The sequence below is a fragment of the Puribacter membranae genome (assembly GCF_055380425.1).
The window spans coordinates 1953467-2068809 of the sequence record NZ_AP040167.1; the positions used below are offsets into that span (position 1 = coordinate 1953467).

The 115343-nt window shown below is 52.7% G+C and carries 108 protein-coding genes and 1 other RNA gene (2 of these 109 running past the window's edge); 63 read left to right on the top strand and 46 right to left on the bottom strand.

Translation table 11 applies throughout. The annotated features are described in order from the left end of the window. Nucleotides 1-38: the 5' portion of a ribonuclease P protein component gene (rnpA, locus tag ACZ41M_RS09415; RefSeq protein ID WP_464731410.1), read on the bottom strand. Its footprint begins 487 nt before the window's first position; 38 of the gene's 525 nt are visible here — the first part of the coding sequence; it begins with the start codon at nt 36-38; the stop codon falls past the left edge of the window. Between the two features lie 150 nt (nt 39-188). Beyond that, entirely contained in the window at nt 189-323 is a 135-nt protein-coding gene (gene rpmH / locus ACZ41M_RS09420; protein ID WP_464731409.1) for a 50S ribosomal protein L34, read from the bottom strand. A gap of 600 nt (nt 324-923) precedes the next feature. Here rpmH and dnaA point away from each other — a divergent pair. The 3 genes from dnaA (at nt 924) to gyrB (ending at nt 6320) form a co-directional block, all read left to right on the top strand. Next, a complete protein-coding gene (gene dnaA, locus ACZ41M_RS09425) occupies nt 924-2420 on the top strand; it encodes a chromosomal replication initiator protein DnaA (RefSeq protein WP_464731408.1) in 1497 nt (498 codons plus the stop codon). A 240-nt stretch (nt 2421-2660) separates the two neighbouring features. Continuing rightward, the gene (gene dnaN, locus ACZ41M_RS09430; protein WP_464731407.1) at nt 2661-3773 is read left to right on the top strand and encodes a DNA polymerase III subunit beta; all 1113 of its coding nucleotides are present in this window, start codon (nt 2661-2663) and stop codon (nt 3771-3773) included. A 102-nt stretch (nt 3774-3875) separates the two neighbouring features. Then, nucleotides 3876-6320, top strand: a complete 2445-nt coding sequence (gene gyrB, locus ACZ41M_RS09435) for a DNA topoisomerase (ATP-hydrolyzing) subunit B (RefSeq protein WP_464731406.1) — start codon at nt 3876-3878, stop codon at nt 6318-6320. Nucleotides 6321-6417: 97 nt separating this feature from the next. Here gyrB and ACZ41M_RS09440 read toward each other — a convergent pair whose 3' ends face one another. Further along, nucleotides 6418-6918, bottom strand: coding sequence for a YqaA family protein (locus tag ACZ41M_RS09440; RefSeq protein ID WP_464731405.1), 501 nt, complete (start codon nt 6916-6918; stop codon nt 6418-6420). A 256-nt stretch (nt 6919-7174) separates the two neighbouring features. On the opposite strand from ACZ41M_RS09440, the gene ilvA reads away from it, so the two are divergent. From ilvA to ACZ41M_RS09455, 3 genes are all read left to right on the top strand, one after another. After that, nucleotides 7175-8713, top strand: coding sequence for a threonine ammonia-lyase, biosynthetic (ilvA, locus tag ACZ41M_RS09445; RefSeq protein ID WP_464732161.1), 1539 nt, complete (start codon nt 7175-7177; stop codon nt 8711-8713). 68 nt (nt 8714-8781) lie between these two features. Beyond that, a complete protein-coding gene (locus tag ACZ41M_RS09450; protein ID WP_464731404.1) occupies nt 8782-9432 on the top strand; it encodes an MBL fold metallo-hydrolase in 651 nt (216 codons plus the stop codon). Between the two features lie 6 nt (nt 9433-9438). After that, nucleotides 9439-10797 (top strand): DUF3422 family protein, encoded by a 1359-nt coding sequence (locus tag ACZ41M_RS09455; RefSeq protein ID WP_464731403.1) that lies wholly within the window; start codon nt 9439-9441, stop codon nt 10795-10797. Nucleotides 10798-10817: 20 nt separating this feature from the next. On the opposite strand, the gene ACZ41M_RS09460 is transcribed toward ACZ41M_RS09455, so the two are convergent. From ACZ41M_RS09460 to ACZ41M_RS09470, 3 genes are read right to left on the bottom strand one after another with little or no spacing between them, the layout of a single operon-like run. Next, nucleotides 10818-12110, bottom strand: a complete 1293-nt coding sequence (locus tag ACZ41M_RS09460) for an alanine racemase (protein ID WP_464731402.1) — start codon at nt 12108-12110, stop codon at nt 10818-10820. A gap of 25 nt (nt 12111-12135) precedes the next feature. Beyond that, a complete protein-coding gene (locus ACZ41M_RS09465; protein WP_464731401.1) occupies nt 12136-13584 on the bottom strand; it encodes a D-arabinono-1,4-lactone oxidase in 1449 nt (482 codons plus the stop codon). Then, nucleotides 13581-13976: a c-type cytochrome gene (locus tag ACZ41M_RS09470; protein ID WP_464731400.1), complete on the bottom strand. Its 396-nt coding sequence runs from the start codon at nt 13974-13976 to the stop codon at nt 13581-13583. The genes ACZ41M_RS09465 and ACZ41M_RS09470 overlap by 4 nt, the downstream gene beginning before the upstream one ends. Nucleotides 13977-14249: 273 nt before the next feature. Between ACZ41M_RS09470 and ACZ41M_RS09475 the strand changes: the two genes are divergently transcribed. The 3 genes from ACZ41M_RS09475 to ACZ41M_RS09485 all read left to right on the top strand — a co-directional run bounded on the left by ACZ41M_RS09475 (nt 14250) and on the right by ACZ41M_RS09485 (nt 18849). Next, nucleotides 14250-16520 carry an Orn/Lys/Arg family decarboxylase gene (locus ACZ41M_RS09475; protein WP_464731399.1) on the top strand — a complete coding sequence of 757 codons (2271 nt, stop codon included), beginning with the start codon at nt 14250-14252 and terminating at the stop codon, nt 16518-16520. Between the two features lie 144 nt (nt 16521-16664). Further along, on the top strand, nt 16665-17387 hold the full coding sequence (gene aqpZ / locus ACZ41M_RS09480) for an aquaporin Z (RefSeq protein WP_464731398.1): 723 nt from the start codon (nt 16665-16667) through the stop codon (nt 17385-17387). Between the two features lie 313 nt (nt 17388-17700). Then, nucleotides 17701-18849 (top strand): glycerophosphodiester phosphodiesterase, encoded by a 1149-nt coding sequence (locus ACZ41M_RS09485; RefSeq protein ID WP_464731397.1) that lies wholly within the window; start codon nt 17701-17703, stop codon nt 18847-18849. Nucleotides 18850-19124: 275 nt separating this feature from the next. On the opposite strand, the gene ACZ41M_RS09490 is transcribed toward ACZ41M_RS09485, so the two are convergent. From ACZ41M_RS09490 to creB, 5 genes are all read right to left on the bottom strand, one after another. Continuing rightward, nucleotides 19125-19733 (bottom strand): glutathione S-transferase family protein, encoded by a 609-nt coding sequence (locus ACZ41M_RS09490; protein ID WP_464731396.1) that lies wholly within the window; start codon nt 19731-19733, stop codon nt 19125-19127. Nucleotides 19734-19827: 94 nt separating this feature from the next. Continuing rightward, nucleotides 19828-20526, bottom strand: coding sequence for a helix-turn-helix transcriptional regulator (locus tag ACZ41M_RS09495; RefSeq protein ID WP_464731395.1), 699 nt, complete (start codon nt 20524-20526; stop codon nt 19828-19830). Between the two features lie 72 nt (nt 20527-20598). Next, nucleotides 20599-21924: a cell envelope integrity protein CreD gene (creD, locus tag ACZ41M_RS09500; RefSeq protein WP_464731394.1), complete on the bottom strand. Its 1326-nt coding sequence runs from the start codon at nt 21922-21924 to the stop codon at nt 20599-20601. A 99-nt stretch (nt 21925-22023) separates the two neighbouring features. Further along, on the bottom strand, nt 22024-23466 hold the full coding sequence (gene creC, locus ACZ41M_RS09505) for a two-component system sensor histidine kinase CreC (protein ID WP_464731393.1): 1443 nt from the start codon (nt 23464-23466) through the stop codon (nt 22024-22026). Then, nucleotides 23463-24209 carry a two-component system response regulator CreB gene (creB, locus tag ACZ41M_RS09510; RefSeq protein WP_464731392.1) on the bottom strand — a complete coding sequence of 249 codons (747 nt, stop codon included), beginning with the start codon at nt 24207-24209 and terminating at the stop codon, nt 23463-23465. Before creB ends, creC begins: the two co-directional genes overlap by 4 nt. Nucleotides 24210-24501: 292 nt before the next feature. Between creB and ACZ41M_RS09515 the strand changes: the two genes are divergently transcribed. After that, the gene (locus ACZ41M_RS09515) at nt 24502-25179 is read left to right on the top strand and encodes an NAD(P)H-binding protein (RefSeq protein ID WP_464731391.1); all 678 of its coding nucleotides are present in this window, start codon (nt 24502-24504) and stop codon (nt 25177-25179) included. 38 nt (nt 25180-25217) lie between these two features. On the opposite strand, the gene mnmE is transcribed toward ACZ41M_RS09515, so the two are convergent. Then, on the bottom strand, nt 25218-26669 hold the full coding sequence (gene mnmE, locus ACZ41M_RS09520) for a tRNA uridine-5-carboxymethylaminomethyl(34) synthesis GTPase MnmE (protein ID WP_464731390.1): 1452 nt from the start codon (nt 26667-26669) through the stop codon (nt 25218-25220). An 89-nt stretch (nt 26670-26758) separates the two neighbouring features. On the opposite strand from mnmE, the gene ACZ41M_RS09525 reads away from it, so the two are divergent. From ACZ41M_RS09525 to ACZ41M_RS09555, 7 genes are all read left to right on the top strand, one after another. Further along, nucleotides 26759-27496 (top strand): sulfite exporter TauE/SafE family protein, encoded by a 738-nt coding sequence (locus ACZ41M_RS09525; protein ID WP_464731389.1) that lies wholly within the window; start codon nt 26759-26761, stop codon nt 27494-27496. A 136-nt stretch (nt 27497-27632) separates the two neighbouring features. Beyond that, nucleotides 27633-30356: a DNA topoisomerase III gene (locus tag ACZ41M_RS09530; protein WP_464731388.1), complete on the top strand. Its 2724-nt coding sequence runs from the start codon at nt 27633-27635 to the stop codon at nt 30354-30356. A 42-nt stretch (nt 30357-30398) separates the two neighbouring features. Then, entirely contained in the window at nt 30399-31124 is a 726-nt protein-coding gene (locus ACZ41M_RS09535; protein ID WP_464731387.1) for a hypothetical protein, read from the top strand. A gap of 50 nt (nt 31125-31174) precedes the next feature. Next, nucleotides 31175-32074 carry an acetylglutamate kinase gene (gene argB, locus ACZ41M_RS09540; protein ID WP_464732160.1) on the top strand — a complete coding sequence of 300 codons (900 nt, stop codon included), beginning with the start codon at nt 31175-31177 and terminating at the stop codon, nt 32072-32074. 17 nt (nt 32075-32091) lie between these two features. Next, nucleotides 32092-32538, top strand: coding sequence for an HIT family protein (locus ACZ41M_RS09545; protein WP_464731386.1), 447 nt, complete (start codon nt 32092-32094; stop codon nt 32536-32538). A gap of 63 nt (nt 32539-32601) precedes the next feature. Then, a complete protein-coding gene (gene nadB, locus ACZ41M_RS09550) occupies nt 32602-34224 on the top strand; it encodes an L-aspartate oxidase (protein ID WP_464731385.1) in 1623 nt (540 codons plus the stop codon). Between the two features lie 28 nt (nt 34225-34252). After that, on the top strand, nt 34253-34726 hold the full coding sequence (locus ACZ41M_RS09555) for a HEPN family nuclease (RefSeq protein WP_464731384.1): 474 nt from the start codon (nt 34253-34255) through the stop codon (nt 34724-34726). Here the strand turns inward: ACZ41M_RS09555 and ACZ41M_RS09560 are convergent. The 5 genes from ACZ41M_RS09560 to ACZ41M_RS09580 all read right to left on the bottom strand — a co-directional run bounded on the left by ACZ41M_RS09560 (nt 34698) and on the right by ACZ41M_RS09580 (nt 39297). Next, nucleotides 34698-35369 carry an IS1595 family transposase gene (locus ACZ41M_RS09560; protein ID WP_464729991.1) on the bottom strand — a complete coding sequence of 224 codons (672 nt, stop codon included), beginning with the start codon at nt 35367-35369 and terminating at the stop codon, nt 34698-34700. The two genes, ACZ41M_RS09555 and ACZ41M_RS09560, sit on opposite strands and share 29 nt — an antisense overlap. A gap of 402 nt (nt 35370-35771) precedes the next feature. Then, the gene (nadA, locus tag ACZ41M_RS09565) at nt 35772-36905 is read right to left on the bottom strand and encodes a quinolinate synthase NadA (RefSeq protein ID WP_464732159.1); all 1134 of its coding nucleotides are present in this window, start codon (nt 36903-36905) and stop codon (nt 35772-35774) included. Nucleotides 36906-37039: 134 nt separating this feature from the next. Continuing rightward, entirely contained in the window at nt 37040-37924 is an 885-nt protein-coding gene (nadC, locus tag ACZ41M_RS09570) for a carboxylating nicotinate-nucleotide diphosphorylase (protein WP_464731383.1), read from the bottom strand. 79 nt (nt 37925-38003) lie between these two features. Continuing rightward, a complete protein-coding gene (trmL, locus tag ACZ41M_RS09575; RefSeq protein ID WP_464731382.1) occupies nt 38004-38474 on the bottom strand; it encodes a tRNA (uridine(34)/cytosine(34)/5-carboxymethylaminomethyluridine(34)-2'-O)-methyltransferase TrmL in 471 nt (156 codons plus the stop codon). A gap of 31 nt (nt 38475-38505) precedes the next feature. Next, complete coding sequence (locus tag ACZ41M_RS09580) at nt 38506-39297, bottom strand: ComF family protein (RefSeq protein ID WP_464731381.1); 792 nt, start codon at nt 39295-39297, stop codon at nt 38506-38508. A 111-nt stretch (nt 39298-39408) separates the two neighbouring features. On the opposite strand from ACZ41M_RS09580, the gene ACZ41M_RS09585 reads away from it, so the two are divergent. Both ACZ41M_RS09585 and ACZ41M_RS09590 read left to right on the top strand, forming a co-directional pair. After that, the gene (locus ACZ41M_RS09585; RefSeq protein ID WP_464731380.1) at nt 39409-40248 is read left to right on the top strand and encodes a hypothetical protein; all 840 of its coding nucleotides are present in this window, start codon (nt 39409-39411) and stop codon (nt 40246-40248) included. Next, nucleotides 40245-40847 carry an SCO family protein gene (locus ACZ41M_RS09590; RefSeq protein WP_464731379.1) on the top strand — a complete coding sequence of 201 codons (603 nt, stop codon included), beginning with the start codon at nt 40245-40247 and terminating at the stop codon, nt 40845-40847. Before ACZ41M_RS09585 ends, ACZ41M_RS09590 begins: the two co-directional genes overlap by 4 nt. A 46-nt stretch (nt 40848-40893) precedes the next feature. On the opposite strand, the gene ACZ41M_RS09595 is transcribed toward ACZ41M_RS09590, so the two are convergent. From ACZ41M_RS09595 to gyrA, 11 genes are all read right to left on the bottom strand, one after another. Further along, nucleotides 40894-41439: a YaeQ family protein gene (locus ACZ41M_RS09595; protein WP_464731378.1), complete on the bottom strand. Its 546-nt coding sequence runs from the start codon at nt 41437-41439 to the stop codon at nt 40894-40896. Between the two features lie 13 nt (nt 41440-41452). Then, nucleotides 41453-42136 carry a YecA/YgfB family protein gene (locus ACZ41M_RS09600; protein WP_464731377.1) on the bottom strand — a complete coding sequence of 228 codons (684 nt, stop codon included), beginning with the start codon at nt 42134-42136 and terminating at the stop codon, nt 41453-41455. After that, complete coding sequence (gene aroA, locus ACZ41M_RS09605) at nt 42133-43455, bottom strand: 3-phosphoshikimate 1-carboxyvinyltransferase (RefSeq protein ID WP_464731376.1); 1323 nt, start codon at nt 43453-43455, stop codon at nt 42133-42135. Before aroA ends, ACZ41M_RS09600 begins: the two co-directional genes overlap by 4 nt. Nucleotides 43456-43525: 70 nt before the next feature. Then, nucleotides 43526-44527, bottom strand: coding sequence for a DUF4424 family protein (locus ACZ41M_RS09610; RefSeq protein WP_464731375.1), 1002 nt, complete (start codon nt 44525-44527; stop codon nt 43526-43528). A 44-nt stretch (nt 44528-44571) separates the two neighbouring features. Then, nucleotides 44572-45549, bottom strand: coding sequence for a GIY-YIG nuclease family protein (locus tag ACZ41M_RS09615; RefSeq protein WP_464731374.1), 978 nt, complete (start codon nt 45547-45549; stop codon nt 44572-44574). Next, a complete protein-coding gene (locus ACZ41M_RS09620) occupies nt 45549-46463 on the bottom strand; it encodes a prephenate dehydrogenase (protein WP_464731373.1) in 915 nt (304 codons plus the stop codon). Before ACZ41M_RS09620 ends, ACZ41M_RS09615 begins: the two co-directional genes overlap by 1 nt. Nucleotides 46464-46484: 21 nt before the next feature. Continuing rightward, nucleotides 46485-46997, bottom strand: coding sequence for a GNAT family N-acetyltransferase (locus tag ACZ41M_RS09625; protein WP_464731372.1), 513 nt, complete (start codon nt 46995-46997; stop codon nt 46485-46487). 24 nt (nt 46998-47021) lie between these two features. After that, nucleotides 47022-48131, bottom strand: coding sequence for a prephenate dehydratase (gene pheA / locus ACZ41M_RS09630; RefSeq protein ID WP_464731371.1), 1110 nt, complete (start codon nt 48129-48131; stop codon nt 47022-47024). A gap of 53 nt (nt 48132-48184) precedes the next feature. Next, nucleotides 48185-49036, bottom strand: a complete 852-nt coding sequence (locus ACZ41M_RS09635; protein ID WP_464731370.1) for a GIY-YIG nuclease family protein — start codon at nt 49034-49036, stop codon at nt 48185-48187. 61 nt (nt 49037-49097) lie between these two features. Further along, nucleotides 49098-50237 carry a 3-phosphoserine/phosphohydroxythreonine transaminase gene (serC, locus tag ACZ41M_RS09640; RefSeq protein ID WP_464731369.1) on the bottom strand — a complete coding sequence of 380 codons (1140 nt, stop codon included), beginning with the start codon at nt 50235-50237 and terminating at the stop codon, nt 49098-49100. Nucleotides 50238-50421: 184 nt separating this feature from the next. Then, a complete protein-coding gene (gene gyrA / locus ACZ41M_RS09645) occupies nt 50422-53052 on the bottom strand; it encodes a DNA gyrase subunit A (protein WP_464731368.1) in 2631 nt (876 codons plus the stop codon). A 478-nt stretch (nt 53053-53530) separates the two neighbouring features. On the opposite strand from gyrA, the gene ACZ41M_RS09650 reads away from it, so the two are divergent. The 18 genes from ACZ41M_RS09650 (at nt 53531) to ACZ41M_RS09735 (ending at nt 73656) form a co-directional block, all read left to right on the top strand. Further along, the gene (locus tag ACZ41M_RS09650; RefSeq protein WP_464731367.1) at nt 53531-54235 is read left to right on the top strand and encodes an OmpA family protein; all 705 of its coding nucleotides are present in this window, start codon (nt 53531-53533) and stop codon (nt 54233-54235) included. Between the two features lie 221 nt (nt 54236-54456). Further along, nucleotides 54457-55170 (top strand): bifunctional 2-polyprenyl-6-hydroxyphenol methylase/3-demethylubiquinol 3-O-methyltransferase UbiG, encoded by a 714-nt coding sequence (ubiG, locus tag ACZ41M_RS09655; RefSeq protein WP_464731366.1) that lies wholly within the window; start codon nt 54457-54459, stop codon nt 55168-55170. A gap of 394 nt (nt 55171-55564) precedes the next feature. Beyond that, a complete protein-coding gene (locus ACZ41M_RS09660; protein WP_464731365.1) occupies nt 55565-56515 on the top strand; it encodes a porin in 951 nt (316 codons plus the stop codon). A 287-nt stretch (nt 56516-56802) separates the two neighbouring features. Next, nucleotides 56803-57933 (top strand): porin, encoded by a 1131-nt coding sequence (locus ACZ41M_RS09665; protein ID WP_464731364.1) that lies wholly within the window; start codon nt 56803-56805, stop codon nt 57931-57933. Between the two features lie 330 nt (nt 57934-58263). Next, entirely contained in the window at nt 58264-59451 is a 1188-nt protein-coding gene (locus tag ACZ41M_RS09670) for a porin (protein WP_464731363.1), read from the top strand. Nucleotides 59452-59685: 234 nt separating this feature from the next. Beyond that, entirely contained in the window at nt 59686-60069 is a 384-nt protein-coding gene (locus ACZ41M_RS09675) for a protein tyrosine phosphatase family protein (protein WP_464731362.1), read from the top strand. Nucleotides 60070-60162: 93 nt separating this feature from the next. Further along, entirely contained in the window at nt 60163-60957 is a 795-nt protein-coding gene (locus tag ACZ41M_RS09680; protein WP_464731361.1) for a lysophospholipid acyltransferase family protein, read from the top strand. Nucleotides 60958-61229: 272 nt separating this feature from the next. Then, the gene (locus ACZ41M_RS09685; RefSeq protein WP_464731360.1) at nt 61230-61844 is read left to right on the top strand and encodes a TetR/AcrR family transcriptional regulator; all 615 of its coding nucleotides are present in this window, start codon (nt 61230-61232) and stop codon (nt 61842-61844) included. A 60-nt stretch (nt 61845-61904) separates the two neighbouring features. Next, the gene (locus tag ACZ41M_RS09690; RefSeq protein WP_464731359.1) at nt 61905-63686 is read left to right on the top strand and encodes an acyl-CoA dehydrogenase C-terminal domain-containing protein; all 1782 of its coding nucleotides are present in this window, start codon (nt 61905-61907) and stop codon (nt 63684-63686) included. A gap of 212 nt (nt 63687-63898) precedes the next feature. Continuing rightward, nucleotides 63899-64318, top strand: a complete 420-nt coding sequence (locus tag ACZ41M_RS09695; protein WP_464731358.1) for a DUF2147 domain-containing protein — start codon at nt 63899-63901, stop codon at nt 64316-64318. A gap of 126 nt (nt 64319-64444) precedes the next feature. Beyond that, nucleotides 64445-66838 (top strand): 3-hydroxyacyl-CoA dehydrogenase/enoyl-CoA hydratase family protein, encoded by a 2394-nt coding sequence (locus tag ACZ41M_RS09700; RefSeq protein WP_464731357.1) that lies wholly within the window; start codon nt 64445-64447, stop codon nt 66836-66838. A gap of 112 nt (nt 66839-66950) precedes the next feature. Then, the gene (locus ACZ41M_RS09705) at nt 66951-68147 is read left to right on the top strand and encodes an acetyl-CoA C-acyltransferase (RefSeq protein WP_464731356.1); all 1197 of its coding nucleotides are present in this window, start codon (nt 66951-66953) and stop codon (nt 68145-68147) included. A 175-nt stretch (nt 68148-68322) separates the two neighbouring features. Next, the gene (locus ACZ41M_RS09710) at nt 68323-68709 is read left to right on the top strand and encodes an MAPEG family protein (protein ID WP_464731355.1); all 387 of its coding nucleotides are present in this window, start codon (nt 68323-68325) and stop codon (nt 68707-68709) included. A gap of 13 nt (nt 68710-68722) precedes the next feature. Next, a complete protein-coding gene (locus tag ACZ41M_RS09715; protein WP_464731354.1) occupies nt 68723-69571 on the top strand; it encodes an alpha/beta hydrolase family protein in 849 nt (282 codons plus the stop codon). Nucleotides 69572-69618: 47 nt separating this feature from the next. Continuing rightward, entirely contained in the window at nt 69619-70374 is a 756-nt protein-coding gene (locus ACZ41M_RS09720) for an enoyl-CoA hydratase (protein WP_464731353.1), read from the top strand. 502 nt (nt 70375-70876) lie between these two features. Beyond that, a complete protein-coding gene (gene metX / locus ACZ41M_RS09725) occupies nt 70877-72091 on the top strand; it encodes a homoserine O-succinyltransferase MetX (protein ID WP_464732158.1) in 1215 nt (404 codons plus the stop codon). Nucleotide 72092: 1 nt separating this feature from the next. Next, nucleotides 72093-72752: a methionine biosynthesis protein MetW gene (gene metW, locus ACZ41M_RS09730; protein ID WP_464731352.1), complete on the top strand. Its 660-nt coding sequence runs from the start codon at nt 72093-72095 to the stop codon at nt 72750-72752. A 7-nt stretch (nt 72753-72759) separates the two neighbouring features. Further along, nucleotides 72760-73656: a DUF2272 domain-containing protein gene (locus ACZ41M_RS09735; protein WP_464731351.1), complete on the top strand. Its 897-nt coding sequence runs from the start codon at nt 72760-72762 to the stop codon at nt 73654-73656. 2 nt (nt 73657-73658) lie between these two features. On the opposite strand, the gene ACZ41M_RS09740 is transcribed toward ACZ41M_RS09735, so the two are convergent. Next, nucleotides 73659-74645 carry a hypothetical protein gene (locus tag ACZ41M_RS09740; RefSeq protein WP_464731350.1) on the bottom strand — a complete coding sequence of 329 codons (987 nt, stop codon included), beginning with the start codon at nt 74643-74645 and terminating at the stop codon, nt 73659-73661. Beyond that, on the bottom strand, nt 74638-75621 hold the full coding sequence (locus ACZ41M_RS09745; protein ID WP_464731349.1) for an RluA family pseudouridine synthase: 984 nt from the start codon (nt 75619-75621) through the stop codon (nt 74638-74640). The genes ACZ41M_RS09740 and ACZ41M_RS09745 overlap by 8 nt, the downstream gene beginning before the upstream one ends. 876 nt (nt 75622-76497) lie before the next feature. Here ACZ41M_RS09745 and ACZ41M_RS09750 point away from each other — a divergent pair. Both ACZ41M_RS09750 and ACZ41M_RS09755 read left to right on the top strand, forming a co-directional pair. Beyond that, the gene (locus ACZ41M_RS09750; protein ID WP_464731348.1) at nt 76498-79671 is read left to right on the top strand and encodes an Rne/Rng family ribonuclease; all 3174 of its coding nucleotides are present in this window, start codon (nt 76498-76500) and stop codon (nt 79669-79671) included. Nucleotides 79672-79861: 190 nt separating this feature from the next. Further along, complete coding sequence (locus tag ACZ41M_RS09755; RefSeq protein ID WP_464731347.1) at nt 79862-80257, top strand: DUF3597 domain-containing protein; 396 nt, start codon at nt 79862-79864, stop codon at nt 80255-80257. Nucleotides 80258-80381: 124 nt separating this feature from the next. On the opposite strand, the gene ACZ41M_RS09760 is transcribed toward ACZ41M_RS09755, so the two are convergent. Next, nucleotides 80382-80576, bottom strand: a complete 195-nt coding sequence (locus ACZ41M_RS09760) for a hypothetical protein (RefSeq protein WP_464731346.1) — start codon at nt 80574-80576, stop codon at nt 80382-80384. A 66-nt stretch (nt 80577-80642) separates the two neighbouring features. Further along, nucleotides 80643-81803 (bottom strand): CHASE3 domain-containing protein, encoded by a 1161-nt coding sequence (locus ACZ41M_RS09765; protein ID WP_464731345.1) that lies wholly within the window; start codon nt 81801-81803, stop codon nt 80643-80645. A 179-nt stretch (nt 81804-81982) separates the two neighbouring features. Here ACZ41M_RS09765 and ACZ41M_RS09770 point away from each other — a divergent pair, with 179 nt between their 5' ends. The 7 genes from ACZ41M_RS09770 (at nt 81983) to ACZ41M_RS09800 (ending at nt 86769) form a co-directional block, all read left to right on the top strand. Beyond that, complete coding sequence (locus ACZ41M_RS09770) at nt 81983-82141, top strand: DUF1328 family protein (RefSeq protein WP_464731344.1); 159 nt, start codon at nt 81983-81985, stop codon at nt 82139-82141. Nucleotides 82142-82221: 80 nt separating this feature from the next. Then, nucleotides 82222-82650, top strand: a complete 429-nt coding sequence (locus ACZ41M_RS09775) for a hypothetical protein (protein WP_464731343.1) — start codon at nt 82222-82224, stop codon at nt 82648-82650. A gap of 116 nt (nt 82651-82766) precedes the next feature. Further along, nucleotides 82767-83144 (top strand): hypothetical protein, encoded by a 378-nt coding sequence (locus tag ACZ41M_RS09780; RefSeq protein WP_464731342.1) that lies wholly within the window; start codon nt 82767-82769, stop codon nt 83142-83144. Between the two features lie 33 nt (nt 83145-83177). Continuing rightward, nucleotides 83178-83837 carry a response regulator gene (locus ACZ41M_RS09785; RefSeq protein WP_464731341.1) on the top strand — a complete coding sequence of 220 codons (660 nt, stop codon included), beginning with the start codon at nt 83178-83180 and terminating at the stop codon, nt 83835-83837. A gap of 131 nt (nt 83838-83968) precedes the next feature. Then, nucleotides 83969-84358 (top strand): response regulator, encoded by a 390-nt coding sequence (locus ACZ41M_RS09790; RefSeq protein ID WP_464731340.1) that lies wholly within the window; start codon nt 83969-83971, stop codon nt 84356-84358. A gap of 168 nt (nt 84359-84526) precedes the next feature. Continuing rightward, nucleotides 84527-85942, top strand: coding sequence for an AI-2E family transporter (locus tag ACZ41M_RS09795; RefSeq protein ID WP_464731339.1), 1416 nt, complete (start codon nt 84527-84529; stop codon nt 85940-85942). After that, nucleotides 85870-86769 (top strand): radical SAM protein, encoded by a 900-nt coding sequence (locus ACZ41M_RS09800; RefSeq protein WP_464731338.1) that lies wholly within the window; start codon nt 85870-85872, stop codon nt 86767-86769. The genes ACZ41M_RS09795 and ACZ41M_RS09800 overlap by 73 nt, the downstream gene beginning before the upstream one ends. 517 nt (nt 86770-87286) lie before the next feature. Here ACZ41M_RS09800 and ACZ41M_RS09805 read toward each other — a convergent pair. The 8 genes from ACZ41M_RS09805 to ssrA form a co-directional block, all read right to left on the bottom strand. After that, nucleotides 87287-87931 (bottom strand): hypothetical protein, encoded by a 645-nt coding sequence (locus ACZ41M_RS09805; protein WP_464731337.1) that lies wholly within the window; start codon nt 87929-87931, stop codon nt 87287-87289. A 233-nt stretch (nt 87932-88164) separates the two neighbouring features. Beyond that, a complete protein-coding gene (locus ACZ41M_RS09810) occupies nt 88165-88368 on the bottom strand; it encodes a hypothetical protein (RefSeq protein WP_464731336.1) in 204 nt (67 codons plus the stop codon). A 113-nt stretch (nt 88369-88481) separates the two neighbouring features. Continuing rightward, nucleotides 88482-89249 (bottom strand): plasmid recombination protein, encoded by a 768-nt coding sequence (locus tag ACZ41M_RS09815; RefSeq protein ID WP_464731335.1) that lies wholly within the window; start codon nt 89247-89249, stop codon nt 88482-88484. A 3-nt stretch (nt 89250-89252) separates the two neighbouring features. Next, nucleotides 89253-89546 (bottom strand): helix-turn-helix domain-containing protein, encoded by a 294-nt coding sequence (locus ACZ41M_RS09820; protein WP_464731334.1) that lies wholly within the window; start codon nt 89544-89546, stop codon nt 89253-89255. A gap of 2 nt (nt 89547-89548) precedes the next feature. Then, nucleotides 89549-89812, bottom strand: coding sequence for a helix-turn-helix transcriptional regulator (locus ACZ41M_RS09825; RefSeq protein ID WP_464731333.1), 264 nt, complete (start codon nt 89810-89812; stop codon nt 89549-89551). A 127-nt stretch (nt 89813-89939) separates the two neighbouring features. Beyond that, entirely contained in the window at nt 89940-90821 is an 882-nt protein-coding gene (locus ACZ41M_RS09830; RefSeq protein WP_464731332.1) for a hypothetical protein, read from the bottom strand. Between the two features lie 276 nt (nt 90822-91097). After that, entirely contained in the window at nt 91098-92312 is a 1215-nt protein-coding gene (locus ACZ41M_RS09835; protein ID WP_464731331.1) for a tyrosine-type recombinase/integrase, read from the bottom strand. Nucleotides 92313-92491: 179 nt separating this feature from the next. After that, nucleotides 92492-92841: a transfer-messenger RNA gene (gene ssrA / locus ACZ41M_RS09840) on the bottom strand. A 140-nt stretch (nt 92842-92981) separates the two neighbouring features. Between ssrA and ACZ41M_RS09845 the strand changes: the two genes are divergently transcribed. Together ACZ41M_RS09845 and ACZ41M_RS09850 are read left to right on the top strand one after the other, a co-directional pair. Further along, nucleotides 92982-93926 (top strand): SDR family oxidoreductase, encoded by a 945-nt coding sequence (locus ACZ41M_RS09845; protein ID WP_464731330.1) that lies wholly within the window; start codon nt 92982-92984, stop codon nt 93924-93926. Continuing rightward, nucleotides 93916-94647 (top strand): hypothetical protein, encoded by a 732-nt coding sequence (locus ACZ41M_RS09850; protein ID WP_464731329.1) that lies wholly within the window; start codon nt 93916-93918, stop codon nt 94645-94647. The genes ACZ41M_RS09845 and ACZ41M_RS09850 overlap by 11 nt, the downstream gene beginning before the upstream one ends. Before the next feature lie 92 nt (nt 94648-94739). On the opposite strand, the gene mscL is transcribed toward ACZ41M_RS09850, so the two are convergent. After that, nucleotides 94740-95153 carry a large conductance mechanosensitive channel protein MscL gene (mscL, locus tag ACZ41M_RS09855; RefSeq protein ID WP_464731328.1) on the bottom strand — a complete coding sequence of 138 codons (414 nt, stop codon included), beginning with the start codon at nt 95151-95153 and terminating at the stop codon, nt 94740-94742. Nucleotides 95154-95473: 320 nt separating this feature from the next. Here mscL and petA point away from each other — a divergent pair, with 320 nt between their 5' ends. The 5 genes from petA to ACZ41M_RS09880 all read left to right on the top strand — a co-directional run bounded on the left by petA (nt 95474) and on the right by ACZ41M_RS09880 (nt 99539). Next, the gene (gene petA, locus ACZ41M_RS09860) at nt 95474-96097 is read left to right on the top strand and encodes a ubiquinol-cytochrome c reductase iron-sulfur subunit (RefSeq protein WP_464731327.1); all 624 of its coding nucleotides are present in this window, start codon (nt 95474-95476) and stop codon (nt 96095-96097) included. Between the two features lie 2 nt (nt 96098-96099). Continuing rightward, nucleotides 96100-97509: a cytochrome b gene (locus ACZ41M_RS09865; protein WP_464731326.1), complete on the top strand. Its 1410-nt coding sequence runs from the start codon at nt 96100-96102 to the stop codon at nt 97507-97509. A gap of 18 nt (nt 97510-97527) precedes the next feature. Beyond that, a complete protein-coding gene (locus ACZ41M_RS09870; RefSeq protein ID WP_464731325.1) occupies nt 97528-98301 on the top strand; it encodes a cytochrome c1 in 774 nt (257 codons plus the stop codon). Between the two features lie 161 nt (nt 98302-98462). After that, on the top strand, nt 98463-99065 hold the full coding sequence (locus tag ACZ41M_RS09875; RefSeq protein ID WP_464731324.1) for a glutathione S-transferase N-terminal domain-containing protein: 603 nt from the start codon (nt 98463-98465) through the stop codon (nt 99063-99065). Between the two features lie 15 nt (nt 99066-99080). Next, nucleotides 99081-99539, top strand: a complete 459-nt coding sequence (locus ACZ41M_RS09880) for a ClpXP protease specificity-enhancing factor (RefSeq protein WP_464731323.1) — start codon at nt 99081-99083, stop codon at nt 99537-99539. Between the two features lie 293 nt (nt 99540-99832). Here the strand turns inward: ACZ41M_RS09880 and ACZ41M_RS09885 are convergent, their stop codons facing one another. The 3 genes from ACZ41M_RS09885 to ACZ41M_RS09895 all read right to left on the bottom strand — a co-directional run bounded on the left by ACZ41M_RS09885 (nt 99833) and on the right by ACZ41M_RS09895 (nt 105508). Then, nucleotides 99833-101050: a hypothetical protein gene (locus ACZ41M_RS09885; RefSeq protein ID WP_464731322.1), complete on the bottom strand. Its 1218-nt coding sequence runs from the start codon at nt 101048-101050 to the stop codon at nt 99833-99835. Between the two features lie 14 nt (nt 101051-101064). After that, complete coding sequence (locus ACZ41M_RS09890) at nt 101065-102213, bottom strand: DUF3108 domain-containing protein (RefSeq protein WP_464731321.1); 1149 nt, start codon at nt 102211-102213, stop codon at nt 101065-101067. A 358-nt stretch (nt 102214-102571) separates the two neighbouring features. Further along, complete coding sequence (locus ACZ41M_RS09895; RefSeq protein ID WP_464731320.1) at nt 102572-105508, bottom strand: M16 family metallopeptidase; 2937 nt, start codon at nt 105506-105508, stop codon at nt 102572-102574. A gap of 200 nt (nt 105509-105708) precedes the next feature. Here ACZ41M_RS09895 and coaD point away from each other — a divergent pair, with 200 nt between their 5' ends. From coaD to ACZ41M_RS09915, 4 genes are all read left to right on the top strand, one after another. Further along, entirely contained in the window at nt 105709-106197 is a 489-nt protein-coding gene (gene coaD, locus ACZ41M_RS09900) for a pantetheine-phosphate adenylyltransferase (RefSeq protein WP_464731319.1), read from the top strand. A 50-nt stretch (nt 106198-106247) separates the two neighbouring features. Next, entirely contained in the window at nt 106248-106508 is a 261-nt protein-coding gene (locus ACZ41M_RS09905; protein ID WP_464731318.1) for a YfhL family 4Fe-4S dicluster ferredoxin, read from the top strand. Between the two features lie 202 nt (nt 106509-106710). After that, nucleotides 106711-108888: a glycogen debranching protein GlgX gene (glgX, locus tag ACZ41M_RS09910; protein WP_464731317.1), complete on the top strand. Its 2178-nt coding sequence runs from the start codon at nt 106711-106713 to the stop codon at nt 108886-108888. 37 nt (nt 108889-108925) lie between these two features. Beyond that, entirely contained in the window at nt 108926-109666 is a 741-nt protein-coding gene (locus tag ACZ41M_RS09915) for a lysostaphin resistance A-like protein (RefSeq protein WP_464731316.1), read from the top strand. 38 nt (nt 109667-109704) lie between these two features. Here ACZ41M_RS09915 and ACZ41M_RS09920 read toward each other — a convergent pair whose 3' ends face one another. Continuing rightward, nucleotides 109705-110523 carry a type III pantothenate kinase gene (locus ACZ41M_RS09920; protein ID WP_464731315.1) on the bottom strand — a complete coding sequence of 273 codons (819 nt, stop codon included), beginning with the start codon at nt 110521-110523 and terminating at the stop codon, nt 109705-109707. A gap of 11 nt (nt 110524-110534) precedes the next feature. After that, the gene (locus tag ACZ41M_RS09925) at nt 110535-111428 is read right to left on the bottom strand and encodes a biotin--[acetyl-CoA-carboxylase] ligase (protein WP_464731314.1); all 894 of its coding nucleotides are present in this window, start codon (nt 111426-111428) and stop codon (nt 110535-110537) included. A gap of 101 nt (nt 111429-111529) precedes the next feature. On the opposite strand from ACZ41M_RS09925, the gene ACZ41M_RS09930 reads away from it, so the two are divergent. The 6 genes from ACZ41M_RS09930 to hslU all read left to right on the top strand — a co-directional run. Then, nucleotides 111530-111880, top strand: coding sequence for a (2Fe-2S) ferredoxin domain-containing protein (locus tag ACZ41M_RS09930; RefSeq protein WP_464731313.1), 351 nt, complete (start codon nt 111530-111532; stop codon nt 111878-111880). 10 nt (nt 111881-111890) lie between these two features. Next, nucleotides 111891-112550: an alpha/beta hydrolase gene (locus ACZ41M_RS09935; protein ID WP_464732157.1), complete on the top strand. Its 660-nt coding sequence runs from the start codon at nt 111891-111893 to the stop codon at nt 112548-112550. Nucleotides 112551-112593: 43 nt separating this feature from the next. Next, nucleotides 112594-113571: a GTP-binding protein gene (locus tag ACZ41M_RS09940; protein WP_464731312.1), complete on the top strand. Its 978-nt coding sequence runs from the start codon at nt 112594-112596 to the stop codon at nt 113569-113571. A 33-nt stretch (nt 113572-113604) separates the two neighbouring features. Next, nucleotides 113605-114027: an RNA polymerase-binding protein DksA gene (dksA, locus tag ACZ41M_RS09945; protein WP_464731311.1), complete on the top strand. Its 423-nt coding sequence runs from the start codon at nt 113605-113607 to the stop codon at nt 114025-114027. Nucleotides 114028-114159: 132 nt separating this feature from the next. After that, nucleotides 114160-114693: an ATP-dependent protease subunit HslV gene (gene hslV, locus ACZ41M_RS09950; protein ID WP_464731310.1), complete on the top strand. Its 534-nt coding sequence runs from the start codon at nt 114160-114162 to the stop codon at nt 114691-114693. Between the two features lie 12 nt (nt 114694-114705). Beyond that, a protein-coding gene (gene hslU / locus ACZ41M_RS09955; RefSeq protein ID WP_464731309.1) for an ATP-dependent protease ATPase subunit HslU crosses the window boundary here: on the top strand, nt 114706-115343 show its 5' portion. It continues 712 nt past the right edge of the window; 638 of the gene's 1350 nt are visible here — the first part of the coding sequence; it begins with the start codon at nt 114706-114708; the stop codon falls past the right edge of the window.

Sequence of the window (115343 nt, forward strand, 5' to 3'; positions counted from 1 at the left end):
AACGATTTGATGTGCTGGGCAATCATACAAACATTCATACATCCATTGAGCGAATATGAACCATTCATTCACGTCATCTACCGCAGTAAATCATACGACGATGGCTATGCCGTGACGTATCTGCGTAAACGCATGTATTCGATCAGCCGATGTATGACAGTAATGACATGAATCAGCGCAATCAATGATTAAACAGCCAAGCGTTTGCGGCCTTTGGCACGACGCGCGTTCAATACAGCACGACCGCCGGCCGTTTTCATACGGGCGCGGAAACCGTGGGTGCGTTTGCGGCGAACAACTGAAGGTTGGTAAGTACGTTTCATGATTTTTATCCAAACAAAATTTCAAAATTCTTTCAATAACTCAAACACCAACGATTGAGCAAGCCCTGCTCTACTGATTTACCCGCTTTGTTTGCTCATGACGAGCATCCATTGTCCATTGGACAGCAAATAAATGAAAACAGATCGGCTCATTGAGTTTCACAAAACCCGCCAGCGTTTACGAACCTGACATTAAACCTGATTTTTTTAATAAAAGCAAGAACTTAAAGCGGCAACCCCTAACAAAAGCGTTGTTTTTGCGAAAACTGTGGATAACTTTTTAAAAAATTCGCCAAAGCGTGTAAAATAACCCACAGATACTCAAAATTGCCCGCCATTATATTTTCGCGCTCGACACATTTTTACAATCAAGAGCCACACAGCGATTGAGAGATTGAACGCTATGGATTTTTGGGTACGATCACCGCTTTAGAATGTCCGTTTTAGGATTTCGATCCGCACTTTTTCAAGCAATGGCATCCGTCGGATCGATGGCGCATTCGGCGTATTTGCTTATTTTACAGTTTAATTTGGATACTTCGGCTCATGACCTGTCAACTGACGCGTCATTGGCCGACCCTTTATTTTTAGAAATACATTATGTTGCACTTTTGGCAAGCCTGCTCCAACCAACTTCAAAAAGAATTGACCCCTCAACAATTCAAAGCATGGATCGTGCATTTATCGCCCGAATCCTATGATGAAGCCACACACCTGCTGACCATTTCAGCCGCAACCCGCATCAAGGCCGAAAGCTGCGCCCGTCAATTCGGTTCGCGCATTCAGATGCTGGCACAAGAATATTGGGGGCAAGCGGTGCAGTTGCAATTTGTGGTGCGCAGCAAAAACGCCAAAAGCGGCGCTAAATCACCGAAAACAACCGGCTCTAATACTGAAATTGGCGCTGAAAATACGCCAACGACCACAAAAAAATCATCGACTAAGCATCCCGTCACCCATATTGACGCGGATTCGATTGAACCCAACACTGACACCAAAACCCACCAAGTGAGCGTTGAACCTCACGAAACCAGCAGCTCACGCAAAAACAAAGAAAACAATCTGTACAAAAACCACCATTTGGATAAAAACCTCAATTTCGACACGCTGGTAACGGGCAATGCAAACCAAATGGCGCGCATGGTCGGGCTGGAGGTCATCAAGCAGTTGGGGCAGCGTTACAACCCGTTCTTTATCTACGGTGGTGTGGGCGTAGGCAAAACGCACCTGATGCAAGCCATCGGTAACGAGGTGTATCGCCTCGATCCGAGCAAAAAAATTCGCTATCTATTCGCCAACACCTACGTCAGCGAAGTAGTCAAAGCCTATCAAAAAAATCAGTTTGAAGAATTCAAAAACTACTACCACAATTTGGATTTACTGCTGATCGATGACATTCAATTTTTCGGCGAAGGCGATAAAAGCGGCACGCAGGGTGCATTTTTCGAACTGTTTGAAACCATGATTCGCAACCACAAACAAATCATCATCACCAGCGACCGCTACCCGCAAAGTTTGGAAGGCATACAAGAACGGCTGCGTTCGCGTTTCATGTCCGGCATCGATATTGCGATTGAACCGCCCGGATTTGAGATGCGCGTGAGCATTTTGCTCAAAAAAGCCGAATTGGAAGGCGTTGCTTTACCCGAGGAAGTGGCTACCTTCATCGCACAACTATTGCGTGCCAATGTGCGTGAATTGGAGGGCGCTTTACGCAAAGTGATCGCTTACTGCACCTTCACCAATGCACCGATTGATTTACCCAATACCAAGATGGCTTTGAAGGATTTACTCTCGAAAAACCAAGAGCACATATCCATCGAATCCATCCAAAAAATCGTGGCGGATTTTTACAAAATCAAGGTCGCCGATATGTATTCGACCAAACGCCCGAAAAAAATTGCCGAGCCACGTCAAATCGCCATGTATTTGACCAAAGAGTTGACCCAAAAAAGTTTGCCCGAAATCGGTGCGCATTTTGGCGGACGTGACCACACCACGGTTTTACACGCCTGTCGCAAAATTGCCGAGCGCAAGGGTAACGACACCCAATTGCAACATGAATTACACGTATTGGAGCAAATATTAAAAACATAGGCTCCAATCAAATCCCGATTTGACGATGTGAACAAGACTGTGGATAAGTCAAAAAGGGTGTGGATAACTACAGTACAACTGTAAAGGATCCGGTACAAAAAATTAACGGCCAAAATCAGCACACAGATTATCCACAAGGTAAAAACTACGGTAAAATAGCGTATTGTCTGGCATTGAGTCAGTTATCCACTGAAAAAGCTGTACTTATCAGAATCTTTCTTAAATAAAGGATTTATTAATATGGAATTCGTTAAATGTGGCAAAGATACCCTTTTGAATCCTTTGCAAACGGTCAGCGGCATTGTCGAGCGTCGTCATACCTTGCCCGTATTAGCGAATGTATTGATTAAAAAAGAAAATCAGCAGCTCACCTTAACCAGTACCGACATTGAAATCCAAATCAAAACTTCGGTACCGATGGAAAGCGATGATGCGACGGTTCAAACCACGGTCAATGCGAAAAAACTATTGGATATTTTGAAAGCCTTGCCCGATGGCAAAGACGTCAGCTTAAAACTGAACGATTCTAAAATCGCCATCGCCTCAGGTAAAAGCAAATTCAATTTGCAAACCTTACCGGCCAATGATTTTCCAGAAATGACCTTATCCGGTAGCTTTGGTCAAAAAATCAGCATCGCGCAAAAACATTTCAAAGATCTGTTGAACAAAACCAGCTATGCCATGGCGGTACAAGACATTCGTTACTATCTGAACGGTATGTTGATGATTTTTGAAGGACAACAGATTTCTGTGGTCGCGACTGACGGTCATCGTTTGGCCTTTGCCAGCGAAGCGGTTGCCGAGGATTTGGGCGAAAAAACCGATATCATTTTGCCACGCAAAACCGTGATGGAATTGCAGCGTTTGTTACAAGACACCGAAGAAGCAATCGTGATTGAAATTGGTGCGAACCAAATTCGTTTTACTTTTAACGATATCGAATTGACCTCCAAATTGGTTGAAGGCAAATTCCCTGATTACAAAAAAGTGATTCCACAGGATTACACCAATCAAATCAGCATCAACCGTGTCGATTTTCAGCAGGCTTTGCAGCGCGTGGCGATTTTGAGCAATGAAAAAATTCGCGGCGTGCGTTGTTTGATCGAAGCCGATGCCTTGAAAATCAGCTCGGCCAATACCGATCAGGAAAACGCACAAGAAGAATTGGACATCAGCTACGCGGGCGATAGCTTGGACATTGGCTTTAATGTGATGTATTTGCTCGATGTATTGTCCAACCAAAAAACCGAAAACGTTGAGCTTAATTTCGGTGTGGACGCGAGCAAGAGCGTACTGATTACGGTAGCGCAAGACCCGAGTTTCAAATACGTGGTCATGCCGATGCGTATTTAAAGCATATTTGAGATGTAAACTAATTGATTTTAAAGATTTAGTTGGAAATACCCAGCCGATGCGTGGCACAAAATGCCACACGATCGGCGCAAAGAGAGGCTTATGACAGAACATATCACCGCACAAAACAACGAATATGGTGCGGATTCGATCAAGATGCTCAAGGGCTTGGAAGCCGTACGCAAACGTCCCGGTATGTACATCGGTGACACCGCTGATGGAACGGGTTTGCACCACATGGTGTTTGAGGTATTGGATAACGCGATTGACGAGGCGCTTGCGGGTCATTGCGATGACATCGTCATCACCATTCATCCGGATAATTCGGTATCTATTTCGGACAACGGTCGTGGCATCCCGACCGACATTCACAAAGACGATGAATTTCACCGCAGCGCGGCTGAAATCGTTATGACCGAATTGCACGCCGGTGGTAAATTTGACCAAAACAGCTACAAAGTCTCCGGTGGTTTGCATGGAGTTGGTGTGTCCGTGGTCAATGCATTGTCGGATTGGCTCAAATTGACTATTTATCGCAATGGCGAGCAATTCCAGATGGAATTTCGTCACGGCGAACGCGTTGAACCTTTGCAAAAAACGGGTACGACCGATAAAAAAGGCACCACGGTGCATTTCCTCGCCAGCGCGGAAATTTTCGGCGACGTGAATTTCCATTACGAAATTTTGTCCAAACGCATTCGTGAACTGTCATTTTTGAACAATGGCGTGAAAATTCGTTTGATCGATTTACGCACCAACAAAGAGGAAAATTTCGCATTCAGTGGTGGGATTGCGGGTTTTGTGCAGTACATCAACCGCAGCAAAACTGTGCTGCACCCGAAAGTATTTCACGCCATCGGCGAGAAAGACAATGTTACGGTCGAAGTCGCGATGCAGTGGAATGATTCATACAACGAAAGCGTTCTGTGCTTTACCAACAACATTCCCCAGCGCGATGGCGGTACACATCTGACCGGCCTGCGCGCCGCCATGACGCGCATCATGAACAAATATATCGAGGAAAACGATTTTGCCAAAAAAGCCAAAATCGAAACCACAGGTGACGATATGCGCGAAGGTTTGACCTGTGTGCTCTCGGTTAAAGTACCCGAGCCGAAATTCTCCTCGCAGACCAAAGACAAACTGGTTTCGTCCGAAGTGCGCCTGCCGGTGGAAGAAGTTGTCAGCAGCGCATTGCACGACTTTTTGCAAGAAAACCCGAACGAAGCCAAAATCATTTGTAACAAAATTGTTGAAGCCGCGCGGGCGCGCGATGCTGCACGTCGTGCGCGTGAAATGACGCGTCGCAAAGGCGTTTTGGACGGTGTGGGTTTGCCGGGTAAATTGGCTGACTGTCAGGAAAAAGATCCGGCTTTGTCCGAAATCTTCATCGTCGAGGGTGACTCTGCGGGCGGTTCGGCCAAACAAGGGCGCGATCGCAAATACCAAGCGATTTTGCCGCTCAAAGGCAAAATTTTGAACGTGGAAAAAGCCCGCTTTGACAAAATGCTCTCCAGCCAAGAGGTGGTCACGCTGATTACCGCGCTGGGCACGGGCATTGGCAAAGAAGACTACAACGTGGAAAAACTGCGCTACCACCGCATCATCATCATGACCGACGCGGACGTGGATGGCGCACACATTCGTACGCTGTTGTTGACCTTCTTCTATCGACAAATGCCCGAATTGGTCGAACGCGGCCACATCTACATCGCGCAACCGCCGTTGTACAAAATCAAACACGGCAAAGATGAGCGTTACATCAAGGACGACGCGGAACTAAATGCTTATATGCTGCGCATTGCCTTGGACAAAGCCAGCATCACCAGCAACACCGGTCAATTGATTCAGGGTGAAACCTTGGCCGAATTGGCACGCCAATATCAGACCGCTGAAGCGATTGTTCGCCGTCTGTCATCCACGCACGAGCCATTGCTGTTGCGCGCGATCAGCGACGGTTTGCGCATTGATTTGAGTGATGAAACCGCAGCCAATGTGACGGCACAGGCGCTGCGCGAGTATTTCTCGCATCAGGCCGATGTCAAACTGGAGGTGATGGTACAAACGGACGAGCAGCATAAACCACGCTTGATGATTCACCGTCGTCATTTTGGCAATATCAAATTGTCCTACATCACACAGGAATTCACGCACAGCGCGGATTATCTCAGCCTGACCAATAGCGCGCAGGTTTTGAGCCAATACATGGACAGCCACACCGCGGATGCGTTCGTGACGGTTAGTCGTGGTGAGGGTGAAAAAGCCCGTCAAGCGCGCGTGAAGGACTTCCATCAGGCCATGAAATGGTTGCTGGAGGACGCCGAGCGCGGCGTGAGCAAGCAGCGTTATAAAGGTCTGGGCGAGATGAATCCGGAGCAACTGTGGGAAACTACGATGGACGCCTCGGTGCGCCGCTTGTTACAAGTGAGAATCGAAGACGCGATTGATGCCGATGAGATTTTCTCCACGCTGATGGGCGACGATGTGGAACCGCGTCGCGCATTTATCGAAAACAATGCGGTGTATGTGAACAATATCGATATTTGATGGCTGCTATCGCTACTAAAAAAGCCTTTGCGTTCAATTGCAAAGGCTTTTTTATGATGAAATGCTCAGGCGGTTTTACAGCAAAATTATGACAAAATCACGGCAAAATCGATAAGAACAAACCCTGCATCCAGTGCCAAAAAGATTCTGGAACCCACAGCAAGACTGCGGTCATCAACACAAACCGTAAAAATTTACCGACCGTCATCCAAAACAATACCGGTTTCCAATGCAGCTCCAGCCAGCCCGACATCGCGCACAGCGCGTCGCCAATCAGTGGTAGCCAAGAGAACAGCAACACCGGTGCGCCGAGGCGTTGCAACCAACGCAGATGCACCGATGGTTTCTCTTTAGCCAGCAGTTCGCGCGCGCCGTAGCCCATAAAATAGGTCACCATGCCACCCAAGGTATTACCGACGGTCGCCACCAAAATCGCCACCCAAAACAGATTCGGATTGAGTTTGACAAAGCCGAATAATACCGGTTCGGTCGCCATCGGCAACAACGTGGCTGAGGTGAAAGACACCGCAAAAATCGCCGGTAACCCGACCGATGAGACCGAGAAAAATTCCAATAAATGAGTCAACCATTCAGGCATATGGGATTCCTATTAAAAAACCGTGAGGCAATTGGTCAAAACCCGTGTCTATCGAGCGACATTTGAGTGCGCATTATAGGGACAAAACAGGTAAGAAATGCGCATATCGGGCGCTCTCGTGCACTGTAGTGTGCCAAATCATGTACGGATGTGGTATCTTTTAACCTTTGGCAAAGGCAGTCAGGGCATGGTGTTGCCTCGAACTTGGCCGCATTTGCATTCACTACCCCGAATCATCCATCCACCGAACCGCATCATGCCTTATACCAACTATCTGAAAAAAACCCTCGCCGCGCGCGTGTATGAAATCACCTCCGAAACCCCGTTGGATTTTGCGCCGCAAATTTCACGCCGCATTCACAATCAGGTGTATCTGAAACGCGAGGATATGCATGCCGTGTTTTCGTACAAAATTCGCGGCGCGTACAACAAAATGGCGCAACTCACGCCAGCGCAGCTTAAACAGGGCGTGATCACTGCTTCGGCGGGCAATCACGCGCAGGGCGTGGCATACTCTGCGGCCAAGCTCAAATGCAAGGCGGTGATCGTCGTGCCGGAAACCACGCCGGTGATCAAGGTCGATGCGATTAAACGCTTTGGCGGCGAATATGCCGAGGTCGTGTTGCACGGTACTTCCTATACCGATGCGTATGAGCACGCGGTACATTTGGAAAAAGAGCGCAAGCTCACCTTTGTGCATCCGTTTGACGACCCCGATGTGATCGCGGGGCAGGGCACGATCGGCATGGAAATTCTGCGTCAATACGATTCGTCCGAAGGCCCGCTGGATGCGGTGTTCGTTTCCATTGGGGGTGGCGGCGCGATCACCGGCATTGCCTCGTACATCAAAAGCATTCGCCCTGAGGTGAAAATCATCGGTGTGCAGACCTTTGATTCGGACGCGATGAAACGCTCGATTGACGAGGGCAAACGGGTCACGCTCAAAGAAGTCGGAATCTTTGCCGACGGTACGGCGGTCAAACAGGTCGGTAAGGAGACCTTCCGCTTGGCCAAGGATTTGGTCGATGAAATCATTTTGGTCGATACCGACGCGATTTGCGCGGCGATCAAAGATGTGTTTCAGGACACACGCTCGATTCTGGAGCCTTCAGGTGCGCTGGCATTGGCCGGATTGAAAGCCTATGTGGAGCAACACCAATTGAAAAACAAGAATTTGATTGCAGTTGCTTCGGGCGCGAATACCAACTTTGACCGTTTGCGTTTTGTCGCCGATCGGGTGGAAGTCGGTCAGTCACGCGAGGCGCTGTTTGCGGTGACTATTCCCGAAGAGCGCGGCTCGTTTCTGCGTCTGTGCGAGCTGGTTGGGCAGGAGCGCAGCGTGACCGAATTCAACTACCGCATGAACGAGACCAAGGCGGCGCACATCATGGTCGGCATTGCGGTCAATAATGCGCAGGAATCGATCAAAATCGCTGAGAAATTCAGCAAAAAAGGCTTTAACACATTGGATTTGACGCACAACGAGTTGGCCAAACAACACGTGCGCAATATGATTGGCGGCGCCAGCGCCTCGATAACGGATGAGCTGATTTACCGCTTCGAGTTTCCCGAGCGTCCGGGCGTGTTGATGCACTTTTTGAGTGAAGTGTCGCCGCATTGGAATATTTCATTGTTCCAATACCGCAATATGGGCGGCGATTTTGGCCGTATTTTGGTCGGGATTCAGGTGCCGGTCAAAGAGCGCGCGCAATTTAAGAAATTTGTCACCGGCTTAGGGTATCGTCATTGGGACGAAACCGATAATCTGGTGTATCAATTATTTCTTAAAGCATAAACGCCTGAAAACATAAAAATTTTTGATTCAATAATCCATTTGAAATGAATAGACCCGACCCTCAGCCTATGTTAAAAATTCATGTTATTCCCGTGACGCCGTTTGCACAAAACTGCTCCATCATCATGTGTACGCAGACAAATGCGGCTGCGGTGGTTGATCCGGGCGGTGATGTGGACGCCATCATGCAGGCGGTACGTCAGATGAATGCGAACGTCGAGCAGATTTTGCTCACGCACGGTCATTTGGATCACGCTGCCGGTGCGCCGGCTTTGGCGGCGGCACTGCAATCGGCAACAGGACACGTTGTCCCGATCATCGGGCCGCATTCGGCAGATCAGTATTGGCTGGACGACTTGCCCGCGCGGGCGCGTGCCTATGGTTTTGGCGAGGCCAAAGCATTCGCGCCGACGCGTTATTTGCAGGACGGTGATGAAATACAGATCGGCGCGCAGCGTTTGCAGGTATTGCATTGCCCCGGCCATACGCCGGGTCATGTGGTGTTTTTTCATGATGGCATGCGTGTGGCGTGGGTCGGTGATGTGTTGTTCAAAGGCTCGATTGGTCGTACCGATTTTCCGGGTGGCAATCACGGCGACCTGATCGCGGCGATCAACACCAAACTGTTGCCTTTGGGCGACGATGTGCAGTTTATTTCCGGTCATGGGGCGATGTCTACATTGGGTCATGAGCGACTGAATAATCCGTTTTTAATTTAAGCGTCGATGACCGAGTGGCTATTGGCCATTGAACAAGGCAAAACCATGAGTGAAGTCAACCGCACCAATCTGTATCAGGAAACCCACGCACGGCCGTATTTGAGCTTGCCCGTGCCTTGTGCGGTCGGGCACATCCTGTATTGGCGCGGTGATCGGCAATCCTCCGCGCTGCTCGATTTGGCCAAAGCGCTGGCCAATCGCCAAGGCGTGAATCCAAGCAATAAACAAAACACGTTTTTTGAATACACCTGCCAAAACTATCACATCCGTTTTGAGCAGCACACCGAGTTTGATACGCTCACCATCGCGCAATCCATTTCCCCCGAGGCCGAACTATTTGGCGACAACCCGCTGGGCATCATTGAGGATGGCTTGTTGCAGGCATTGGAGCCGAACTTATTGGTCAAAACCCGCATTCATCTGTTGCTCCATCCGGCGGATGGCAGCCGTGCGGACGAACCGACAACGGAGCTTCCGAACAGCCACATTGGTGCGCAATTTAGCGACATCAACGGCTCGGCAGCCATTTACGGCTCATGGATTATGGGGCGCCGCGCCGAAGCCTACTCGGATTTCAAGCTCGACGCGCAGGGCTACTCGCGCTTTTTGGTGGTCAGTCATGCGCTCAATCCGGCGGATGCGGGGCGCGTGGTCACGCGCCTGCTGGAGATGGAAAATTACCGCATCACGGCGCTGATACCGCTGGATGTGACGCGCGCGGTGAGCAAAACCCTGTCTCAGGCCGATGCGCGGCTGGTGCGGATTTTGGATGAAATTGCCGATTCGGATTCGGCGGAAAAGCAACACGATTTGCTCAACGATCTGCTCGCCATCGCGCAGCAGGTCGAGAGTCACCGCAATCAATTGTCCTCGCGTTTTTCCGCCAGCCAAGCCTACTACGAGCTGGTCAAATTCTCTTACGAAAAACTCAATGAGGAAAAACTCGGCGGTCTGCAACGCCTGCAAACCTTCGTTGAGCGGCGTTTGGGGCCGGCGATTCGTACTTTTTCCGCCTTGCGCGCGCGGCTGGAGGATATTTCCCAGCGCGTTGATCGCATTGCCGAATTGCTGCGCACCGAAATCAATGTGCACATGCAGTTGCAAAACAGCGAAATGCTCGCGGGTATGAACCACAGCGCGAAAATGCAATTGAAAATGCAGAAAACGGTGGAAGGCATTTCCATCGTCGCGCTGACCTACTACGCCATCGGCGTGCTGGGCTATCTGCTGGCGATTTTCCTGCATGGCGACGACAAATACACGGTGATGGGGCTGCTCGTTTTGCCGGTAGCTGCGCTGATTTGGTACTTGCAGAAAAAAATCCTGCATCGCATCAATGCCTCAACGCATTTGGATGAGGAATGATATGGTTTCGCCAAAAATGTTTAAGCCGACGCCGGAAACACCGGCCATTGCTCGCTGATGCGACCCTGATCGTACACCGCGAGCGCGCCGAATTGCAGCATCAGCATCTCGCTTTGCGTCGGGCGAAAAAATACATAATCGCCCGCGCGGCAGGCGAAATTCGGCGCGGCGGTCAGCACCTTTTGATTGGTCGATGGGCCGTACAGCTCGCTGCTGCGCACGCCTTCGGGTGAGGCCACCTGCGCACGCCATTCGCCGCCGTGGATGATGACGCTTTGGCGCTGGTTGACATCCCATTTTTGTATCAACCGAGACACCGTTTGCGCGCCATAGGGCAGGGAAAACTCACCGACTTTTAAGATTGGCGCGGCGATGAACAGCGCAGCCTGTAAATCACTTAATAATTCCGTATCGAAATCCGACGGCTTGACCACGGCCGAGCCGATGGCCAATTCGTTCACATCGGGGTTGTCGAGGTGCAGGCGATAGGTCGGCGAACCGGCGGTATTCAGGGTCAATTGCTCGGGCGCAAGGCGGCTGGCCGGATGGCGCAGGGCGAATTCGCGAAATTCGCGGTACAGCGCTTTGGCGTGGGCTTCGGTATGGGCGCGGTTGTGCAGCAGATTCGGCACTTTGACGATGTGCGCATCATAGCCCATCAGGCCGGAAAACTGCGCCAGCGGCTCGTTCGAAATCATGTCCAGCATGGTGTTGAGCGTTTCTGTATGGGTGACGCCGCCGCGATGTAAGCCCACATCGATTTCAATATTCAGCCGTAGCGTTTTGCCCTGCGCACGGGCAAATTGCAAGTAGGCTTGCAGGGTTTCGGGCGTGTCCACCAGCCATTGGATTTGCCGCTCGGGGTTAAATTCGGCTGCGCGCGTTTGGCTCAGACGGGTGAAAAAACTCGGTAGCTCCACAGCGCTGAGCGGTTTGCCGAGCAACAAGTCGGCCTGCGGCATGAACTGCGCGAGCGTGAGCAGCATCGGATAGTTGAACACCATGAGTCGCTGCGTATGCCACGCCTTTGCGGTGTGTTCGAGTAAATGCAGGCAAGGCAAGGATTTGGCGACGATGCGCAGGTGTTTGCGCTCGCCAACCTGCTCGGCAATGGTGCGCAGATTGTGTTCGCTGCGCGCCTTGTCCCAGATCAAGGTCGGACTGCCGACACCCGCGGCGTGCAGCGCCTGCGACAGTTGCGTGAAATAGGCGTCGTGCGTGCCGCGACCAGCGCGCGGTTTGAGCGCATAGCCGATGCCCAAGCCAACACCTGCGGCGAGCGCGCCGCCTAAAAATTGTCGTCGTGACAGCATGAGCGCATTTCCTTTTTAAATTCAATCAAGCCAAATTAAAAATCCGACGGGTGTAGTCGTTGACAAACTTACCACGCGGGTCAAGTTGCGCGCGAATGCGCAGAAAATCCTGCCAGCGCGGGTACAGTTCGGCCAATTCTTTAAAGCCCAAGTCGTTGAGTTTACCCCAATGCGGTCGCCCACCAAAGTGTTTAAAAATCGGGCCGATGGTGCCGATTAAATAATCATGCGGCTCGACGTGGCTGGCGTGTACCGCGATCGAGTGGCAGTCGCGCTGGTAAAACGGCGAGAGCCACGCATCGTCGCCTTTGGTCAGGCGAAATTCGATCGGATAGTAGGTGTCCGGCATTTGATCCATCGTCGCGCACACTCGCTCAAAGCAGGCGAAACCGTGCTCCTTCGGGATGTGGTACTCGGACTCGTTGAATTTGCTCGGACGCGGTTGCGCGAGTACGCGCCACGATTGGTCTTTCGCCTCTTCCAGCACTTCGCCGTCCTTGATCAAAAACCGCGCAAACAGCGGACGCAAAAAGGCGGGTACTTTATCGCGCAATTGTTTCAAATCGTTCAAGCCATCATCGTCCATCGAGGCCAAGCGCGGTTCCATTTCGCCTTCGTACGGCGTGTGCGAAATCAGGATGCAAAAACCGGTGTGCGGCAGGTACAGCAGCTCAAAATGTTCGAGTTGTTCAAACAGCGTCGCGCCGTCGCGCAAAACCGATTGTAATGTTTGTACCCAGACTTTGCGATGCAGCTGGCGCGCCGGACGGTTTTGCAAGGTGACTTCGGTGATTGCACCGAGCGCGCCGAGCGAGACTTGGGCCGCAGACCAGACATCGGCGTTTTCCTGCGCGTTGCAGGTCAAAATCTGGCCGTCGGCGGTCATCAGCTTGATTTGCGTGGCGTAATGGTGCATGGCGCAGGTGTCTTTGCCCGTGCCGTGGGTCGCGGTACTCATTGCACCGGCCAGACTTTGATACAGCACATCGGGCAGATTGATGGTTTCTTGACCGATGACCTCCAAATCACGTGCCAGTTGGGATAATTTTGTACCGCCGAGTACCGTGGCGGTGACTTTTTGTGCATCGTGCGCCATCACGCCCGCCAGCGGGTCAAGCGATACGATGGTTTGTTCGGTGCAGACCAGTGGCATGAAGGAGTGGCCGGAGCCGACGAAGCGCACATTCGGTGCGTTGCGGATGATCTGCGCCAATTCGGCTTCGGAGGTCGGTGTGAGGATGGCTTGCGGGTGGCAGGTTTGGCCTTCTGACCAGTTGTTCCAGGTCAATTGTCCCAGTCCGGCTTGTAGGCGCGCTTGCTCGCCTGCGGTGGTTTGTGGCGCAACGGCGTTGCCACAGCCGCTGAGCGTGGTTGCCACGCCGCCCAAGGCGACGGTACCGACCGCCGCGCTGGCATTTTTCAGAAAAGCGCGGCGGTCGGGGTTGTTTGGGCTGTGCATGCTCACTGGGTTCATGGCGTGTCTCCCATCATGAATCGGGTCAAGGCTTTGAGCTCGGCTTCGCTGCAGTCCATGCATTGGCCTTGGGGCGGCATGGCGTTAAAACCGATTTGTGCATGGCTGAGGACGGTGTCCAAACCGCGCTCGGCGATGCGTTTTTGCCAGTCGGCGCGATCGTGCACCAGCGGTGCTTTGGCGTCGGGGCTGGTGTGGCACATCAGGCAAGAGCGACTGTATTTGGCGGCCAGCTTCACATCCTGCGGTCGTAGGGCTTCACGCACGCGTTGCGCTTGGATTTCTTGTAGCGTCGGTTTGACGACGGCGGGTTTTTCGGGCGAGCAGGCGTTGAGCAGCCAGAGGCTGAGTAGTAACGCCATTGCCTTGCGCAGCCCTGTGCCAAGGTGCATGGTTGTCTCCTGTAAGGATGTATTATTTTCGTGAAGTTTATCATCAGTTAGACGCTGTTGCGCTCTTTTATGCCAATACTCACGCAATTTTTAGGGTGCGTCATCGAGTCACTTGGGCGCGGGCGGGGGTTTTGTGCCAAAATGTGCTTGTATGCGCACGAGCTGCTGATAGAATGGACGCTTCGCACAGATTGGCACACGATTATAAAGAACGGACTCGCGCCACGGTTGCTCCAACAAGGCCTCGCGTGAGATCAAGGCAAAGGACAGATTATGAAATTTGATTTTCCCATCATCATTGTGGATCAGGATTTTCGCGTGGATAATATTTCCGGCTCGGGCATGCGTGCCTTGGCTGAAGCCATCGAAGCGCAGGGCGGTAGCGTGGTGGCGGTGACGCAGGCGCGTGATTTCCTCGGTTTGGCACAGCAATCGGCGCGCGCCTCGGCCTTCATCGTCTCAGTGGATGAGCCGGAGAACGGCGAAATCGAGCTGGATGAGGCGAAAGCGCAAACCATCGAGGATCTGCGTGCGATGGTGCATTCGATTCGTGCGCGCAACCTCGACATCCCGATTTTCCTGTATGGACGCACGCATACTTCGCGCGATTTGCCGACCGACGTGCTGCGTGAGATGCACGGTTTCATGAATATGTTTGAGGACACGAACGAATTCATGGCGCGGCGCGTGCTGCGCGAGGCGAAGTTGTATGTCGATGGGCTGTTTACCCCGTTTTTCAAGGCCTTGGTCAATTACGCGCAAAACTCCTCGTATTCGTGGCACACGCCCGGCCATTCGGGCGGCGTGGCGTATCTGAAAAGCCCCGTGGGGCAGTTGTTTCATCAGTTTTACGGTGAAAATATGCTGCGCTCGGATGTCTGTAACTCGGTGGAGGAGCTTGGCCAACCGCTCACGCACACGGGCCCGCTGTTTGATTCGGAGCAAAACGCCGCGCGTATTTTCAAGGCCGATCATTGCTTTTTCGTGACCAACGGCACGTCCACCTCGAATAAAGTCGTCTGGCACGCCAGCGTGGCGCCGGGTGATATCGTGGTGGTGGATCGCAACTGCCACAAATCGAATTTGCACGCCATCATCATGACCGGTGCAATTCCGGTATTTCTCTCGCCGACGCGCAACTACCACGGTATCATCGGGCCGATTCCGAAGTCCGAATTTTTGATGGAAACCATTCAGCGCAAAATCGACGCGCATCCGCTGATTGAGGACAAAACCCGCAAGCCAAAGATTTTCACGCTTACGCAGTGTACCTATGACGGCATCATGTACAACGCGCACGCGATCAAAGGCATGCTCGATGGCAAAATCGACACCCTGCATTTTGACGAAGCATGGCAGCCGCACGCGTATTTCCACCCGTTTTACAAAAACTACTACGCGATTGACGGTGACTATGGGCGCACGAAAGAATCGCTGGTGTTCTCCACCCAGTCAACGCATAAATTGCTCGCCAGCCTGTCGCAAGCCTCGCAAATTTTGGCGCAAGATGCGACCAACCGACCGCTGGATCGCTACCGCTTTAACGAAGCCTACCTGATGCACGCTTCCACCAGTCCGCAGTACTCAATCATTGCCTCGTGCGACATTGCTGCGGCGATGATGGACGAGCCGGGCGGCACGGCATTGACCGAAGAATCGCTGATCGAAGCGATGGATTTTCGCCATGCCATGCGCAAGGCCGAGGCCGAATACGCTGCGCAGCAAACGTGGTGGTTCAGCGTCTGGGGGCCTGAGCATTTGCCGAAAAAAGGCGCGGGCGATCCGGCAAAATGGCAGGTTAAAGCGGGCGACGATTGGCATGGCTTTGGTGACATTGAACCGAATATGAATATGCTCGACCCGATCAAAACCACGGTGATGATGCCGGGTCTGAACATGGACGGCTCGTTCGACGAAACGGGGATTCCGGCGGCGATCGTGACCAAATATTTGGCCGACTACGGCATCATCATTGACAAAGTGGGCTTGTACTCCTTCTTCGTGATTTTCAATATCGGCATTACCAAAGGCCGCTGGAGCAGTCTGTTGATCGAGTTGCAGCAATTTAAAGACATTTACGATAATAATCGACCGATTTGGCGTCTATTCCCTGAGTTTGGCAAACAATACCCGCAGTACGAGACTATGGGCGTGCGCGATTTGTGCCAAGCGATTCACGAAACCTATCAAAAGCACAATATCGCCAAAACCATCCACGATATGTACCTGAGCAAAATCACACCGGCGATGACGCCGGCGGATGCGTGGGGGCGTGTGGCGCATCGTCAGGTCAAGCGCGTGAATGTACGCGATTTGACCACAGCGCATGTGACCGGTGTCTTGCTTACGCCGTATCCACCGGGCATTCCGCTGTTGATCCCGGGTGAATACTTCACGCAGGAAGTGATCGACTATTTGAACTTCACCCGCGATTTCAACGCGAAATTCCCGGGCTTTGAACAATCCGCACACGGTTTGATCAAGCAGGAAGTGGATGGGAAAATGGAATACTTCATCGATTGCGTGGAAACGGATCTGAACTGATCTGCGGGCGATTCATCGAGTCAACGATGTAGAAATATCGCCCCTCCCAACATATCGTTAATAAACTTTGTTTAGAATGAGCGCGCTTTGCACACAAAGCGCGTTTTTTAATGATTTTTGTGCGGTTTTAGATATTTTAATTGGATGAAAGGACTCATCGTGAACAAATTATTGGCAGAATTTTTCGGCACGTTTTGGTTGGTGTTTGCCGGTTGTGGTAGCGCGGTTTTGGCTGCGGCGTTTCCTGATGCGGGCAACGCATTGGGTATTGGCTTCGTCGGCGTCTCTTTGGCGTTTGGTTTGACCGTGTTGACCATGGCGTATGCCGTTGGTCACATCTCCGGCGGTCATTTTAATCCGGCGGTGACTTTGGGTTTGGTAGCGGGCGGCCGTTTTCAGGCCAAAGACGCCGCAGGCTACATCGCGGCGCAAGTCATCGGCGGGATTGTGGCCGGTGCGGTGTTGTACTTCATCGCTTCGGGCAAAGCCGGTTGGGTTCCGGGCGGTTTTGCGTCCAACGGCTACGGCGATCTGTCGCCGGGTAAATATGGCTTGGCATCTGCTTTTGTGATGGAAGTGGTGATGACCGCGATCTTCTTGTTCGTGATCATGGGCGCAACCCACAAAGACGCGGGTACGGGCTTTGCACCGATCGCCATTGGCCTGTGTTTGACTTTGATTCACTTGGTGTCCATCCCTGTGACCAACACCTCGGTCAATCCGGCGCGTTCATTGGGCGTGGCCTTGTTTGCCGACACGGCGGCGCTGTCGCAAGTGTGGTTGTTCTGGGTAGCGCCGATCATCGGCGGCGTGCTCGGCGCATTGGCCTACAATGTGGTTAAATGCGAGCGTTGCGCCAAAAAATAAGCGCATCTGTAAACAAGGTGGTATCAAAAACCGCTCGGCTCAGTAGGCCGAGCGGTTTTTTTGTGCGCGTATGCGGCTCGTTATGGTTGTGGCGTCGTTGCTTTGAACACTATTTCGGGCAATCAATTTTAATCGTGTTTGCACAAACGTTCAAACAAATTGATCAAATGATTATTTATAACGATAGAGTGTTTCACATTTGCGTCACCTTGCGGGTCTAAGATAGAAGCGATTTTGAACAGGTTTTGGGCATTGCTCATGCATCGCTCATCCATCTCGCACAAAATCACCATTCAATAACAAGGAGAATAAAATGAAACCGAGTTTTTCACGTATCATTAAGCCCATCACTGTAGCAGTACTGATGGCAACCGGAGTGATGAGCATGAATATCGCGCAGGCAAAGCAAACCAATATGTGTCCGACGTTGGACGGCAAAGCACCGATTGTGATCGCGCATCGCGGCGCGCCCGGCTATTTGCCTGACCACACGTTGGAAGGCTACACCAAAGCCATCCAAATGGGTGCGGACTTCATCGAGCCGGATCTGGTGTCCACCAAAGATGGCGTGCTGATCGCGCGCCACGAGCCGAATCTGAAAGACACCACCGACATCGCCACGCGTCCGGAGTTTGCTAAATACAAACGCACGGTCGAAGTGGATGGCAAAGCCGAAGAAGGCTGGTTTGCTGCTGATCTGACACTCGCACAAATCAAAACCCTGCGTGCGAAACAACCGCGCGCTGATCGTAGCCCGCAATACGACGGCCAATTCCAAATTCCAACGTTTGAAGAAATCCTCAAACTGCGCGCCGATTTGTCCAAAAAATACGGCCGTGAAATCGGCGTGTATCCGGAAACCAAACACCCCGCATGGCACCACGATCTCGGCTTGGGCTTTGAAGACAAACTGGTCACGATTTTGAAAAAACACGGTCTGAATCGCGCCAATGCGCCGGTGTACATTCAATCGTTCGAGCTGACCAACCTCAAAGCGCTGAAAAAAATGACCCAAGTGCCGCTGATCTATTTGCTCGACGCAGATGACGTGAACAAAGACGGCAGCATCGCGACGATTCGCCCGTATGATTTCGTCAAACAGGGCGACACGCGCACCTACGCCGATATGCTCAAGCCTGAAAATCTGAAAGAAGTCGCTAAAGTTGCCAATGGCATTGGCCCGTGGAAAGTCTATGTCGCCTCCTACCGCACCGATGCGGATGGCAAGACACACCGTTTACCGGCCACCGATTTGGTCAAACGCGCGCACGACTTGAACCTCAAAGTGCATTTGTACACCTTCCGCAATGAGGCCAAACACCTGACCTCGGACGACAAAGGCGATCCGTACAACGAATACGCCACATTCTTCGCAACCGGTATTGATGGCTTGTTCAGTGACTACACCGATACGGCAGTGGCTGCACGCAATCAGTTTTGCCAAGTACCCGCTAAAAAATAAACCACGGTGATGGTTAAAAAAAACCGCAGGCGTATTTCCTGCGGTTGAGGCTGTTGACAAAGTGGCACATACACCTAAACAAAGCTCCGTCATTCCCGCATGATTTTAGCGGGAATCTAGTCAAAAATCTAACTTGTTGTTTTTTTTGATATTCTGGATACCCGCTTTCGCGGGTATGACGGTATTTTTCTTAGGCTTTGTACTGAATTTAACGCTGAGAAGGTTTGTCAGCAATCTGACCGCAGGCGTATTTCCTGCGGTTTTTTATGCTGCTATCACGCTGTTTCCATACTGCGCATGGCGCGGATATAGGCTTCGCGCTGTTGAATGCGCTTGACATAATCGCGGCACACGGCGCTTTCAGGCCATACCTGCATGCGGTAGCAAAAGCTCAAAAATGCGGCCATATACAAATCCACAGCGGTAAAGCCGTTGCCGACCAAATAATCTTTACCGCTCAATGCCTGCTCCACGGTACGCACCACGCGCTCAAAATCACCGTAACCCAAAGATTTGCTTGCTTCGGTGGGCGGAGACAGTTTCCACACCTTTTCCATGACCGCCGCCTCCATCGGACCAGTCATAAAGCAAAACCAGCGGTAGTATTCGCCACGTTCGGCGCTGCCGACTGCGGGCGCGAGCTGCTTTTCGGGAAATAAATCCGCCAAAAACAGAATGATGGCAGCGGCTTCGGTAATCACTGTATCGCCGTAGCGCAAGGTCGGAATTTTCCCCATCGGATTGATGGCGAGGTATTCGGGGGATTGCAGACTGCCGTCGAAATCCATGAGGACGGTGTCGAACGACGCGCCGCACTCCTCCAGCATCCAGCGCACCGAACGGCCACGGGATTGAGGGTTGGTGTAAAAAGTAAGTTGCTCCATGAGTGTGCTCCTTCAGCGGGGGTAAAAGGTAAGAGCAGTATAGCTGCAGCCACTGACAGATTCTGTCAGTAGTCATGCGTCATCACGCAGGGGCTTAAATGTATGGAGTTGGGATACCCGTTTGCGCATGCCAGCGTGCCAACAGATCGGCGGTGGATTCGGGTGTGCATTCATCACTGATGAGGAGTTTGGTAATGCGATCGGTGCGAAAATGGCGAAAATCACGGCGTATTTCGCACCAAGCGGCGACCACGCGCGTCTGATCAAAATAACCGACCGCAAACGGCCAAATCGTGCGGTCGCTGTGCGTGTCCTGCGCGTCACAATAGCGAATGTCGACTTTGCGCCCGAGGCGAATCGCGTGGCGAATCTGCGCCAAGGTTTCCTGCTCGTGCGTGTCGTATTTGCGGCGCGAACCAACCAACAGCGGCGATTGATTGATGCTCACGCGCAGCTCAGCGGGCAAAACGCGCTCAATTTTGGCAAAGGCTTGTTGGGCAGCGAGCACCAGTTGTGCATCACCGTGTTTCGCCACCCAGCGCACACCGAGCAACAAAGCCTCGGCTTCCTCGGCGGACAAAGTCAGCGGGGGCAATAAAAAATCTTGCCGCAACAAATATCCCACGCCACTTTCGCCCTCGATGCGCGCCCCTTGCGCACGCAGCGCGTCGATGTCGCGATACACCGTGCGCACACTGATGCCCAGCGTCTGAGCTAACTGCGTCGCCGAGACGGCAAACCGATGGCGACGCAGCAACTGCAGTAAGGTGAGTAAACGTTCGGAGCGGCTCATGGCAAACTCGGGTGAGGTTTAGATCATTGCATCATAGCAAAAACGCCATGAACCGCGTTAAATGGATGAATGTTAACGCTCAGCACGCGCATGATCGGACAATGCGTACCAATTCAATCGGCGCGTGGCGAACATCACCACGGAGACCACGGCAAACAAGCCGATGCTACCGAGCAGCAATGAAATATCTTCGGATTGCAGCAGGCCAAACAGCACCGCATACAGTGTTGCCAAGGCGAGAGAAAAGCCGATGCCGCGTTTGACGCTGTGCAAAATATGGCTGACATAAAAGCCGATTTGTCCCACACACGCGGTCGCGGCCAAGGCGTAGGCTTTATTAAAACCAATATGCTCGGAGAGCGACAACAGCAACACGAAAAATACGGTCAAAGCGACACCGACCAAGGCGTATTGCAGCGGATGTACGCGCAAATGGCGCAGCACTTCAAACATAAAAAAGGCCAAAAACGTCAAGCCAATGAACAACATGGAGTATTTCGCCATGCGTTCGTTCAATTGGTAATGATCAACCGTTTGGATCAAATCGGTGTCGATGCGGTACAACTGCTCAATGCTGCCATTTCCGCCATTGGCGGTGCTGTTTTCAATCGAGGGCAGTGTGGTGTTCAGATTATTGGCAAACCAATTGCTTTGCCAGCTTGCGTTAAATCCTTGCGGCATGACATTGCGCGTTTGCGTGACTGTGCTGCCCGCGAATTTCGGGTGTGGCCAATTGCCCGCGAGCGTCACCTGTGTGTTTTCGCCCAAAGGCACATAGCTGATGCGTGAGCTGCCGTTCACATTCAATTGGATGGAAAAATTCAGCGGCGCCGAACCGGCGATGTCCCAATCGGACAGTGGCAAAGCGGCGTGCATTCCGTTGGGCAGGGCGTGCAGCTGTGTACCGGCGCTAAAGGTGTAGCGTTTGCCCGCCCAAGTGAACGGCTCGCTTTTACCCAAACCGCGCGCATCGCTCACACCGACGGCGAGAAACGGCGTACCCAGGGTCACACCTTTTTTGGCGCGCAGGGCTTGCAGCGGCGCGCGCGAGAAATGCCCCGTCAGCGCGGTGGTGCTTTGAAACGTTTGGAAGGTATAGATCGCGCGCTTGAGCGGAGATACCTGCACCTGCCCGTCAATATTTAACTGCTCGGGCAATACGATCAAGCGCTGCTCCGTGCGGGTTTTGCCTTCCACCAATTGATAGGGCACAACCAAAATCGGGGCGGCGATGGTTTGTTCGCCCGAGGTACTTTGGGTCAGCTCCTGTTCAACCTGTGATTGATAAAACTGTCGATCGCGAATTAAATCGCGCACCATGTCCACGGGGATCATAAAACACAGCACCAAAAACAGCAAACTCATGATTTTGATGATTAAGGGGTTGAAACGACGCATGACATACTCCTGAAAAAACCGACACCATGTCGGTGATGCGTTCAGTTTAGTCAGGGTGTGTGAGCGGGCAATGAAGCGAAAGTGAAGTGGCGAAAAATTTTATTTGGGCATGGACTTGGGTAAAGTCAAACGCACGATCACGCCACCTTGCGGGTGGTTGGCGATGTCGATCTTGCCGCCGTGTTTGCGCATGACTTCGCGCACAAAGCTCAGACCCAAACCCGTGCTTTTGTGCGCGTTCGCGTGTGTGTGTGGGCGTGCGAGCGAGTAAAAACGGTCGAATACCTGCGCCAGTGCGTACTCGGGAATGCCAACACCGTGATCACGAATGAGCAATTGATGGCTGCGCAGGCTGGCTTCATCGTACAGCTCAATTTGCCCGCCATCGGCGGAAAAATCAATCGCGTTGTCCAGCACATTGACGAGGGCTTGGGTGAGGAGCAGTTTGTCCGCTTGGATCTGCGGGTGATGGTTCAGTTGCATCTTCAGTTGAATGCCGCGTTGCGCCAGTTTGACCTGCACACCTTGCGCTGCGCTGTGAATCACTTCGTCCAGTGCGATGTTTTCGGTCTCCAAGGTCGGCGCACGCTCAATGCTCGCCAGTTGCAACAGCCGATCCACCAGCAGTTGCAGGCGAGTGGTTTGTTGCTCAATGGTGGCGGTGAAGCGTTCACGCACGTCCTCCGGCGGATGCTCCTGCAACAATTCGGTGGCGCTTTTAATCGCGGTCAGCGGGCTTTTGAGCTCATGCGTGAGGCTGTGTACATAGTGTTCCACATAGGTTTTGCCTTCCAACTGTTGGCGCATTTGCTCGACCGAGGCGGCCAATTGATCCAGCTCGGTGCTGCGAAAACGCGGCACAGCGACGTTGTTCCCTTGAGCGACTTGCTCGGCGTAGTTTTGCAAGCGCTTGATCGAACGGTTCACCCACCACGTCATCAGTGCGCCGATGAACAGCGCGATACCGAGCAATAGACCGCCTGCCCATAGGATGCGTTGCTCGGAACGGGTGATGATGGGCAGCAGGGTGCTGTTGGGTTTGGCCACCGTCAATGAGCCGATGATACGGCCATCGCGCATGATCGGTGCGGCGACGTGCATGACGCTGGTCGTTCCGTCGTTCGGATCGCTGCGGGTTGAGCGCGCGCCGTATTGCCCGCGCAGTGTCAGGTACACATCATTCCAGCGCGAATAATCCGCACCGACATCCACGCCGCTGGAGTCGTACAGCACGACGCCTTGCGCGTCGGTGGCGTATACGCGCAGGGCGACGCTGGATTTTTGAATGCCCGAAATATTGGCTTGGACCTCGTCTGTTTGCATTTGTCGGAAGGCTTGCGCCAATGCGCCGTTTTGTAACGAACCTGAGCGCAGGTCTTGCTCGGCGATTTGTGCCAAAACATGCGTGGTGTCCACCAACGCATCCTCCGTGGTTTGGCGCACGCCGGGTTTGATTTCTTCGACGAAGATATTCAATACGAACCACGCGGCAATGCCCACGAGTAAAAAATAGCCGAGCAAAATACGCAGGCTGATTCTCATGGTGCCTCCTCGGCATGCACACTGATGCTGTAGCCCAATCCGCGGTGGGTGTGGATGGGGTTGAGCGTTTCATTCACGGCGCGCAGTTTTTGGCGCAGGGTCTTGATGTGCGTGTCCACCGTGCGATCCACCGTGTCCAGCGCATCGTGCCAGACCAAATCCATCAGCAGCTGACGCGGGAAAATCCGCAGCGGCTCGGCGAGCAGGGTTTTGAGCAGTAAAAATTCATAGCGGGTGAGGTTGAGGACTTGCCCGCAAAAGATAATCAGTCCGTGCTGTTCACGCACCTCGAATAAAGGTTTGGCCGACTCGACAGCGAGTGAGGACGCATCCAATGGCGCTTGCGTTTTTTGATAACGGCGCAAAACCGTGCGCACGCGGGCGCAAACTTCGCGCGGTGAAAACGGCTTGGCGATGTAGTCGTCCGCACCCATTTCCAGACCGACGATGCGGTCCACCTCCTCGGCGCGCGCGGTTAAAAACAACAGCGGCAGATCATAACGCGCCAACACCTGCCGACAGACCTCAAAACCGTTGATGTCCGGAAGGCCAATATCGAGAATGAGCAAAGCCGGTTGCGTGTGCGCCAACGCATCCAGCATGAGCTGCCCGCGCTCAAACCAGCGCACGGCGTAGCCTTCGGTTTGTAGGGCGTAGATCAAGGTGTCTGCGATGGCGGCTTCGTCCTCGATGAGCCAGATGGTAATGTCGGTTGGCATGGCGATAAAGATAGGATGAATCATAATCGGTGGGTAGCAGTGTATACCATTTAAGGAAGTGTGGAATAACCCCTACCGATATCATACCGCGGCTGTGTGTGCCGGATGTGAAGTGAGTCGGATGTCGCAGGTTTTTATTGATACACAGTCCATATACAGCCCGCAGTCAGGTTGGCGCAGGTGTAGTAAACTGACTGAAATACACAGAACTTTAAGGAAGTACGGAATAACCCCTACCGTCTGCGCTGGTTGATTGGCGTCTCAGAACGCAGACTGGTTTGGGTTATTCCGTACTTCCTTAAGATTGGAGGGAACAATGAAACAAACGGTCATCGTCATCGGAGCGACGGGTTTGGTGGGGCGTGCGTTGGTGGAACAATTGGCGCAAAACGACGGGGTGGAACGCATCGTCACGCTCACGCGGCGGGCGGTTGAATATAACAGCCCAAAGGTGGAGAACCATGTACTGGATTTTGCGCAGTTGGCGCGCCATGCCGAACTATTTCGAGGCGACGTGTTGTTTTCCTGCCTCGGAACGACGCGCCAGCAAGCCGGCTCCATCGCCGCGCAACGCGTGGTGGATGTGGATTATCAATTCGCCGCCGCGCAATTGGCCGCGCAGCAAGGGGTGCGGCATTATATCCTCGTCTCTTCCAGCGGTGCGGATGCGAGCAGCCGCAATGCGTATTTGCAGATGAAGGGCGAGTTGGAGCAGAAAGTGAGCGCCTTGCCATTCGCGCGCATCAGCATTGTCCAGCCGTCGTTATTGTTGGGTGAGCGCACCGAGCGGCGCGTGGGTGAGCAATTGGGCGCGTGGCTGTTGCCGCTGATTTGCCAGCTCCCCGGTTTGCGCCGCTTTCGCCCGATACGCGGTGAGGAGGTGGCGGCGAAGATGATTCGCATCAGTCAGTCACCGTCGAAGCAGGGGGCAAACTCAGATCACCATGCGGGGCAAAACGTGGAGCGCTTTCGTCTGGACGAGTTGTTTGATTGAATACGGTGAAAAATGAGCTGATGAATCGATAAGCCGATTTATTTACCAATACAAAAACTGGAGAAAATCACGCCGAGCAGGTCGTCTGCGGTGAATTCGCCGGTGATGGCGTTGAGCTGCTCTTGCGCCAGACGCAACTCTTCGGCGAACAGGTCGAGTTTTTGATCTTGCGTGAGCGCATGCGCGTAGGCCATTTGCAGGTGTTCATCGGCCGCACGCAGGGCAGTGAGGTGACGTTCGCGGGCGATGAAGCTGTCATCGGTGGTGGTTTCAAAACCGACGATTTCCAGCAGACGAGCGCGCAAGGCGTCCAAGCCAGCGCCGGTTTTTGCGCTGATGGCGAGGCTGTTGCCATCCAAAACCGCAGGCGCGCTGTTTGCCAAATCCATTTTGTTGTGCAGGGTGAGAAACGGCACGTGTGCGCCTACGCGCGCACGCAGTTGGCTCAATAATTCATCATCCAAATGGTCGTCATGGTCGCTATGGTCGGAATGATCCGCGTCAACCCGTGCATCGATCAAATGCAACACCACGTCGGCGCGCTCCACCGCCGCCCAAGTGCGCTCAATACCGATTTTTTCGACCACATCGTGGGTCTCGCGCAGTCCGGCGGTATCGATGATGTTCAGCGGCACGCCGTCAATCTGGATCGCTTGGCTGACGGTATCGCGCGTCGTGCCCGCGATGTCGGTGACGATGGCGACGTCTTGTCCCGCGAGTGCATTGAGCAGCGATGATTTGCCGACATTGGGTTGGCCGACCAAAACGACGTTCACGCCGTTGCGCAGCAGCGCACCTTGCTTGGCTGAGTGCAACACGGCGCCGAGTTGGGTTTGAATGCGATCGAGTTGGCCGAATGCATCGGCTTTTTGCAGAAAATCGATTTCCTCTTCAGGGAAATCGAGCGTCGCTTCGACCAACATGCGCAGGTGAATGACCTGCTGCACCAGTTCGTGAATGCGATTGGAGAATACGCCGGAGAGTGAACGCACCGCGCTTTTGGCGGCGGATTCGGTGGCGGCCTCGATCAAATCGGCGACGCCTTCGGCCTGCGCCAAGTCCATTTTGTCATTGAGAAAGGCACGCTGGGTGAATTCGCCCGCGTGCGCGAGGCGGATATTAGGCACGGCATTCAGACAGCGGCGCAGCAGCAATTGCATCACCACGGGGCCACCGTGTCCTTGTAATTCGAGCACATGTTCGCCGGTGTAGGAGTGCGGCGCGGGGAAATACAGCGCAATACCGTGATCGATGGCTTGTCCATCGGTATCGATAAACGCCCCGTAATGTGCATGACGTGGCGAGAGTGTGCGCTTACATATTTGCTCGATCAGCGCCTGAATCGTCGCCTGCGAACCGGAGGCGCGAATCACGCCGACGCCACCACGACCGGCTGCTGTGGCGATGGCGACGATGGTTTCGGTATGCTCTGTGGACGCGGTAGATGGTGCGGATTGAGCGTACTGGGCGGCGTGCGTGGAGTTTATCATTGGTGATTGCGTGGTGTGTTTGGCGTGTTGGTATTGCTTGTCTACGCCCGAGCGGGCGGCTACAATGCCCCATTTTTGGACATTTTATCATGCTGACGATGAACGACGTGGGCTTGTTTGTGCTGTGCGCATTGACCTCGGCGTTGACGTCGGTGATCGGTGTGGGCGGCGGCATGACTTTGCTCGCGACCTTGCCCAATGTGTTGGCGCCGAATCTGGTGATTCCGATTCACGGCGCGACGCAGTTGATCAGTAATTTGTCGCGCTTGGCGTTGGACTGGCGTTTGGTGGCGTGGCGGCTGATTGTACCATTTTTGCCCGGTGCCTTGATCGGTGCGGGTTTGGGCTATTTCTTGCTGGGCAGTTTTTCGTTTGCGTATTTACCCTTGCTATTGGGCGTATTTATATTGTTGGTGACGTGGACGCGGTTGGTGCAGCGCTCGGGCGTATTGTTTAATAATATGACGGTGCTCGGCCTTTTTCTGACCAGTACGTCGCTGTTCATCGGCTCGATGGGGCTGATTTTGCCGTCGGTGTTGCTGCATCAAGGGCTGAAAAAGGATGAGGTGATTCTGACGCAGTCGGCGATGATGTCGGTGATGCACGCGTTTAAGGTGCTTACTTATATCGCGGCGGGCTTTGCTTTTTGGCGTTATGGCGGGATGATGGCGATGATGCTCAGCGGTTCGGTACTCGGTTCGTTTTTGGGCAAACACTTGCGCGGACGCGTGAATGAGGCGCGCGGCGTGTGGTTGCTCAAATGGACGGTGACGGCACTCGCTGTGCAGTTGATTGTGCGCTGGTTGTGGGAAAATCTGCGCGCTTGAGCGCAATTATTGGGCGTCGTGCTTGCGTTGATGGTGCTAACGCGGGTATGATGAGCCGCCCTGCCAAACCCGCGCGTGTCAATGTGTCTGCGTGGGTTTTCGGCGTCTATATAGAATTATTCAATTTGAGTATGCCATGAGCAAAACCCTGATTATTGCCGAGAAACCTTCAGTCGCCAACGACATCGCGCGTGCGATCGGCGGCTGTGTGAAAAAAGACGACCATCATGAGAACGATCAGTATGTGATCGCCTCAGCGGTCGGTCATTTGCTCGAATTGGTGGTGCCCGAGGAGTACGAAATCAAGCGCGGTAAATGGAGCTTTACGCACCTGCCGCATATTCCGCCGCATTTTGACCTCAAACCGATTGCCAAATCTGAGGCGAAGCTCAAATCATTGGCCAAACTTTTGCGTCGCAAAGACATCGACCACGTCATCAATGCCTGTGACGCGGGGCGTGAGGGCGAGCTGATTTTCCGCTACATCATGCAGTACACCAAGGCGAAGCAACCTTCGCAACGGCTGTGGTTGCAGAGCATGACGCCGCAGGCGATTCGCGATGGCTTGGCCGATCTGCGCACGGATGCGCAGATGCTCAATCTGGCCGATGCGGCGCGTTCGCGTTCCGAGGCCGACTGGCTGGTCGGCATTAACGGCACGCGCGCCATGACTGCGTTTAACTCGCGCGACGGCGGCTTTTTCCTAACGACGGTGGGTCGCGTGCAGACACCGACGCTGACCATCGTGGTTGAGCGCGAAGAGGCGATTCGCAAATTCATCTCGCGCGATTATTGGGAGGTACACGCCGAATTCATCTGTGCGCAGGGCGTGTACAACGGTCGCTGGTTCGACCCGAAATTTGATAAAAATGCCAAAGAAAATCTGAACGACCCCGAGCGCAAAGACAACCGCCTCTGGAGCAAAACCGCGGCCGACACCGTGGTCATGGCCTGCAAAGGGCAAAACGGCACGGTGACCGAAGAATCCAAACCGACCACGCAAATGGCGCCGGCGCTGTTTGACCTCACCAGTTTGCAACGCGAGGCGAACGCGCGTTTTGGCTTCTCCGCGAAAAACACCCTCGGTCTGGCGCAGGCGCTGTACGAAAAGCACAAAGTCCTGACCTACCCGCGTACCGATTCCAAGGCGCTGCCCGAAGACTACATCAACACGGTCAAGCAAACCGTCGCCATGCTCAAGGAGCAGGACAACTACACTCGTTTTGCCCAAAGCATCGAGAAAAATGGCTGGGTCAAACCGAACAAACGCATTTTTGATAACGCCAAAGTGAGCGATCACTTTGCGATTATCCCTACATTACAAGCGCCTAAACATTTGTCCGAACCGGAGCAAAAGCTCTATGATCTGGTGGTCAAACGTTTCATGGCCGTGTTCTATCCCGCCGCCGAATTCATGGTCACCACACGCGTGACCAAGGTCTCGGGACACCACTTCAAAACCGAAGGTCGCGTATTGACCAATCCGGGCTGGCTCGTGATTTACGGGCGCGATCAGCAAAAAGACGACGACATGCTGGTGGCGGTGGCCAAAGACGAAACCGTGCAGACCGAAAAAGTCGAGCCGAAAGCCCTGCAAACCCGACCGCCGGCGCGCTACTCCGAGGCGACCTTGCTCTCGGCGATGGAAGGCGCGGGCAAACTGCTGGATGATTCCGAGCTAAAAGAAGCCATGAGCGGCAAAGGACTGGGCACGCCCGCGACGCGCGCCGCGATCATCGAAGGGCTGCTGACCGAGAAATACCTCGTGCGCGAAGGGCGCGAAATGCACCCGACGGCCAAAGCCTTTCAGCTGCTCACGTTGCTGCGTGGTTTGGGCGTGGAGGAATTGACCTCGCCCGAACTGACGGGTAACTGGGAAAATAAACTCGCGCAAATGGAGCGGGGTGAATTACAGCGCGATACCTTCATGCGCGAAATCGCCAAAATGACGCAAATTATCGTCAAGCGTGCCAAAGAATACGAAGCCGACACCGTGCCGGGCGACTATGCCACGCTGAAAACGCCGTGTCCGAATTGCGGTGGCGTGATCAAAGAAAACTACCGTCGTTTCGCCTGCACGCAGTGTGAATTCTCTATGAGCAAAACGCCGGGTGGACGCACATTTGAGATTGAAGAAGTCGAAGACCTACTCAAAACCCGCGAAACGCCGCTGCTGCAAGGATTCCGCAGCAAAATGGGGCGCCCATTCGCCGCGATTTTACGCATTGTCGAGGATAAAGAATCCGCTGCGAAATACAAAATGGAGTTTGACTTCGGTCAAAGCTCGGATGACGAAGAAGCGCCCGATTTCTCCACCAAAACCCCGCTGGGTAAATGCCCGAAATGCGCTGCGAACGTCTATGAAAACGGCCTGAGCTATATTTGCGAGCGCGCCGTTGGCCCCGAAAAAAACTGCGATTTCCGCTCCGGCCAAGTGATTTTGCAACAAATCATTGAGCCGGAACAGATGCGCAAATTGTTGGGCGAGGGCAAAACCGACCTGCTCACCGGATTCAAATCCGCGCGCACGGGGCGCTTGTTCAAAGCCTATTTGGTGCTGGACAAAGCCAAAGGCAAAGTCGGCTTTGAGTTTGAAGCCAAAGCGCCGAAAGCAGGAAAAACGGTGAAGGGTGCGGCAGAAGGCGAAGCAGGCGAGGCGAAAGCCGAGAAAGCACCGGCTAAAAAAGCCACTGCCAAGGCAAAAACCACCAAGGCGGCCAAGAGCACCAAAACAGCGGCCAAAGCGGTGACAAAAACGACCGCTAAAACCACGCGCGCGAAAAAAGCCGAGGCGAGCGATGAGATGCCGCCTGATGACAATCCGCCACTGTCGGCGTATGACGACGAGCCACCGTTTTAAACCGAGGAGTGCGGCAGCGTCCGTCTGAGCAAGGAGTTCGATATGAACACACGTTGTTGGATGAAACCCACCCTATTGATGTTGGGCTTGGTATTGAGCGGTGCAGCGTTGGCCAAAACGCAGGTGTTCAAATGGGAAAGCGAATTGTGTCGCGCGAGCGCCAGCTACGACGATCGAAAAGTCACGGCGGCGCAGTTGGACGCCACGCTCAAGCTCAATGCCGATCACTTGATCAGCATTTACGATGAGAAAAACACACAGGCGCAGGACGATGCCGAGCATCGCCGCAATCAAGCGATCTTGCAAGACCCGCGCAACTTCATTGCGCACCCCGTGATTGAAACGGTGCGCCAGCGCATGATCGCGCGCGACCAATTTTTCTACGATTTGCAGCGCATTAAACGCGATGCGGCACACAAAAATGACTACGCAATATTGAATCAATTCGCCCCGTCGCAACGCCCGCAGTGCCAAAATATCGTGCAAATCCTGCAAAGTCCGCCATCGGCGGAAAAAACCGCCAAAGCCCTGCAACTGCTCAAAGCCAGTTGTCGTGACAACGCCGATCCGAGTGATTGCGTGGCGCGCTCACAACGCGCTTGGGCGCAATCCGAGGCGAAGATGACGCGGGAGTTGTTGCATTATCATTGGCACAATTGCGTCAATCGCCAACAACCCGATCTGAGCGAGAAAGAACAAAAAGCGGCGGACAAAGCTTTTGTACAAAGCGTTGGCAAAATCCGCTACTATGATTGCGACGAACCGTAAATCCTATTCACAAGGAGAGCGCCATGCTGTATTTATCCGTGCCCGAACTCATTGCCGAAGCGGCTAAACTTGTCCCCGCCATCAAAGACGCGGGCGTCACCGCGACGTCGGAGCGCCTGACGCAATTGCAAGACCAAAAAATCGTGGTCAAATACGGTGGCAACGCCATGACCGACGAAACGCTGCAACAGCAATTTGCGCAGGACGTGGCGCTGCTCACCGCGATGGGCGTACCGGTGGTGGTGGTGCATGGCGGAGGTCCGCAAATTGACGCGATGCTCCAGCGCGTCGGCATCGAAGGGCAGTTTGTGCAAGGAATGCGCGTGACCGACGCCGACACCATGAGTATCGTTGATGGCGTGCTGTGCGGCAATGTGCAGGGGCAAATCGTGAATCTGATCAATCAAGCGGGCAAAAGCTACGGCGTGCGCGCCATTGGCCTGAGCGGCAAAGATGGCCGCATGATTCGTGTGAAAAAAATGTTGCTGCCTGATCTGAACGATCCGGCGGTGCAGCACGACATCGGGCTGGTGGGCGAGGTCATCGGCGTGGACAGCGCACCGATTGACGCTTTGCTGTCGGCTGAATTTTTACCCGTGGTCTCGCCGATTGCCGCCGACGATCACGGCGTGACACATAATGTAAACGCCGATGTGGCGGCGGGCGAAATCGCGGTGGCGGTGCGCGCGCACAAATTGATGTTGTTGACCAACATCAAAGGCGTATTGGACAAACAAGGCGAATTGATCGCGCACATCGACAGCGCGAGCGCCGATGTGCTCAAAGCCGATGGCACGCTGTATGGTGGCATGCTGCCGAAAATCGACTCGGCGCTGGATGCGGCGCAGCGCGGCGTGGGCGCGGTACATATCGTGGATGGCCGCGTGCCGCACGTGTTGCTGCAATGTCTGTTGACCGACGCGGCGGTGGGTACGGCAATTAGCGTATAAATCATGCAGAGGATAGGATGAATTGGGATAATAAAGTCGCGGGTTGCGAGCTGTGCGAGCAGGTCGGCGGCGAACTGATTTGGCAAAACGAGCAATTGCGCGTCATACTGGTGGACGATCCGCTGTTCGTCGGATTCACGCGCGTGATTTGGCAGGAACACGCGGCGGAGATGACCGATTTGACGCCCGAGCAGCGCAGCCAATTGATGCGCGTGGTGTGCTTGGTCGAGCAGGTGCAGCGCGATGTGCTCAAACCGACTAAGGTTAATCTCGCCAGTTTGGGCAATATGGTCGCGCATGTGCACTGGCACGTCATTCCGCGCTACGCCGATGATGCGTGCTTCCCGAATCCCGTGTGGGCGCTCACGCCCGAACAAGCGAAAAAAGCCAAACGCAACGGCGTGACCGATGCGCTGCTGGCAGACTATCTGCGCGCGCTGAAAATCGCGCTGTGGTCGCATTGATTCAACAAACCCAATCAACGGATCAACCAAACAACCAACAATCCAACAAAAACGGAACCAACAATGTCTCAATTATTCGATGTCGTGATTATCGGTAGCGGTTTGGCGGGCATGAGCTGCGCGCTTTCACTCGGAGAACAATACAAAATCGCCTTGATCTCCAAAGGCGGCTTGGTCAGCGGCTCATCCGATTTGGCGCAGGGCGGGATTGCCGCCGTGATGGACTCGGACGACAATTTTGAAAACCACATCCGCGACACCTTCGTCGCCGGTGCCGAGTTGGGCGAGTTTGAAGCCATCCGCCACATCATTACCAACGCGCCAAGCTCCATAGAATGGCTGATGACGCAGGGCGTCAAATTCACGATGGAGGATGACGATGCGAGCAAACTGCACCTCACGCGCGAGGGCGGCCACAGCCACCGTCGTGTGGTGCATGCGGATGACCTCACGGGGCACGCGATTCAGGTCGCACTCGCCGAACGCGTACGCGAGCACAGCAATATTCAAGTGTTTGAAAATGTCATTGCCGTAGACCTCATCACCGACAAACACAAACGTCAAATTCAGCAAAAAAGCAAAGACGCGCGCTGCTACGGCGTTTATATCCAACACCGTGAAACACACCAAATCAGCTCGATACAAGCGCGTTTCACCGTGCTGGCCACGGGCGGCGCGGGCAAAGTCTACAAAGTGACCACCAATCCTGACAGCAACTCCGGCGATGGCATTGCGATGGCATGGCGCGCCGGTTGCCGCGTGGTCAATATGGAATTCATGCAGTTTCACCCCACCTGTTTGTACCACCCGCACGCCAAATCATTCCTGATTTCCGAAGCGCTGCGTGGCGAAGGCGGCATTTTGCGCCTGCCGAGCAAAGACGGACAGCCCGGCTACCGCTTCATGTTCGACCACGACGAGCGTGGTGAGCTGGCGCCGCGTGACATCGTCGCGCGTGCGATTGACTTTGAGATGAAGAAAAACGGTATTGAATGCGTTTACCTCGACATGACGCATCTGCCCGAAGAATTTTTGCACGAACACTTTCCGAACATCAACGCCAAATGTCTGGAGCTGGGTATCGACATGGCGCGCCAACCGATTCCCGTCGCACCCGGTGCGCACTACACCTGCGGCGGCGTCGCGACCGACCTCGCAGGGCGAACCGATATTCAAAACCTCTATGCCATCGGCGAAGTCACCTACACCGGCCTGCATGGCGCCAATCGACTCGCCTCCAACTCACTGCTCGAATGCGTGGTCATGGGTAAATCCGTGGCGGAGAACATCGACGAAGTGGCGGCGAAAAACTTCGCCTACAAAGCGCCTGATTTACTCGAATGGGACGCCTCGCGCGTCATCCCCGCCGACGAAGCCGTCATGATCACCCACTCGTGGGACGCGCTGCGCCAAGCCATGTGGAACTACGTCGGCATCGTGCGCAGCAACAAGCGCCTCGAGCAAGCCGAAAAACGCGTGCGCCTGCTCAAACAAGAGGTCAACGACTACTATACCCAATACCAAATCACCCCTGATTTGGTTGAGCTGCGCAACCTCATTACCTGCGCCGAACTCATCATCAACAGCGCGAGCTTCCGACACGAGTCGCGCGGTTTGCACTACAGCCTTGACTACAAACGCGAGTTACCTAAAGCGCTGCCGACGATTTTGACACCGAAGAATTGAGAAATGAAATTCAAAAAGGAATTGAGGCATGGAATATTTTCAAACGGATGATGCACAGATTTACGCAGATATTGCTTATCGATTGGGAAGAATCGTTGAGCAATATGAGTGTTTTTATCTTCAATTAGCCCCAGAAGAGAGGTTTAATAGCACATTGTATCTTTCTATATTGCAGATTTTGCTTACGATCTGCGAAGAGCACCTTAATCAACTGAAAACCAATAGTCGCCATGAAGATTTTGCAAAATCATTGAATGATCTTGCTTTGACAAATTGGGGTGTTGATGAGAAATGTTGGATCAAAAATACGTTTAAAGAGGAAAAAAATCTTGAGAATTTTATAACGAGGCTACGTAATTCTGTAAGCCATCCAACAAAAACCACTTTAGACAGTGATACGCCATCAACAGGATATACCGCCGTTAAAGATTCAGCTGGTAATATAAAAAGTTTGGGTCTTAGGAAGCAGAATGCTACAAAGGTTGATCACGAAGTAACTTAAGAATGACTTTATATAAATCAGTCTTACGGTGATTAAACCTAAATTCAGTTTCCTTCAAGTGTAGTAAAAAAGTGTTTTTCGGAACGCCGTTAAACTGCATCAAACGACGTTTGGCATAACTCCAGAATGATTCTATCCCATTTACATGATTAGAACCATTCACAAACTCATCTGCACCGTGATTGACCCGAAAGTGTTTATCAAAGCCGATGTCCACCAAGCCATCATAACCACGCCAGCCATCGGTGTGAATGATACTATTAATATCTGCTTTTCCGCGGATAATGGCTTGCAGACTGGCTTTTGAAGCATTCGGCACAATCTCAGTGTAGATGTTTCCATCGCGTTTGAGTAAGCCAAACACGATGGTTTTACCTGAAGCTCCTCGTCCGCGTTTACCACGTACTCGATGCGGACCAAAGTAAGATTCGTCGGCTTCTAATTCGCCTTTAAGCGGTGAGGCTTGCTGGCAAACAATCGCCAAGCGACGACGAATCTTGAGGTATATGCTGTTGATTGAACGGACGGATATACCGCTTAATGCGGCACATTCGGTTGCTGTTAAATCTAGAGCAAAATACCTTAAAATCTGACGAAACTTTGCTTCGCTAATTTTTGAATGGTTGAAGTACTTGTTTTTCATTTGGTCTCAAGAGCTTAGCGCTTATTTTAATGCGTTTGCTTCCTAAGACCCAAAGTTTTTGTTTTATTAATTCCCCAGATGTTAAAAACAATCAAAGAAAATATTATAAAAAAGATTCTTTCGAGAACTTGGTGAAATACAGGTATAGCTTTTGCCAAGATGGGATTGAATTCAAAGAGGATAGTGGAGATAAAGGGTATCTTTACTTAAATGGTAAACCGTATATAAGACTCTCGATAATAAAACTGGATGTTCATCAACTGAAACAATTTGTGAAGGCCTTGGCAAATTACATGGCGCAGCCGATACAGAAAAATTGGAGTGGTTTTGAAATTGTAAATCTTCTAGCGAAGTAGGGCGGGCAAATTTTAATTTGCCCGCCCTACGCATGAGGCTGTGCAATTACGCCGGCCCAATATTCGGCTGAAAATCAGTTTGCTGTTTGCTTGGTTCAGACTGCTGCGCTTTGGCTTTTTCGGCGGCGGCGAAATCGAGCATGCGCGTAATCGGTAGTTTGGCGCGTTCGGCAATCGCGGGGTCGATGGTGATTTCGTTGTAGCCGGTGCCGAGTTTTTCGAGTACTTCAACCACACCGCGCAGATCGTTCATCGCCATCCACGGGCAGTGCGCGCAGCTCTTACACGTTGCGGATTCGCCTGCGGTGGGTGCTTCGATAAAGGTTTTGTCAGGGTGCTGTTGGCGTAGTTTGTGCAGCATGCCGCTGTCGGTGGCGACGATGAAGGTTTGCGTGTCGGGAAACTGGCTCGGGCCGTTCAGAATCGCCGAGGTGGAGCCGACGATGTCGGCCAGTTGCACGACCGGATCAGGTGATTCGGGGTGTACCAGCACTTTGGCGTCGGGGTGTTTGGCCATGAGGTTTTCGAGTTCAATGGCTTTGAATTCGTTGTGTACGATGCAGGAGCCTTGCCACAGCAGCATGTCGGCGCCGGTTTGTTTTTGGATGTAGGTGCCGAGGTGACGATCGGGTGCCCAGATGATTTTTTTGCCTTGTTCTTTCAGATGCGCGACGATTTTGAGTGCGATGGATGAGGTGACCATCCAGTCGGCGCGCGCTTTGACTTCGGCTGAGGTGTTGGCGTACACGACGACGGTTCGGTCGGGGTGTGCGTCGCAAAATGCGGAAAATTCGTCAATCGGGCAACCGAGATCGAGCGAGCATTCGGCACGCAGATCGGGCACGAGGACGGTTTTTTCGGGTGAGAGGATTTTGGCGGATTCGCCCATGAAGCGTACGCCCGCCACCACCAAGGTTTGCGCCGGATGGTCGCGGCCAAAACGCGCCATTTCGAGCGAGTCGGAGACGATGCCGCCGGTGGCTTCGGCTAAATCTTGCAGGTCGGGATGCACGTAGTAGTGGGCGACCAGCAGGGCTTTTTTCTCGATGAGTAATTCTTTGATGCGTGCGATCAGTGCTTCGCGTTCGTCGGCGGACGGTTCGCTCGGCACTTGTGCCCACGCAACGGCGGTGTTGCATACTTTGTTTGATTGTGCGAGGTCGTAATCGACTTCAAACATTTTTTGTTCGTTGATGCTCATAGTCTACTCGTTTTTAAATAGTTGGGTTTTATTGATTCTTTGTCAGGGTTCCCCTAACAAAGAATGTATCTTTAAGACCGAAAAAAGTAAAAACCTACTTTTTTCGGAGACTTTTAAACCGCATTCACGCGCATGGAGTAGTCGGTCGCGCGGATGTGTTTGGTCAGGCTGCCGCTGGAGATGCGATCCACGCCGAGTTCGGCGTAGCTGCGGATGTTGTCCAGCGAGACGTTGCCCGATACTTCGAGCACGGCTTGACCGTTGAATTGGTCGCGGTTGATGCGCACGGCTTCGGCGATTTGTTCGTGCGTCATGTTGTCGAGCAGCACCATTTTTGCACCGGCTTGCAGGGCTTCAGTGAGCTGATCGAGGCGCTCGACTTCAATTTGGATGAACGGCGCTTCCGGACGCGCGGCGACATCGGGCGCGGCCACGATGGCGTAGGCGTCTTTGAGTGCAGCAGTGACGCCACCTGCGGTGGCGATGTGGTTTTCTTTGATCAAAATGCCGTCGTATAAACCGACGCGGTGGTTCGCGCCGCCGCCGACGCGCACGGCGTATTTTTGCGCCAGACGCAGACCTGGTATGGTTTTGCGCGAGTCAACGACGTGGGTTTTCGTGCCTGCGATGGCTTGCACATAGGTGTTGACGGTGGTGGCGGTGCCGGAGAGCAGTTGTAAAAAGTTCAGTGCGGTGCGTTCGGCGGTCACGAGCGAGCGAGCGGCGCCGTGCATTTCGACCAGTACTTGGTTTGGCTCGATGCGGTCGCCTTCTTTGACGTGCCAGGTAATCGTAACGTTCGGATCGACTTGCTTGAATGCTTCGTCGAACCACGGTTGGCCGCAGAGTATTGCGGACTCGCGCGCGATCACATGGCCGCGCGCCTGCTGCGTCGGCTCGATCATCAGGGCGGTCAAATCGCCAGTGCCGATGTCTTCGGCGAGGGCGGCACGGACGTCTTCGGCAACTTCTGCGGGCGGGATAAATGGCTTGTTCATGAGGTGTCCTTTTTGGAAGGTCGTTTGGGTGTTAGTCTAACTGAAAATCGAGGCTTTGGGGCTTTCGCACATCGGGTGCTTACAGCCCACCGGCAAAGCCGCATTGTCGCCATGCTTCGTAAACAATGATGGCTGCGCTGTTGGATAGATTCAGGCTGCGGTTGCCTGGCATCATCGGCAGGCGGATGCGCTGCTGGCTGGGGAATGTTTCACGCACCGCGTCGGGCAGACCGCGCGTTTCCGAGCCGAATACGAACCAATCACCGGCGGCAAATTGGGTGTCGGTCAACACATGCGAGCCTTTGGTGGTCAGGGCAAACAGCCGCGTCGCATCCGGCTGTGCGCGGTGCAGAAAATCCTCCCACGACTCGTAGACATTCAGATGCGCGAACTCGTGGTAATCCAGCCCCGCGCGCACCATGCGTCTGTCATCGAGCGGAAAGCCGAGCGGTTTGATCAGGTGCAATTGACAACCGGTATTGGCGGCCAGACGAATGATATTGCCCGTATTGGGCGGAATTTCGGGGTGAACGAGGACGATGTGAAACATGATGTGTGTGCAAAAACGGTAAAGCGCTATTTTAAAGCTTTGGCGACTTCGGCGTGCGGGCAATCAACACATTATCCACCTGCCGCGCGCCGGATTGTTTCAATGTATGCGCGATTTCATGCAGCGTCGCCCCCGTGGTGATGATGTCGTCGATCACTGCGATGTGTTGGTCGCGTGGCGAAAAATCCGCCGCGAGCGCAAAGGCGTTTTTCACCTGCTTGCGCCGCTGATCGGGTTTGACATGAATTTGCAGTTGATCGTGATGCACGCGCATCAGCGCATCGGGCCTGAAAACCGGCGTATTGCTCGGCCAAATCGCGCGCAGGTCGATGTGCTGCATGATTAAACGTAAAGGGTTGAAGCCGCGCTGCTGCACGCGCGTGGGCAATGCGGGCACGAGGACGATCGTATCGGGACGCTGCGTTTGCGCATACGCGCTCAACGCATGGCGCAGACCATCGGCCAGCAGTGGCGCGAGGTGCAGGGCGTGGTGAAATTTAAATTGCAGCAAGGCATGCTGCATCTGTCCGACATAATCGGCAAACACCGTACTGCGATCAAACGCAGGCGGATCGGTCAGGCAATTGCCGCACAGCGGCTCAGCGGTGTGCAGCAGATGTGCGCATTGGGTGCAGCGCGGATGCGGTTCCTCCTCCAGGCTGGTATGTGTCAGCGTTTCGGCGCAGCCCGCGCACAAGCGCGGCGACGCAGGCATTTCCCCCGACGTTTGCCCGCATAAAACGCAGCCGCCCACCCTTTTGGCCAAATGGTCATACAGGCGGTTTTTACGTTGATTCAGCGATTCGACAAAATGGGTGAACATACGGTTTGGGGCGCTGGGTGGCTCATGTTAAAATGGGAAACTTTAATGCCATGTTACGGCGTATCCGTGCATGATTCAACCTGTTTCAAAGCGTTTTAACGCACATATCCAATGACCACAGCTCGTATTCCTGACAATCTGGTGCACTATGCTGCTCGCGATTTACTGCGCCGCGCCGAGGTGATTCAATCTCCGCTGACACGCGTGCGTGAAATCAGCCCCGCGCCGCTGCCCTCAGACGATCTGCGCGCCGCGTATCCCAACGCGACGGTGGAGCAGTGGTGTGTGGGTGATGTCGCGCCGATTACTGAACACAAATCCTTGTGGAAAAAGCTCAATCCGTTTGCCTCCAACACAACGCCGCTGCGCATCGCACCAGCACAATGGGATACACAACTGACGCAAGCCCAACCCGCACAACGGCTGCTCGCGCCGTTCGTGCTGGACACCATCGCCGCAGGCGATACGCTCGCGGCATTGGCACAGCTGCCGAGCTGGTTTGCACCGGACGGCGTGCTGCTGTTCGCCACGCTGGGGGCGGGTTCTCTACCCGAGCTGGTCAATCGCAATGCCGACTGGCTCGCGCAGGTGCAGCATCTGCCGACCATCATGGCGATGGGGCGACGCTTGCAGGATTTGCGTTTTGGCTTGCCCGTGCTTGATGTTGAAACCGTGCGTTTGGGCTATGACGACGCAGAAACCTTGTGGCAAGACGTGCTGCACTTTTGCCCCAGTCTACCAACGCTGTCCGATGCCGAACGTAGCCATTGGCGCGTGCAGACGCAAACCGCTTTTGATGAGGGCGTGCGTCAGCTCTCGATCGAAATTATTTACGGACAGGTGTGGCAGCCGACAGTCACAGCAAAAGAGCTCGCGGATGACGGCGTGCGCACCGTGTCGCTCGAATCGCTCACCGCCAGTTTAAACAAACGCCCTGAAGGAACTGAATGATGTTATCCCGTTTACTCAAAAAAACCGCATCGGCCGCGCTGCTGATTGCCGTACTGAGCGCTTGCCAGCCAACGCCGCAGTACCTCAATACCAACGTCACCGCCAGCAATCTGCACACCACCATCCCGCTGACCACGCAAAACGGCGAGCCGCTCCAAGTCAACGCGCCGCAAAAAGGCAAAATCAGCGCCGTGTTTTTCGGCTACACCCAGTGCCCCGATATTTGCCCGACCACGCTGGGCAAAATGAAAATCGTGATGGACCAACTCGGTGCGGACGCGGACAAAGTGCGCGTCGTATTCATCACCGTTGACCCCGAGCGCGACACACCGGAAGTGCTCAAAGCCTATATGGCCGCGTTCAACCCGACCTTCATCGGCGCCTACGCCGACCCGATCGAGCGCACGCGCGAGATGGCCAAACAATTCCAAGTGGTGTATGAAAAAGAAGGCAGCGGCCCGAACTACATCGTGAACCACACGGCGAATCTGTACCTGCTCGATGAGAACGGCAAAACCATCGTGTCCGCGCCGTATGAGGCCAAACCCGAAGCCATCGTGCACGACATCAAGCAGATGTTAGCGGCGCAAAGTAAATAAAAATAAGGGCGCATCATGCGCCCTATCAGTGTTATCCGTCATTCGATTACGCCGACGCCTTGCGTTTTTGACACATCAATAAATGCGCGCCGAGCGCGCCACGCGCATCCGACAGCCAAACATCACCATCCTGCACCGTGCATTGCAGCGTCATATTGCGCTGGCACAGGGTTTTGAGAGCTGACGTATCGGGCAGTTGATAGACCGACACTTTATCCAGCGGCATCATCGCCGATTCGTTGTCGCGCCACCATTTATCCGCCAATGCGCCGTACAAATACACCGCGACTGCATCGGCACGCCCGCAGGCTTTGCGTATGCGGCGCTCGTCCGGCAAACCAACCTCAATCCACTGGCGAATTTCACCTGAATAATCGAGATGCCACAAGTCCGGCTCCTCGTCGGTGGAAATGCCCTTGCCAAAAATCAAGCGCTCGTGCGCATTCAGGATAAACGCCAGCAGGCGCACCATCATGCGCTCCTCGGTCTCGGACGGGTGCTGCGCGAGCGTCAAAGCGTGGTCGGCGTAATACGACCGATCCATGTCGGCAATCGACAGCTCGGCTTTGTAAATGGTGGATTTGAGTGCCATTGTATGGGTTGTATCAGTGTAAGCGTCGTTTGCGTTTCGGTGGTTTCGGGGATTTGGTCACGCCACGTTTAGATTTCGGCGTAGAGGCAAGTCTGTCCGCTGTTCGTCGCTCAAAAAAGTATTCGTGAATGGAAAGTACAGCCTCAAAAATTTGTTCCATTTCATTTTCACCCTCTTCTATGGAGTCATAGCAATCATCGGGTGCGGTTTCGGCATGGAGCATGAGGCGGGCGAAATCTTCGCTGAGGGTGTTTATAACTTCGTCATCTTGCCAATCTGACCATAATTGCATTCCGTGTAGATAACCATGCACCCATAAAACGGAAACAGGCCGTAAATCATCGCCAATCTCAAGGATAAGAGGTATTAATTCCGATTTCATCAGGTTTTTCGCTACGCGGTTGTACAAAGTCATAACGGCTTGAATAAAGGAATTGAGTTCATCGATATTTTTCCATTCAGGGCTACATTGAGGTTCACCCCAAATGTGCGGCAGCCACTCGGAGGGTGGGATCAAATTCGGGGCGCTGATGATGGCGGTGAAATAGCCATCCAAAGCGGAGATTTCGATTATCGGCGAGAAATCCATCTCGCCCTTATCAAGCTTTTGCTCTAATAGGCTGAGTTCTCGCTGGTGAATGGGATGGTATTCTAAGAGCGCTGCTTCAACAATATCGATGGCGTCTTCTATTTTCATGATAATAATGTCTCCAGTATTTCAAAATACGTCGGGAAGGTTTTGCCCACGCATTTCGGATTATTGATGGTCACGCCGACGGGCGACAGCGCGAGTAAGGAAAAACACATCGCCATGCGGTGATCGTCGTAGGTATCAATCGCCGCATGACGCCATTCGTTCGCTGCGGGCGGCGTGATTTCGATGAAATCCGCGCCTTCGATGACATGCGCGCCGACTTTGCGCAGTTCGGTCGCCATCGCGCTCAAGCGGTCGGTTTCCTTCACGCGCCACGAAGCAATATTGGTCAATCGGGTGGTGCCGTGCGCGAACAGCGCAGCAGTCGCCAGGGTCATCGCCGCATCGGGAATGTGGTTGCAGTCCAGTTCGATGCCGCGCAATTGCGTTTCGTTGCCCGTGCCATCGTCCTGATGCACGCCGCGTACCTCAATCCAGTTCGCACCCATCATCGCATTCGCGCCCATCAGTTGCAGTGCATCGGCGAATTTCACGTCGCCTTGGATGCTGGATAAACCGACGCCGTGGATTTTGATCGGACCGCCGCCGAGCGCGCCGAGCGCGATGAAATACGAGGCGGAGGACGCGTCCCCTTCGACAAAAATTTCCTTCGGCGACACATAGTGCGAACCCGATGGAATTGTGAACGACGACCAGCCGTCGCGCGTCACCTGCACGCCGAAACGCGCCATCAGGTTCAGCGTGATTTCGATGTAGGGTTTGGAAATCAATTCGCCGATGACGTGAATGGTGACGTTGCGATTCAGTAGCGGTGCGGCCATCAATACGGCGGTGAGAAATTGACTCGACACATTGCCCTTGATTGACAGTGACAGATTACCGTCGGGGATGCGTGCGGGCGTGAGCGTGAACGGCGGATAGCCCGTATTGCCGGTGTACGCGACCTGCACGCCGATTTGCGCCAGCGCGTCGAGCAGATCGCCAATCGGGCGCTCATGCATGCGTGGCACACCGTGCAACTGATATGTACCGTTTTGCAAAGCCAATACCGCCGTCAGTGGACGTATCGCCGTACCCGCGTTGCCCATGAATAAATCCGCGGATTTATTGGGAAAGTCGCCGCCTGTGCCCACCACATCATAATCATGCTCTGCCACCTGCGTGACCGACACACCGAGTGTATTCAGTGCGTTTAGCATCACGCGCGTATCGTCCGAGTCGAGCACGTCGCGCACGCGCGTGGTTGCGCCTTTTTCAGCCAATGCGGCGAGCAGCAGCACACGGTTGGAAATGCTTTTCGAGCCGGGCAGGGTGACTTCGCCACGGGCGTGGTGGGTGGGGTTGAGGGTGAGTTGTTCCATAGTCTATTAAGTTACGATTCGGTTGGGACAGTATTTTACGCAGGGTGATTGAGCGTCATACTGAGTTTAATCAAGGTTGCCAATTTCCTTGATCCTTTAAGGCAGGTATGGCAAAGATAATGTCTATGTCGCGTGTGGGCGTAAAGTTGGTTTTATACGCTTCAAACCGAGTGTCTGAAACTTTCTTTAATGAGCGATCCCAGCACAAAGACATCAATGTGTCTTTGGGTTTCTCAATCGTGAGGTGAAAACGCTCAATCGGCTTTGCCCAGTTTGCGCCGGTGGTCAGGATGTAGCCCAAGGCTTCATAAGAAGGATAAATACGCTGGCTACGCGTCATTTTTTGCCAAAACGTCTCGTCAAAGCAATAGGTTTTCTGCATGTCTCGCGCGTATTCCTCATCACTGCGCGAGATTCCAGCCAGGCTGCCACCGATCAACGGCACGTATTCGTGGCGTACGCGAATGCTTTGCTTGGCCGGAAAGGTTTGCTGCCAACTGTATATGATTTGCGAATCCCAAACAGGCTGATCTATTGGAAGCGATGAAATGATGCGCGCTTTGGCCAATTGGGCAAGGCAGGGTTGGATGACATGATCTTCGTTTCCATTGCGCAGCAAACTGGCCGGATCGGCAATCTGCGCATCGTTCAAATGGCATTCGGTGCGTAGGGCTTCGGTAATATCGATGCTGGCCTTGGATGTATCGCGCCACAGCGCGCGAACGTGCTGCGTTGGCTTGACTGATTGACCGTTCACCCAGATTTTGAATGATTGGTGCAAAGCCTTAACATTGGCAAAATCCCCATCAACGTCCGTTGCGGCAGCAGGCAGCGGGAACAGCACCGTTTCTGTTATGTCCGATGCCGCATCATTGTGAAACTCATAGTCAACTCGGATTTTATCGACGCTGATAAACAAATCCTCAGACACCATGCGAATCTCGTCGCTTTTCAAGTACTGCACGCCGCCGGTAGAAACCCAGCCGACCGAATCATTGGCGTGAGCGCTGTGCATCGCGCCCAGCAAACCCAGTAACGCCAGAGAAAAACCATACGCAGGGTGTTTCATCATGCAGCTCCTAAGCTATTGATAGAAAAATATTTCATAGAGTAGCCTCAGTTTAAGGCAATATCGGCAAGCTCAAAACAGTGATATCTTTTCCACTGACATCCACCTTTACGCATTAATCGCAAATTAAAGGTTTTTATTGCCTCCATGACTCCAGTTAGTTGAATGAACTCATAAAATTCATTGAGCTCAATAATGATGCGTTTTTGATCTTTTCCGCCAGAGGCATGGATCGTATCATCCATATAAAAAGAGGAGAACTTAGATTGAAGTACATCATAATTTTGATGTTGCTCCAAAATAGATTTACTCAGCCAAATAGATAAATAAATAAGCTTTACAGGATTTAAAGTGTTATTTAAATCAAATTCAGGTGTGTCTTCAAATAACACCATGGTTTCCTGCCAAGAAATATTAAATCGAGCGAATGGTTTTCCGGGGGATGGCAAACAGGATACACTCCAAAACGAGTACTCTGTACTTTTTGGAAATGGAATCGTACGAGTTATATAAAAGTGAATGATTTTGGCAATATTATCAAAAAATTCGTGCTGTTTAAGCTGAAACATCTTTTTTGAATATTTAGTACGCAACTCAGGAAAGTCAAAACGTTTAACATTTGTTTCACTTAAAGATGAATCAGTATTAGATAGCCATTTCATTTGTAGTTCAGGTGCAATAACCAGATCTAAATCGGTGTCTCTAGTTACAATGCTGACAATATTAATGTTTCTTAATTTTTTACCCAAATCTTCCAGTGCATAAACTGTACTTTTTTCCTCTTCCGACAGCTTTGATTTTGCAACTTCTTTGAAGCTTATAAACTCAATATCTGAGAAACTCTTTATATGTTGAGCATAGCGCTTTACAACGTCAGTAGCTAAGCCGACATAGTATTCATGATTTGTAAAATGTAGTATGTAAATACCACATCGGTTTGTTTGTGAAAATTCGCCAGAAATACTCTTCAGTTCTTTGCAAAAAAAGAACTTTTTAAAACCTATGTTCACAAACTCAGATTGCATTATTGCTCTTTCCCCCAAGCCAAACGCTTCTCACTGGCGCGGGTGAATTCGCTTAATATCTCGTCGCCATCCGACGCGGCGATTTTATCGCGCAATTGTTGCACGTGCGCTAAATACACATCCAGATCGTGCAAAATCGCCTCGCGGTTGTTCAGACACACATCGCGCCACATTTCGGGGCTGGCGGCGGCGATACGGGTGAAATCGCGAAAGCCCGCGCCTGCCATGGCGAATTTATCATCCGACAAATTTGAATCGGCGACATGGTTCATCAGTGCGTAGGCGAGCACGTGCGGCACATGCGAGACCGCGGCAAAAATCGCATCGTGCGCCTGTAAATCCATTTGATACACCAGCCCGCCGGTCGCTTGCCACATGGCGACCACGGTGGTGATTTGCTCTGGCGTGTTGTGCGCGGGTTGAGGCAATGGACAGACCATGATTTTTTTGTTCACGTACAAATCGGCCAATGCCGCTTGCGGGCCGTTCACCTCACGTCCGGCGATCGGGTGTGCGAGGACGAATTGATGGATGCGCTCGCCCAAAACCGCGCGCGCGTCGTCATACACCGACTGCTTGGTACTGCCCGCATCGGTGATGATGGTGTGTGGTGCGAGGTGCGGCAGCAGATCGCGCAACACCGCTTGTGTTTGCCCCACCGGCATGGCCAGCACAATCACGTCGGCAGAGGCGACGGCTGCGGCGTATTCGGGCGTGTTCGGCTGCACAAAGCGGTCAATCAAACCCAATTCAACCGCATGCTGCATCACCTCAACGCGGCGGCCGATGCCTGTGACGTTTTGCACCACGCCCGCGTTTTTCAACGCCAGCGTGAGTGAGCCGCCGATCAGGCCAGCGCCCACGAGTAAGAGATTTTTAATCTGCGGTGGTGGCAGAGTGGCGTATAACTTCATAATAAAAACCGTGGTGATTGTCTATTTTGACTGTTTGAGCGCGGGGGATAATCGCGCCATGGACAGTCCATCGGCATATTGCCCCGCACGAAACGCAAAGGCGCGGTGCGTGCCTTCAATTTCAAAGCCATACTTTTGATACAAAGCGATGGCGTGTTGATTATCGCTAAATACGTTTAATTCAATTCGGGCGAGGTTGAGCCAATTATCGGCCAAATCCAGCAACGCGTGCATCAATGCTTTGCCAACGCCTTTACTGTGGTACTGGTCATGAACGGCGATGCCCAGCGTTGCGGCATGGCGACGGCGCGGTGACGTGGACTTGGACCACAAAACAGCATGACCGACCACCACGTTATCTAATAGCGCGACCAAGTTGCAAAGGTCATTTGCCGTGTCGGTGAGTCTTTTTTCCCATGACTCCAGCGAAGGGTACGGTATTCCCATCGTGCCGTGAATCACCTGAGGTTGGCTGTACAATTGATACAGCGCTTCGTAATCCCCAGGTTCTGCATGGCGAATGTGTATCGACATCGGTTTTCTCCATCCCTGTTTCACTTATACGGTTACCGGATACGAGCCCAAACATTTATAAAATGCCGCTTGCGCTTCGATTTCGGCCAGTGCCTTGGCAACATTGTCCTGCTCGGTATGACCGATAAAATCAATGTAGAAGTAATATTCCCAGCCTTTTTGTTTCGCGGGGCGTGACTCAAAACGCACCATCGATACGCCATGGCGCGCCAGCGGTTCGATCAATTCGAATACCGATCCGGCCTTATTCGGCGCAGCGAGAATCAACGAGGTTTTGTCCGCAGGGCTTGGGCTGCAGACTTGTTTGCCGAGCACGACGAAGCGCGTGCGGTTGTTTGCATCGTCCTGAATGCCGACCGCGACTTTTTGCAGTTCGTACATCATCGCCGCGGAATCGCCCGCGATACAGGCGATGGCGTCGGATTCCTGCGCCATGCGCGCGCCTTGCGCGTTCGACAACACCGGTTTTTGCTCAATATTCGGATAATGCTGTTTCAGCCAGCCGTAGCACTGCGCCAATGCCTGCGGATGCGCGACGATGGTGGTGACCTGTGTCATATCGCCCGTGCGGTGCATCAATGAGTGACGAATCGCGAGCGATACCTCGGCGCAAATGCGCAGGGGCGAATTGAGCAGCAAATCCATGGTGCGGTTGATCGCGCCTTCGATCGAGTTTTCAATCGGCACCACGCCAAACGTCGCGCCATCGGCCTCAACCGCGTGAAAAATATCGTCGATGCTCACGCAGTCCACTCCGACGATGGCGTGGCCGAATTGTTTGAACATCGCCTGTTCGGTATACGTGCCCGCAGGGCCGAGGTAGGCGACCTTGACCGGCTCCTCCATCGCGCGGCACACGCTCATCACTTCGCGCCAGAGGGTTTGTAGTTGGGGCGTGGGCAATGGCCCCGGATTGCGCTGGGCGATTTTTTCCAATACGGCGGATTCTCGCTCTGGGCGATACACCGGTTGGTCGTATTTTTGCTTGACCTCGCCGACCTGCTGCGCGAGTTTGGCGCGCTCGTTCAGTAGGGTCAATAATTGCGCATCCACCGCGTCAATTTGCGTGCGGATGGGGGCGAGGTCGGCATCGACTTGCGCTTGGAGTTCAGGGGTGAGTTCGGTTTTGTTCATACTATTTCATTTAAAACAAGTCATTCTTCTAAATTACAAAAATTAAAGATAAATCATTTTAATACCTGTGCGTTAGCATATTTGTTTTCTTCTTTTTCAATGAATTCATCAATCCATTGACTGTAGTTCATCTTCTTTTTAATACGGTTGGTTTTGAGTAGTGGACCAATAACTTCTCGATAAAACTCTTTATTTTTCATAGATTGTAAGCCGTAAGCAAAATTACCACACTTCATTCTGAAGTGTTCAAACCCATCCATGTCGGTTAGATCAATCGGTTCTTCTACTAAGTTTTCAATCCCACTCAAAATATATGTATCAAGTTCTTCATGGTACTGAATATCTTCAACGAGTAACTCCGACCATAAGTAGTATCTGTTATGTTTGCAGTTCGTTGGCTTACCACCCAAAATAATGGCAACAGTTGAACCGAGCATGTTGATGGCAAGTCGTTTTTTGCTATAAATTCCGTAGTTAACATTCAATGTCGTTAGTTCTTCCTCATCTGTTTCACCAGGGAAATACCCCATTTTTTCAAGACTATGATACTGAATAAAGTGCTCATATCTTAGGTTGTCTCTTTTGGGAAAGCGGGGATTAACCCCCATAAGCTGTACATTGTATGCAGGTTGTAATGTTTCAATGTAGTAACGCTCTCTTTCAATTAGACGCTCTTCTGAACATAACTCAATAATTTCAAATAAAAAGTTGCCAAAAATTCCGGCTTTACTAACTTGCTCTCTTAGTTTGTATTTCGCAAATGACATCCTAATAACAGATTCATTTGAATTGTCATTGATTGATAGTGTGTGTGATTTCCAGCGAGAAAAAATATCTCGTGATTGACCAATATAAAATTTTCCATTGCTTAGATTAGTTATTTTGTAGATACCGGTTTGCCGCATATTCCATTCCTTACCAACCTAAACTTCCATTTTCTATTTTAATTAGTTAAAGACAGAAAAATTATTTTTGTCGATTCTCAAACTCACCCATAAATTTAACCAACGCCTGCACCGCCTCCATACTCACCGCGTTGTAAATACTCGCGCGCATGCCACCAACCATTTTGTGGCCTTTGAGCGCGGCCAGTCCAGCCGCTTGTGATTCGGCGAGGAATGCTGCGTTCAGCGATTCGTCACGTAGGAAAAACGGTACGTTCATGCAGGAGCGGTACTTGGGTTGAACGTCGTTGCGATAGAGTTTGGAGTTGTCGATGAATTCGTACAGCAGTTTGGCTTTGGCGTCGTTGATCTCGGCCATGGCTGCCACGCCGCCTTGTTGCTCCAGCCATTCAAACACCAAACCCGCAATATAAATAGACAGCGTCGGCGGAGTGTTGAACATGGAGTCGTTGTCGGCGACATTGCGCCAGTTGAACGCCGATGGACACAGCGGATGCTGACGATCAAGCAGATCATCACGCACAATCACAAAGGTGACGCCCGCAGGGCCGATGTTTTTCTGCGCGCCGCCGTAGATCACGCCGTAGCGCGTCACGTCGAGCGGGCGCGAGAGGATGTTGGACGACATATCGGCGACGAGGAAGGCGCCGCGTGCGGCCAAATCATCGGCGACCGATTGCGGGGCGAACCATTCCACGCCGTGGATGGTTTCGTTCGGGCAAAAATTGACGTAATTCGGTTTATCGGACAATTGCCATGTGTCCGGCTCGGGGAAGTAGAGGAATTTGCCGCTGCCGTCGTCGGAGTTGGCAATAATGTTGCATGCGCCGCCACCGGCGCGCGCGTAGCGGTCGGCTTCTTTTTGGGTTTTGAGCGACCATGCGCCGGAAATCACGCTGTCGATGGTTTGGTTCGCGCCTTGCGCTGCGTCGCCAAGCAGGTTCAGCGGGATGATGGCGTTTTCGCCGATCGCACCGCCTTGCAGGAACAGAATTTGGTAGTTGTCGGGGATGTTGAGCAGGCGGCGAAAGGCGTCGCGCGTGCGCAGAAAGACTTCGGTGTAGACCGCGCCGCGATGGCTCATTTCCATGATGGAGACGCCGGTTCCGTTGAAATTGAGCAGTTCGGACTGCATTTTTTCTAAGACGGGCGTGGGCAATGCGGCGGGGCCCGCCGCGAAATTGTGGATGCGATGGTTCATAATTAAATGTCAGTCAAATCAAGGGAGTGGCTCTATTATCGCTGAAAATGCGGCGCGGACATAGGCTTTTTGTGGTTTCATGCCGAGAGTACGCGGTTGTGCGGCGTGGGTTCATGAAAAAGGGGCGCATGATTGCGCCCCTGTAGATTGTTTCGGATGAGTGATCCGTTTCCGTTTATCGGCGTTACTCTGCCGTATCTGCGTCGTTTGCCGTTGGCGTGGCTTCATCTGCCGCGTCCACATCGGTTTCGTCTTCTTCATCCACCGACATCATGACTTTTTGCACGCCGCTGAGTACGTCGCCGTCATCCAGACCGATCAGCGTGACGCCTTGCGTCGCGCGACCCACCACGCGAACCTCGGCGATTCGGGTGCGTACCAGCGTGCCGCCTTGGGTAATCAGCATGATTTGATCGTCTTCCTCGACCAACTGCGCGGCGACGACTTTGCCGTTGCGCTCGGAGGTTTGGATGGCGATCATGCCTTTGGTGCCGCGCCCATGGCGGGTGTATTCGGTGATCGGGGTGCGTTTGCCAAAGCCGTTTTCGGTGGCGGTCAGGACAAACTGTTCTTCGTTTTCAGCGACCAGCAGCGAGATGATGCTTTGGCCTTCGTCGAGGTTCATGCCGCGCACACCGCGCGCGCCGCGACCCATTGGGCGCACGTCGTTTTCGTCAAAGCGCACGGCTTTGCCCGCGTCGGAGAACAGCATGACGTCGTGTTGACCATCGGTGATCGCTGCGCCGATCAGGTAGTCGCCTTCGTCCAGCGTGACGGCGATGATGCCGGCTTTACGCGGATTGGAGAAATCGGACAGCGGGGTTTTCTTGACCGTGCCCATGCTGGTGGCCATGAAGACGTATTGATCTTCGGGGAATCCTTCACGCGCATTGATCGGCAGCATGACGGTGATTTTTTCGCCTTCTTCGAGTGGCAGCATGCGAATGATCGGCGTGCCGCGCGAGGTGCGTGAGCCAGCCGGTACTTCGTACACGCGCGTCCAGTAGACGCGGCCACGATTGGAGAAGCTCAAAATGGTGTCGTGCGTGTTGGCGACGAACAGGTTTTCGATCCAGTCTTCTTCGCCTTTGGTCGAAGCGGCTTGCTTGCCGCGTCCGCCACGACGCTGCGTACGGTATTCGGACAGGGCTTGCGCCTTGATGTAGCCGGTGTTGGACAGGGTAACCACCATGTCTTGCGGCGTGATCAGGTCTTCAATATCAATGTCGGACGCGTCCATCTCGATGGTCGAGCGGCGCGCGTCGCCGAATTCGGCTTCGATTGCGGTCAATTCGGTTTCGATGATCGCGGTCACGCGCTCAGGACGGCTGAGAATGTCGATCAAGTCGGCAATGTGCGTCATGATGTCTTTGTATTCCTGCACGATTTTGTCTTGTTCCAGACCGGTCAGGCGCTGCAGGCGCATTTGCAGGATTTCTTGTGCTTGAATCTCAGACAGACGGTACAGGCCGTTTTCTTGCAGGCCAACGTCCGCCAGCAGACCGTCCGGACGGTACAACTCGCGTCCGCCGTCGGTGCGCGAGAGCATTTCGCGCACCAGCGACGAATCCCAAGTTTTCGCCATCAAGTCGGCTTTCGCTTGCGGTGGCGTCGGTGCGGCTTTGATGATTTCGATGAACTCATCAATATTCGCCAATGCGACCGCCAGCCCCTCTAATATATGAGCACGATCGCGCGCTTTGCGCAGCTCAAACACGGTGCGGCGAGTCACGACTTCGCGGCGGTGTTCGAGGAAGTACAAAATCATTTCACGCAGATTGAGCAGTTTCGGCTGGCCATTGACCAGCGCGACCATGTTCATGCCGAAGGTGTCTTGCAGTTGCGTGTGTTTGTACAGATTGTTCAGAACGACTTCGGCGACTTCGCCGCGTTTGAGTTCGATCACCACGCGCATACCGGATTTATCCGATTCGTCGCGGATGTCGGAAATGCCTTCGAGCCGCTTGTCGTTCACCATCTCGGCGATGGTTTCGAGCAGCTTGCGTTTGTTGACCTGATACGGCAGCTCGTCCACGATGATCGCCTGACGGTTGCCTTTTTCCATGTCCTCAAAATGCGTACGCGCGCGCATCACCACGCGCCCGCGACCAGTGCGGTAACCCTGACGTACGCCGCCAATGCCGTAAATAATACCGGCGGTCGGGAAATCCGGCGCAGGGACGATCTCGATCAACTCGTCCACGGTGGCTTCGGGATTTTTCAGCAGATGCAGACAGCCTTTAACGATTTCACTCAGGTTGTGCGGCGGGATGTTGGTCGCCATACCGACTGCGATACCGGTTGAACCATTAATTAATAGATTCGGAATGCGCGTTGGCAAAACCAAGGGTTCGCGTTCATTGCCATCGTAGTTCGGGCCGAAATCGACGGTTTCCTTGTCGATATCCTCTAATAGTTGGTGGCCGATTTTCGCCATGCGAATCTCGGTGTAACGCATCGCTGCCGCCGCGTCACCGTCGACGGAGCCGAAGTTACCTTGGCCATCCACCAGCGGGTAACGCAGCGAAAAATCCTGCGCCATACGCACCACGGTGTTGTACACCGCCATGTCGCCGTGCGGGTGATATTTACCGATCACGTCACCGACAATACGGGCGGATTTCTTATACGCGCGATTCCAATCATTATTCAATTCGTGCATCGCATACAGCACGCGGCGATGTACCGGTTTCAAACCGTCACGTACGTCTGGCAGCGCACGACCCACAATTACGCTCATGGCATAATCAAGGTATGAACGACGCATCTCGTCTTCAAGTGGAATCGGCAAGGTTTCTTTGGCAAACGATGACATAAGGCATCCTTATTGTTTTATCGGACACAGAGGCTGTCCCAATCAGTCAAGTTTCAATCCGCTATTCTAACATGTCGCCAGAGTCAAAAACAGAGCGATTCGTGTTTGTTTCTATGGCAATGACATGGTGTCGGCAACTAATGGCAGTCTGATTGACAAATTGCTTTGGCACATAAAGTGCGATTGAAAACCAAGGCGCGGCTTTATAAAGCCTGTGTTGCATAATTGAAACAAAAATCGCATAATGAACGCAAATCGTGAAACTTAATTGATTTTTGTCTGCACTAAGGCGTGTAAGTTGTGGCACAATGAATTCGTGCGGTGTTGATGATGCATTGATTGTGTAAGCAAGTGTGTTGCACAGTGCACAATCAATAGCTATAATATGGCACTGTTTAATAAAGGGTTTAACACTTCATTAAACTCGTGGTGAACGTTCTCGCAGGCTGACTGCGCACTTTCCAAAAAGAGGAGAAACATGAAAAACTTCGTAAAAGTTGCTTCTTTGGTCGCAACATTGGCCTTGGCGGCATGTCAAACTAACCCAAGCACTACTTTTGCTCCAAAAGCAGATCCAGTAAACAGCCGTAACGTACAAAATTCTGACGGCCAAATTTGGTTGAGCGGCGATTACGGCGCGACCAACGGCACAGACAAATTGTGCTGGCAAACTGGCTACTACCCAGATGGCAACCCAATCCCAGGTTGCGATGCAATGCCTGAGAAAAATGTAACCATCGACAAATCTCGTTTGAACTTTGACGCGCAAACATTGTTCGGTTTCGACCAAGCAACTCTGCGTCCAGAAGGTCAAGCTATGTTGTCTCGCTTGGCATCAGCTTTGAACTCAGTTGCATACAAAGATGCAATCGTTGTGGGTCACACTGACTCATGGGGTTCTGACGCATACAATGACCGTTTGTCATTGCGTCGTGCCGAAGCGGTTAAAGCATACTTGGTTGGTCAAGGCGTTCCTGCTGGCAAGATCGTTACCAAAGGTATGGGCGAGCGCGAATTGATCGTTGATCCAAAAACTTGTAAAGGCACTAAAGCTGCTCGTCAAGCATGTGAGCAACCTAACCGCCGCGTGACTGTGGATATCGAAGGTGTTGTTGTACCTGCGAACCAAGTAAACAAATGGCGTGATACTTTGAACGCTGTTGGCGTAAACGTTAAGAAATAATTTTTCTTGATGGACAAAAAGCCTCGCTGATGCGAGGCTTTTTTATTGCTCGCGCTCAGTTGTTTATCCAGTCAAGTGGGAATAAAGCACAGAACAGGTGGCGACGAATGAGGCTTTGGCATAAAATGCTAAAGATTACTTGGAACGAAGGCGCAGGTCGTGCAGGATGGGTGACGAATGACTTCGTAAGTAAAATTGACATCTGATATAAGAGATATTCTATGAATACACATAATGTGAACGCCGCCGAAATTGAAAAATTTTCTCAACATGCATCCGAATGGTGGAATGAGCAAGGGCCATTGAAAACCCTGCATCAAATCAACCCGACACGGGTGCAGTGGATTGCGCAGCACGCCCAACTGGCAGGCGCCAAAACCCTGGATATTGGTTGTGGTGGTGGGATTTTGAGCGAGGCGCTCGCACGAGAAGGTGCGCTGGTTACCGCTTTGGATATGGCGGAGGACTCGATTGATATTGCGCGCGAGCACGCGAAAATCAGTCAACTTGAAATTGATTATCAAGCGGTTACGGCGGAGGCTTGGGCAGAAGCACATCCGGAATCCTACGATGTCATTACCTGTATGGAGTTGTTGGAGCATGTGCCTGATCCGGCTTCGGTAATTCACGCGAGCGCACAACTCTTGGCGCCCGGTGGTATGGTTTTTTACTCCACCATCAACCGCAATCCCAAAGCGTGGGCGTTAACTATCGCCGCCGCCGAATACCTGCTCAAATGGATTCCCAAGGGCACACATCAATATGACACCTTCATCAAGCCAAGTGAATTATCGGCGATGGCGCGTCAGTCGGGTTTGGAGGTGGTTGGATTGGCAGGGGTGGGTTATCAGCCTTGGAAATCCAAACAATATCCGTTTGTGCCAACCAACGATACCAGCGTGAATTACATGATGGTCTGCCGCAAGCCAAAATAAGAAGAGAATTTGCCCCGTATAAGCAAGCCCCGCCTTTCCATGTGTGCAGCGCTTGTTGTTGGGTTTGGCTGCTTTAGCTTGTCGGGTAGACGTGTATTCAAACGTTGGCAGAGTTAATTGCTTGGGCTAAATCCATTCAATTAATGTGGATAAAGCAGGTTTTCTTAAATCCAATCAAAGGCTTACTGAGATGTTGTGTATACACAACAGCGCGTGGTAAAGTTGCGACAAAATAACAATAAAATACGATAAAGATGGACAAAAAAGCGCATGATAGGACAATGAATGCGTCGGAATTGCAAAAAATTCGCATTTCGTAAGTGCTCTTGTAAAGAGTGGTTAAGGTTAAAGAAAAACTTTAACTTTTAAGTTTAACTTTTGAGGGGATAAACAAATGAAAAAGACTTTAGTCGCTTTGGCCGTTTTGGGTTCATTTGCAAGCGTGGCTTCTGCCGCTACCAGCGTAACTTTGTACGGTCGTTTGGACGTGGGCTATGACAGCTTCCACCATGACGGCTTGAAATTACAACAAGATGCAATCGCTAACCAATCTCGTTTCGGCGTTAAAGGTGAAGAAGATTTGGGTAACGGTTTGGCCGCTACATTCAAATTGGAAGGTCGTTTTAGCGCGGATACAGGTGCATACACCAAAGACATGTTTGATCGTGAATCAACTGTTGGTTTGAAAGGCGCGTTTGGTCATGTTCGTTTCGGTCGCGCTTTGGCTGCAATGGATAATGGTATCGGTGGTTTCACTGTTGGTGAGCGTGTAGCGTCTTTTGATAATTACTCTTCAGCAGCTCGTCACAGCAACTCTATGTTCTATGACTACTCAAATAGCGGTTTCTCAGTAGGTGGTAACGTATCAACTAAAGGTGGCGCGTTGGATGTTGCCGAAGGTGCTGATGCTTCTAAAGTAGGTTACGGTTTGTATGCTAAATATGATGCCAATAATCTGGGCTTGGGCGCGGCATACCAACGTGACGGCAATGGCGGTAAAGAGTGGGGTGTAGGCGCTTCTTACACGTTCGCTCCTGTGACTTTGGGTGCTTCATATGCTGATCACAAAAATGCGGCAAGCACAAAAACTCGTATCGTTAATGCCTATGTTTCTGGCGATGTAACTGCGAACGATACTGTTTACTTCCAATACAACCGCAATCAAGAAAAAACTGCGTCTAACGTCAAAACCACTCAAAATGCTTATGGCTTGGGCTATATGCATGCTTTGAGCAAACGCACCAGCGTTTATGCTGAAACTGCACGTACCAAACGCGTGGCTCCAGGTGCTACAGAAGCATCAAACGGCTGGGACTACAGCGTTGCTATGCGCCACAAATTCTAATCTAAAGCTTCTTTAGTTAGATAAAAAGGCTCGCGTTTTGCGAGCCTTTTCCGTTTTGTTCTTTATGCGAATGCTCGGAAAACACACGATAAATGTGGTTGATATGCAACAAACTGTTAGAAAACTGGCTGAAAAAGGCATGTAAAGGTAGACAAAAAAGTGCGTCAATAAGACAATGGAATCGTCGGAATGGGAACGAAGTCGCATTTCGCAAGTGCTTCGAAAGGAGCCGTTGGGATTGATAAGAAATCTCAATTTTTAAGTTTGACTTTTAAGAGGATAAACAAATGAAAAAGACTTTAGTTGCATTGGCTGTATTGGGTTCATTCGCGGGTGTGGCTTCTGCTGCGACCAGCGTTACTTTGTACGGTACTGTAGATGCGGGTTATGAAGGTTGGAGCTATGGTAAAGATTTCTCATCTTTTAACAATACCTTTGTTCAAGGTGGTACTTCTGAAGCCAACAGTAAAATCGGCGTAAAAGGCCAAGAAGATTTGGGTAACGGTTTGGCTGCAACTTTCCAATTGGAAGGTGACGTTAATGCTGACGTTGGTAGCGCAGACTTGTTCAATCGCGAATCAACTGTTGGTTTGAAAGGCGCATTCGGTGAAGTGAAGTTTGGTAAATCCAAATCACAAATGGAATTGGCCTTGGGCGGTGTGGTTCCAGGTCGCCGCGTTGCTGACGTAGACTTGTATTCTGTTGCTGCAAAACGTCATAGCAATGGCTTGTTCTACTCTTACGACAATGCTGGTTTTTCTTTTGGTGCTGACGTTACCACCAAAGGTGGCGCATTGGGTAATGGCTATACAGATACAACTACAAATACATACGTAGCGACTGAAGGCGAAAAAGGCCAAAAAGTGGGCTGGGGCGTTCGTGCCGGTTATGCGGGTAACGTCGGTGGCAACGTGACTTTGTTGGCACGAGCTGCTTATCAACGCGATGGGGTTGTGTTATCTAATGATAAACAACAGTACGAAGCCGGTGGCTTGCTGGCTGCTGTAATCCCTTACTCTAACAATGCTCTGACGGTGGGTGTTGCTTACTCTCAAGGTCGCGGCTGGGCAGAAGACTTGGTTACTGCTAAAGCCAATAGCGCCGCTAAAACCTTGGCTGGTCGTGATTCGGATACGGGTCGAGTTTATGCAGACAAAGCTCGCACTTGGTCTGGTGTGATTGCCAGCACGTTTGGTCCGAATGACTCTGCATATCTGAAATACCAACAACGCAAAGGTAAACTGGATGACGGTTCTGTTGCTTACAATGGTAATGTATGGGCAGTTGGTTATGAACACGCTTTGAGCAAGCGTACTTCTGTGTATGCTGATGTTGCCTATGCTACTATCAAACAACCAACCGTTTCTGACAAGGGTACGGCAACAGGTTACAGCGTAGGCTTGTCTCACTCTTTCTAATCTAAGTTTTTGTATAAAACAGACGTTTAGAGAAAAGCGACCTTCGGGTCGCTTTTTTTGTTTTTGCGCGGTTATGCAGCAGTGAATTATTTTTATGATGGCTCTTTTCACTAAATAACAACAAAGTGAAAGAATTTAGTGTGAAATATGTGCTTTTTTGCAACAAATGTAAAAATAGTGTGGACAGAAAAAAGAACACCCGTAATAATTGAGTCATCGAAAAAAGCATGATAATGGACAAATTGGAGACAATATCAGCGTTTCGTGTTTCGCGAATCATACCCAGCGCGGTGCTGGCGTGATAATTAGTAAATATTAATGGAGAGACAAATGAAAAAATCATTGGTGGCTTTGGCCATTTTGGGTTCTTTTGCCGGCGCGGCATCAGCGGCTTCCAGCGTAACTTTGTACGGTCAAGTCGAAGCTGAATACTACGATTTGTTCGGTAAAGGTGAATTTGCAAATGGTGCCACAGCGGATGTAACGGGTTTGACCGCTACTCAAGCGGCAGTTAAGAAAAGTACTTTGGCTACAGCACAAGGGTTGTTGAGCAGCTCTTTGTCACAGAAACCTCGCCGTTCAGACTACATCGGCGTTAAAGGCGAAGAAGATTTGGGTAATGGTGTATCGGCTATTTTCAAATTGGAAGGCAATATTGGTGTTGATGTTGGTTCTGCTGATTTGTTTAATCGTGAAACCACCGTTGGTCTAAAAGGTGCGTTTGGTGAAGTTAAAGTCGGTCGTGCCAAATCTCAAGTTGAATTGACGATGGGTGGTTTGACGGGTGTTCATGGCGTGACTGATGTTGACCTGTACGCTGTTTCTAATGCGCGTCACAGCAATGGTTTGTTCTATGAATACAAGAACTCAGGCTTTACGTTCGGCGCTGACGTGACCACTAAAGGTGGCGCGTTAGGTGATACCAGCGAAGGTACAGATGGCTCCAAAGTGGGCTATGGTGCGCGTTTGGGTTACTATGGTCATGGTTTATTGGCGCGTGTTGCATACCAAAACGATGGCCCTGTTGCTGCCAGCTCTACTGTAGCAGGCAATGCTTTGGCTTTGGGTAAAAAACAGCACGAATGGGCGGGTGTTTTGGCTTATAACTTCTACGAAGGTCAAAAAATTCCTTTGGCAATCGGCGTGTCTTATGCGCAAGGTAAAGGTATGGCCAAAGGTTTCTTCTCTGCTACTGGCTTGAGCACTGCTGATACCGTATACGCTAAAAAAGCAACCACTATTGGCGCGATTGTGCGTACATGGTTTACGCCAAACGATACGGCGTATGTTTTGTTCCAAAAACGTAAATCAACTGCTGAATCGGGTGCCTTGCTAAACAATGCTTGGGCGCTGGGTTTGGGTTATGAGCATAAATTGAGCAAACGTACAGCAGTATCTATTGATACCGTATATTTGAAAGCTAAAAACGTTGGCGTAGCAAGTCCTTACGGTTTTGTTGGTTTCCCGGTTAATGCAAAAGCCTATGGTTACAGCGTGGGCTTGTCTCACAGCTTCTAATCGGTTGACATAGCTTTATGTCACAGTCAAGCGACCTTCGGGTCGCTTTTCTTTTGGCATGATTCAGTTTGAGCATGTTGTTGTGGTTGGTTTTTTTTTTCGGTCTCGGGGCTTTCTGCTTGTTTGGGTTTGTGCGCGGATCGATAGGAAATGCGTGCCTGCGTTGTTTGTTGTAGACAAAAAAGCTACAATCTTGCATTGTTGTTTGGTCGGGTACGTTTTTTTAGGATATTTATGGATTTGGACATAACGGTGCATTCGGCGTTGTTGGGTACGGCGCCGCAGGCGTGTCCTGAGGATATGGCGCAGGTGGCGCAGGCGGGTTTTGCGTCGGTGATGGTGAATCGCCCGGATTTTGAGGGCGGTGCGGATCAGCCAACGGCGCAGGCGGTTGAGGCGGCGGCGCGTGCGCAGGGTTTGCATTTTTATCATTTGCCGTTTTCGGGCGCGGATTTGTCGCCAAGCTTGGCGTTGCAATTCGCGCAGATGTTGGGTGATGCACCGAAGCCGATTTTGTTGTATTGCCGCACAGGGACGCGCTCGACGATGATTGTTCGTATGGCGTTGGAATTGGGGTTTTTGAACCCGGATGATTTGAGTTTCGTGGCGCGCGTTTGATGGGTGTTGGCCGCATGGTGAGTCAAATGGTGCGCGGGTGGCGCATGAGTGGTGTGGTTGCTTGGCTTTTTAACCGTTGATTGAAAATTACGTATGTTCGCTTATTTAATCGCACTTGTGCGTTTGTTGGGTTTTGCTTTGTGGTTGTCGAGCGGTTTGTTTTTGACGGCTTTGGTGTTTCCTTTGATTGGCTGGCCGAGAAAGCGGCGCATCATTCGTCTGTGGTCGCGCTTTTTGTTGCGTACATTGGGCGTGCGTTTGGTAGTGACAACACAGCCGTCTGAGCCGAATTTGCGCGGTGTGATGGTGTCGAATCATTCGTCGTGGGTGGATATTTTTGCGGCCAATTCGGTGCAGGCGGTGCGCTTTATTTCTAAATCAGAGGTGCGCGATTGGCCGGTCTTGGGGCCGTTGGTGACGTTTGCGGGTACTTTGTACGTGGAGCGCGGTAATCGCAGTCGGATTAATCAGACGAATGAGGAGATCCGCGCGGCGGTTGAAGGCGGTGATTTGGTCGGTTTTTATCCGGAGGGGACGACGACTGACGGTACGCATTTGTTGCCGTTTAAAACGAATTTGTTTCAACCGGCGGTGGCGTATGGTATGACGGTGTATCCGGTGGCGGTGATGTATCGTGTGGATGGGGCGCCGACGCAGTTGGCCAGCTATGCGGGCGATACGACGTTTGGACAAAGTTTTATGCAGTTGCTTTTGGCACGTGGGGTTGAGGCGCAGATTGCGTATGGTGCGCCGATTGATGCACGTCAGTTTGCGAATCGTGCGGATTTGGCTTTGGCAGCGCAGGCGTCGATTGCGCAGATGACGGGTTTGTCGGTTGCGACACCGTCTGAGTTGCAGGCAGCGCTTTTGTCTGGGCAGAAGGTTTAAGGGCGTAGCGTAGATTGGTTTGGCTGGCGCTCAGACTGCCCGATGTTTTAAGTGTAAAATGGCTGATATGCTTGGTTTTACGACTTTCGCTGAGTTGAATGGTGTAGTTTTTTGCGGTTGGATTCTTGTGATTTTTGGCAGATTTTTCTGTATATAGTGAAATCGCAGTAATTTTTTTGTAAATTTATTTAAAAAATGTTCGCTGGGCTATTGACAAGACTATGTGGATTGTTGAAAATAGTACGAGCGTTCGATTTTTGTTGGGAATGATGATGACAAAAGAGCGGGCTCATGTACGCAAAGGGGATTTGACCCGAGCGGCAATTTTGGATGTGGCTTTGGACGTGGCGTCGAGAGATGGTCTAGAGGGTGTGACCATCGGTATCTTGGCCGATCGTTTGGATATGAGTAAGAGTGGTGTATTTTCGCATTTCGGTTCGCGCGATGAGCTGCTGATTGAGGTGCTGAAGGAATACGAAACGCGCTTTCTCGCGGATATTCTCAAGCCTGCATTGGCTTTGCCTCGGGGGTTGGAGCGCTTGCGTGCTATTTTGCACAATTGGTTCAATAAATTGGGGCAGGAAACAGAGCACGGTTGTTTGTACATTTCCGGCGCTGTGGAATACGATGACCGGCCGGGTGTGGTTCGGGACGAATTGGTGGGTTTGATGACGGCTTGGGAAGAGCAACTGCGTCGAGCGATTCGTTACTGTATCGATTCGGGCGAGTTTCGTGAGGACACGCCGATTGATTTGATGATTTTTGAGTTGTACGGTTTGACCTTGGGTTTTCACCAAAGCGTCCGTTTGATGAAGCGCACAAACGGTATGGATATGGTCAAGCAGGTGTTAGAGCGCATTTTGAAGCAGTATCTACGCACAACATGATGGTACGCCTCCCATGGTGTGCGGATTTGAGTTCAGTCCCTTCTTTTATCAGGAGATATCATGGGAAGCTATGTACCACCACTACGTGACATTCAGTTTGTCATGCACGAGTTGCTCAACACAGAAGCAACATTACAACAATTGCCTGCACATGCCGAATTGGACGTTGACACCATCAACGCGATTGTCGAGGAAGCCGGTAAATTCTCGTCACAAGTTATTTTCCCGTTGAACCACACGGGCGACCAAGAGGGTTGCACGCTGAATGGCTCGGTTGTGACCACGCCAAAAGGCTACAAAGAAGCGTATAAGCAATACATCGACGCGGGCTGGCCTGCGCTCTCATGCGATCCTGAATACGGCGGTCAAGGTTTGCCGATCTCCGTGAACAATGCGCTGTACGAAACATTGAACTCCGCCAACTTGGCGTGGACCATGTACCCGGGCTTGAGTCACGGCGCGTACGAATGTTTGCACGCACACGGCTCGGATGAATTGAAAGCCGCGTACTTGCCAAAATTGGTGTCGGGCGAATGGACCGGCACGATGTGTTTGACCGAACCGCACTGCGGTACCGACCTCGGTATTTTGCGCACCAAAGCGGTTCCGAACGCCGACGGCTCCTACGCCATCACCGGCACCAAAATCTTCATCTCCAGCGGTGAACACGACATGGCGGACAACATCATCCATCTCGTGTTGGCTCGCTTGCCGGAAGCGCCAAAAGGCACCAAAGGCATTTCCCTGTTCATCGTACCGAAATTCCTGCCAAACGCAGACGGCTCGCTCGGCGCGCGCAATCCAGTGTCTTGCGGCGCATTGGAACACAAAATGGGCATTCACTCGAACGCCACTGCAGTGATCAACCTCGACGGCGCGACCGGCTGGTTGGTGGGCGAACCGAACAAAGGTTTGCAAGCCATGTTCGTGATGATGAACGCAGCGCGTCTGGGTGTGGGTATGCAAGGCCTCGGCTTGACCGAAATCTCCTACCAAAATGCCCGCACTTACGCCAAAGAGCGTTTGCAAATGCGTGCGTTGACCGGTGCGAAAAACCCTGAAAAAGAAGCCGATCCGATCATCGTGCATCCGGACGTGCGTCGCATGTTGTTGACCCAGCGTGCGTATGCTGAAGGCGCGCGTGCGTTCACCTACTGGATCGCTTTGGAAATCGACAAAGAGTTGTCGCATCCGGACGAAGCAGTGCGTCAGGCGGCTGCGGACAACGTTGCGCTGTTGACCCCGATCATCAAAGCATTTTTGACCGACAACGCGTTTGAATGTACCAACCACGGCGTGCAAATATTCGGCGGCCACGGCTTCATCGCCGAAAACGGCATGGAACAATACGTACGCGACGCACGCATCACCCAGCTGTACGAAGGCACCAACGGCGTACAAGCGCTGGACTTGCTCGGTCGTAAAGTATTGGGCGACATGGGCGCGAAATTGCGTGCCTTCGGCGCCATCGTGCAAAAATTCGTCGAAGACAACGGCGTTGATCCGAAAATGCAAGAATTCATCAACCCATTGGCCGACATTGGCGACAAAGTACAAAAACTGACCATGGAAATCGGTATGAAAGCCATGCAGAACCAAGACGAAGTTGGCGCGGCTTCTGTGCCGTACCAACGCGTGGTTGGCCACATGGTGTTCTCGTATTTCTGGGCACGCATGGCGAAAATCGCCTTGGAAAAGCAAGAGCAAGACGATTTCTACAAAGCGAAATTGGCAACAGCGCGTTTCTACTTTGCCAAGCTCCTGCCAGAAACCGCCGGTTACATCCGCCAAGCACGTGCGGGCGTGGCCTGCTTGCAAGAAATGCAAGACGACTGGTTCTAATCAAACCATCGCTTCCGCCTGAGTGGATTCGTGTGCGTCGGTTGATGAATAAATAGTTTATTCGTCAACCGAACGTACGTTAGAATAGTTAATGTGCATCGTGTGATAACCAACTCACGTTCACACTCATGCTGAGGCGGTCATTGATTGACTGGTTTTATAGGTTTTAAATAGGGCAACAGCCCAAAACATCCACACAAGGAGACTGAAAAATGAAAGTACTGAACAAAATCGCATTGGGTTTGGTTGGTTTGGCCGTATCAGGTATTGCCATGGCCGATCCGACTGGCGTATGGCGCACCATCGACGACCAAACCGGTCAAGCCAAATCATTGGTGAAAATCACCAATGAAGGCGGCAAATACGTCGGTCGTATCCAACAAGTATTCGGCGGCAACGTATGTGACAAGTGCGAAGGCAGCTACAAGGGTAAAAACTTATCAGGCGTGACCGTATTGTGGGGCGTCAGCTCCGAAGGTGGTAACAAATACGGCGGCGGTACCATCATGGATCCAAAAAATGACAAGCGTTACAAAGTGTCATTGACCGACAATGGCAATTCTATGACCGTGCGCGGCTACGTGGGTATCAGCGCATTGGGTCGCAACCAAACTTGGCAACGTGTACAATAATTTGACACATTTCTAAGTCATTATGAGGGTGGTAACGGTACAGCATGCCGTTACCTCTTTTCACACCACGGTCGTGTTTTTTTAAACAAAAATCGCACGCCCGTTCGATAAAAAAAAGGGTAGAACGTGAGTAACTTAATCATCCGTAAAGTCGCCGTTCTCGGCGCGGGCGTGATGGGTGCGCAAATTGCCGCGCACTTGGTCAATGCCAAAGTTCCAGTGATCTTGTTTGACTTGCCAGCCAAAGAAGGCGCTAAAAACGGCATCGTTGAAAAGGCATTGGCGAATCTGAAAAAACTCAGCCCGGCACCGTTTGGCAACGCAGCGGACGCAGCATACGTCGAAGCGGCCAACTACGAAACCGATTTGAACAAAATCAGCGAATGTGATTTGGTGATCGAAGCGATCGCTGAGCGCATGGACTGGAAACACGATTTATATGCGAAAGTGGCACCGCACCTCGCGCCGCACGCCATTTTTGCCTCCAACACCTCCGGCCTGTCGATCAACGAATTGGCCAAAGGTTTTGACGACGAACTGAAAAAACGCTTCTGCGGCGTGCATTTCTTCAATCCACCGCGCTACATGCACTTGGTCGAATTGATTCCGACCGCGCACACCGAAGCCGCGACGATGGACAACCTCGAATCCTTTGCCACCACCACCTTGGGTAAAGGTGTGGTTCGTGCGAAAGACACCCCGAACTTCATCGCCAACCGCGTGGGCGTATTCTCGATCTTGGCCGTGATGGCCGAGGCGCAAAAATACGGTTTGGGCTTTGACCTCGTGGACGATTTGACCGGTTCGAAACTGGGTCGTGCGAAATCAGCGACCTTCCGTACCGCCGACGTGGTCGGTTTGGACACCATGGCGCACGTCATCAAAACCATGGAAGACAACCTCAAAGACGATCCGTTTGCGGCCAACTACCCTGTGCCGCCGGTGTTGAAAGTCTTGGTTGAAAAAGGTGCTTTGGGTCAAAAATCCGGCGCAGGTTTCTACCGCAAAGAAGGTAAAGAAATCAAAGTTTTGGATGCAGCCAAAGGCGAATACGTGGCCGGTGGCACGAAAGCCGACGAATTGGTCGCGCGCATTCTGAAAAAACCAGCGGCAGAGCGCTTCAAACTGTTGCGCGAAACCGATCATCCGCAAGCGCAATTCCTGTGGTCGATCTTCCGTGACGTATTCCACTACATCGCCGTGCATTTGGAAAGCATTGCTGACAACGCACGCGACGTCGATTTCGCCGTTCGTTGGGGCTTTGGCTGGAACGAAGGTCCGTTCGAAACGTGGCAAGCCGCCGGTTGGAAAGAAATCGCTGGCTGGATCGCCGAAGACATCGCTGCGGGCAAAACCTTGTCCAGCGCACCATTGCCAGCTTGGGTGAACGAGATTGACGCCGTACACACACCGGCCGGCTCGTACTCACCTGCGAAAAAAGCCTTCGTGCCGCGCAGCAACTTGGCGGTTTACCAACGTCAAGCGTTCCCAGCGTTCTTGTTGGGCGAAAACGCGGCGGATCCGAAAACAGCAGGCAACACCGTATTTGAAAACGACGCCATCCGTTTGTGGGATCAGGGCGACGACGTACTGATCGCCTCGTTCAAAACCAAAATGAACACCATCGGTCCAGAGGTTTTGGACGGCTTGGTACAAGCGATTGAATTGGCTGAGCAAAAATACGCGGGCTTGGTGATCTGGCAAACCGGTTCATTGACCGGCGGCCCGTTCTCTGCGGGCGCGGATTTGCAAGCGGCCATGCCATTGTTCATGAAAGGCGGCGCGAAAGCGGTTGAGCCGTTCGTGAAGAAATTCCAAGACACCGCGATGCGCGTGAAATACGCACAAGTGCCTGTGGTCGCCGCAGTGGCGGGCTTGGCTCTGGGCGGCGGTTGCGAGACCTTGATGCACTGCGCACACCGCGTGGCGCACCTCGAATCGTACATCGGCTTGGTTGAATTGGGCGTGGGCTTGGTGCCTGCGGGTGGCGGCTTGAAAGAAGCGGCTCTGCGCGCATCGAATGCAGCGGCGACCTACGGCTACAGCAACCTGACCGAATTCGTCAAACCGTGGTTCCAAAACGTGGCGATGGCCAACGTGGCGAAATCCGCACGCGACGCGCAAAGCATCGGTTATCTGTTGCCAACCGACACCATCGTGTTCAACATCCACGAATTGCTGTTTGTGGCGAAATCGCAAGCGCGCGCATTGGCGAACGCAGGCTATCGCCCACCATTGGCGGCAGCTAACATCACGGCGGCAGGTCCTTCGGTGAAAGCGACTTTGCAATCGATGATCGTGAACATGCGCGACGGCGGCTACATTTCGGCGTACGACGGCGAATTGGCCACCCGCGTGGCGAGCATTCTGTCGGCAGGCGGTGTGGAAGCGGGCACTTTGGTGGACGAAGCATGGTTGCTCAAACTCGAGCGCGACAATTTCATCGAAGCGCTGGGCAAACCGAAAACCCAAGAACGCATCATGGGTATGCTCTCAACCGGTAAGCCTGTTCGTAACTAATGTGCAAGGAATGCACAAGGAATGAACCCGTCGTGTGGGCAAAAGCGATTTTGCCCACGCCAATCGCTGAATAATCAAGCGGTGTGTACAAAACACCGTTTAGGAGTAAAAAATGACTCAATTGCAAGAAGCATACATTGTCGCCGCGACGCGCACCCCAGTGGGTAAAGCACCGCGTGGCGTATTTAAAAACACCCGTCCGGACGATTTGTTGGTACACGCGATTCAAGGCGCTTTGGCGCAAGTGCCAACCCTTGATCCGAAACTGATCGAAGACGCCATCGTCGGCTGTGCGATTCCGCAAGGGCCGCAAGGTTTGAACATGGCGCGTATGAGCGTGCTGTTTGCCGGTTTGCCACAATCAGTCGGCGGCGTGACCGTGAACCGCTACTGCGCATCCGGTATCACGGCCGTGGCCATGGCTGCGGATCGCATTCGCACCGGTCAAGCCGACGTGATGATCGCTGCGGGCGCGGAATCCATGAGCATGGTTCCGATGAACGCGATTTTGACCGACATGAATCCGGCGATTTTTGAAAAAGACGAAAACCTCGGTATCGCCTACGGTATGGGTTTGACGGCTGAGAAAGTTGCGGAACAATGGAACGTCTCTCGCGAAGACCAAGACGCATTCTCGGTGGAATCACACCGCCGTGCCTTGGCCGCGCAAGCCGCAGGCTATTTCGACGCAGAAATCACGCCGGTCACCGTGCGCGACACCTATGTCGATTTGGCGACACAAGAGTTGAAAACCAAAGAATTCGTGGTGAGCAAAGACGAAGGTCCGCGCGAAGGCACGACGATGGAAGGTTTGGCGAAACTCAAACCCGTATTCGCGGCCAAAGGCAGCGTGACTGCGGGCAGCAGCTCACAGATGTCGGACGGCGCGGCGGCATTGATCTTGGTCTCCGAGCGTTTCTTGAAAGAGCACAACCTGACGCCAATCGGTCGTTTCGTATCGTTCGCCGTGCGCGGTGTTGATCCGAAAATCATGGGTATCGGTCCGAAAGAAGCCATTCCTGCGGCATTGAAAGTCGCTGGTTTGACGCTGAACGACATGGACTGGATCGAGTTGAACGAAGCATTCGCAGCGCAAGCATTGGCCGTGATGCGTGATCTGAACTTGGATCCGGCGAAAGTCAATCCGTGGGGCGGTGCGATTGCTCTGGGTCACCCATTGGGTGCGACTGGTGCGATTCGCTCGGCCACCGTGTTGAATGGCTTGAAACAATCCGGCGGTAAATACGGTATGGTGACCATGTGTATCGGTACGGGCATGGGCGCGGCCGGTATTTTGGAACGTCTGTAGTTGTAATGAAGCACAAAGTAAAACCTTACTTTGTGCTGGTTTAGACAGCCTCCTCATTGATGCGGCTTGGCGTAAATAACGCTGTCGCATCATCTTGATGCCCCTCTTGTCACATAGAGGGGTTTTTTATCGTGAATGCTCGCGAGATGTCGGTGTTCATGCCGAAAGGATTGTCATGTTATTTGCACATTGGATGTTGTTGGTCGCGACGCTGTTGCCCTTGGTGGCGACTAGCGTGGCCAAACTCAAGGGCGGACGCTATAACAACCACGCGCCGCGCGAGTTTTTAGCGCAACTGCCGGAGCGCTCGATGGCCAAACGCATGGCGTGGGCGCAGGAAAACAGTTGGGAAGCGTTGATGATGTTCGCACCGGCGGTCTTATTAGCCACTGTGCGCGGCGTACCGGCGAGTAGTTTGAATCTGCTCGCAGGCGTATTCATCCTCGCGCGCATTGCTTATCTATGGTGCTATGCCAAAGACTGGGCGACGGCGCGTTCGTTGGTGTGGCTTGTCGGCGTATTGGCGGTGGTCGGCCTCTATCTTGCTTCGGCATGGGTGTGAGTGGGAATGCGCCATGAGTGAAGCCATTGAAATCCTACGGTCGGTAAAAAACCATGCGCTGGCGTTGACCACCTACGCGCCTCAGGCTACGCCACGCGGCGTGGTGTTGATCGCGCCGGCGATGGGTGTGCCGCAGCGCTACTATGGTTCATTTGCCGCGTGGCTGGCGCAACAAGGCTTTGTTGCGGTGACGTTCGACTACTCGGGCATGGGTGAGTCGCTCAAGGCCAGTCAGGTACCGCTCAAGCAGATTGATGTGACTATTTACGATTGGGGCGCTGAGGCCGCATTGATCGTGGATACGTTCAAGCAACGTTATCCCGAGTTACCGCTGTATTGGGTCGGGCACAGTTTGGGCGGTCAACTCATCAGCATGGTTGACCACGCCGCCTTGCGCAAAGCCATCACTGTCGGTACGGGCAGCGGCTATTGGAAGGAAAATTCGCCCGAATTGCGGCGACGCGTCCCGTTGTTTTGGTATGTGTTTGTGCCGTTGCTCACGCCATTGTTCGGCTATTTTCCCGGCAAACGGTTGAACATGGTCGGCGATTTGCCCAAAGGCGTGATCATGCAATGGCGGCGCTGGTGTCTGCATCCCGACTACATTGCCAGTGCGGGTGAGGCCATACGCGCCCAGTATGCCGCCGTGCGCACGCCGATAACCTCGTTCTCCTTCACCGATGACGACTACATGTCCGCGCGCAACACCGAGCATATTCACAGCCTGTACACCCATGCGCCGAAAAAGATGCAGCGCATCGCGCCTGCCGAGATTGGCGTGCGCGAGATTCGGCATTTCGGCTTTTTCAAAGCGCGTTTTCAAGACACGCTTTGGCAAAAACTCTTGAATGAATTAAACTAAACGCCGTGACGCATTCAAATCCACGCCACGCACATGAAAGGATCAGCATGAGCATCATCAGCCACATTGACGGACACGTTGCCGCGCTACAAATCAACCGCCCTGAAACCAAAAACGCCCTGACGCTGGAAATGTATCGCCATATGGCCGATGCGCTCAACGCCCACGCGGCAGATGACGCAGTGCGCGTCGTGGTGATTCACGGTCAACCGGAGATGTTCTGCGCGGGCAACGATCTGCACGATTTTCTCAACAGCCCGCCGGATTTGGCCAACAGCCCTGTGGTGGATTTTTTATACGCCTTGCGTGATTTCCCTAAACCGCTGATCATGGCCGTCAATGGCGTCGCGGTCGGTATCGGCGTGACCATGTTGCTTCACGCCGATTTCGTCGTGGTCGGTGACAGCGCGCGCCTGCAACTGCCGTTTATCAACCTCGCGCTGTGTCCCGAAGGCAGCTCCAGCTTGACCTTGGTGCAAAACGCCGGTTACCTCAAAGCCGCCGAAAAACTCATGTTCGGCGAATTTTTCACCGCCGAAGAAGCCGTGCAAATCGGCGTGGCGACACACATCATGCCAGCCAAAGAAGTTGACTCCTACGCCTTCCACCGTGCGAAACAACTCGCTGAGAAAAGCCCGCAAGCCCTGCGCGAAACCAAGCGCTTGCTCAAAGCTCACAATGCCGACTTGCTGCGTCAGGTGATGGACGAGGAAATCGTTGCCTTTTCACGGCTGATGGGCGGTGCGCACGCGCGCGAAGCGATGACAGCGTTTTTTGAAAAGCGCAAACCCATTTTTGAATAAAATGGGTTTGCGCTTTCGGTGAAGGCTAACGTGTTGCGAAGCACACGTTAAGCGCAGCGGCCGAAACCAAAATATGCAGATTCCCCATTTTTGAATAAAAAGGGCTTGCGCTTTTGGTGAAGGCTAAGGTGTTGCGTCAGCACACGTTAAGCGCAGCGGCCGAAACCAAAATATGCAGATTCCCCATTTTTGAATAAAAAGGGTTTGGCTTTCGGTGAAGGCTAAGGTGTTGCGTCAGCACACGTTAAGCGCAGCGCCCAAAGCCAAAATAGTCCGGTGTTTGAAATCAACGGTTTGCAAGCCAACCCGCCTTGTGGTACATTGTCACCCACTGAGAACAGTTCAGTAGTTCACCACGCGCCGATTTGGATTCTGCTTGCGGGCGCGGTTGGGGGAGTAAAATCTTCCAACCAAAACGGCTAAACGAAACACAACCCAAGTGGCGTTTGGCAGTTTTCACTGAATTGACCAAACCGACTTGGGGTTTTTTATGAGCAAAACGATGAGTGATGCACACACCAGCCAGATCAATACGAACGACGGTGTTTTGAAGCCAACACCGCAAACCATGCACTTTGGCGAGCCATTGCGCTTGCAAAGCGGCGCGTCTCTGCGCGATTACACGTTGATGTACGAAACCTACGGCACGCTGAACGCGGCACGCGATAACGCGGTGCTGATTTGCCACGCGCTCAATGCCTCGCACCACGTCGCGGGTGTGTATGACAATGGCGACGCGGGGTGGTGGGACAATATGGTGGGGCCGGGCAAGCCGGTGGATACCAATCGGTTTTTCGTGGTCGGGGTGAATAACCTCGGTTCGTGCTTTGGCTCCACCGGCCCGATGCACACCAATCCCGATACCGGTAAACCGTATGGCGCGGATTTTCCCGTGGTGACGGTCGAGGACTGGGTTGATGCGCAAAAACGGCTGATGCACGGGCTGGGCATTGCACAGTGGGCGGCGGTGATGGGCGGCTCGCTCGGCGGCATGCAGGCGATGGCGTGGAGCGTGCGCTATCCCGAGTGTTTGCGCCACTGCGTGGTGATCGCGTCAAGCACACGCTTGTCGGCGCAGAATATTGCGTTTAACGATGTGGCGCGGCAGGCGATTTTGACCGACCCGGATTTTCACGGCGGGCATTTTTACGAACACGGCGTCGTCCCGCGTAACGGCTTGCGCGTCGCGCGCATGATCGGCCACATCACCTATTTGTCCGACGACGATATGGCGGAGAAATTCGGCCGTGAATTGCGCCCGCTGGAGCACGCCGCTGATCAGGTGCGTGATTCGTATCGCTTTGACTACGGCGTGGATTTTGAAATCGAATCGTATTTGCATTATCAGGGCGATAAATTTGCCAATTATTTCGATGCCAATACGTATTTATTGATTACCAAGGCTTTGGATTACTTCGATTTGGCGAAAACCAACGGTGCGAAAAATGCCGAGGGTGACTTGAGCTCGGTCTTGCGCACGGCGCAGGCGGATTTTCTCGTGGTTTCGTTTACTACCGACTGGCGCTTTTCGCCCGAGCACAGCCACGATCTGGTGCAGGCGCTGGTGAAAAACCGTCGGCAGGTGACGTATGCCGAAATCGATGCGCCGCACGGACATGATGCATTTTTGATGACCGACGAGCGCTATCACAACGTGGTGCGCGCGTATTTTAAGAATGTGCATACCCTTGCGCACGTCAATGGGGAGGGCGCTTAAGATGGGACAGACCATGCAGCAAACAGTGACGCAAACCACGATACCGGCGGTGGAGCCGTTCAATCCGGCGACGGTGCTCGCGGGCGCGCAACGCCCGGATTTTGAAGTCATCAGCCGCTGGGTTCCCGCAGGCGTGCATGTACTCGATTTGGGCTGCGGCGACGGCACGCTGCTGAGTAAATTGATACGCGAGCGCGGCGTGACCGGCTACGGCATTGAGAAAAACGACACCAATATCGCGACCTGCGTGGCCAAAGGACTGCACGTGTTGCAGCAGGATTTGGAGGCGGGCTTGTCGTGGTTTGGCGACGACAGTTTCGACGTGGTGATTTTGTCGCTGACCTTGCAAGCCGTGCACGAAACCGAAAACATCATGCGCGAAATCGTGCGCGTGGGTAAAAAAGCCATCGTTTCCGTGCCGAATTTTGGCTACTGGGAACACCGCCTGTCGGTCTTTCGCGGGCAGATGCCGGTCTCGAAAACCCTGCCGTATGAGTGGTACAACACGCCGAACGTGCGCGTACTCACGCTCAAAGACTTTGAAAAGCTTGCGCATGACCTCGATTGTCGCGTGACGCGCCGCATGGTGCTGCACGATCAGCAAGAAGTGCGCTTTTTGCCCAACCTGCGCGGTAGTTTGGCGATTTTTGAGATGGAATGAGGGCACAATGCGCGCGGCTCGCTGGCTGATCGGACTAAGCGTTTGGGCTTGCGCGAGTTGGGCGCAGGCGCAAGCGTCCTTTTGCAGTACACAAACACCGCAAACCAAGGCTGAATACGCCGCGCAATTGGCCTGCCAAGAGCATCAACTCTGGCGCGAACCGTTCATCAATGCGCAAGGGCAATTGCTCAAATTCGGCCCGATGGAAGCCGAGCGCGATGCGCTGAGCGACGGCACACCTGCGTGGCGGCGTGTGCTGCACTACTGGCAAAACAGCGTCGGGCTGACGGATTTGTTTCGCGGGCAACAGCCGCCCGATTACCCCGAGGTTACACTCAACGAAGCCATCACCCGCGCGCAGATTGTCGATACGCCGTGGTCGGGCGCGTTCGTCAGCTACCTGATGCGCACGGCAGGATTCAGCGAATCCGAATTTCACTTGGCCGACGGGCATATTCGCTACATCAAAGCAGCCTATGCCGCGCAACCCAATGGCGCATTTCATCTGCGCAATCCCTTAAACACACCGTTGCAGGTTGGTGACTTGCTCTGCTATGTGCGCGAAGGGCGCCGCGTATTCGGCCCGGCGGGGTTTGAACAATGGCTGGCCGAGCACGCCACGGATGCGCAATCGCTCAAAATGCATTGCGATGTGCTGGTCGGTGTGCGCAAAAACCGCGCCTATGCCGTTGGCGGCAATGTGGTGCAAGCCGTCACCATGCGCGAAATCAAACTCAATGCGCACGGCGCACTATCCGCGACGCACAGTTTACCGGCGCGTGCCGGCTCGTGGTTGGCCGATACGTTGGGTGAGAACGATGCGCCGTTGTGCGCTTTGAATGCCTTACATCAATGTGACATGAATCGGCAGGACTGGGTGACGCTGCTGCGCTACCGCCCGTAAAATCACGGAGTGATCGGCAGATACTCGATGCGCCATTCGCCGGCACGGATACGCTCGTGGTACTGCATCGGTAGTTCAAACACATCCTTGCCATTATGGGTGCGGCGCAGATAGCTCATCACCACGTCACCACGCGCGTCATAAATACGAACGTGATATTCCGTCGCTGGCGCTGACAGCGTCACCGTAATTTGTTTGGCATTGAATCCGCCCAATGCACTGCCGCCGCTCATGGCGGGGCGCGGCGAATCAATCGGCGTGGCAAACGGTAAATCATGCACCGTATCGTGAACGAGGCAGTAGGGTGCGATTTTCGGCCAAATTACTTCTGCCAAAAAAACCTGGTCCGCGTGCGTCGGATGCAGCTCTACTCGGGTTTTGAGGTGCGCTTCAATCCATTCGGACATTCCCGCCAAAAACGGCGCATGCGCGCCCCACATACCCGCCAGCATCAAATCCAAATGCGAATACCAGTCGCGAAACACATGAAAGGGTTGCGGTGACTCCAGCCAAAGCTGTACCCATTGTGCTTCGCGTGAGCTGATGAGCGAGTCGGCATCGCGAAATTGCACCTTTTCGACGTGCGGCTCGCTTACCGCGTGAAAGCGCCAAAACGTACCCGGCCAGTGAGCAATCCCGAGTTGATGCACATCCAGCACACGAACCCGATAGCGGCGTAAGCGCTCCAACACATGCTCGGGCACGCTGGCATCGTGATACACCCACATTTGCCAACCGGGGTATACCTCGGGCATGGCTTGCGCGTTCAGTATCGCGGTTTCACAATAAATCGGATTGTCGCCAAACAGTGAAAACGATAACACGCGCTGATGAATTGCCGCTTGTGCGCATACCCACGCGGACTCCTGCACCAGCGATTCGCTGCCGAGACGGGCGCTGTCGGCATAACGCTGCTCATGACACGCCTGAATGGCCGCGTTTTTCAGCGTCATTGCGCGTTGAAAATCCTCTAAGATGTTTTTAGCCATGATCTCGGATAAATTCTGTGAATGCCTGCGGAATCGGCGCGCTCAAAGTCAGTATTTCGCCCGTTTGCGGATGGACGAATTTCAGACTGTGGGCGTGCAGGAACATCCGCGTGCCGGTGTTTTTGCCCAACTGTTTGTTCAATTCAAAATCACCGTATTTGTCATCGCCGACAATCGGGTGCTCGATCGACGCACTGTGTACGCGGATTTGGTGCGTGCGGCCGGTGAAAATTTTCACGCGCACGACGGTAAAATCCCCCGCAATTTGCTCAACATTAAACTGCGTGTGCGCGCTTTGGCCTTCGCCTTCGTGCGCGACGACCACGCGGCGTTCACCGTTGGCAGCGACGTATTTGTGCAGCGGCGCTTTGACGTGCGTGACTTTGTCGGTTAATTGGCCTTTTAAAATCGCGTAATAACGCTTATCCATCCGACCATTTCGGATTTGCTCGTGCAGATGCACCAGCGCGCTGCGTTTTTTTGCCAACACCAGCAAGCCGGAGGTTTCCTTGTCCAAACGATGCACGAGTTCGAGGAATTTGAGCTGCGGATAGGCCGCGCGCAGTTGCTCAATCACGCCAAACGACACGCCCGAGCCGCCATGTACCGCCAGCCCAGCGGGTTTATCCACGATCAGCAGCGCGTCATCCTCAAAAATGATGGGCAGTTTGTTTGCGCGGTGCGCGGGTACGACGGCAGGGGTGGATTCGCTCACGCGCACGGGCGGAATGCGCACCACATCGCCGGTTTGCAGTTTGTAATCCACATCAATCCGTCCTTTGTTCACGCGCACTTCGCCTTTGCGTACCACGCGATAGACCCAGGATTTGGGCACGCCTTTGCACACGCGCAGCAGAAAGTTGTCAATCCGCTGCCCGGCTTCGTGTTCGGCCACGGTGTGCAGACGCACGCTGACGGCGGGATTTTGAGTGGCGCGAGGCGGCGCATGGCGTGGTAAATCGGTGGGTTTGCTCATAATGGGGTTAAAAAGACGAAATAAGTCGTTTAAATTCCTTGCGTAAGTGGTTCATTTTGCTATAATTTGCCTGCGCTAATCGCGCCGACAGAGCTTTTATCCAAAAGCGTAACGCCAGTGGGCGCTGAATGGTGCGACGGCACATAGGACTGATGCTGTGGTTCTTACGCAGTTTTTTCAGTCGCGCTGAACGCTATTGTAACGGGTTTAACCGATTTTTCCTTGATGTTTGATGCGATTCGGGTCTACGAAACAGTTTGTTTTGTATGATTTTCACGCATTGACGTAAAAAACGGATGTCTAAAGCAGTGGTCTGCCACGTACTTATCGGGTATGCGGGGGCGGCTGTGGACGCAAACACAGATAAGTGTGTTTCAACGGAAGAAAGATTTGATAATTCAAGCCGGCGGCACTGCGGTTGCATATGGTAATCAGGCCTGATAATGAATGCTTGATGGAAGCTGAATTGAATGCTTAGGGGCTTTTGAATAACAACAAAATGTTCTGCCCGAAGCGAATCAGCCATCGGTAGTGCTCGACTTGAACATAAGGTGAAACCGGCCATTTGATCGGCTCAAAAGATCGATCGCGTGGTTGGATGATTGTATTGACGGTATTTATTCGGTAAGCAAGTGCTGACAAATAATCGGTTGGGTACGACGCAGGAGCGTTGGCAATGACTGGTTTTTGTACAGCGACTGCGTCATTTGCTCGGCTCATTGCTTGGGCATTCATCATCTTCAAGCAATTGAATGATGTCTTTCTCTCTCCGTGTGTACGCGCTGTGTCGCGTTCAAGGCATGACGAACGCCCCGTCGGGTGGGCGGATGACGGTGCTTGTGCATTTTTTGCGCATGCCGCACGGAGTTTGAAACAATGAAACGTATGTTATTTAATGCCACGCACGCAGAAGAGTTGCGCGTGGCGATTGTAGATGGGCAAAAGCTCATTGATATTGATATTGAGTCCTCAGGGCGCGAACAGCGCAAAGGCAATATTTACAAAGGCGTGGTGACGCGCGTCGAACCGTCTTTGGAGGCGTGTTTTGTCAATTATGGTGAGGAGCGTCACGGCTTTTTACCGTTTAAAGAAATCGAACGCAGCTTGTTCAAAGAGGGTGTTGAAGCACGCTCGGCGCGCATTCAGGACGTGATTTTTGAAGGTCAAGAGCTGATCGTTCAGGTGGAAAAAGAGGAGCGTGGTAACAAAGGCGCGGCTTTGACCACCTTTATCTCGCTGGCCGGTCGTTATTTGGTATTGATGCCAAACAACCCGCGTGGTGGTGGCGTATCGCGCCGCATCGAGGGCGAAGATCGCCAAGAGTTGCGCGAGGCCATGAGCCAATTGGATATTCCACAAGGCATGAGCATTATCGCGCGCACGGCGGGCATTGGTCGCTCGGCTGAGGAATTGCAATGGGACATGAATTACTTGTTGCAATTGTGGCAGGCCATTGACGGCGCAGCACAGCCCGATACCAACGCACAGGGCGCGCGCACCAATCCGGCGCCATTCCTGATTTACCTCGAATCCTCATTGGTGATTCGCGCGATTCGTGACTATTTCCAACCGGATATCGGCGAAATCCTGATTGATACGCAAGATATTTTTGAACAAGCGCAATCGTTCATGAGCGTGGTCATGCCGCACAACGCGCACCGCGTGAAACGCTACACCGACGACATTCCGCTGTATTCGCGCTTCCAAATCGAGCACCAAATCGAAACCGCCTATGCGCGTACCGTACCGCTGCCATCCGGCGGCGCCATCGTGATTGACCACACCGAAGCCTTGGTTTCCGTGGACGTCAACAGCGCGCGTGCGACGCGCGGCTCCGACATCGAAGACACCGCGTTCAAAACCAATCTGGAAGCCGCCGAAGAGGTCGCGCGCCAATTGCGTCTGCGCGACTTGGGTGGCTTGGTCGTGATTGACTTCATCGACATGGAGTCATCCAAAAATCAAAAAGAAGTCGAAACCCGCCTGAAAGAAGCGCTGCGCTACGATCGTGCGCGCGTGCAAATGGGCAAAATTTCGCGCTTCGGCCTGATGGAATTGTCGCGTCAACGCCTGCGTCCATCGCTGTCCGAAGGCTCGCACATCACCTGCCCGCGCTGTAACGGCACCGGCGTGATTCGCGACATCGAATCCTCCGCCTTACACGTGCTGCGCATTGTGCAAGAAGAGGCGATGAAAGACCACACCGCTGCGATCAACGTCCAAGTACCGATTGACGTTGCGACCTTCCTGTTGAACGAAAAACGCGCGGAAATTCATTTGCTCGAACACCGCACGAAAACCAACATCATCCTGATTCCGAATAAATACCTCGAAACGCCGCATTACAAACTCGACCGCATGCGTCACGATGACGAGCGTCTCGAATTGGTACAAGCCAGCTACGCGCAGGTAGAAAAACCGGAAGAAGACGAAACCTACGCCAAACGCGAGCAGCAAACCGCCGAGCGCCAAGAAGCCGTGGTCAAAGGCATCACGCCGAGCGCACCCGCACCGGCGCCGGTAGAAGAAACCCGCGTGAAAGCAGTGGAAGTGGTGCCGACTCTAAGTCTGTGGGGACGAATTAAACGCCTGTTCGGCATTGCGCCGGAAGTCGCGCCAGAGCCAGAACCGACCCAAAACCGTCGCCGCAATACCCGTGGCAACGCGTCGGGCAATCGCAACCAGAATGACAATCGCCGTTCGGGTGATCGCAACCGCAACAATCGCAATAACCGCGACAGTCGCGATGAGTCACGCGGCGCTAAAAACGACGACAAAACCGATAAAACGGTGAAAACCGACGGTGACAAAACCGCCAAGAACGAAACGCGCGGCGAACGTACGCCACGCAACGAGCGCAATGACCGTAGAACACCGCGCAATGAACGCACCGAGCGCGTGAACAAAGCAGCGGATGATGCGGTGGCGAAAAAAGCCGAAGACACCCGTGTTGACCGTACCGATCGTAGCGATCGTGTAGAAGATGGCGATAAAGCCGGCAATGAATCACGTAATGAATCACGCAACAATCGCCGCCGTCGCGACCGCAATCGCAACCGCAACACCGAGGCGGGTGAACAAGTTGCAGTCGGTTCTGTCGTATCGGTGAGCGAAGTGACTGAAGTGGCGCAGCAAACCGCCGTGGTCGCTACGCCAACCGCACAAGCCATCGCATCAACAGCGCTGGTAGCCAGTGAAACACGGACTGCTGTGGAGCACGCCGACGTCAGCGTTCAAAGCGAAGCAAGTGATGTTACCCATGCAGCGCAAGCCGATCAAACGAATGGTCAACGTGAACCACGTGAGCGCCGTTTGCGCACCGGACGTGATCGCCGTGACCGCCGTGATCGTCGCGAACCGAAGGGCAATGAGGCGCAAACCAACGGACAAGAGGCGCACAATGGCAGTGCAGCGGCATTACCGGTCATGTCTGCAGCAGCGGGTACGATTTCTGAGCTAATGCGTGAGGATGCGGGTGCAACGCAAACCCACGCAGACTACGATCAGACGCCGCTGGTGATTCAAGTGGCCGCACCGGTTGCACCAGCAGCACCAATTGTGCCAGTGGTATCTGAGGTGGCAGTGCCAAGTCAGACACCGACGCAAATCGTTGCACAAGCCGTGGAAGTAATGGCCGAATCAGCGACCAGCAATGTGACGGAAATGCCTGTGGTGAGCCATGCGAGCGCAGAAACGGTTGAGGTTGTCGAAACATCCGAGACCCCAATGATCGAATCGGTGGAGACAGAAGTGGCTGCGGTGTCTGTGGTTGAAGAAGTCGCTCCGGCAGTAACCGAAACGATTCAGGCTGCGACGCAAGAGTCAGCAGCGGTTTCAGAATTAACGCCGGTCGAAACACCAGTGGAATCGGTGGATTTGGACGCCTTGCTCAGTCAAGCGGGCTTGCAAATGGTACAAACCGATGCGTCGGCGGTACAGTATGTGGCCGAACCGGTTGCGCCGGTGCGTCAGCACCCGCCACGTGAGCGTAAACCACGCGTGGTGGTGGAGGAAGAGCCGTTGCAATTGGTGGAAACGCAAAACTCATAAAGCGAGCGTTTTCAGTTATTTAGCCAATGAATCGAACAAAATGCGCAGAGAAATCTGCGCATTTTGTTATGGCTCCTTGATGGTATAAGCGGTTATATCTTGCGTCACAAAAAATTCATGTCAAACACAGACAAAGCGAAAACCATTGCGGTACAATGACCTTCCTGTTACTTTTTATAAGGAGAATAACATGAGCATTTTCGGTACCATTATGTCCAAACTGGGTTTTGGTAAAAAAGAAGAAGCACCAGCAGTTCAAGAAGTTGCCGCCGCAGAAGTGGCTGCGCCGGTTGTGGATGCAGCACCTGTGTCTGTTGCGATCAGTGAAGTAGATGTTGTCGGTAAATTGAATGCCTTGGCTGCAAACAATTCGGAAAAACTGAACTGGCAAACGTCAATTGTTGACCTGATGAAATTATTGGGTATGGACAGCAGCTTGGCGCACCGCAAAGAATTGGCCACTGAATTGGGCTGCCCTGCCAATTTGATGGATGATTCTGCGAGCATGAACATGTGGTTGCACAAAACTGTTTTGCAACAGTTGGCAGCCAACGGTGGCAATATCCCTGCGAGCTTGTTGGGCTAATCGTCACTTGACCGTACACGCTGCTGTTTAGACAGTGTCGCGCTAAAAAACCAACCCTCCGAAATGGAGGGTTGGTTTTTTTGTATCTGAGTTCTTGTGTCCCGTGTGTGTGGTGGCGCGTGAATCAGACTTGAGCCGCTCGTGGCTTGCTTGTTTCGGTGTTCAATGGCAGCAGAATTTGGGTGTGCATGCCTTGGTTGGGTTGGCTGGTGAGGTGGATTTGTCCGCCGGCGGCAAAAATTCGGTTTTTCATGCCGGTGATGCCGTGCGATTGCGGTTGGGTTTGGGTTAAATCCGTACCAATGCCGTCATCGAGCATATCGAGATTTTCAAGTGGTGCTCATCCACGGTAATGTCGAGCGTGAATTGGCGTGCCTGTGCATATTTACTCGCGTTGTTCAACGTTTCTTGTACGACGCGATAAACCACGAGTTGCAGGCCTTTGGCCAGCTCCGGCGGTTGCTCGGGCAGATTGAGGTTCAATTGCCATTGATTGCGCTGTGCGCTCTCTTGTGCCATGTTTTCCAGCGACATCCACAGGCCAAAGTTTTCGAGCATCGAGGGGTGCAAATCTTCGACCACTTGACGTTTGAATAAAATCGCGCGATCCAAGTAGGCTTGTGTGCGTTGTAATTTTTGCGCCACTTCGGGCTGGTCCGGCCTGCATTTTTTTGATGCTCCAGCCTAAATCCATGCGTATGGCGGTCAGAATCGAACCCAATTCGTCGTGTAAATCGCGTGCCAATTGCGCCCGACTGTCTTCGATTTTTGTTTGCGCGTCCAGTACCAGCGTTTGCATTTGTCGCAGGTTTTGCGCAAGTTGTATTTGGTAGTTTTCGTTCTCTTGTGTCAAGGCCTGTTTGGCATTGTCTTTTTCCCGAGCCGCTTTAATCAAGTCGTTCAGCGTGACCAATATCACTGCGGATAACACCAATATTGTTAATAAAATTGACCAGCGCGCCCATTTGATTTTCTCACTGCGCTGTGCGATCAGTCTGTTAAGTCGCTGCTCAATCAGGCTATATAGGCTTTGTACATTGGTGCGAATGTTGTTTTGCAATAGCTGACCTTGATTCATGTGCACCAAATCCAGCGCTTGGGCGCTGCGGCCGTTTTCGATGAGTTTGATGGTGATGTCCATTTCATTGATTTTGGCGCCGATGTCGTTATTGATTTGATGAAACAGCGCTTGTTCTTGCGGGTCGATATTGGCGGTATTGATGCGGGTCGAGAGCTGTTGAAGTTGGTTCAAAGCGGTGAATTTGCTGTCTGCGTAGAGTGGTAAATAGGCTTCATCCATGCTCAGTAAGTAGCCACGCTGCGCCGATTCGGTACGCTCGATTTGGGTTCTGATTTGGCTGACGCGGCTCATTTTGACATAGTCGGCCAGCGCTTTTTGATTTGAGTCGGTGATGTCGTTGAGCCATGAGTCGGTTATGAACATGGTGGCGATAATCATCAGCGTGGTCAGCAGCAGTGTGAACAGGACACGATTGCCTACTTGCTTTTTCAAATGTTGATATTTTTGAACGATGGCTAGATTCATGTTGTCGGTCTATTCCTACACGGTTTTCAGTCTGCGTCGCATAGTTAAAAATTTTGCGGGTGTTTAATATGGGAACCGTAGTAAGCAACAAGCTAAGGACAACTTGATCTCATATGCGGTGGTAGGGATTGAAACGTTCAACGAATCAACGGAATCAATTTAATTTTAAGGAGAATAGCATGCTGCATTATACAGTGGTATTTTTTATCATCGCGATCATCGCAGGTATTTTCGGTTTTGGTGGCATTGCTGCAGGCGCAGCCGGGATTGCGAAAATCTTGTTTGTGATTTTCTTGGTTTTGGCTTTGATCTCGCTGGTGCGCGGTCGGAAGTTATAAAGCGAAAAAACCAAGCTGTAGGCAATGGACTGCCTACACCAAACCATCATTATTCAATAACCCATTAAAGAGGATACGACATGTTTAATCAATCGAAAAAAGAAGAGCTGAAAGATAAAGTGATCGACGGTGTTGAGGCGGCAAAAGACAAAACCACTGATTTGGTCGATGATGCCAAGGATTTTGCCAATGATGCTGCGGATCAAGCAAAAAAAGCGGTCAATATTTCGGCGGATGAAGTCAAAGCCATGATTGCGCAATTGCAAAACCTGATCAGCGATAAGACAGATGATCTGGCTGACCACGATGCAAAAGATTTGAAAAAGGCGTTGAAAAAACACTATCGTCAACTCAAAAATGCGTCGCAGGAAACGGCGGGTAGCGCTTGGAAACAAGGGCACGCAGCATGCAGCAAAATGGTTGAGGAAAAACCGGTGACATCGATGTTGGCCGTGGCTGGTTTGGCTGCATTGTTTGGCTTCGTTTTGGCGAAGAAGTCCGATTACTAACCCGCTTGAGTGCGCCTGTTGATGCACAATGCGATCGACAGGCGTAGTCTTTTGTGAACGAGCCGAGGTCATTGACTATGTGGAAGACCGTTTTGAAATGGGCTGTGGCGTATACCATGGCAACTCAGGTCAAGCGCCTGATGGGGCAAAAAGTTGTGCCGCAGGTTGGCCATTATTTGTCCAATACCGGTGCGCATTTATCGCAGAACTTGGCACGTGACGGACGGCGCATCATCGGCTCCATCGTGGCAGTGGCTGTGGTGGCATTGGGCGTGGTGCTGGCGTCGATGGTCGGCATGATCGGTTTCATCCTCTGGGCGATGCATCAACCCCAGCGCGAATGGCTGTTTTTAGCGGCTTTTTTGTTGCCGATGGTCATCGCTGCGGGTGCTTTTGTGTATGTCAAAAGGCAGTGGAAAAACCGCACGCTGCTGGGCGATACCCGTTTACAATTACAGCAGCAGTGGCAGCTGTTCACCAGCAATTTTCAGTAAACATGATGAGGGTGCTGATGCCGATGAGGTTCAATGATTCACGCACTCGGGTTCAATATGAAAAAACAGATTTTGCTGGTGGATGATCATACGATTTTGCGACAAGCCATGCGCGGCTTGATCGAGGCCGAGTCGGATTTATGCGTCGGTGCCGAAGCAGGCTCGGGGCAAGAGGCGCTCAAATGGGTGCGACAAAAGCAGTTTGATGCGGTGGTATTGGACATATCGATGCCGGATAAAAACGGCATTGATACCGTGCGCGATCTGAAGCACATCGCGCCGGATTTGGCTGTGTTGATTTTGAGCGGCTATGCTGCCGATCAATATGCGCTCGGTTTGATTCGCTTGGGCTGCAAAGGCTATTTGTCCAAAGACGCCGATCCCGAGGAAATGGTTCGCGCGATTCGGCAGATCAGTCAGGGCAAACATTACTTTACGCCCGAAGTGGCCGAGCTGATGTCGCAGCAGTTGATCAAGCCGAATGAAAAGCCTTTGCATGAGGAGCTGTCGGAGCGCGAGTTTCAGGTGTTCATCAAATTGGCCTCAGGGCGCAGTGCGACCGAAATCGCCGATGAGTTGTTCATCAGTGTAAAAACCGTCAGTACCTACCGCAGTCGGATTTTGGAAAAAATGGGGTTCAAAACCAATGCGGATATGACCTACTACGCTATTAAAAACGGCTTGGTTGAGTGATGAAAAGCCAATTGCATGCGCTTGTAGGACAAACACCGATAGCGGCTGCGCCTCACTCATGTTAGTCTGTCTGCAAAAGAGTGAGTAGGCACGGCGGGGTGTGGCTGTGCACTGTGAGGTGGGAATATGACATGCGTTTGTTATTGATCGAAGATTCTGAGTTGTTACAAGAGCGGGTTTTGGAGTCGCTGGCTGAGCTGGCGCCGAATGTGCTGCCGCATACCGCGCAGACTCAAGACGACGCGATCCAATTGCTCAGACAGCATCAATATGATTTGGTCATTGCCGATATTGAGCTGGCTCAGGGTAATGGCTTGGATGTGATTCGTTACGCACGCACGCATTTACCCCCGAATCATTCGCCCGTGTTCGTGGTGTTGAGCAATCACACCTATTTTCATTACCGAAAAATCGCGCAGCAACTGGGCGTACAGCATTTTTTTGACAAATCCTTGCAATTTGATCAGGCCATTCAAGTCGTTGGACACATGGCGCAGCGGGTTGACAGCCAAATGAAATGAGTTGAATGACCCGATTGCGGTTGTATGGATTGATTCTTCATAAAATCATTGAATCATTGCAGTACCGTTGAAACGGTATTTAATCCCAGCGCACGCAGTACGCTTGATTAAATGGCGAGGCGGTCAACATCAAAAAATAAACTTCTCATCATAAAAAGAGCGACCTTCATGGATCATTCAAACACAGCAGCCGTCGTATCCGCACCGATACCTGACGAAACACCGAACAAAGAGCGAGGCATCCTGTTTTGGAGCCTGATTTTGTTCAACTTTGCGGTGGTCGTGGTTTTGCTCAAGTGGGCCGAATTGTTTTTTATTCCGCTGACCGTTGGGATTTTGCTGTCCTACACCTTGGGGCCGGTGGTTGATTTTTTCGTCGCGTGGCGCATGCCGCGGTGGCTCGCGGCCAATATTGCTGTGCTGGCGTTTGTCGCGCTCAACAGCGCGATTGGCTATGCGGTCTGGTGGCAGGCGATTAATTTAGCCGAATCGCTGCCGCAAACGGTTGAGCGCATTGGTACGGAACTACGAAACACCCAAAACGACGAAACCAGCGCCTTGAGCAAGCTCAATAAAGCAGCAGATGCTGTGAATCAAGTCATCGCCGATGATTTAAACAAAGCCTCGGAGCGCGCTGCTAACCCAAGCAGCGCTGTCGTTGCCGTACCGAGCAACGCGGGACAAGCCGCATCAGTGCCGGCAGCGCCTGCGAAAGCGCCAGCCGCCGCGACAGCAGCCCAAGCGACTGTACAGCCGGTCGCGCCACAGGTCAAGGAGGGGAGCTCCGGCGTATTCAGCGGTATTCTGCTCAACCGTTTGCTAAACACTTTCAGCGATTTAGGTACGGTTGCCTCGGTGTTGTTGCTCGCCTACTTTTTATTGGCAGCGGGCGACCAATTTCGACGTAAAACGGTCAGCATCATCGGTGATACCCTCAAGCAAAAACGCATCACCGTAGAAGTGCTCAATGAAATTCATCGCTCTGTACAAAAATACTTAGGCTCCATGTTTCTGACCAACCTGATTCTCGGGCTGATGACCTACGTGGTGTTGTTTTTGTTCGGTTTTGAAAATGCCCGCGTGTGGGGGCTGCTGGCCGGTATTCTGCACATCATTCCGTATTTGGGTACGCTTTTGACGGCGGCAGGTGTGTTCGTCACCGGATTGCAGCAATGGTCTGATTTATCCATGGCCGGCATGGCCGCAGGAACGGTATTTTTGGTGGCTTCGGTGGTTGGTACGTTTGCGCAAACTTGGATATTGGGCAAAATTGTCAATATCAACCATACCGCTCAATTTGTCGCGCTGCTGTTTTTTGGCTGGCTCTGGGGTGCGGTTGGGTTGCTGATCCATGCCATTGCTGGTGGTGATCAAGGTGATTGCCTCACGCATAGACGGTCTCGACGCAGTGGCGCATTTTTTAAAGGATTGAGTCAACGCGCAATAGGCTCGTTTGGCTTGAGCCGATGGGTGGAAACAGGCGATAATCCAACTTTTGCAACGAGTGTGTCATGTACCCAGAAGCCTTCCCCATTCACTACATCGAGCCGGTGTTTCGGCCGCCGAGCGAGGCGCGCTCGTTGATTCTACCCGTGACCAATGGTTGCTCGTGGAATCAATGTACGTTTTGCGAGATGTACACCGCGCCGCAGAAAAAATTTCGCCCACGCACGCAGGACGAAATCGAGAGCGACTTGCGCAATGTCGCTGCGCGTGGGGTACCGGTGCGCCGCATCTTTATGGCCGATGGCGATGCAATGGCGTTGTCCACGCGTCGGCTGATGGCCGTATTGAACGCCATTCACACGCATCTGCCGGATGTGCAGCGCGTCTCCGCCTACTGCCTGCCGCGCAATGTGCGTCATAAATCCGTTGAAGAGTTGAAAGAGTTGCGCAATGCGGGTCTGCGCATGGTGTACGTTGGCTGCGAGTCCGGTGACGACGAAGTGCTGCACCGTGTGAACAAAGGTGAAAGCTACGACTCCTCGCGTGACGCGCTGAATAAACTCGGAGCGGCGGAGATCACCCGATCCGTCATGATTTTGAACGGCTTGGGCGGTACCGAATTGAGCACGCAGCACGCGATCCACTCCGCGCAATTGATGAACGACACACAACCCGAATTTCTCTCTACGCTGGTGGTGTCATTCCCGATGGGCATGGCGCGATTCAAAGCCCATTTCCCGAATTACGAGCTGCCTGACACCACCGGTCTGATGCAAGAACTCGGACTGATGATTGCTCAACTCAATCTCAACGACACCGTTTTTCGTAGCGATCATGCGTCCAACTATCTGGTGCTCAAAGGTACGCTTGGACGGGATAAAGAACGCCTGCTGGCGCAAATTCACCAAGCCGTCGCACACCCCGAGCGCGCAAATTTACGCGCAGAATGGATGCGTGGTTTATGAGCAACGATTAGCAATGACCTGCAACGAGGCATAACAAAACGCCACTCAAATGAGTGGCGTTCGGTTCGATGGTGGAGGCGGCGGCAATCGAACCGATTGAATTTAATCAATTATTTCAAATGGTTACATTTGGCTTTATTTACGGTTATACATTTTCTTATACATTTTTTTGACTTCGCCCCTGCTTTATCCTTTCAATCCATGCTCTTTTATAGACGGGAAAAACGATTATTTCGAGTGTCAACAAAAGACAACAAAAATGCTTTCATAGGATTGTTTTCAAAGTAGCGGCTTCCCGAATTTCTTTACGGCTCTATGCGTGCGTTGTCGGTGGAAATCATCAAAACTTGCAAACAAAAGGGCGCGGTTTTACCCACGCCCCTATGCTCTCCAATGCCTCTATTTCAACCTATCCAGCATTTCCTTGTGCTCCCTCACCAGTGCATTGATCTCTTTAACCAAAGCCTTCACACGCGCCCCGTGCCCACCTTTGTACGCATTGCGTGCCGATATGGCTTTACCCTCTGGGGTTTTTGCGCCCGTGCTGTGCCGCCACGGTTGCCATTGCCTGATCTTCTCTGATTGCGCCTTGCGTCGCTCTGGTGTCCAGCCTTTGGCCTGTGGTTTCATTGTCTATCTCCAAAAGTTCGTTTGATTCAATCGGTATTTCCTGCGCGGGCGTGCGTGTGTGCGCGTACTGGGTAGAAAACTCCCCATTGTTGACCTGCTGGTGTCCATTACTGATATTTGCCTGTTTGGTAATCACGACTTGGCGCGGGTATTTGAGTTCTACCAAGGCCTGTATGGTTGAACGGCTTTGCGCTTGTGCCTTCATCGCCATGTTAAAAAACGCTTGATAGTGTTTTAACTGAGTTTGTTCAGCCGCCCTCAGTGCCATCTCTGCAAACATTCCTTGCAACATGAGGGCTTGACCTGTGAGCATGGCTTCTATGTCGCTCAAATCGCCACGGTTGACCTTGGCTATATCGGCCATGATTGCCTGCATGGTTTCCTTGAGGTCGGGTGCTTGGCCATTCCCTTTGTTGATTCGATTGTAGGTGTTGACCACCACCGCACCCAACACGGCTGGGTCTTTGATGCGCTCTGCTTTGGTTATATCAGGCGGTTTAATCGCCGCCTCTGTTTTTCGTTTACTTGCCATTGAGTGCCTTTCAATATGATTTTTTTCGGTTAGCGTTTCAGCTCTGGTAGGACGACGGTCTATGGGTTGAACGTGCTTGCATCGCTCATACCCCCCCGATAGGGTGATTCATGCCTCTGCGGTGATATTGCATGGGATTGTTTTTGAAATAGACTGTTTTTTATCCAAAAATTAGGGCGTGTTTGTGACGCACGCCCTTTGTTCATGCCGTTTTATCCGTTTATTTGTCGGAGTTACGGCGCAGTCATTAAATCAATGATGGTGTCGGTCAGTTTGCCATCGGTGTTACGCTGTAACAGTTCATGCGCCGCCGCATATTTCAGTTGCGCATTGCCCCGCATATTGCGACACAAACCCACCAGTTCAGAATCTGCAAACTGATTGATGTGTTGCTTGATCGCTTCTAATTGCACCTGCTCTATTGTCAAAGTTTTCATCGTCGTGATACTCCTAAAATCGGTAAAAATGAGTGTGTAAAAATAAAAGTGCTATACAGTACATAGCGTTTGTGTTTTTTTGGCTCAAAACGCTATATAGCACTTGTGGTTTTCTACGGTGGTTTTTCAATCCGTTGTGCGCTTCCTTTGCCCTTACTGGTCATAATCTGCACGAATGACTTTTCAGGTTTTTTCAGGTTGTTGATGGACACGCCCAAAACATCGGCGAAGGGTTGCGGGTCGCGTTTGATGCAGTCAAAGAACAATCCCCAAAGTTTTGAATGGGTCGCGGGGTCTTGGCACTGGTCGAGTTCGTGGCGCACGGCCTGAGCCAATTTTGCCCGCGCATTGCTACTCAATCGCCGCTCCATGCGTAAACCGTGCCGATTGCCCACCTGCTGCATAAAATCGCTGCGCAGTCGGTATATGTTCGCCACATCGCCCATAATCCGCCTGCCTTGTAATTTGCCCTCCAGCATCGGCAAAATCAGCGCGTGGGCGTGCGGGGCGGCCTCGTCGAGGTGAACATCAAAACTCAACAATTCGCCCTGTATCGCCCCATTAAGCCAAAGCAAACAATCGGCAAAGTAAGAACGGCTGTCGCGCTCATGCCATGACGTGTGCAAACTGAATATCACTTCAATGGCAATCACGGCGTTTTTACGGGGTTTAATGTCGTTTTCAGCTAAAACCACGTTCACACGTCTATAAATCGTCTGCGCGTCGTTTTGAGGCGTTAGGGCGTAGTTCAAAGGCGTGCGGCTCGGGTCAATGTGGCCTCGCTCGGGTAATTCACGCTTGTTATGACGCAGGGCGGGCAATAACCCGCCTCTGGCCATACTCACACTGCCCATGCGAAAAAATCCGCTATCGGCTGGCATAGGCTATACCTTGGGCTGGCGAATCAGCACATAGACACCGACGCGGTGCAGTTTGCCACAGTCGGTAGGGTGATCTTCCCAAAGGGTATCAATCTGCCAATTGCGGTAGCGCAGTTCCTTAATCCGTCCCGAAGGGTGCAGTACATCCAGTTTACTGCGCAGTTCCAAGGTGGTTGCACGCCCGTGTGCCGCTAAATAATCGGCTATGCGTTGCCTTTGGGCGTGGGCGTTGTTAGAATGGTTTGAAGTTTCGATATTTACGCCCTGCATGGTCAGGGCTTTCTTTTTGTCGCTCATGTTTACCCCCAGTTCGCCACGCGGTCGTTTTCCAAAGACTGAACCAGCGTTTTAATCTCTGCTTCATTTTTGCCCGCTATGCGTGCCGCCATGATCGCATTAACTTCGCTCTCCAGCCATCCGCTCATGCGTTCTCCAAGTTTAATCGGGCGCGGGAATAGCCCTTCGCTGATGTGGTAGTAAACAGTTGAATTGGGTAAGCCCGTTTGCGCCTTGATCTGCTTGATGCGCAGAATTTTGGGCGTGTCTTGGTTGCGTAGCATCATATTGCGCTCCATCGTTTGTGTTAGCCTGTATTGAACAGGGATGAGCGTATTTAATCGGGTATCTCGAAAACAAAAAACCACCGTGCTGTGCAGGGTGGTCATTGTGCTGTGCAGAGTGCGCACTCTGCTATGCAGGGTGTGTATTTTTTAGTTCCTTTTTCCATTCGGTACACCATTGCTCAATCTTTCTCGGATTGTCAAAATAGGGTAATCCGCTCTTTTTATCTGTGTGTGTATCACGCATAACTGAGGCGAATTTGGCGGCACTTCTATATTTGGCGTTACGTTCTTTTTCTGGCATTGCTTGCCATTCGAGATATTCTTCTTTGATCTCTTTTTTGGCTTGTTGTTTGGGGTCTTTGGAGCGTTTTACTATAGCGCCCGTTTTAGCATTATATTTTTTTAATATAGTGTTATCTATTTTCGCCATTGTTTCTCCATGGTACATAAAGGATTGGCACAAAAAATTTAGTGATTTATTATTTTCCTCTAATAGCGAAAATCGCAATACCAGCATAGAACACAATGAACATAATACGGCGGATTTTCTAATTTCTGGGTATTTATATAGATTTAACCACGCCCTTCCTTTATATATGCGTTCGCCCGCCACAAAGACTATTTTCGAGTGGAAATCATCAAAGCTACGATTTTCTACTTCTTTAATTCGAATTGCAAAAGTTGAAAACCATTCCGTTGATCGTAGCCAAGGTTCAACTATGTCATCATTATGCTCATAAATTTCCTCAAACGATTTACACATTAAGTCCTCGTAGAAATCGTTTAATAATTCGTGCAAAGAAAAAAAGACCTCTATCAGTCCATTTTTGTCGGTGCTGTCTTTAAATTGTTTTCGGCAAAAATCCTCGTATGTGCCACCTAATACAAATAATGCGCGATTCGCCACTGGATCATTAAAGCCTTTAATCCCCGCTTTTTTGTTTATTTCAATGAAAGTAATTCCATAAAGGCACTCTAACAGTTCTATTTTTTGTTCGGTATTTAACACTTGCGCTGTCCTCACGCCGTCCAAAGGCTTACCCAATGCCAACGGGTGGACTTCCCGCTTTTCCCGCCGTCGCGGTAGGCATTGAGGTAATCTATTTCAATCTATTTTAGATAACTGTTTGCTCAGGTTCAATGTGTATTTAGAACTCGATCAAACTGGAGTTTTGTCGCTGTTTACCTGAGTAAAAAGGTAAACATTTTTAAAACAGGTAATTTTTTTTACGCATGGGGTGAACGGCGGTCTATGGCTGGCGCACGCCCAAACTTTGACCCCGCCCTATGCCATGCGCGGCATTTTGATGACCTTGCCGCCTTCTTTGAGTTCGTCGAGGTAGTCGCTCCATACCTGCATCATGCGTTTGCGGTCGTCGAGGTATTTGGTGCGGTTGTATGACGTTCCCAGCGTGTCAGGCACGCGGTGGGCTAACTGGTGTTCAATGATTTCAGGCTGAACCCGTAAACGCTCTGCCAATATGGTGCGTGCCATCGCGCGTGCGCCATGTCCTGTGTACTCGGTTTGGGTGTTCCATCCGAGGCGGCGCAGGGCTTTGTTCACCGTGCCGTCACTCATGGGCGCGTTTTTGTTGATCGCAAACACATAGTCGCAATGCCCTGTTAGGGCGTGTAAATCGTTCAGTAGGGCGATTGCTTGCGTGGATAAGGGAACAATATGCGGTGTCTTGGTTTTGCTCACGGTGAACCGCCATTCGCCCGCCTCAAGGTCAAAATCTGCCCAGCGTGCGGTGCGTAGTTCGCTCGGGCGCACAAACCACATGACCGATAGTTTCAAAGCGCATTGCACGGGATAGGAGCCTGTGAAGTCGTCGAATGACTGCAATAGCCGCCGCACGTCTTTGGGTTCGGTCAGGCTGGCCATTTGCCCGCGTATGGGTTGCGGGATTGCGCCGCGTAGGTCGTAGGTCACATCGCGCAGGCATTTGCCCGTTTGCACGCCGTAGCGGAATATCTGCCCACAGTTGCCCATAGCGCGGTGCGCTGTTTCGAGTACGCCCCGATCTTTGATGCGACGAATCACGGTTAATACCTCGGGTGCGGTGATCTCGGCAATGTCTTTTTTGCCAATCCACGGGAAAACGTCTTTTTCCAGCCGTCGCATGATGCGCTCACCGTGTGAGGCTGTCCATGTGTCCTTGTACTCATTGAACCACTCACGCGCCACCAGTTCAAACGCATTGGGGTGAAAACCGTCGGGCGTGGCTTTATCGGCCTTGCGCTGTTCGCTCGGGTTAATGCCTTGTTTGATTAAATCCTTGAGGCGGTCGCGTTCAGTGCGGGCTTCTTTGAGGCTTACGTCTGGGTACACGCCCAAAGAGAGTAATTTCCATTGACCTTCAAACTGATAGCGAAAGCGCCACCGCTTTGATCCGTTTGGCTCAACGTACAGGAATAAACCGCCGCCGTCTTTCATGGTTTCGGTTTTGGTGGATGGTTTGGCGTTTTTGATCGCCGAATCGGTCAGTAGTTGGCGCATGGCTTGCCTCTGAAAAAATGTATAACTGTTTTGTTTGAAAATGCAGTTATACAGTATGTTATACATTTTCTGTATAACTGTCACTGTTTTCATTGGATGGCTTTAGACAAAGAAAAACCCCGTAAACGTTGAATTTACGGGGTTTGTTGGGTGTTATCGGTTGTCTCTGATAACTGTTTTGGTGGAGGCGGCGGGAATCGAACCCGCGTCCGCAAGCCCTCTACAGAGCGTTCTACATGTTTAGTTTAGCGGTTTAAATTTAATGCTGTTTGCACCCGTTAAACACGCACGCACAGCACGAGTCACCTTGGATTTAAACGTGGCTTAAGTAACCCAAACCACGTCGGTTCTTTGTGAGTGACGTTGATTATCCCAACCAAAGACAATCGGGGTCAACGGCTAGCCTTAAGCGGCTAAAGCGAAACGCTTGTTGTTTGCGTTTAAAGTTTTCTGTAGGATTTACGAGGTATACAGTCCTCGACATGCCCGCATCTGCTTTGCAACCCACGTCGAAAGCCAGGTCGCCCCCGGTTCGTGTGCGCGCCGTGTCGGTCAAATGATTACAATGACACGATGCGTTGTTTCAAGTCAGGCTTATATTTTAGCATAGTACGGTAAGATACGTTTTTATCATTGTTCATTGTTGTTGGATTGTTTGAAAGTGGTGTTGTGGAAAAATTGCTGATTGTCGGCTTGGGGGATGTGGCGCAGAGGGCGTTGCCAGAATTGTTGTCTCGCTATGAGGTAACGGTGCTGTCGCGTTCGGCTTACTCGGGAGATTGGGCGGCGTCGTTGAGGCATGTGGCGGCGAACTTGGATGAGTGGGCCTTGTCTGCGCAGCAGCAATCGGCTTTGGCGCAGTCTTTTGATGCGGTGCTGTATACCGTGCCACCGTTGCTGCGAGCCGATTCGGGCGCTGTTGATGTGCGTTTGCGTGCGTTGCTAAATTTTTGGCAGCAGCAGGGCGTCGCGCCGAAACGGGTGGTGTATGTGAGCACGACCGGCGTATACGGGGATTGTGGCGGTGATTGGTTGGATGAGACGCGCGCGGTCAATCCGCAGTCGGCTCGTGCGCAAGGACGCGTGGCGGCAGAGCATGCATGGCGTGATTTTTCGTATGCGACGGGTGCGCAGGTGACGGTGCTGCGTGCGCCAGGGATTTATGCGCTGGAGCGTTTGCCGTATGCCTCGGTATTGGCCGATTCGCCGGTGTTGTTGCCGCAGGAGGATAGTTTCAGTAATCACATTCATGCGAATGATTTGGCGCAGGCGTGTGTGTTTTTTCTTGATCAAATTGAGCAAAATGAAGTGTGTTTGCCGTTTGAAGTGTTTAATGTGTGTGATGACGAACCGCTGTTGATGGGCGAATGGATGGCGGCGCTGGCGCAGGTGTTGCAGCGTGTGCCGCCGGAACAAATTTCGCGGGCGCAGATGCAGACTCAGGTCTCGCCCATGCGCTGGAGCTTTATGCGCGAGTCTCGGCGTCTGCGCAATGCGAAGCTCAAATCTACGGGCTTTGTACTGCACCACCCGTCGGCGTTGGCGTTCTTGCACACACAGGTCGAGGCGATTCGGGCATTTGCGGCGCAAGCGGGAGATCATCATGAGGCATAGCCGCTCCCTGCGCTGGCTGGTGGTTATGGTTGTGGTTTTGGCGGTGCATGCGGCTATTTTTGCCGGTCTGATGCAGTGGCGCTCGGCTTCGTCCGTGCCTCAGACTAATGGCATTGAGGTGCAAGCCGAAACCTCATCGGCAGCGGTCGAACAGGGTGGCGAAGGCGCTAAAAACCCTGCTGCTGAGTCGGTTAATACGACCTCATCAGCCAAACCAACGCCTGCTGCGTCATCCCAAACGATGGCGAAAAATACGGATATTCACACCTCGCAGCAGGCAAACGCTCTCACAAATACCGCGTCCTCGGGCGTTCAGCCGCATTCACCTGCGGAAAATAACGGTGAACGGCAGGTTGGTGCGACCGCATCGGGCGAGAAGGTTGGCGCAAATATTAATGGAAATAGGGATGCGCCCAGCGGGCGTGTATCGGGTGGTTTATCCGCTGGTGGGGCGGGTGGTGGTTCGGCAACAGGTTCAGGCGCCGTGGATTGTGCAGCAACGGTGAAACCGCCGAATGCATCAGCGGCCGGATTGGATGTTTCGGTTTGGGTGGAGCGTTCGGCAGGCGGTGTGCGCTTTGTCGGCTTGGTCAATCAAGCGGGCGAAGGCAGTCGCTATCTGCGCGAAATTCGTGCTGCAGTGGCGGGCGTGCGATTTGTGGCGCATGATGCGCAATGCGTCGGAAAAAAAGTGAAGCTCAAAGTGCGCATTTCCTCATGAGCGCATCGGATATGGTTCAGTCAACGCAATAAAAAGCCACTGGTTGGATCCAGTGGCTTTTTTACGACAGATTGCAAGGAATGCGTCGCGGCTTATTTTTTCAGGCTGTCACGGATTTCGCGCAACAAAACCACGTCTTCGCTTGGTTCTGCAGGGGCTTCCTCTTTTTCCGCCACTACTTTGTTGGCCAATTTAACGATGATGAATACGCCCAATGCCAACAACAAGAAATTGATCAACACGGTAATGAAGTTGCCGTAGGCAAACACATTCACGCCCGCTTTGGTCAAGGCGTCGTATGTACGAGGCACACCGGCAGGAATGTCGCCAAAAACCACGAACAAATTGCTGAAGTCCACTTTGCCAAAAACGGCACCGACCAACGGCATGATCAAATCTTTCACCGCCGAATCAACGATTTTGCCAAATGCTGCGCCGATGATCACGCCGACCGCCAGGCTCAATACAGGCCCCTTCATCACAAACTCTTTAAACTCTTTCCACATAATACTTCCTCTCAAAAAATGACTTATAAATATAGCGACATCTGTCACCTTATTGTGGTTCACAGAATAGGTTCACAGAATAACCACGGGCGCGATTATATCTTTTTTCTCCATAATGTTGTGCGCAGGCCTCGGAAATTCACAATTTTCAGCAAGTTTCGTCATAAATGGGCTTTGAGTGTCGGCGAGTTTACGATACAATAATAGGGTTATTTGTGTAAAAATCATGGGCATGCAGTGTTCTTACGCTCAAAATTTAAACACAGCAATTCGAGTTTAGTGGTTTTATTTTAGTTAATCTTACGATATGGGGGTCGTTTATGAGCGATCAAAATCCAAAAGACCTACAGGACAAAGAACGTCGCAACCTTTTGGTAGCAACGGGCGGTGTAGGTGCTTTAGGGGCATGCGCTTTTGTTACGCCTATGGTGGCTAGTTTTGCGCCATCGGTTCGTGCGAAAGCCAGCGGGGGGCCGGTTGAAGTCGAAATCGGCGATTTGAAGCCGGGCGAGCAAAAAGTCGCCGAATGGCGCGGTAAGCCGGTATGGATATTGCGCCGCACCGAGGAGATGACCGCCAAGCTTCACGCCCATGACGGCGAATTGGCCGACCCTAATTCTGAAAAACCTTACAGCATGCCCTTGCCGGACTACTGCAACAACGAATTTCGTTGCCGCCCCGAGCATAAAGACGTCATGGTGATGGTTGGCGTCTGTACCCACTTGGGTTGCTCGCCAGACAGCAAGTTTAAAGAAGGCGGCGGTGGTTCTTTGCCGGAAGCTTGGCCGGGCGGGTATTTGTGCCCATGCCACGGCTCCACCTTCGATTTGGCCGGTCGCGTGTTTAAAAACAAACCGGCGCCGAACAATTTGGATGTACCGCGTTACATGTTTGTTTCTGATACCAAAATCATCATTGGTAAAGACGAGAAAGGCGAAGCATAATCATGGCAGATCACAATCAAACCACTGAAACGGGCGGCTTGATCGGTTGGATCGATCAGCGCTTCCCTTTGACCAAAATGTACAAGGAGCATATGTCTGAGTACTATGCGCCGAAGAACTTCAACTTCTGGTACATTTTTGGCGTTTTATCCATGGTCGTTCTGGCCATCCAAATCCTCACGGGTATTTTCTTGGTGATGAACTACAAACCCGATGCCTCGTTAAACTCGGCGGGTGTTCCGGTCGCGTTTGCCAGCGTTGAGTACATCATGCGCGAAGTCTCCGGTGGTAAATACTTGCGCTTTATGCACTCCACAGGCGCCTCGGCCTTCTTTATTGTGGTTTATTTGCATATGTTCCGTGGCTTGCTCTACGGTTCCTATCGTAAACCGCGCGAATTGGTGTGGATTTTCGGCTGTGCCATTTTCTTGGCCTTGATGGCTGAAGCCTTCATGGGCTATTTGTTGCCATGGGGACAAATGTCGTTCTGGGGCGCGCAAGTGATTGTGAACTTGTTCTCAGCGATTCCACTGATTGGCCCGGATCTGTCTTTGTTCATCCGTGGTGATTTCGTGGTCGGTGATGCCACCTTGAACCGCTTCTTCTCTTTGCACGTGATTGCCGTGCCATTGGTGTTGATCGGCTTGGTTGTGGCGCACGTGATTGCCCTGCACGAAGTTGGCTCGAATAATCCGGACGGCATTGAAATCAAAAAACTGAAAGACGCAAACGGCAAGCCGCTGGATGGTATCCCATTCCATCCGTACTATTCCGTACATGATTTCTTCGGTATTGCGGTGTTCTTTATCCTATTTTGTGCGGTGATGTTCTTCTGGCCGACATTTGGTGGTTACTTCCTTGAGTACAACAACTATCTGCCAGCCAACCCGTTGCAAACGCCGGCACATATTGCACCTGTATGGTATTTCACACCGTTCTACTCCATGTTGCGTGCGGTGACCAACCAAATGAAATACGTCTTCATCGCATTGATTTTGTTGGCCGGTTTGATGGCGTACCTGCGCGGTAATTTCTCGGCAAAAACCAAATTGGGCTTGTTGATCGGCTCCGTCTTGTTATCCGTTTTCATGTACTTCACCGAAGCGGCTTTCTGGGGCGTTGTGGTGATGGGTGGCGCGATTGTGATCTTGTTCTTCCTGCCTTGGCTGGATCGCTCGCCTGTGAAATCCATGCGTTATCGCCCAAGCTGGCATATGGGGTTGTTGATTTGCTTTGTGATTAACTTCATCATTCTGGGCTACTTGGGGATTCAAGCGCCAAGCACGATTGGTGAAAAAGTGGCGCAGTTGGGTACTTTGCTGTACTTCGGCTTCTTCTTGCTGATGCCTTGGTGGACGTCCGTAGGTGAGTTCAAACAGCCGCCGGAACGCGTCAATTTCAAACCCCACTGAGTCGATAGAGGATAGAAAATGAGATCACTTATTGTTAAATTAGTCTATTTATTGACTGCGTGTATGGCTGCGGCAACGCTGTACCTGATGTTTTTTGGGGCGGGGCATTCAACCACACCTGCCTTGAAAGATGCGAAGGTTAACTTGTCGGATAAAGCATCGTTGCAACGTGGTGCGGCGGCATATCGTGATTATTGCTTCTCATGTCACGGCCTGTCTGCGGTGCGTTACAACCAGTTAACCAAGATTGGTCTGTCTGAGGACAACATCAAGCAATATATGTTGACCACCACGACCAAGCCGGGCGACATGATGACCATTGGTATGACTGCTGCGGATGCGAAAAAATGGTTTGGCGTGACCCCGCCGGATTTGTCTTTGATTACCAGTGCCAAAGGTGAGGATTATGTTTTCTCCTACCTCAATGGTTTTTATAAAGACGAAACCCGTGTGACCGGCTGGAATAATCTGTACTTCCCGAATGTGGGTATGCCGCATGCGTTGTGGGAAGAGCAAGGTATTCGTGTTCCAACCTATGAAGACAAACCGGATCCGGCGGATCATACCAAAATGATTCCGACGATCACCGGTTTTGTCAAAGCCACTGCGGGCAAGAAGGATGAAGCGGAATATGAACAAATGACTCGCGATATCACCAATTTCTTGTACTGGGCAGCAGAGCCGGATCGTTCATCGCGTCATATGATCGGTTACTTTATGATGGCCTTGTTATTCGTTCTTGCATTCTTGGCGCGTAAACTTAGTAAGAATTACTGGAAAGACATCAAGTAATCAGTAATATTTACCAAAAAGGCAAGCATCGCTTGCCTTTTTTGTTTGGATTCGTCACACTAACACCTGCTTGAAACTTAGCTATGAACAATAGCGAGAGTTATTCAGAATTAAAAAAACCTAACGCTTCATTGATAATCGCTTAATAAAGGAAGAACGCCATGATGGTTCTCTATTCGGGTACAACCTGCCCGTTTTCACAACGTTGTCGCTTTGTCCTGTTTGAAAAAGGCATGGATTTTGAAATCCGTGATGTGGATTTGTTCCAAAAGCCGGAAGACATCATGATGATGAATCCCTACGGCCAACTGCCGATTTTGGTCGATCGTGATTTGATTTTGTACGAGTCTAATATCATCAATGAGTACATTGACGAGCGTTTCCCGCATCCGCAACTCATGCCGGCTGATCCGGTGATGCGCGCGCGCGTGCGTTTGATGCTGCTCACGTTTGAGCGCGAATTGTTCGTGCATGTGCAGACCTTGGAAACGCCAAGCAAAAGCGCCGAACACGATCATGCGCGCAAACAGATTGCCGATCAATTGACGCAGCTCGCGCCGGTATTTGCCAACAGCAAATACATGCTCGGGGATGAATTCACCATGCCTGACATCGCCATTGCGCCGCTGTTGTGGCGTTTGGAACACTACGGCATTCATTTGCCGAAAGCGGCTGCGCCGTTGTCCAAATACGCCGAGCGTTTGTTCTCGCGTCCTAAGTACATTGAAGCATTGACGCCATCTGAAAAAGTGATGCGTCGTTAATTACATCGTCTGCTTATGAATCCGAATCTGTCACAAACCCCGTATTTCATCCGCGCACTGTGGGAATGGTGCTCGGATGCGGGGCTGAGCCCGCAAATCGTGGTACATGTGGATGCGTCCACGCAAGTGCCGCACGGCTTCGTGGTCGATGGCCGCATCGTCTTGGACATCAGTGCTGAGGCGACCAATCAATTGGAGCTGGGCGACGAATGGATCACCTTTCAGGCGCGGTTCGGCACTAAAGTCGAAAACATCGCCATTCCGGTGGGTAACGTGATGGCGATTTTTGCCGAAGAAACCAACCAAGGCATGGCGTTTGATCTCGATTTGCACTCGGAATCCGCGCCTGGCGAGGAATCAGAGGCGGCTGAAAATGCGGAGTCGGAGGTTCTGTCGGTAGAGGATACAGCGTCAGAGATACCGTCGACTGCGTCGGATAAGCCAAAAGGCAGTCCGCTTAAAATTGTCAAATAAGCCAAGCATGGCAAACTTAGATAAAGCCGCACTGAAGCTTCTATAAAGCCATTTTTACTTCGAGTTTATGGCATCCCATTCGCCGTTTTAACCAATGGTTGTTAATTGAAACCTATGGATATCCGCTTGCGCGGGTATGACGGGATTTTTCTTAGGTTTTGTACCAATGTGAGCGCCAGCAAGTTTGTTTGCAATCTGAGCCGCCTTTATGGCGGCTTTATGCTTGAGGAAGCACGACGTTGATATGCGGCAAACGCGCCACGGGTTTCGATACACTCCTACTCTTCTTTTTCTTATTGCAGCGTAAGGGTCAAGGTTTGCCCTCGCGGATGCGCCAGACGCATGCGCATCATCACAGGACGCCAGTTATGTGCACCGTCATACCACACCGACCAATAGTTCATTTCACCTAAGTGAGCGCGTACTTGTGCTTGTACGCAGGGTTGGCAATGAATGGTCGCGTCGGGTGCGCTGACGGGCGATGCGCTCACCGCCACGTCGCGGACGGCACGCTCGCTTGCCAATGGCAGTATCCACTGTGTGGCACCTCGAATCGGACTGCGATTCAGCGCGCCTTGCACATAGACGATGAGGCTGACCCGATCCAAAAAGTAGTCGTGCGTGCGCGTACTGCTGTTGGCCTTTTTGCCCCAGTGCCAGGTTTGGCCGCCGTCGTGCAGACCCAACCCCAAAGCCAAGCGCACAGGTGACTCGCCGGTTTTCAGATACAGACCACCGCCGATTTCCAGCGGATTTGGGCCGTGTTCGGTCATCAAAAAAGTGTTCATCCAGCCAAAATTGCCCGTACCTGCCTGAGCGGTACCGTTCGATAAGCGAACCGAATAACGCTGTGCGCCCAAGTGCGTGCTGAGCAAACGCGCAGGCAACAGCTCAATGGTGTTTGAGCCGTCGCTCAACTGCACGCGGTAGCTCAGGTTTTGTGCGGCAATGGGGACGCTCAGCAGAGGGTTGTTGATTTGCGTAGGGTTGCTGACGGCGCTGTTGGAAGCAACGGCGCTGGTTTGCTCGGTACTGTTGGTGCTGCTGGTACTTTTGCTTATCTTGGGGTTGAGCGGCTCGGAGGGAGCGGAAGCCGTGCTCGACGCTGGAGGGGGCGTGGTCGTCTTTTCTCGCGGACGGACAACTTGCGCACCCGAGTTGTCGCTTGGGAGTGTGTGCTGGGCTGTGCTGCGTGGCGCAGTGCTGTTGGGTGCGATTTGTTTAGGTGCGGCTTCTTGCTCGGATGACGTTGCTTGACCGGCCGGATTGTCGGGCGAGATGGTTGGCGTCACCTCATTCGCAACGGACGCACTCTGCACCGCCGTCACGGTGGCTATCGGCTCGTTGGCTGTGTTGCGCTCACTGTGCTGGCGTGTTTGTACGGCATACCATGCGATCAGCAGGAAAATGCCTTGAATCGTCGCACTCAGCAGGAGCACGCGCCACCAGCGCCGCCAAGATGTATGGTGGGCATTGGTTTGCGGCTTGGAAGCGGCTGGGTCGCTGTGCATGAGCTGTGTTGATATTAATTTGATTTCCGGCTAAGTAACACGACTGTATATTTTTCGATAACAATTTCCATTTTGAGCGGTAAGTATTTTTTTTCAGGGAAAAACCATACTTGAATGGATTTAATACTACCGCTATTAATGGAAATTTTAACCGGAATTGCTTCACCGGCGGTCTCAAAAGTAGAAACACGTTCCGTGTCACCCACGCTGACGTGAGCTAAAGCGATTTCCTCGCGTTTACCGATAGGCAGATTGAAGTCGCTTTGCCCAGCTTTGAGTTGCCCTTGCTGAAATCCGGCCTGTAAATAAGCCATGGCTGACACGTAGTCGTACAAAGCATCATGCGTTAGATCGCGCTCAAAGTTATTGCCTTTGTTGGTGAATGTGGCTTTGTTGTTGGCGTAATCCACCACAAAGGAGGATTGTTTGTCCCATTTTGAGCCGATAGGCATGTCAATGATGTTTGAAAATCGTTCGCTGGCTACGGTGTCTTTTCGTACAACACCCTCCGAGTGAGAAATAAAGCTAATACTGGCTCTGGGGGCTACATTCAATTTAACATTTAAATCGGCCATATAGCGGTTGTCTTTACGAGTGAAAATGAGTTGACCGCCTCCGCTACCTTTGGAATCGTTTCCACCGGATGCGTCTACGTTGTAATCAATCTGAAATCCGCCCGATGGTGCCACGGCCACGGGTGCGCCGGCGGTGAGTTTTTTGCTGTTTCCGCCTATACCGTTGCCATTGGTTGTGGTAGGTGTGTTTCCTTTGCCGTCGGTTTGGCCTTTGGCTACTTGCGCGCCATCAGCGGCATTGGGGGTGGTCGGGTCGGCTTTTGGGGTGCCGCTCGGTGCGGATGCGGGCTTGTTGTCGGCCACATGGGGGGTGGTCGGGCTGCTGGCGGGTGCGTGCGCGTTTGGTGCGGGCGTCGGCGGCGTATCGGGTTTCTCCACCGTTTTTTCTGCCGGTGGTGGCGGCAAAATCGTGGCGTCGATGGACTCGGGCGGTGCGACTTCCGGTGTATTGATTGGCAAGCTCGGCGCCGACCAGAGCAGGGCGATGATGGTGCCGTGGATGGTCAAGCTGAGTGCAGTGCTCCACCACGAGCGTGGCCGCTCATTGTCGGTATCGGTGCGGGTGCGGTTCAATAGGTGTGTGCGCATAGGGAATAATGTTGTCAATCCGAATCTATCGTTGATGGAGGATTATAGAACGCTTGGGTGTGGACTGCACGGATCACGGTTTTCGGGTGAGTGTGGCAAGGGCGCATGCACGCATCAAGCGGGATTAAAAGTACCGAAGCGGTGAGATGGTTGACGGGTCGCTTGAGAAAACATCATAAAGCGCTGTTATCAAGCGGTGGGCGTGGTTTCGCCCGCGCAACAGAGGGTGTGGCTTATTGAAGGATTAAGCGGTGTAAGTTTTGCTTATTGAGTTGGAAAAGTTCTTGTGCCAACCGCGCTCAGCCGATCATGACTTACAAAATCTGATCGGCTGAAAACCGGCATATATCAGCTGCGTTTATTTACCTTCGGGACGCAAAATGGCGGTTACGCGCTGTTGGTTGGACAGGTATTTTTTGGCCACTGCTTGAATCGCTTTCGGATCAATAGCGCTGACCCGCTGCGGGTAGTTGGTGATGCTGGACAGCGGTTGACCGTCCTTGAGCGCTTGCTCAATGCTGCCGACCCAAAACTCGTTGGTATTGGTGATTTTTTCATAGCTGGCGCGCTCGGCTTGTTGGAATTTGAGCAAGTCTTGCGGGCGAATGCCTTTTTGAATCAATTGGTTGACCTCGTCTTGCGTGCTGGCAATGAGTTTGTCGATGTTATCCGGCGCGCACGAGAAGCCGATGGTCAGGGCGTATTGCTCGTACGGCTGTTTGTTCATCGCTGCGTAGACGTAGGGGCTGTACACGCCACCTTCTTCCTCGCGCAGACGTTCGACCAAGCGGATGTTGAGCGCGTGTGCGATGGCGCTCAAGGCCAAGGCGTCGTCTTGGCTGTACGGTGCTGCGCCGCCAAACATCAGACGCACTTGCGCGAGGGCTTCCGTGCCTTTGGTCAGCTCAATCGTGCGCTTACTAAAGTCAAGTCGCTCGCCGGTGTCGCGTGCGGCGTTGGTTTGCGTCAAATTGCTCGGTAAACTGCCCAAATAGCGCTCGGAAAGCTGCTTGATTTGGCTCGGTTGTGCTTTGCCGACGAAGGTGAATTGCATACCGTTGGCATTGCTGAACGCATTTTGATAGGCGCGGTAAATGGTGTCGTAGTGGGTATTTTTCCAGTCGGCTTCGGTCGGAATCAGGCCGGTGAAGCGCGAGCTGCCGCGCTTGAGCGAGGATTGAATGGTGTTTTCAAACAAGGCGTCGCGGTTTTCCTTCAGGTTTGCGGTGGAGGCGGCCAAGCGGCTCAGGTAGGCGTTGAACGCCTCGGGGTTTTTGTTCACGCCGGTCAGCAGGCTGTGAATCATTTGGAACGCCGCTTCGCTGTCTTTGACATTGAATTTGCCGGACACGCCTTGCGCGGTTTCATCCGCAGCCAATTGCATGGACAGGTCTTTGCCCGCCATGATGTGATTGACTTGGGTTTTGCTCAAACCGTTCATGCCCGCTTCGGTCAGGCCGTTAAAGCCCCATTGCGTTTGTTTCCACTCTTGATCGGACAGGCGTGAGAAACCGCCCGCGGAAAAGCCGCTGAAAATAATCGGGCCGTCGTTGTTGGGCACCGGCTTGAAGTTGACTTTCACGCCGTTGGATAAGATCCAGGTGATCAGATTGAGATTGTTGTCGGTTGCGGTGTCAATCACTTTGCCAGCGGTAGGGGCTTTGGTCAGCAGACTGTCGCGCGATTGCACTTCGGTATACGCGGTGGTCTGCGGTGTGCGTGCCAGAATCGCGCGCATTTCCTGCGGTGTGATGGTGGTTTGCGCGCTGTTGCTGTTGATCAGCGCAATGCGGTTCTCCGCTTGGATGAATTCGCGTGCGACTTGGTTGACTTCGGCCACGGTAACGAGCGGTAGGTATTTGCGTTGCGCCGCGCGCTCCCATGCGATTTCGGGCAAGGGTTCGTCCTCGACGATGCCGCGAATGTATTCGGTGGCTTTTTGATAGTTGTTTGAGCTGTTGTTCAAGTAGGTCAAATGTTCACGCACGGCGCGATCCAATTCGCTTTGCGTGAAACCGTGTTGCACCACGCGCAAGGCTTCTTCGTGCAGGGCTTGCAGGGTTTTCGCCTCTTGTCCGGGCGCCGCCACGGCGTACCAGTGCAGTGCCTGTTTGCTGCGTACCAAGCCAGTCACGTAGTCCACGTCCACGCCGGCCTGTAAATAGGGTGGCGAAGCCGGTGATGATGAGGATCGAGTTGAGCCGTCCAGTTGCGCTTGCAGGCGCTGATTGAGCATATTGGTCATCAGGCTGGTGCGCAGGGTTTCGACATAGCCGCCGGTGGTGTTGAGCGGAATGAAATTCTTTTTGTTTTTGTGCGCGAGCATGACGGTGTTCTGCGTCAGCGTGGCGTCCTTAAATACGCCCACCAGCGGTTCGACGTTGTTGGGCAATTTGTTGTTCGGGCGCGTCACGGCTTCTTTTGGATTGACGTGTTTGGCAAAACGCTGCTCAATCATTTGCTCGACTTGTCCGGGCTGAATGTCGCCCACGACCACGATTGCCATGGAGTCGGGGCGATACCAGCGTTTGTAAAAATTGCGCAGCAGTTCGGGTGTAGCTCCCTGAATCACCGAGGTTTGCCCCATCGGAATGCGCTCGGCGTAGCGCGAGCCTTTGGCGGCGATTTTCAGATTGTGTTCCTGTTGATGCGCCACTGCGCTTTGCGCGCTGGCGCGCCATTCTTCCATAATCACCGAGCGCTCTTGCTCAACTTCGGCGGGATCAAAGGTGGCGTTAAAGGCCAATTCCTCCATGATGTCCAAGCCGGTCGCCAGATTGTTCGGATTGTTCAGCGGAATCGGCAGGATGTAGATGGTTTCGTCAAAGCCGGTATAGGCGTTGAGGTCTGCGCCGAATTGCACGCCCATTTTTTCCAAGGCATCAACCATTTGATTGCCCGGATAGCGCGTGGTGCCGTTGAACACCATGTGTTCCAAAAAGTGTGCCACGCCGCGCTCGTTTTCGTTCTCGTTGATCGAACCGGCGCGTATCGCCAAACGCAACTCGACCACGCCCGCAGGCTGGGTGTGGCGCAGGATGTAGTATTCCAAACCGTTTTTCAGCTTACCGCGTCGCAAGGCCGGATCGGTCGGGATGACCTGCGCCATTTCGGCGGCAGAGACGCCTTGCGTGGTGGCGCTGCTCGGATTGAGCGCGGTTTCTTTGGCCTGTGCGGGCGCGAACGGATTCATCAGGCTTAAAACGCCGGCGCACGCCAAGGTCATGGATAAAGCCGACCATGAACGCGATAAACGATGGGCGGCGCACTGCGCTTTGGCTACGGATTGAGTCATTGGAGTCACATTAAGCCTCATCAAATCAAATAAAAACACCACAATTTACACCATCTGTACGCTTATGGGGGCGTACAGCGACGAATTTCATGAGCCATGGTAAAAAACGGCTATAATGCCTGCTCACCTTTTCAGCATGTCGGATCTGTGCGGCAATCAAGGCACAAAGTTTCAATGTAACAAAGAAATAAGGCTAAATCATGGCAAAAATTGCGATCTATCCCGGTACGTTTGACCCGCTCACCCGAGGTCACGAGGACTTAATCCGCCGTGGTTCCAAAATTTTCGATCAGCTCATTGTCGGCGTGGCCGATTCGCGCAACAAAAAACCGTTTTTTACGTTGGAAGAACGCATCGAAATGGCCAGTGAAGTGCTGAGTCATTACCCGAATGTCAAGGTGCTCGGCTTTTCCGGCTTGCTCAAGGATTTTGTTCGCGAAAATCAGGGCAATGTGATTTTGCGCGGCCTGCGCGCCGTGTCGGACTTTGAATACGAGTTCCAAATGGCCGGCATGAACCGCTATCTGCTGCCTGACGTGGAAACCATGTTCATGACGCCGTCCGATCAATACCAATTCATCTCGGGTACGATCGTGCGCGAAATTGCGCATTTGGGCGGCGATATCAGCAAATTTGTATTTCCAAGCGTGGAAGCGGCAGTCAAGCATAAATTTGCGCAGAATCAATAACTTAAAGTATAATCAGCAGGTTTTTACTGATTACAGAACGAAAGAGAATCATGGCGTTAAAAATTACCGAAGATTGCATTAACTGCGATGTCTGCGAACCCGAATGCCCCAATGATGCGATCAGCATGGGGCCGGAAATTTATGTGATTAACCAAGACTGGTGCACCGAATGCGTGGGGCACTACGATGAGCCGCAGTGTCAGATCGTCTGCCCGGTGGACTGCATCCCACATGACCCGGACAAGCAAGAGACGCCTGCGCAGTTGCAAGCCAAATACGAATCACTCAAACAGTCCGGTCACTACAAGTAATGTGACCGCGGGGCGGCATCTGAGCCAAGTTCTGAGCCAAAACCAGCCCATTCACGATGCCAGCCAAATCAATGCAGAAGACTCACGCCGGTGGGTCTTTGTTCATTATAAGATGCGCATGATTCAATTGATTGAAACCCGTTTCGGTGTTGTTTGAGCCAAAATCACATTTTTTAACAACAATAATAGAAAACATATCGCCATGAAACACCTCCACCCGCTGACCGTATCCGACGGATTACCCGAGCCTTTGGGCGTGAGCATCAGCGATGGTCACATCAATATTGCCGTGCTTGCGCCGGCGGCCAGTGATCTGTATTGGTGCGTGTTTGATCGGTTGCATGTGGAATTGGCGCGGGTGCACTTGCCTCGCCAAACCGAGGGCATTTGGCACGGCGCAGTGGCGCTCGATGCGCTGTGCGCCTTGCCCAATATGGATGGCCACCACCTTTACTACGGCCTGCGCGCGGATGGCGAATACGCGCCCGAGCGCGGTTTGTGGTTTGACCCGAGCAAATTACTGTTGGATCCGTATGCCAAACGCATCGGTGCGCCGTTCCAATACCACCCCGATTTGGCTGCGCCGCGCTCGGCGCAGATTGACACCGCGCCGCTGGTGCCCAAAGCAATGATTGCTTTAGATACTGCTGCATCGTGCAATCATGGTTTTGCTTCGGTTGGTGCCATCAGCACTGCGGCGACTGTGTCAACGACCACTTATCCTGCCGACACGCCGCCGAAATTCATTTATGAGGTCTCGGTCAAAGCCTTGACGCAACTGCATCCCGATGTGCCTGAATCACTGCGCGGTACCATCGCTGCGTTGCGTGAGCCGTGCGTTGTGGCGCATTTCAAACGCATCGGCGTGGATGCGGTCGAGCTGATGCCGATCGCCGCGTGGATGGATGAGCGACATTTGCCGCCGTTGGGATTGCGCAATGCGTGGGGCTACAATCCGGTCGGTATGATGGCGTTGGATCCGCGCCTGTGTCCGGGGGGTGAGGATGAGTTGCGTGAGACCGTGCGCGTGCTGTATGAGAACGGCATTCGGGTGATTTTGGATGTGGTGTTCAATCACACCGCCGAGAGCGATGAGCATGGGCCGACGGTGTCTTTGCGCGGGTTGGACGAGCGTTATTACTATCGCCGTTATTGGGACGAGGCGCAGGGAAAAGAGCGCCTGAGCAACGATGCGGGCTGTGGCAATACGCTGGATGCGACGCAAGTAGGCGTGCAGCGGCTGTGTTTGGACAGTTTGCGTTATTGGGTGACGCAGTTTGGCGTGGCGGGCTTTCGTTTTGACTTGGCGCCGGTTTTGGGGCGCTCCGCCAGCGGTTTTCACCCGCAAGCCGAACTGCTCAAGGCGATTGAGAACGATCCCGTGCTCTCGCAGGTGTGGCTGATCGCTGAGCCGTGGGATATCGGCGTGGGCGGTTATCAATTGGGGCGCTTTGACACGCAGTGGCTGGAATGGAATGACCGCTACCGCGATGCGGTGCGGCGATTCTGGCGCGGTGATCGGCATGTGTTGGGCGAATTCGCCACGCGCATGAGCGGCTCCAGTGATCTGTTTGCGCACAATAGCCCGAGTACCCGCAGTGTGAATTTTATTGCCGCACATGACGGTATGACCTTGCGCGACATCACGGCGTTTGAACGCAAACACAATCATGCCAACGGTGAAAATAACCGCGACGGCCACAATGAAAATTACAGTTGGAATCACGGCGTGGAAGGCGAAGCGGACGAGACGATTGAACAGTTGCGCCGCACCGACGTAGCGGCGATGCTGGCGACGCTGCTGCTCTCGCGTGGCACACCGATGTTGATGGCCGGCGATGAGTTTGGCCGCACGCAGCAGGGCAATAACAATGCGTATTCGCAGGATAATGCGCTGACGTGGTTGGATTGGTCGCGTGCCGATCAGGGCTTGATTCGTTTTGTGGGCGATCTGGCGCGGCTGCGCACGCGGATTCCCGCCTTGCATCAATTGAGTTGGCTGACCGGCAAAAACGTGGCGCACCCCGATTGGTCGGATGCGCGTTGGTGGACGGAATCCGCCGAGCCGATGCAGGAGATTCATTGGCACGATATGCAACGTCAGCACATCGGTGTGAAACTGTATGCGCCGGTGGCAGCGGATAGCTGTCTGACGGGGCGGGTTTTGTTGTGGTTTAATGCGCAAATGCTGCCGCTGAATTTACGCTTGCCGCCGACATCGGCGGGCTGCCATTGGCAGAAATGTGTTGATTCGAGTACATTGCAGGTGTTGCTCAGTCGAGATGATCTCGGTGCAATGCAGGGGATGACCATAGATACTTCGGTGACGGTTCCGCCGCGCAGCGTGCTGGTGTGGGTCGAGTGTCGGAGTGATGCATAGGTCTGCATGGCGCTTTCTAAAAAAGGATGAACGATAGATGAATGGATCGGGGACATACAATTTGGCAAGGCCGCAACGCTGGGGCTTTTGGATGACCTGCGTGTGGTTTGGCGTGTATTTATTGGCGACGCAAGGCTTTTTGACGGTGGCCACGCTCATGGGTTATGCGCATTGGCAAGGCTTGCCGATGAATATCAATGGTGCGCGCGAGATGATGGGCAGCACCGAAGCCTTGATCCAAGTGGCGTTGGTGGTGAATCTGTTGAGTTTGCCGCTGATTATTCTGATGGTGAAAAGCAAACGCGGCAGTGTCTGGCGCGATTACATGGCGTGGCGCCCTGTGGGGGTGGCGCGCGTGGTGCTGTGGGTGATTATTTGTTTGCTGTCGGTGTTTGCGATGGGTATTTTGCACCAAATCTTGGGCTGGCGCGACTCGGGCTTCATGAATGAATTGCCGCAGATGCAGTCGCGCTTTTGGATGGTCCTCAGCGTTGTGGTGGCGGCACCGATTTTCGAGGAAATGGTGTTTCGCGGTTTTGTTTATGGCGGTTTTGAGCGCAGCTTGGGCGCGTTTCCGGCGGTATTGCTCAGCAGCTTATTATTCACCGCGCTGCATGTGCAGTACAACTGGTACGAATTGGCGCAGATTTTTGTGCTCGGCATGGTGCTGGGCTGGGCGCGGATGCGCACGCAATCGCTGTTGACGCCGATCGTGATGCATGCAGTCAATAATGCCCTGGCTACGGCGATGGTGTTTCTGGCGCAACAATCCATGTAAGCGGCTGTGCGCCTTTACATCAACCATTACATCGATAATTACATCGCCAAAAGCCCAAGCAAACACAAAGCCGGTGCGTGACGCATCGGCATCGCCTCCAAATCCGGTGCCTGCTGACACTGCGCCATCAGCGCCAAAGCGTCGCCGCCACAGAAAAATAAATGCGGCGTATCGTTCGCGTCGCTCATGCGTGACAAACAATAACGTTGAATGAATTGCGCGATCGTGCCGACGGCGGCCAACATCGCACCGCTGGCCAAAGCGTCGCGCGTCTGTTGCGGCGCATGGTGTAGCGTGACTTCACCGCCGTCCAACGGCAATTGCGCGGTGTAGTGATGCAGTGCGGTGCGCGTGAGTTTCAGTCCCGCGCCGATGATGCCGCCGAGGTGTTGTCCGCCTGCCAAAACCCCGTCCACCGTGAGCGCCGTGCCTGCGCTGATGACCAAATGAGGGTGTGTCGCACCGATGCTTTGTGCGCCCAAGATTTGCGCGTAGCGGTCGCTGCCCATTTGCATTTCGTCGTAGCCGAGTTGCAGCAGCGGGTGTGTGGCTCGCGTGCGAATACGCCGAACGGCAGCATTCGGCCACAGTTGTGCGCACAGCGCGCTGATGTGCTCATACAAAGTGGCGCTGGCCACGTGGCTGATGCGGATTTCGAGGGGTTCGCCGTAGTGTTGCGCCTCGTGTAACCATTGTTGGTGCAATTGCGTGCGCAGCTCGTCGAGCGACTGTATCCCGTCATGAGCAATCGCCGCTGTGACCGTATCGGGCGCGAGCGGGTGGTGCGTGGCGTGGTAGAACCAGTATTTGATGCGGCTGTTGCCAACGTCGATCAGGAGTAAGGTGGGCGCGGTCATGTCGGGTTCCGTCATTCGGTAATGGGGTGGTAGGCGCGAATCTGGCCGCTGTTCAGCGTTACGATGGGGGCGGCGGCAGGGTCAATGATGGCCGGTTGAATGCGGTATTCGCCCCATGCGTTGATGCCCAGTGCGGTGCCGTACTCGTTTGGAGCGGCTTCATCCACGGTGCCGTGTTCTGCCCACTGCACGGTATGCTGTTGCCACAAATCGTATTGATTCCAGCGCTGCGCCAACGATGTGTCCGGCAGGGCGTGCGCGGTTTCGATGGCGCAGAGGATGGCGTCCACCAATTGCATCAGTAGGGTTTCGCGCGCGCCGAGGGTGTGGGCGTGCCACGTCGGATCGATTTGTGCCAAGCCGATGGGGGCAAACGCCGACGGCGCCAAATCGGTGTTCATCGAGGGGTCGTCCAAACGAGGCGCAATGTTCAGGCCGACGCCAATCACCACCCAGCGCATTGTGCTGCGGCTTTCGGGGCTGCTGTGGTTATTGGGGTTGGCTTGCACCAAAATACCTGCGAGCTTGCCTTTGTGGCTGGCGGTTTGGCCAATCAAATCATTCGGCCATTTGAGCTGAACCGGCCAACCGTTTTGGGTACAGGTTTGCGCCAAGGCCAAACCAACGCGGATGGACAGCGCGGGAATGGCGTCCAAGGGCAAACTCAGGCCGAGCGAGAAAATCAAATCGCCTGCTTGACTGCGCCAAACGCGCTCGAATTGGCCGCGTCCGTGGGTTTGGCGCTCGGCCACCAGTAGGGTATGATGTTGGCTGGGGCTTCGGTATAATTGCGCATTGGTTGAGTCGCATTCGGCCACGTATTTGATGGCGAGCGCACTGCGCGCCGCGCTGTGGTGGCTCCACCAGTGTTTGAGTCGTGCGAGTTCGAGCGGTGCGTAGGGCATGATGGGCTTGAGAATGCGATGAAAACGTCCCGATTATAAAACAACCGCGCACGCCGCGGTTTGAATCGGCGGCAAGGATGAATATTTTGATGGAGAGGGCGATGTCGGACAGTCAACAAAAGCCGAAGCAGGGCTATTACAAACACCACGTTTTTTTCTGTACCAATGAGCGCGCGGCCAACGACGAGCGCGGCGATTGCGCGCGTCACGGAGCTGCGGATGCGCTCGATTACATCAAGGGGCGGGCGCACAGCATGGGGCTTTTAGGCAAAGGCAAAGTGCGCATCAACAAAGCGGGCTGCTTGGATCGCTGCGCGCAAGGGCCGGTGTGCGTGGTTTACCCCGACAATGTTTGGTATCAATATGTCGATCGCAGTGATTTGGACGAAATTTTGACCGAACATTTGCAGAATGATCGCGTGGTGACGCGCTTGTTGGTGGACGCTGAATAATATGGCGGTGTTGAATAACAAGGCAGAGCGCCTGCTGATCGAGGGCAACGTCGGCGCGATTGAGGTACAGCTTGATATGCCGACTTTGAGCGAGGCGCAGCCCAACGCGCGCGGCTTGGCGATTGTCGCGCATCCGCATCCTTTGTTTGGCGGTACGATGGACAACAAAGTCGCGCAGACGCTGGCGAAAACCTTCAGCGGCTTGGGCTACATGACCGTGCGTTTTAATTTCCGCGGCGTGGGACAAAGCGCGGGTAAGCACGATGCGGGCAATGGCGAAACCGACGATACACTGACGGTGATTGAGTGGGCGCGGCGTCAGTATGAACAGCACGGCGCATTGGTGTTGGCGGGGTTTTCGTTTGGCACGCTGGTACAGTCGCGCGTGGCGCAGCGTCTGAATGAGCTGGGTCAGCGTGTCGAGCGCATGGTGTTTGTCGGCACGGCGGCGGGCAAGTGGCCGGTCGAGGCCGTGCAGCAGGACACCATCGTCATTCATGGTGAGCTGGATGATACGATCACGCTGGATGAGGTGCTGCGCTGGGCGGAGCCGCAAGAGTTGCCGGTGACCGTAGTCGCAGGCGCGGATCATTTTTTCCATCGCCGCTTGCACATCATTCGTGGCATCATTGAGCGGCAGTGGGTGTATCATGAAGCCGATAATGAGTAACCAACTCACATCCGATTTTTAACTCAAACAGCAGAGGTATCGAGTGTCCGAAGCCGCATCCATTCATGCTATTCCCAATGATTCATCGTCCAGTGAGCGCGAGACGAGCGTCTCGGTGTCCTTGTGGTTCGATATGCAGCCGAACGCCGACGCGGGTACGGTTGTACCGCATTGGGCGCGCACCTTGGCGCAGGCGCATGTGGATCACGAAATGTTGGTTCTGGCGCATCCCGACACCGCCTACGCACGCTCCGGTTTGGTAGGCGAGATCATCCAAGGTTCGGCTTGGCCGGATGATGCGTGGCAGACGGCATTGGCGCAGGGCATTGACCGTGCACGTACACACGGGGCGCAGCAGTTGGTGGTTCTCTTGCCTTACCGCTCCAGTCCGGTGCTGTGGACACAATGGGCGCTGATGACGTTCGCGCAGATGGGCGCGCGTTTGGACAATACCACGGGACTGCTGCAAGGCATGGACGATTGGGAGCGCACCTTGCATCGAGCCGACGCACTGCGTTGGTTGATCATTGATCGGGTCATTACTTATGGTGTGGCGCGTGCGCCGGCGGATTATTTGCCGCAAATGCGCGCGTTTAACCCGATGGCGCGCTGGGTGCACGACAGTTTGGTCAATAAAGATGTGCTGTTACAAGGACTTAATGCTTACCACAAAGCGGCACCATTGGCACAAATTGCACTCAAAAAGGACGATTTAGGTGCATGGAATGCCAATAAAGTGGTATATTTCTCCTCTTATAGTGCAGTTGATCGCGCAAAAATCACGTCGTTGATCCGTCGGTGGCGGCAACAATACAGCCATCAAATCGTCCGTCTGTGGGCGGCGATTCGGGTAAAAGATGTCGCGGAGCCATTGGCAGTCAGTGGCATTCATCATTTGTGGTCGATGGAGTTTGTTCCTCAATATGCCGCAGACGAGATGTCCGAAAGTGGTGTTTGGCTATTGGGGCAAGGCATCGATGTGGCGACTTTACGTGCGGAACTGGAGCAATGCAGTGCATGACCGAGAGTCATGCAATACGTAGGAGATAGCAATATGGTGGCAAAAAAAGGCGGGCTGACAGAAGCACAATTGCTCAAGATGCCGGCAAAAGATTACATGAATGAAGCGCAATTGGCTTTTTTCAAAGAAAAACTATTGGAAATGCAGGCGGAAATTCTCAGCAATGCGGATGAAACCACCGAGCATTTGCGCGACAACGAAGTCGTGCCAGATCCTGCGGATCGCGCGACCATTGAGGAAGAGCACGCGCTGGAGTTACGTACGCGTGACCGTGAGCGCAAATTGCTGAAGAAAGTGGCGCAAGCATTGGAGCGCGTAGAGTCCGGCGAATACGGCTGGTGCGAAGAAACCGGCGAAGCGATTGGCGTAGGGCGTTTGTTGGCTCGCCCGACCGCGACTTTGTCGCTGGAGGCGCAACAACGCCGCGAAAAAATCCAAAAAATGTACGGCGATTGATGCGTTGACGCATGAATGTCGAATGAAAACAGGGCGCTCGAATGAGTGCCCTTGTTTTTTGCCAAAGCGCCCCGAATTAATCAAATATTCAGGCAAGCGACTTTTCTGAGCTTGTCATCAACAGAGGCCAATATGGAACAATACCACGGAACCACCATCGTCTCGGTACGCCGAGGCAATCAGGTCGCCATCGGCGGCGACGGGCAAGTCACCCTCGGCAACACCATCGTCAAAGGCTCGGCGCGTAAAGTACGCAAACTGTACAACGGCAAAGTGCTGGCCGGTTTTGCTGGCGCGACGGCGGACGCATTCACGCTATTTGAACGTTTTGAAGCCAAACTCGAAAAACACAATGGGCACCTCACGCGCGCCGCGATTGATCTGACCAAAGATTGGCGTACCGACCGCGTGTTGCGCCGTTTGGAAGCCATGCTCGCGGTTGCCGATCATACCGCCTCGCTCATCATCACCGGCAATGGCGACGTGCTGGAGCCGGAACACGGCCTGATCGCGATTGGCTCAGGCGGCGCGTTTGCGCAGTCGGCAGCGCTCGCGCTGTTGCACAACACCGAGCTCGCACCCGAAGTGATTGTCAAAAAATCACTCGAAATTGTCGGTGATATCTGTATTTACACCAATCAAAATCACACCATCGAAACCTTATAAAAGAGAACGGACATGAATCATCCCGCTGCATTCAATATGACTCCGCAGGAAATCGTCTCGGAGCTGGACAAACACATTGTGGGGCAAAAAGACGCGAAAAAAGCCGTCGCCTTGGCGATGCGTAATCGTTGGCGCCGTAGTCAACTGCCCGAGACCATGCGCGTCGAAGTCACCCCCAAAAATATTCTGATGATGGGGCCGACCGGTGTGGGGAAAACCGAAATCGCGCGTCGTCTGGCGCGTCTGGCCGGTGCGCCGTTTATCAAAGTCGAAGCGACCAAATTCACCGAAGTCGGCTACGTTGGCAAAGATGTCGAATCCATCATCAAGGATTTGACCGAAGTGGCTGTGAAAAATGCGCGCTCCAATGCCGCCAAATTGATGAAAACCCGTGCGCAGGACGCGGCGGAAGACCGCATTCTCGATTGCCTGCTGCCGCCCGCGCGCGAAGTGACTACAGGCGAATACTCACGCGCCGATCAAGACAGCGTGGCGCGACAAAAATTCCGCAAAAAACTGCGCGAAGGTGACTTGGACGAAACCGAAATCGAAATTGATGTCGCGCAAGGCGGCGCACAATTTGACGTCATGAGCCCGCCGGGCATGGAAGAAATGGCCGATCAAATTCGCACCATGTTCGTCAACATCGG

Excerpts from the sequence above, each read along its gene's own strand:
- ACZ41M_RS09915 (WP_464731316.1), top strand. The coding sequence starts at position 108,926 with ATGAATGGATCGGGGACATACAATTTGGCAAGGCCGCAACGCTGGGGC.
- ACZ41M_RS09635 (WP_464731370.1), bottom strand. The coding sequence starts at position 49,036 with ATGCGGCAAACCGGTATCTACAAAATAACTAATCTAAGCAATGGAAAA.
- gyrA (WP_464731368.1), bottom strand. The coding sequence starts at position 53,052 with ATGTCATCGTTTGCCAAAGAAACCTTGCCGATTCCACTTGAAGACGAG.
- ACZ41M_RS09625 (WP_464731372.1), bottom strand. The coding sequence starts at position 46,997 with ATGTCGATACACATTCGCCATGCAGAACCTGGGGATTACGAAGCGCTG.
- aroA (WP_464731376.1), bottom strand. The coding sequence starts at position 43,455 with ATGGAACAACTCACCCTCAACCCCACCCACCACGCCCGTGGCGAAGTC.
- rpmH (WP_464731409.1), bottom strand. The coding sequence starts at position 323 with ATGAAACGTACTTACCAACCTTCAGTTGTTCGCCGCAAACGCACCCAC.
- hslV (WP_464731310.1), top strand. The coding sequence starts at position 114,160 with ATGGAACAATACCACGGAACCACCATCGTCTCGGTACGCCGAGGCAAT.
- ACZ41M_RS09790 (WP_464731340.1), top strand. The coding sequence starts at position 83,969 with ATGCGTTTGTTATTGATCGAAGATTCTGAGTTGTTACAAGAGCGGGTT.
- ACZ41M_RS09905 (WP_464731318.1), top strand. The coding sequence starts at position 106,248 with ATGGCGTTAAAAATTACCGAAGATTGCATTAACTGCGATGTCTGCGAA.
- ilvA (WP_464732161.1), top strand. The coding sequence starts at position 7,175 with ATGCCTTATACCAACTATCTGAAAAAAACCCTCGCCGCGCGCGTGTAT.
- ACZ41M_RS09895 (WP_464731320.1), bottom strand. The coding sequence starts at position 105,508 with ATGACTCAATCCGTAGCCAAAGCGCAGTGCGCCGCCCATCGTTTATCG.
- ACZ41M_RS09795 (WP_464731339.1), top strand. The coding sequence starts at position 84,527 with ATGGATCATTCAAACACAGCAGCCGTCGTATCCGCACCGATACCTGAC.
- creD (WP_464731394.1), bottom strand. The coding sequence starts at position 21,924 with ATGCGTCGTTTCAACCCCTTAATCATCAAAATCATGAGTTTGCTGTTT.
- ACZ41M_RS09770 (WP_464731344.1), top strand. The coding sequence starts at position 81,983 with ATGCTGCATTATACAGTGGTATTTTTTATCATCGCGATCATCGCAGGT.
- ACZ41M_RS09440 (WP_464731405.1), bottom strand. The coding sequence starts at position 6,918 with ATGCCTGAATGGTTGACTCATTTATTGGAATTTTTCTCGGTCTCATCG.
- ACZ41M_RS09920 (WP_464731315.1), bottom strand. The coding sequence starts at position 110,523 with ATGACCGCGCCCACCTTACTCCTGATCGACGTTGGCAACAGCCGCATC.
- ACZ41M_RS09705 (WP_464731356.1), top strand. The coding sequence starts at position 66,951 with ATGACTCAATTGCAAGAAGCATACATTGTCGCCGCGACGCGCACCCCA.
- ACZ41M_RS09450 (WP_464731404.1), top strand. The coding sequence starts at position 8,782 with ATGTTAAAAATTCATGTTATTCCCGTGACGCCGTTTGCACAAAACTGC.
- ACZ41M_RS09600 (WP_464731377.1), bottom strand. The coding sequence starts at position 42,136 with ATGAAAATAGAAGACGCCATCGATATTGTTGAAGCAGCGCTCTTAGAA.
- ACZ41M_RS09925 (WP_464731314.1), bottom strand. The coding sequence starts at position 111,428 with ATGCCCTACGCACCGCTCGAACTCGCACGACTCAAACACTGGTGGAGC.
- glgX (WP_464731317.1), top strand. The coding sequence starts at position 106,711 with ATGAAACACCTCCACCCGCTGACCGTATCCGACGGATTACCCGAGCCT.
- ACZ41M_RS09475 (WP_464731399.1), top strand. The coding sequence starts at position 14,250 with ATGAAATTTGATTTTCCCATCATCATTGTGGATCAGGATTTTCGCGTG.
- ubiG (WP_464731366.1), top strand. The coding sequence starts at position 54,457 with ATGAATACACATAATGTGAACGCCGCCGAAATTGAAAAATTTTCTCAA.
- ACZ41M_RS09485 (WP_464731397.1), top strand. The coding sequence starts at position 17,701 with ATGAAACCGAGTTTTTCACGTATCATTAAGCCCATCACTGTAGCAGTA.
- ACZ41M_RS09680 (WP_464731361.1), top strand. The coding sequence starts at position 60,163 with ATGTTCGCTTATTTAATCGCACTTGTGCGTTTGTTGGGTTTTGCTTTG.
- creB (WP_464731392.1), bottom strand. The coding sequence starts at position 24,209 with ATGATTCATCCTATCTTTATCGCCATGCCAACCGACATTACCATCTGG.
- dnaA (WP_464731408.1), top strand. The coding sequence starts at position 924 with ATGTTGCACTTTTGGCAAGCCTGCTCCAACCAACTTCAAAAAGAATTG.
- ACZ41M_RS09885 (WP_464731322.1), bottom strand. The coding sequence starts at position 101,050 with ATGCACAGCGACCCAGCCGCTTCCAAGCCGCAAACCAATGCCCACCAT.
- ACZ41M_RS09755 (WP_464731347.1), top strand. The coding sequence starts at position 79,862 with ATGAGCATTTTCGGTACCATTATGTCCAAACTGGGTTTTGGTAAAAAA.
- ACZ41M_RS09650 (WP_464731367.1), top strand. The coding sequence starts at position 53,531 with ATGAAAAACTTCGTAAAAGTTGCTTCTTTGGTCGCAACATTGGCCTTG.
- ACZ41M_RS09690 (WP_464731359.1), top strand. The coding sequence starts at position 61,905 with ATGGGAAGCTATGTACCACCACTACGTGACATTCAGTTTGTCATGCAC.
- petA (WP_464731327.1), top strand. The coding sequence starts at position 95,474 with ATGAGCGATCAAAATCCAAAAGACCTACAGGACAAAGAACGTCGCAAC.
- ACZ41M_RS09780 (WP_464731342.1), top strand. The coding sequence starts at position 82,767 with ATGGCAACTCAGGTCAAGCGCCTGATGGGGCAAAAAGTTGTGCCGCAG.
- nadC (WP_464731383.1), bottom strand. The coding sequence starts at position 37,924 with ATGAACAAGCCATTTATCCCGCCCGCAGAAGTTGCCGAAGACGTCCGT.
- ACZ41M_RS09490 (WP_464731396.1), bottom strand. The coding sequence starts at position 19,733 with ATGGAGCAACTTACTTTTTACACCAACCCTCAATCCCGTGGCCGTTCG.
- pheA (WP_464731371.1), bottom strand. The coding sequence starts at position 48,131 with ATGAACAAAACCGAACTCACCCCTGAACTCCAAGCGCAAGTCGATGCC.
- ACZ41M_RS09585 (WP_464731380.1), top strand. The coding sequence starts at position 39,409 with ATGACCACAGCTCGTATTCCTGACAATCTGGTGCACTATGCTGCTCGC.
- ACZ41M_RS09470 (WP_464731400.1), bottom strand. The coding sequence starts at position 13,976 with ATGCACCTTGGCACAGGGCTGCGCAAGGCAATGGCGTTACTACTCAGC.
- ACZ41M_RS09580 (WP_464731381.1), bottom strand. The coding sequence starts at position 39,297 with ATGTTCACCCATTTTGTCGAATCGCTGAATCAACGTAAAAACCGCCTG.
- ACZ41M_RS09875 (WP_464731324.1), top strand. The coding sequence starts at position 98,463 with ATGATGGTTCTCTATTCGGGTACAACCTGCCCGTTTTCACAACGTTGT.
- dnaN (WP_464731407.1), top strand. The coding sequence starts at position 2,661 with ATGGAATTCGTTAAATGTGGCAAAGATACCCTTTTGAATCCTTTGCAA.
- ACZ41M_RS09675 (WP_464731362.1), top strand. The coding sequence starts at position 59,686 with ATGGATTTGGACATAACGGTGCATTCGGCGTTGTTGGGTACGGCGCCG.
- ACZ41M_RS09660 (WP_464731365.1), top strand. The coding sequence starts at position 55,565 with ATGAAAAAGACTTTAGTCGCTTTGGCCGTTTTGGGTTCATTTGCAAGC.
- ACZ41M_RS09460 (WP_464731402.1), bottom strand. The coding sequence starts at position 12,110 with ATGCTGTCACGACGACAATTTTTAGGCGGCGCGCTCGCCGCAGGTGTT.
- ACZ41M_RS09735 (WP_464731351.1), top strand. The coding sequence starts at position 72,760 with ATGCGCGCGGCTCGCTGGCTGATCGGACTAAGCGTTTGGGCTTGCGCG.
- ACZ41M_RS09870 (WP_464731325.1), top strand. The coding sequence starts at position 97,528 with ATGAGATCACTTATTGTTAAATTAGTCTATTTATTGACTGCGTGTATG.
- creC (WP_464731393.1), bottom strand. The coding sequence starts at position 23,466 with ATGAGAATCAGCCTGCGTATTTTGCTCGGCTATTTTTTACTCGTGGGC.
- mnmE (WP_464731390.1), bottom strand. The coding sequence starts at position 26,669 with ATGATAAACTCCACGCACGCCGCCCAGTACGCTCAATCCGCACCATCT.
- ACZ41M_RS09775 (WP_464731343.1), top strand. The coding sequence starts at position 82,222 with ATGTTTAATCAATCGAAAAAAGAAGAGCTGAAAGATAAAGTGATCGAC.
- coaD (WP_464731319.1), top strand. The coding sequence starts at position 105,709 with ATGGCAAAAATTGCGATCTATCCCGGTACGTTTGACCCGCTCACCCGA.
- ACZ41M_RS09740 (WP_464731350.1), bottom strand. The coding sequence starts at position 74,645 with ATGGCTAAAAACATCTTAGAGGATTTTCAACGCGCAATGACGCTGAAA.
- ACZ41M_RS09750 (WP_464731348.1), top strand. The coding sequence starts at position 76,498 with ATGAAACGTATGTTATTTAATGCCACGCACGCAGAAGAGTTGCGCGTG.
- ACZ41M_RS09820 (WP_464731334.1), bottom strand. The coding sequence starts at position 89,546 with ATGAGCGACAAAAAGAAAGCCCTGACCATGCAGGGCGTAAATATCGAA.
- ACZ41M_RS09800 (WP_464731338.1), top strand. The coding sequence starts at position 85,870 with ATGTACCCAGAAGCCTTCCCCATTCACTACATCGAGCCGGTGTTTCGG.
- ACZ41M_RS09560 (WP_464729991.1), bottom strand. The coding sequence starts at position 35,369 with ATGAAAAACAAGTACTTCAACCATTCAAAAATTAGCGAAGCAAAGTTT.
- ACZ41M_RS09805 (WP_464731337.1), bottom strand. The coding sequence starts at position 87,931 with ATGGCAAGTAAACGAAAAACAGAGGCGGCGATTAAACCGCCTGATATA.
- ACZ41M_RS09760 (WP_464731346.1), bottom strand. The coding sequence starts at position 80,576 with ATGCTCGATGACGGCATTGGTACGGATTTAACCCAAACCCAACCGCAA.
- ACZ41M_RS09810 (WP_464731336.1), bottom strand. The coding sequence starts at position 88,368 with ATGAAAACTTTGACAATAGAGCAGGTGCAATTAGAAGCGATCAAGCAA.
- metW (WP_464731352.1), top strand. The coding sequence starts at position 72,093 with ATGGGACAGACCATGCAGCAAACAGTGACGCAAACCACGATACCGGCG.
- aqpZ (WP_464731398.1), top strand. The coding sequence starts at position 16,665 with ATGAAAGGACTCATCGTGAACAAATTATTGGCAGAATTTTTCGGCACG.
- metX (WP_464732158.1), top strand. The coding sequence starts at position 70,877 with ATGAGTGATGCACACACCAGCCAGATCAATACGAACGACGGTGTTTTG.
- ACZ41M_RS09665 (WP_464731364.1), top strand. The coding sequence starts at position 56,803 with ATGAAAAAGACTTTAGTTGCATTGGCTGTATTGGGTTCATTCGCGGGT.
- nadB (WP_464731385.1), top strand. The coding sequence starts at position 32,602 with ATGTCTCAATTATTCGATGTCGTGATTATCGGTAGCGGTTTGGCGGGC.
- ACZ41M_RS09620 (WP_464731373.1), bottom strand. The coding sequence starts at position 46,463 with ATGAAGTTATACGCCACTCTGCCACCACCGCAGATTAAAAATCTCTTA.
- ACZ41M_RS09765 (WP_464731345.1), bottom strand. The coding sequence starts at position 81,803 with ATGAATCTAGCCATCGTTCAAAAATATCAACATTTGAAAAAGCAAGTA.
- ACZ41M_RS09745 (WP_464731349.1), bottom strand. The coding sequence starts at position 75,621 with ATGAGCAAACCCACCGATTTACCACGCCATGCGCCGCCTCGCGCCACT.
- ACZ41M_RS09590 (WP_464731379.1), top strand. The coding sequence starts at position 40,245 with ATGATGTTATCCCGTTTACTCAAAAAAACCGCATCGGCCGCGCTGCTG.
- ACZ41M_RS09815 (WP_464731335.1), bottom strand. The coding sequence starts at position 89,249 with ATGCCAGCCGATAGCGGATTTTTTCGCATGGGCAGTGTGAGTATGGCC.
- ACZ41M_RS09525 (WP_464731389.1), top strand. The coding sequence starts at position 26,759 with ATGCTGACGATGAACGACGTGGGCTTGTTTGTGCTGTGCGCATTGACC.
- ACZ41M_RS09545 (WP_464731386.1), top strand. The coding sequence starts at position 32,092 with ATGAATTGGGATAATAAAGTCGCGGGTTGCGAGCTGTGCGAGCAGGTC.
- trmL (WP_464731382.1), bottom strand. The coding sequence starts at position 38,474 with ATGTTTCACATCGTCCTCGTTCACCCCGAAATTCCGCCCAATACGGGC.
- ACZ41M_RS09695 (WP_464731358.1), top strand. The coding sequence starts at position 63,899 with ATGAAAGTACTGAACAAAATCGCATTGGGTTTGGTTGGTTTGGCCGTA.
- ACZ41M_RS09890 (WP_464731321.1), bottom strand. The coding sequence starts at position 102,213 with ATGCGCACACACCTATTGAACCGCACCCGCACCGATACCGACAATGAG.
- ACZ41M_RS09720 (WP_464731353.1), top strand. The coding sequence starts at position 69,619 with ATGAGCATCATCAGCCACATTGACGGACACGTTGCCGCGCTACAAATC.
- ACZ41M_RS09685 (WP_464731360.1), top strand. The coding sequence starts at position 61,230 with ATGACAAAAGAGCGGGCTCATGTACGCAAAGGGGATTTGACCCGAGCG.
- ACZ41M_RS09670 (WP_464731363.1), top strand. The coding sequence starts at position 58,264 with ATGAAAAAATCATTGGTGGCTTTGGCCATTTTGGGTTCTTTTGCCGGC.
- nadA (WP_464732159.1), bottom strand. The coding sequence starts at position 36,905 with ATGTTTGAAGTCGATTACGACCTCGCACAATCAAACAAAGTATGCAAC.
- ACZ41M_RS09825 (WP_464731333.1), bottom strand. The coding sequence starts at position 89,812 with ATGATGCTACGCAACCAAGACACGCCCAAAATTCTGCGCATCAAGCAG.
- ACZ41M_RS09715 (WP_464731354.1), top strand. The coding sequence starts at position 68,723 with ATGAGTGAAGCCATTGAAATCCTACGGTCGGTAAAAAACCATGCGCTG.
- ACZ41M_RS09930 (WP_464731313.1), top strand. The coding sequence starts at position 111,530 with ATGTCGGACAGTCAACAAAAGCCGAAGCAGGGCTATTACAAACACCAC.
- ACZ41M_RS09535 (WP_464731387.1), top strand. The coding sequence starts at position 30,399 with ATGAACACACGTTGTTGGATGAAACCCACCCTATTGATGTTGGGCTTG.
- ACZ41M_RS09530 (WP_464731388.1), top strand. The coding sequence starts at position 27,633 with ATGAGCAAAACCCTGATTATTGCCGAGAAACCTTCAGTCGCCAACGAC.
- ACZ41M_RS09615 (WP_464731374.1), bottom strand. The coding sequence starts at position 45,549 with ATGCAATCTGAGTTTGTGAACATAGGTTTTAAAAAGTTCTTTTTTTGC.
- ACZ41M_RS09555 (WP_464731384.1), top strand. The coding sequence starts at position 34,253 with ATGGAATATTTTCAAACGGATGATGCACAGATTTACGCAGATATTGCT.
- serC (WP_464731369.1), bottom strand. The coding sequence starts at position 50,237 with ATGAACCATCGCATCCACAATTTCGCGGCGGGCCCCGCCGCATTGCCC.
- ACZ41M_RS09515 (WP_464731391.1), top strand. The coding sequence starts at position 24,502 with ATGAAACAAACGGTCATCGTCATCGGAGCGACGGGTTTGGTGGGGCGT.
- ACZ41M_RS09465 (WP_464731401.1), bottom strand. The coding sequence starts at position 13,584 with ATGAACCCAGTGAGCATGCACAGCCCAAACAACCCCGACCGCCGCGCT.
- ACZ41M_RS09880 (WP_464731323.1), top strand. The coding sequence starts at position 99,081 with ATGAATCCGAATCTGTCACAAACCCCGTATTTCATCCGCGCACTGTGG.
- gyrB (WP_464731406.1), top strand. The coding sequence starts at position 3,876 with ATGACAGAACATATCACCGCACAAAACAACGAATATGGTGCGGATTCG.
- ACZ41M_RS09595 (WP_464731378.1), bottom strand. The coding sequence starts at position 41,439 with ATGGCACTCAAATCCACCATTTACAAAGCCGAGCTGTCGATTGCCGAC.
- ACZ41M_RS09610 (WP_464731375.1), bottom strand. The coding sequence starts at position 44,527 with ATGATGAAACACCCTGCGTATGGTTTTTCTCTGGCGTTACTGGGTTTG.
- ACZ41M_RS09455 (WP_464731403.1), top strand. The coding sequence starts at position 9,439 with ATGACCGAGTGGCTATTGGCCATTGAACAAGGCAAAACCATGAGTGAA.
- ACZ41M_RS09785 (WP_464731341.1), top strand. The coding sequence starts at position 83,178 with ATGATTCACGCACTCGGGTTCAATATGAAAAAACAGATTTTGCTGGTG.
- mscL (WP_464731328.1), bottom strand. The coding sequence starts at position 95,153 with ATGTGGAAAGAGTTTAAAGAGTTTGTGATGAAGGGGCCTGTATTGAGC.
- ACZ41M_RS09710 (WP_464731355.1), top strand. The coding sequence starts at position 68,323 with ATGTTATTTGCACATTGGATGTTGTTGGTCGCGACGCTGTTGCCCTTG.
- ACZ41M_RS09835 (WP_464731331.1), bottom strand. The coding sequence starts at position 92,312 with ATGCGCCAACTACTGACCGATTCGGCGATCAAAAACGCCAAACCATCC.
- ACZ41M_RS09850 (WP_464731329.1), top strand. The coding sequence starts at position 93,916 with ATGAGGCATAGCCGCTCCCTGCGCTGGCTGGTGGTTATGGTTGTGGTT.
- dksA (WP_464731311.1), top strand. The coding sequence starts at position 113,605 with ATGGTGGCAAAAAAAGGCGGGCTGACAGAAGCACAATTGCTCAAGATG.
- ACZ41M_RS09865 (WP_464731326.1), top strand. The coding sequence starts at position 96,100 with ATGGCAGATCACAATCAAACCACTGAAACGGGCGGCTTGATCGGTTGG.
- ACZ41M_RS09495 (WP_464731395.1), bottom strand. The coding sequence starts at position 20,526 with ATGAGCCGCTCCGAACGTTTACTCACCTTACTGCAGTTGCTGCGTCGC.